Origin of the sequence: Vibrio sp. L85 (genome assembly GCF_963871815.1) — a bacterium.
GTDB classification, from domain to species: Bacteria; Pseudomonadota; Gammaproteobacteria; order Enterobacterales; family Vibrionaceae; genus Vibrio; species Vibrio harveyi.
The window spans coordinates 1-115,343 of the sequence record NZ_CAWMYL010000193.1 but is presented as its reverse complement, the minus strand read 5'-3'; the positions used below and the strand labels follow the sequence as shown (position 1 = coordinate 115,343).

102 protein-coding genes (1 of these 102 running past the window's edge) are annotated in these 115,343 nt (G+C 45.8%); 58 read left to right on the top strand and 44 right to left on the bottom strand.

Translation table 11 applies throughout. The features are described 5' to 3' along the window. Positions 1–226 carry the 3' portion of a Sec-independent protein translocase protein TatB gene (gene tatB / locus AACR11_RS20535; protein WP_005430029.1) on the top strand. 173 nt of this gene lie to the left of the window's left edge, so 226 of the gene's 399 nt are visible here — the last part of the coding sequence; its start codon lies beyond the left edge, outside the window; it ends in the stop codon at positions 224–226. A 68-nt stretch (positions 227–294) separates the two neighbouring features. Next, complete coding sequence (gene tatC / locus AACR11_RS20530) at positions 295–1,041, top strand: twin-arginine translocase subunit TatC (protein WP_005448551.1); 747 nt, start codon at positions 295–297, stop codon at positions 1,039–1,041. 664 nt (positions 1,042–1,705) lie between these two features. Here the strand turns inward: tatC and AACR11_RS20525 are convergent. Beyond that, the gene (locus AACR11_RS20525; RefSeq protein WP_029788970.1) at positions 1,706–2,470 is read right to left on the bottom strand and encodes a TatD family hydrolase; all 765 of its coding nucleotides are present in this window, start codon (positions 2,468–2,470) and stop codon (positions 1,706–1,708) included. A gap of 186 nt (positions 2,471–2,656) precedes the next feature. On the opposite strand from AACR11_RS20525, the gene hemB reads away from it, so the two are divergent. The 4 genes from hemB to AACR11_RS29900 all read left to right on the top strand — a co-directional run bounded on the left by hemB (position 2,657) and on the right by AACR11_RS29900 (position 7,918). After that, entirely contained in the window at positions 2,657–3,718 is a 1,062-nt protein-coding gene (hemB, locus tag AACR11_RS20520; RefSeq protein WP_029788969.1) for a porphobilinogen synthase, read from the top strand. Positions 3,719–3,843: 125 nt separating this feature from the next. After that, on the top strand, positions 3,844–4,278 hold the full coding sequence (locus AACR11_RS20515; RefSeq protein ID WP_009701602.1) for a GNAT family N-acetyltransferase: 435 nt from the start codon (positions 3,844–3,846) through the stop codon (positions 4,276–4,278). A 606-nt stretch (positions 4,279–4,884) separates the two neighbouring features. Continuing rightward, complete coding sequence (polA, locus tag AACR11_RS20510) at positions 4,885–7,677, top strand: DNA polymerase I (protein WP_029788967.1); 2,793 nt, start codon at positions 4,885–4,887, stop codon at positions 7,675–7,677. Positions 7,678–7,870: 193 nt separating this feature from the next. After that, positions 7,871–7,918, top strand: a complete 48-nt coding sequence (locus AACR11_RS29900; RefSeq protein ID WP_438356636.1) for a hypothetical protein — start codon at positions 7,871–7,873, stop codon at positions 7,916–7,918. Between the two features lie 515 nt (positions 7,919–8,433). Here the strand turns inward: AACR11_RS29900 and yihA are convergent. After that, on the bottom strand, positions 8,434–9,093 hold the full coding sequence (gene yihA, locus AACR11_RS20505; RefSeq protein ID WP_029788966.1) for a ribosome biogenesis GTP-binding protein YihA/YsxC: 660 nt from the start codon (positions 9,091–9,093) through the stop codon (positions 8,434–8,436). A gap of 159 nt (positions 9,094–9,252) precedes the next feature. On the opposite strand from yihA, the gene AACR11_RS20500 reads away from it, so the two are divergent. The 5 genes from AACR11_RS20500 (at position 9,253) to hemN (ending at position 13,861) form a co-directional block, all read left to right on the top strand. Continuing rightward, complete coding sequence (locus tag AACR11_RS20500) at positions 9,253–9,870, top strand: c-type cytochrome (RefSeq protein ID WP_005448544.1); 618 nt, start codon at positions 9,253–9,255, stop codon at positions 9,868–9,870. Positions 9,871–10,613: 743 nt separating this feature from the next. Next, positions 10,614–11,252 carry a class I SAM-dependent methyltransferase gene (locus tag AACR11_RS20495; RefSeq protein ID WP_005448542.1) on the top strand — a complete coding sequence of 213 codons (639 nt, stop codon included), beginning with the start codon at positions 10,614–10,616 and terminating at the stop codon, positions 11,250–11,252. Then, positions 11,252–11,788: a Der GTPase-activating protein YihI gene (gene yihI, locus AACR11_RS20490; protein WP_029788964.1), complete on the top strand. Its 537-nt coding sequence runs from the start codon at positions 11,252–11,254 to the stop codon at positions 11,786–11,788. Before AACR11_RS20495 ends, yihI begins: the two co-directional genes overlap by 1 nt. Positions 11,789–11,795: 7 nt before the next feature. Continuing rightward, complete coding sequence (locus AACR11_RS20485; RefSeq protein WP_005448538.1) at positions 11,796–12,284, top strand: DUF2489 domain-containing protein; 489 nt, start codon at positions 11,796–11,798, stop codon at positions 12,282–12,284. Between the two features lie 185 nt (positions 12,285–12,469). Continuing rightward, entirely contained in the window at positions 12,470–13,861 is a 1,392-nt protein-coding gene (gene hemN, locus AACR11_RS20480) for an oxygen-independent coproporphyrinogen III oxidase (protein ID WP_005448537.1), read from the top strand. Positions 13,862–13,928: 67 nt separating this feature from the next. Here hemN and add read toward each other — a convergent pair whose 3' ends face one another. From add to glnA, 6 genes are all read right to left on the bottom strand, one after another. Next, the gene (gene add, locus AACR11_RS20475) at positions 13,929–14,933 is read right to left on the bottom strand and encodes an adenosine deaminase (protein ID WP_029788963.1); all 1,005 of its coding nucleotides are present in this window, start codon (positions 14,931–14,933) and stop codon (positions 13,929–13,931) included. A gap of 148 nt (positions 14,934–15,081) precedes the next feature. Continuing rightward, the gene (locus tag AACR11_RS20470) at positions 15,082–17,628 is read right to left on the bottom strand and encodes a bifunctional diguanylate cyclase/phosphodiesterase (protein ID WP_079325100.1); all 2,547 of its coding nucleotides are present in this window, start codon (positions 17,626–17,628) and stop codon (positions 15,082–15,084) included. Between the two features lie 112 nt (positions 17,629–17,740). Further along, positions 17,741–19,144 carry a nitrogen regulation protein NR(I) gene (glnG, locus tag AACR11_RS20465; RefSeq protein ID WP_005448532.1) on the bottom strand — a complete coding sequence of 468 codons (1,404 nt, stop codon included), beginning with the start codon at positions 19,142–19,144 and terminating at the stop codon, positions 17,741–17,743. A 60-nt stretch (positions 19,145–19,204) separates the two neighbouring features. Further along, entirely contained in the window at positions 19,205–20,251 is a 1,047-nt protein-coding gene (gene glnL, locus AACR11_RS20460) for a nitrogen regulation protein NR(II) (protein ID WP_005448530.1), read from the bottom strand. A gap of 130 nt (positions 20,252–20,381) precedes the next feature. After that, positions 20,382–20,963, bottom strand: a complete 582-nt coding sequence (locus tag AACR11_RS20455; RefSeq protein ID WP_029788961.1) for a DUF4124 domain-containing protein — start codon at positions 20,961–20,963, stop codon at positions 20,382–20,384. A gap of 196 nt (positions 20,964–21,159) precedes the next feature. After that, positions 21,160–22,569 (bottom strand): glutamate--ammonia ligase, encoded by a 1,410-nt coding sequence (glnA, locus tag AACR11_RS20450; protein WP_005448527.1) that lies wholly within the window; start codon positions 22,567–22,569, stop codon positions 21,160–21,162. A 530-nt stretch (positions 22,570–23,099) separates the two neighbouring features. Between glnA and typA the strand changes: the two genes are divergently transcribed. Beyond that, the gene (gene typA / locus AACR11_RS20445) at positions 23,100–24,929 is read left to right on the top strand and encodes a translational GTPase TypA (protein ID WP_005448526.1); all 1,830 of its coding nucleotides are present in this window, start codon (positions 23,100–23,102) and stop codon (positions 24,927–24,929) included. 75 nt (positions 24,930–25,004) lie between these two features. After that, complete coding sequence (locus tag AACR11_RS20440; protein WP_029788960.1) at positions 25,005–25,553, top strand: AAA family ATPase; 549 nt, start codon at positions 25,005–25,007, stop codon at positions 25,551–25,553. Between the two features lie 97 nt (positions 25,554–25,650). On the opposite strand, the gene AACR11_RS20435 is transcribed toward AACR11_RS20440, so the two are convergent. Continuing rightward, positions 25,651–26,292 (bottom strand): DUF2959 domain-containing protein, encoded by a 642-nt coding sequence (locus AACR11_RS20435; RefSeq protein ID WP_079325098.1) that lies wholly within the window; start codon positions 26,290–26,292, stop codon positions 25,651–25,653. 35 nt (positions 26,293–26,327) lie between these two features. Here AACR11_RS20435 and AACR11_RS20430 point away from each other — a divergent pair, with 35 nt between their 5' ends. The 3 genes from AACR11_RS20430 (at position 26,328) to AACR11_RS20420 (ending at position 28,704) form a co-directional block, all read left to right on the top strand. After that, complete coding sequence (locus AACR11_RS20430) at positions 26,328–27,272, top strand: virulence factor BrkB family protein (RefSeq protein WP_005448517.1); 945 nt, start codon at positions 26,328–26,330, stop codon at positions 27,270–27,272. Continuing rightward, positions 27,244–27,678 carry a D-aminoacyl-tRNA deacylase gene (gene dtd / locus AACR11_RS20425; protein WP_005434513.1) on the top strand — a complete coding sequence of 145 codons (435 nt, stop codon included), beginning with the start codon at positions 27,244–27,246 and terminating at the stop codon, positions 27,676–27,678. The genes AACR11_RS20430 and dtd overlap by 29 nt, the downstream gene beginning before the upstream one ends. A gap of 108 nt (positions 27,679–27,786) precedes the next feature. Next, positions 27,787–28,704, top strand: a complete 918-nt coding sequence (locus AACR11_RS20420; RefSeq protein ID WP_005448516.1) for a bifunctional GNAT family N-acetyltransferase/hotdog fold thioesterase — start codon at positions 27,787–27,789, stop codon at positions 28,702–28,704. Here the strand turns inward: AACR11_RS20420 and AACR11_RS20415 are convergent. The 4 genes from AACR11_RS20415 to hslR all read right to left on the bottom strand — a co-directional run bounded on the left by AACR11_RS20415 (position 28,690) and on the right by hslR (position 34,333). Then, positions 28,690–30,909, bottom strand: a complete 2,220-nt coding sequence (locus AACR11_RS20415; protein ID WP_079325096.1) for an AsmA family protein — start codon at positions 30,907–30,909, stop codon at positions 28,690–28,692. The two genes, AACR11_RS20420 and AACR11_RS20415, sit on opposite strands and share 15 nt — an antisense overlap. Before the next feature lie 164 nt (positions 30,910–31,073). Next, positions 31,074–32,702 (bottom strand): phosphoenolpyruvate carboxykinase (ATP), encoded by a 1,629-nt coding sequence (pckA, locus tag AACR11_RS20410; RefSeq protein WP_005448514.1) that lies wholly within the window; start codon positions 32,700–32,702, stop codon positions 31,074–31,076. A gap of 337 nt (positions 32,703–33,039) precedes the next feature. Continuing rightward, the gene (gene hslO / locus AACR11_RS20405; RefSeq protein WP_017817173.1) at positions 33,040–33,915 is read right to left on the bottom strand and encodes an Hsp33 family molecular chaperone HslO; all 876 of its coding nucleotides are present in this window, start codon (positions 33,913–33,915) and stop codon (positions 33,040–33,042) included. Positions 33,916–33,946: 31 nt separating this feature from the next. Further along, entirely contained in the window at positions 33,947–34,333 is a 387-nt protein-coding gene (gene hslR / locus AACR11_RS20400; protein WP_079325094.1) for a ribosome-associated heat shock protein Hsp15, read from the bottom strand. 256 nt (positions 34,334–34,589) lie between these two features. On the opposite strand from hslR, the gene gspC reads away from it, so the two are divergent. From gspC to AACR11_RS20340, 12 genes are read left to right on the top strand one after another with little or no spacing between them, the layout of a single operon-like run. After that, positions 34,590–35,513, top strand: coding sequence for a type II secretion system protein GspC (gspC, locus tag AACR11_RS20395; protein ID WP_009701537.1), 924 nt, complete (start codon positions 34,590–34,592; stop codon positions 35,511–35,513). Positions 35,514–35,549: 36 nt separating this feature from the next. After that, entirely contained in the window at positions 35,550–37,586 is a 2,037-nt protein-coding gene (gspD, locus tag AACR11_RS20390) for a type II secretion system secretin GspD (protein ID WP_009701536.1), read from the top strand. Then, positions 37,579–39,081 carry a type II secretion system ATPase GspE gene (gspE, locus tag AACR11_RS20385; RefSeq protein ID WP_005448500.1) on the top strand — a complete coding sequence of 501 codons (1,503 nt, stop codon included), beginning with the start codon at positions 37,579–37,581 and terminating at the stop codon, positions 39,079–39,081. The genes gspD and gspE overlap by 8 nt, the downstream gene beginning before the upstream one ends. Next, on the top strand, positions 39,081–40,301 hold the full coding sequence (gspF, locus tag AACR11_RS20380) for a type II secretion system inner membrane protein GspF (protein ID WP_009698980.1): 1,221 nt from the start codon (positions 39,081–39,083) through the stop codon (positions 40,299–40,301). Before gspE ends, gspF begins: the two co-directional genes overlap by 1 nt. Positions 40,302–40,361: 60 nt before the next feature. Next, positions 40,362–40,805: a type II secretion system major pseudopilin GspG gene (gene gspG / locus AACR11_RS20375; protein ID WP_005434493.1), complete on the top strand. Its 444-nt coding sequence runs from the start codon at positions 40,362–40,364 to the stop codon at positions 40,803–40,805. Positions 40,806–40,836: 31 nt separating this feature from the next. Further along, positions 40,837–41,442: a prepilin-type N-terminal cleavage/methylation domain-containing protein gene (locus AACR11_RS20370; protein ID WP_033001300.1), complete on the top strand. Its 606-nt coding sequence runs from the start codon at positions 40,837–40,839 to the stop codon at positions 41,440–41,442. After that, a complete protein-coding gene (gspI, locus tag AACR11_RS20365) occupies positions 41,423–41,818 on the top strand; it encodes a type II secretion system minor pseudopilin GspI (protein WP_020480854.1) in 396 nt (131 codons plus the stop codon). Before AACR11_RS20370 ends, gspI begins: the two co-directional genes overlap by 20 nt. Next, positions 41,805–42,506, top strand: a complete 702-nt coding sequence (gene gspJ / locus AACR11_RS20360) for a type II secretion system minor pseudopilin GspJ (protein ID WP_029788956.1) — start codon at positions 41,805–41,807, stop codon at positions 42,504–42,506. The genes gspI and gspJ overlap by 14 nt, the downstream gene beginning before the upstream one ends. Further along, the gene (gene gspK, locus AACR11_RS20355; protein ID WP_005448494.1) at positions 42,499–43,509 is read left to right on the top strand and encodes a type II secretion system minor pseudopilin GspK; all 1,011 of its coding nucleotides are present in this window, start codon (positions 42,499–42,501) and stop codon (positions 43,507–43,509) included. The genes gspJ and gspK overlap by 8 nt, the downstream gene beginning before the upstream one ends. Next, complete coding sequence (gene gspL / locus AACR11_RS20350; RefSeq protein ID WP_029788955.1) at positions 43,478–44,680, top strand: type II secretion system protein GspL; 1,203 nt, start codon at positions 43,478–43,480, stop codon at positions 44,678–44,680. Before gspK ends, gspL begins: the two co-directional genes overlap by 32 nt. Positions 44,681–44,687: 7 nt before the next feature. Continuing rightward, complete coding sequence (locus AACR11_RS20345) at positions 44,688–45,179, top strand: type II secretion system protein M (RefSeq protein WP_005448492.1); 492 nt, start codon at positions 44,688–44,690, stop codon at positions 45,177–45,179. Between the two features lies 1 nt (position 45,180). Beyond that, on the top strand, positions 45,181–45,942 hold the full coding sequence (locus tag AACR11_RS20340) for a type II secretion system protein N (RefSeq protein WP_005448490.1): 762 nt from the start codon (positions 45,181–45,183) through the stop codon (positions 45,940–45,942). Positions 45,943–46,231: 289 nt separating this feature from the next. On the opposite strand, the gene cysQ is transcribed toward AACR11_RS20340, so the two are convergent. From cysQ to AACR11_RS20320, 4 genes are all read right to left on the bottom strand, one after another. Beyond that, positions 46,232–47,059, bottom strand: a complete 828-nt coding sequence (gene cysQ / locus AACR11_RS20335) for a 3'(2'),5'-bisphosphate nucleotidase CysQ (protein WP_005448488.1) — start codon at positions 47,057–47,059, stop codon at positions 46,232–46,234. 47 nt (positions 47,060–47,106) lie between these two features. Then, the gene (gene nudE, locus AACR11_RS20330; protein WP_009698975.1) at positions 47,107–47,673 is read right to left on the bottom strand and encodes an ADP compounds hydrolase NudE; all 567 of its coding nucleotides are present in this window, start codon (positions 47,671–47,673) and stop codon (positions 47,107–47,109) included. 175 nt (positions 47,674–47,848) lie between these two features. Beyond that, complete coding sequence (nfuA, locus tag AACR11_RS20325; protein ID WP_005448480.1) at positions 47,849–48,433, bottom strand: Fe-S biogenesis protein NfuA; 585 nt, start codon at positions 48,431–48,433, stop codon at positions 47,849–47,851. A 97-nt stretch (positions 48,434–48,530) separates the two neighbouring features. Beyond that, complete coding sequence (locus AACR11_RS20320; protein WP_029788954.1) at positions 48,531–49,256, bottom strand: ComF family protein; 726 nt, start codon at positions 49,254–49,256, stop codon at positions 48,531–48,533. An 84-nt stretch (positions 49,257–49,340) separates the two neighbouring features. Here AACR11_RS20320 and bioH point away from each other — a divergent pair, with 84 nt between their 5' ends. Both bioH and AACR11_RS20310 read left to right on the top strand, forming a co-directional pair. After that, the gene (gene bioH, locus AACR11_RS20315) at positions 49,341–50,105 is read left to right on the top strand and encodes a pimeloyl-ACP methyl ester esterase BioH (RefSeq protein ID WP_005448476.1); all 765 of its coding nucleotides are present in this window, start codon (positions 49,341–49,343) and stop codon (positions 50,103–50,105) included. A gap of 136 nt (positions 50,106–50,241) precedes the next feature. Further along, the gene (locus AACR11_RS20310; RefSeq protein WP_029788953.1) at positions 50,242–50,706 is read left to right on the top strand and encodes a hypothetical protein; all 465 of its coding nucleotides are present in this window, start codon (positions 50,242–50,244) and stop codon (positions 50,704–50,706) included. A 104-nt stretch (positions 50,707–50,810) separates the two neighbouring features. Here the strand turns inward: AACR11_RS20310 and AACR11_RS20305 are convergent, their stop codons facing one another. Continuing rightward, on the bottom strand, positions 50,811–53,132 hold the full coding sequence (locus AACR11_RS20305) for a Tex family protein (RefSeq protein ID WP_029788952.1): 2,322 nt from the start codon (positions 53,130–53,132) through the stop codon (positions 50,811–50,813). A 209-nt stretch (positions 53,133–53,341) separates the two neighbouring features. Here AACR11_RS20305 and AACR11_RS20300 point away from each other — a divergent pair, with 209 nt between their 5' ends. Continuing rightward, entirely contained in the window at positions 53,342–55,225 is a 1,884-nt protein-coding gene (locus AACR11_RS20300; RefSeq protein ID WP_029788951.1) for a putative ATP-dependent zinc protease, read from the top strand. Positions 55,226–55,297: 72 nt separating this feature from the next. Here the strand turns inward: AACR11_RS20300 and greB are convergent, their stop codons facing one another. Next, positions 55,298–55,783, bottom strand: coding sequence for a transcription elongation factor GreB (gene greB, locus AACR11_RS20295; protein WP_009698970.1), 486 nt, complete (start codon positions 55,781–55,783; stop codon positions 55,298–55,300). A gap of 479 nt (positions 55,784–56,262) precedes the next feature. On the opposite strand from greB, the gene ompR reads away from it, so the two are divergent. Together ompR and envZ are read left to right on the top strand one after the other, a co-directional pair. Further along, positions 56,263–56,982 (top strand): osmolarity response regulator transcription factor OmpR, encoded by a 720-nt coding sequence (gene ompR / locus AACR11_RS20290; protein WP_005430151.1) that lies wholly within the window; start codon positions 56,263–56,265, stop codon positions 56,980–56,982. A gap of 125 nt (positions 56,983–57,107) precedes the next feature. Then, on the top strand, positions 57,108–58,400 hold the full coding sequence (gene envZ, locus AACR11_RS20285) for a two-component system sensor histidine kinase EnvZ (protein ID WP_005448471.1): 1,293 nt from the start codon (positions 57,108–57,110) through the stop codon (positions 58,398–58,400). Between the two features lie 242 nt (positions 58,401–58,642). Here envZ and AACR11_RS20280 read toward each other — a convergent pair whose 3' ends face one another. The 14 genes from AACR11_RS20280 to AACR11_RS20215 form a co-directional block, all read right to left on the bottom strand. Beyond that, positions 58,643–60,034, bottom strand: coding sequence for a uracil-xanthine permease family protein (locus AACR11_RS20280; RefSeq protein WP_029788937.1), 1,392 nt, complete (start codon positions 60,032–60,034; stop codon positions 58,643–58,645). A 252-nt stretch (positions 60,035–60,286) separates the two neighbouring features. Next, positions 60,287–62,248, bottom strand: a complete 1,962-nt coding sequence (locus AACR11_RS20275) for a S9 family peptidase (RefSeq protein WP_005448468.1) — start codon at positions 62,246–62,248, stop codon at positions 60,287–60,289. 205 nt (positions 62,249–62,453) lie between these two features. Next, positions 62,454–64,535 (bottom strand): ATP-dependent DNA helicase RecG, encoded by a 2,082-nt coding sequence (recG, locus tag AACR11_RS20270; RefSeq protein ID WP_029788936.1) that lies wholly within the window; start codon positions 64,533–64,535, stop codon positions 62,454–62,456. Positions 64,536–64,666: 131 nt separating this feature from the next. After that, positions 64,667–65,350: a tRNA (guanosine(18)-2'-O)-methyltransferase TrmH gene (gene trmH, locus AACR11_RS20265; protein WP_005448464.1), complete on the bottom strand. Its 684-nt coding sequence runs from the start codon at positions 65,348–65,350 to the stop codon at positions 64,667–64,669. A 53-nt stretch (positions 65,351–65,403) separates the two neighbouring features. Next, the gene (spoT, locus tag AACR11_RS20260) at positions 65,404–67,524 is read right to left on the bottom strand and encodes a bifunctional GTP diphosphokinase/guanosine-3',5'-bis pyrophosphate 3'-pyrophosphohydrolase (protein ID WP_005434453.1); all 2,121 of its coding nucleotides are present in this window, start codon (positions 67,522–67,524) and stop codon (positions 65,404–65,406) included. Between the two features lie 39 nt (positions 67,525–67,563). After that, the gene (gene rpoZ, locus AACR11_RS20255; RefSeq protein ID WP_005379346.1) at positions 67,564–67,836 is read right to left on the bottom strand and encodes a DNA-directed RNA polymerase subunit omega; all 273 of its coding nucleotides are present in this window, start codon (positions 67,834–67,836) and stop codon (positions 67,564–67,566) included. Between the two features lie 163 nt (positions 67,837–67,999). Continuing rightward, on the bottom strand, positions 68,000–68,623 hold the full coding sequence (gmk, locus tag AACR11_RS20250; RefSeq protein WP_005430186.1) for a guanylate kinase: 624 nt from the start codon (positions 68,621–68,623) through the stop codon (positions 68,000–68,002). Positions 68,624–68,987: 364 nt separating this feature from the next. Next, entirely contained in the window at positions 68,988–70,202 is a 1,215-nt protein-coding gene (locus AACR11_RS20245) for a hypothetical protein (RefSeq protein WP_029788935.1), read from the bottom strand. Positions 70,203–70,213: 11 nt separating this feature from the next. Further along, positions 70,214–70,843, bottom strand: coding sequence for an energy transducer TonB (locus tag AACR11_RS20240; RefSeq protein ID WP_029788934.1), 630 nt, complete (start codon positions 70,841–70,843; stop codon positions 70,214–70,216). Positions 70,844–70,847: 4 nt separating this feature from the next. Further along, on the bottom strand, positions 70,848–71,255 hold the full coding sequence (locus AACR11_RS20235) for an ExbD/TolR family protein (protein WP_005430119.1): 408 nt from the start codon (positions 71,253–71,255) through the stop codon (positions 70,848–70,850). 25 nt (positions 71,256–71,280) lie between these two features. Further along, positions 71,281–71,808 carry a MotA/TolQ/ExbB proton channel family protein gene (locus AACR11_RS20230; RefSeq protein ID WP_005448458.1) on the bottom strand — a complete coding sequence of 176 codons (528 nt, stop codon included), beginning with the start codon at positions 71,806–71,808 and terminating at the stop codon, positions 71,281–71,283. Positions 71,809–71,817: 9 nt separating this feature from the next. After that, the gene (locus AACR11_RS20225) at positions 71,818–73,179 is read right to left on the bottom strand and encodes a MotA/TolQ/ExbB proton channel family protein (protein WP_005448456.1); all 1,362 of its coding nucleotides are present in this window, start codon (positions 73,177–73,179) and stop codon (positions 71,818–71,820) included. A 3-nt stretch (positions 73,180–73,182) separates the two neighbouring features. After that, positions 73,183–73,947, bottom strand: a complete 765-nt coding sequence (locus tag AACR11_RS20220; protein ID WP_005448454.1) for a DUF3450 domain-containing protein — start codon at positions 73,945–73,947, stop codon at positions 73,183–73,185. A 69-nt stretch (positions 73,948–74,016) separates the two neighbouring features. Continuing rightward, positions 74,017–76,500: a TonB-dependent receptor gene (locus AACR11_RS20215; RefSeq protein WP_005448453.1), complete on the bottom strand. Its 2,484-nt coding sequence runs from the start codon at positions 76,498–76,500 to the stop codon at positions 74,017–74,019. Positions 76,501–77,321: 821 nt separating this feature from the next. On the opposite strand from AACR11_RS20215, the gene AACR11_RS20210 reads away from it, so the two are divergent. From AACR11_RS20210 to AACR11_RS20175, 8 genes are all read left to right on the top strand, one after another. Further along, positions 77,322–78,347 (top strand): ABC transporter permease subunit, encoded by a 1,026-nt coding sequence (locus tag AACR11_RS20210; RefSeq protein WP_005434432.1) that lies wholly within the window; start codon positions 77,322–77,324, stop codon positions 78,345–78,347. A gap of 1 nt (position 78,348) precedes the next feature. Next, a complete protein-coding gene (locus AACR11_RS20205) occupies positions 78,349–79,392 on the top strand; it encodes an ABC transporter permease (protein WP_005449386.1) in 1,044 nt (347 codons plus the stop codon). A 38-nt stretch (positions 79,393–79,430) separates the two neighbouring features. Continuing rightward, positions 79,431–81,257 carry an extracellular solute-binding protein gene (locus tag AACR11_RS20200; protein ID WP_029788932.1) on the top strand — a complete coding sequence of 609 codons (1,827 nt, stop codon included), beginning with the start codon at positions 79,431–79,433 and terminating at the stop codon, positions 81,255–81,257. Positions 81,258–81,266: 9 nt separating this feature from the next. Next, on the top strand, positions 81,267–82,124 hold the full coding sequence (locus AACR11_RS20195; protein WP_005449382.1) for an ABC transporter ATP-binding protein: 858 nt from the start codon (positions 81,267–81,269) through the stop codon (positions 82,122–82,124). Positions 82,125–82,161: 37 nt separating this feature from the next. Further along, entirely contained in the window at positions 82,162–83,001 is an 840-nt protein-coding gene (locus AACR11_RS20190) for an ABC transporter ATP-binding protein (RefSeq protein WP_017817188.1), read from the top strand. Between the two features lie 161 nt (positions 83,002–83,162). Beyond that, on the top strand, positions 83,163–83,588 hold the full coding sequence (locus AACR11_RS20185) for a phosphate-starvation-inducible protein PsiE (protein WP_005449378.1): 426 nt from the start codon (positions 83,163–83,165) through the stop codon (positions 83,586–83,588). A 174-nt stretch (positions 83,589–83,762) separates the two neighbouring features. Further along, positions 83,763–84,134, top strand: coding sequence for a hypothetical protein (locus AACR11_RS20180; protein ID WP_029788928.1), 372 nt, complete (start codon positions 83,763–83,765; stop codon positions 84,132–84,134). A 198-nt stretch (positions 84,135–84,332) separates the two neighbouring features. Continuing rightward, entirely contained in the window at positions 84,333–85,286 is a 954-nt protein-coding gene (locus AACR11_RS20175) for a DMT family transporter (RefSeq protein ID WP_029788927.1), read from the top strand. Between the two features lie 54 nt (positions 85,287–85,340). Here the strand turns inward: AACR11_RS20175 and AACR11_RS20170 are convergent, their stop codons facing one another. The 5 genes from AACR11_RS20170 to AACR11_RS20150 all read right to left on the bottom strand — a co-directional run bounded on the left by AACR11_RS20170 (position 85,341) and on the right by AACR11_RS20150 (position 89,883). Next, the gene (locus tag AACR11_RS20170; RefSeq protein WP_029788926.1) at positions 85,341–85,817 is read right to left on the bottom strand and encodes a hypothetical protein; all 477 of its coding nucleotides are present in this window, start codon (positions 85,815–85,817) and stop codon (positions 85,341–85,343) included. 186 nt (positions 85,818–86,003) lie between these two features. After that, positions 86,004–87,422 (bottom strand): winged helix-turn-helix domain-containing protein, encoded by a 1,419-nt coding sequence (locus tag AACR11_RS20165; protein ID WP_029788925.1) that lies wholly within the window; start codon positions 87,420–87,422, stop codon positions 86,004–86,006. Positions 87,423–87,681: 259 nt separating this feature from the next. After that, a complete protein-coding gene (locus AACR11_RS20160; RefSeq protein WP_079325090.1) occupies positions 87,682–87,906 on the bottom strand; it encodes a hypothetical protein in 225 nt (74 codons plus the stop codon). A gap of 1 nt (position 87,907) precedes the next feature. Continuing rightward, entirely contained in the window at positions 87,908–88,192 is a 285-nt protein-coding gene (locus tag AACR11_RS20155; RefSeq protein WP_079325088.1) for a helix-turn-helix domain-containing protein, read from the bottom strand. Beyond that, positions 88,189–89,883 (bottom strand): DUF927 domain-containing protein, encoded by a 1,695-nt coding sequence (locus tag AACR11_RS20150; protein WP_079325086.1) that lies wholly within the window; start codon positions 89,881–89,883, stop codon positions 88,189–88,191. Before AACR11_RS20150 ends, AACR11_RS20155 begins: the two co-directional genes overlap by 4 nt. Positions 89,884–90,347: 464 nt before the next feature. On the opposite strand from AACR11_RS20150, the gene AACR11_RS20145 reads away from it, so the two are divergent. From AACR11_RS20145 to AACR11_RS20100, 10 genes are all read left to right on the top strand, one after another. After that, positions 90,348–90,551, top strand: a complete 204-nt coding sequence (locus AACR11_RS20145; protein WP_072605390.1) for a helix-turn-helix domain-containing protein — start codon at positions 90,348–90,350, stop codon at positions 90,549–90,551. A gap of 57 nt (positions 90,552–90,608) precedes the next feature. Then, positions 90,609–94,124 carry a type I restriction-modification system endonuclease gene (hsdR, locus tag AACR11_RS20140; protein WP_079325084.1) on the top strand — a complete coding sequence of 1,172 codons (3,516 nt, stop codon included), beginning with the start codon at positions 90,609–90,611 and terminating at the stop codon, positions 94,122–94,124. Between the two features lie 67 nt (positions 94,125–94,191). Next, positions 94,192–95,736: a class I SAM-dependent DNA methyltransferase gene (locus AACR11_RS20135; RefSeq protein WP_079325082.1), complete on the top strand. Its 1,545-nt coding sequence runs from the start codon at positions 94,192–94,194 to the stop codon at positions 95,734–95,736. Positions 95,737–95,740: 4 nt separating this feature from the next. Beyond that, entirely contained in the window at positions 95,741–97,102 is a 1,362-nt protein-coding gene (locus tag AACR11_RS20130; RefSeq protein ID WP_079325080.1) for a restriction endonuclease subunit S, read from the top strand. Further along, complete coding sequence (locus AACR11_RS20125) at positions 97,099–97,911, top strand: DUF3800 domain-containing protein (RefSeq protein WP_079325078.1); 813 nt, start codon at positions 97,099–97,101, stop codon at positions 97,909–97,911. Before AACR11_RS20130 ends, AACR11_RS20125 begins: the two co-directional genes overlap by 4 nt. Positions 97,912–98,130: 219 nt before the next feature. Then, complete coding sequence (locus AACR11_RS20120; protein WP_072605383.1) at positions 98,131–99,912, top strand: AAA family ATPase; 1,782 nt, start codon at positions 98,131–98,133, stop codon at positions 99,910–99,912. Continuing rightward, on the top strand, positions 99,912–101,063 hold the full coding sequence (locus tag AACR11_RS20115; protein WP_079325076.1) for a hypothetical protein: 1,152 nt from the start codon (positions 99,912–99,914) through the stop codon (positions 101,061–101,063). Before AACR11_RS20120 ends, AACR11_RS20115 begins: the two co-directional genes overlap by 1 nt. A 447-nt stretch (positions 101,064–101,510) precedes the next feature. Beyond that, positions 101,511–102,092, top strand: coding sequence for a conjugative transfer protein MobI(A/C) (gene mobI, locus AACR11_RS20110; protein ID WP_079325073.1), 582 nt, complete (start codon positions 101,511–101,513; stop codon positions 102,090–102,092). A gap of 148 nt (positions 102,093–102,240) precedes the next feature. Then, entirely contained in the window at positions 102,241–102,960 is a 720-nt protein-coding gene (locus tag AACR11_RS20105) for a hypothetical protein (protein ID WP_276393351.1), read from the top strand. Further along, the gene (locus AACR11_RS20100) at positions 102,957–103,553 is read left to right on the top strand and encodes a hypothetical protein (protein WP_223295764.1); all 597 of its coding nucleotides are present in this window, start codon (positions 102,957–102,959) and stop codon (positions 103,551–103,553) included. Before AACR11_RS20105 ends, AACR11_RS20100 begins: the two co-directional genes overlap by 4 nt. Before the next feature lie 165 nt (positions 103,554–103,718). Here the strand turns inward: AACR11_RS20100 and AACR11_RS20095 are convergent, their stop codons facing one another. Further along, positions 103,719–104,048: a helix-turn-helix domain-containing protein gene (locus tag AACR11_RS20095; protein WP_001143087.1), complete on the bottom strand. Its 330-nt coding sequence runs from the start codon at positions 104,046–104,048 to the stop codon at positions 103,719–103,721. Between the two features lie 111 nt (positions 104,049–104,159). Between AACR11_RS20095 and AACR11_RS20090 the strand changes: the two genes are divergently transcribed. Continuing rightward, positions 104,160–104,648: a hypothetical protein gene (locus AACR11_RS20090; RefSeq protein ID WP_079325070.1), complete on the top strand. Its 489-nt coding sequence runs from the start codon at positions 104,160–104,162 to the stop codon at positions 104,646–104,648. Here AACR11_RS20090 and AACR11_RS20085 read toward each other — a convergent pair. Together AACR11_RS20085 and AACR11_RS20080 are read right to left on the bottom strand one after the other, a co-directional pair. Continuing rightward, positions 104,640–105,845 (bottom strand): tyrosine-type recombinase/integrase, encoded by a 1,206-nt coding sequence (locus AACR11_RS20085; RefSeq protein WP_079325068.1) that lies wholly within the window; start codon positions 105,843–105,845, stop codon positions 104,640–104,642. The genes AACR11_RS20090 and AACR11_RS20085 overlap by 9 nt on opposite strands. Positions 105,846–106,029: 184 nt before the next feature. Continuing rightward, positions 106,030–106,896 carry a YicC/YloC family endoribonuclease gene (locus AACR11_RS20080; protein WP_009698958.1) on the bottom strand — a complete coding sequence of 289 codons (867 nt, stop codon included), beginning with the start codon at positions 106,894–106,896 and terminating at the stop codon, positions 106,030–106,032. Between the two features lie 174 nt (positions 106,897–107,070). Here AACR11_RS20080 and rph point away from each other — a divergent pair, with 174 nt between their 5' ends. Beyond that, positions 107,071–107,787 carry a ribonuclease PH gene (gene rph / locus AACR11_RS20075; RefSeq protein WP_005430192.1) on the top strand — a complete coding sequence of 239 codons (717 nt, stop codon included), beginning with the start codon at positions 107,071–107,073 and terminating at the stop codon, positions 107,785–107,787. Between the two features lie 224 nt (positions 107,788–108,011). Beyond that, the gene (gene pyrE, locus AACR11_RS20070; protein ID WP_005379384.1) at positions 108,012–108,653 is read left to right on the top strand and encodes an orotate phosphoribosyltransferase; all 642 of its coding nucleotides are present in this window, start codon (positions 108,012–108,014) and stop codon (positions 108,651–108,653) included. Between the two features lie 180 nt (positions 108,654–108,833). Here pyrE and AACR11_RS20065 read toward each other — a convergent pair whose 3' ends face one another. The 3 genes from AACR11_RS20065 to coaBC form a co-directional block, all read right to left on the bottom strand. Further along, a complete protein-coding gene (locus AACR11_RS20065; protein WP_009701742.1) occupies positions 108,834–109,784 on the bottom strand; it encodes a Kdo(2)-lipid IV(A) acyltransferase in 951 nt (316 codons plus the stop codon). Positions 109,785–109,789: 5 nt separating this feature from the next. Further along, complete coding sequence (gene slmA, locus AACR11_RS20060) at positions 109,790–110,380, bottom strand: nucleoid occlusion factor SlmA (RefSeq protein ID WP_005449362.1); 591 nt, start codon at positions 110,378–110,380, stop codon at positions 109,790–109,792. Positions 110,381–110,539: 159 nt separating this feature from the next. Next, entirely contained in the window at positions 110,540–111,739 is a 1,200-nt protein-coding gene (coaBC, locus tag AACR11_RS20055) for a bifunctional phosphopantothenoylcysteine decarboxylase/phosphopantothenate--cysteine ligase CoaBC (RefSeq protein WP_009701743.1), read from the bottom strand. A 207-nt stretch (positions 111,740–111,946) separates the two neighbouring features. On the opposite strand from coaBC, the gene AACR11_RS20050 reads away from it, so the two are divergent. The 4 genes from AACR11_RS20050 (at position 111,947) to rpmG (ending at position 115,132) form a co-directional block, all read left to right on the top strand. Then, positions 111,947–113,620 (top strand): methyl-accepting chemotaxis protein, encoded by a 1,674-nt coding sequence (locus AACR11_RS20050; RefSeq protein WP_029788917.1) that lies wholly within the window; start codon positions 111,947–111,949, stop codon positions 113,618–113,620. Positions 113,621–113,733: 113 nt separating this feature from the next. Then, positions 113,734–114,408 carry a RadC family protein gene (gene radC, locus AACR11_RS20045; protein ID WP_005449356.1) on the top strand — a complete coding sequence of 225 codons (675 nt, stop codon included), beginning with the start codon at positions 113,734–113,736 and terminating at the stop codon, positions 114,406–114,408. Positions 114,409–114,711: 303 nt separating this feature from the next. Further along, a complete protein-coding gene (gene rpmB, locus AACR11_RS20040; RefSeq protein ID WP_005384783.1) occupies positions 114,712–114,948 on the top strand; it encodes a 50S ribosomal protein L28 in 237 nt (78 codons plus the stop codon). A 13-nt stretch (positions 114,949–114,961) separates the two neighbouring features. Then, positions 114,962–115,132 (top strand): 50S ribosomal protein L33, encoded by a 171-nt coding sequence (rpmG, locus tag AACR11_RS20035; protein ID WP_004410866.1) that lies wholly within the window; start codon positions 114,962–114,964, stop codon positions 115,130–115,132. The last annotated feature ends 211 nt before the right edge of the window (positions 115,133–115,343 follow it).

Here is a 115,343-nt window from a genome sequence, read left to right as displayed (position 1 = left end):
ACTGCAAGAAAACTTGCGCAAAGCTGAGCAAATGGGGATGGATGATCTGTCTCCTGAGCTGAAATCTTCGGTCGAAGAATTGAAGAAAGCGGCGCAATCTGTAAACCGCCCTTACGCGGAACCAACCAAATCAGAAGCGGAGCCTAAACAAGAGGCACCTGCGACTGAAACCGTTGAGAAAGCGGAAGAGATTAAGGTTACAGCGGCAGATAAGAAAGCCGAATAGTCTCATTAGGAGGAGCTACTAGTGATTGGTAGCTCCTTTTTGATCAGGTTTTAAAAAAGAGGTTTGCCATGTCTACCGTCGAGCAGACACAACCTTTAATTAGTCATTTATTAGAACTTCGCAACCGACTGCTCAAAGCCATTGCTGCAGTATTGGTGGTGTTTGTTGGACTAATTTACTTCTCTAACCACATCTACGAGTTTGTTTCAGCGCCTTTGGTAGAACGCCTACCTGAAGGTGCAACGATGATCGCAACCGATGTGGCTTCACCGTTTTTCACACCTTTGAAGCTAACCTTGATTGCTTCGGTGTTTATTGCGGTGCCGTTTATCTTGTACCAAGTATGGGCCTTTGTAGCGCCAGGTTTGTACAAGCATGAACGTCGATTGATCATGCCATTGCTGTTCTCTAGCTCACTGTTGTTCTACTGCGGTGTTGCCTTTGCTTACTTCGTGGTATTCCCACTGGTGTTTGGCTTCTTTACCGCTATCTCTCTTGGTGGGGTAGAGTTCGCAACCGACATCTCAAGTTACCTCGACTTTGTGCTGGCGCTGTTTATGGCGTTTGGTATCGCGTTTGAAGTACCTGTGGCGATCATTTTGCTATGTTGGACTGGCGCAACCACACCACAAGATCTGAAAGAGAAGCGTCCATACATCATCGTGTGTGCATTTATTGTCGGTATGTTACTTACGCCGCCGGATATGATTTCTCAGACCCTACTGGCAATCCCTATGTGTTTGCTGTTTGAGGTGGGTTTGTTCTTCGCGCGTTTCTACACACGTAAAGATGAAGAAGAGCAAGTGGAAGAGTAAAGTCACTCCAACTCCACCATTCAGTATTAAAAAAGCGGCTCATGGAGCCGCTTTTTGGTATCTACAGTTTATCGAAGTTTGATTTCGTGACCGCATTTAGAGCAGACATATACTTCTTTAATTCCAATCAATTTTTGAAACCAACTGCGTTGTTGACGTTGTAAATACACTCCGTGATTACACATTGCGAATCCTATCTTTTTTATTTTATAAGCCGGCGGGTATTTTATGTGAAATCATGTACATAATTCAATGGGACTAACTATATAGTTAAGAGTACAACTATATGATTATGAAATAATTGGTTTGTAGCACTAAACCTTTAAATCGCCGCCGCGTCTACAAACCAAGTCAGTCTCGCTGAACCTAGCATCTCGAGGTTACTTGGGTATACCAAGACTATGTAATTTTGCGGATGTATCCGCACCTTGAGCAGATGTATACCTCTTTGATGCCCATTAGTTTTTGCAATAGGGTGCGTTTTTGACGCTGTAAGTAAATACCGTGCTGGCAAGTGTTCATGAGCAGCCCATATCATTGAACATATGGGCAATAGTTTAGGGAGAGAAGCGCTTATATCTCAATAGCATGTTACTTATATATTTAATGTTAATTTATTGAATTATAAGGAAATGTTTGGTTTTAATTTATGTAAGTACTTACATCACTTCAGGCTAAACAACTCTTCTGCGTTTTTGGTCGTCAGAGCATCAATCGCTTCAAGGCTTTCTCCGCGTAGTTCCGCCACGCGCGCCGCCACTAAAGAAGTGTAAGCTGGTTCGTTACGTTTCCCGCGATGTGGAACAGGGGCAAGGTAGGGGCAGTCTGTTTCTAGAATTACCCAGTTCATATCCAAATGCGGGATGACCTTATCCATACCGCCGTTTTTGAAGGTTGATACTCCGCCCAGACCTAAGTGGAACCCAAGCTCGTTGATTGCCTGTGCTTCTTCTACGCTGCCACCAAAACAATGGAATACACCACGCAAGCGACCATCTTGTTCTTGACGAAGTAAGGTCAGTGTTTCTTCAATTGAATCACGAGTGTGGATAACGACAGGCAAATCCATCTCTTTAGCCCAGTTTAACTGAGTCACAAACGCCATCTCCTGCTCTGCTCGGAAGGTTTTATCCCAGTACAGATCGATACCGATTTCACCCACTGCAATAAAGTTATGCTTTTCAAACCAGTCACGAATGATTGCCAGTGTTTGCTCAACATTGCCATCGACGTAACATGGATGCAGCCCCATCATTGAACGGCAAATCTCAGGATAAGCCGCTTCGGTTTTTAGCATCGGCTCAATAGACTCAAGATCGATGTTCGGCAGCAGAATTTTATCAATGCCTTGTTCTAAAGCGCGCTTCACCACCTCGTCGCGGTCGTTATCAAATTCGCTAGCGTAAATATGAGCGTGAGTATCGATCATGGTTGGTCTCTATGGTTTATCGGTGTATGGAATTAGTGAGAAGTATACTTGAGTGTGAGTACGGGGTCATTTTCGGTTTTTTTCATGCCGTTTTTCCATATTGCTGCTCGCAAGGTGTATCAAGAGTGATATGATTTTGCCACCAGATGATTTGATCATCGTAACCTTCCAGACAAGGAGAAAGTGGTGTCTGTATCAATTCAAGGTCCATTCCCTGCACGCCGTATGCGTCGTATGCGTAAGCACGATTTTAGTCGTCGTTTGATGGCTGAAAACCAAGTTTCAGTAAACGATTTGATTTACCCAATGTTCATTCTGATGGGTAAAGATCGTCGTGAAAGTGTTGAATCGATGCCGGGTGTAGAACGTTTGTCGATTGATTTAATGCTAGAAGAAGCACAATACCTAGCAAACCTAGGCGTACCAGCAATCGCGCTTTTCCCTGTCGTAAACCAAGACGCTAAAAGCTTATGTGCTGCTGAAGCTTACAACCCTGAAGGTTTGGTTCAGCGCGCAGTACGTGCATTAAAAGAGCACGTGCCTCAAATCGGTGTGATCACAGACGTGGCACTTGACCCGTTCACTACTCACGGTCAAGACGGCATCATCGATGAAGATGGCTATGTGATGAATGATGAGACAACCAAAGTACTTGTAAAACAAGCGCTGTCTCACGCAGAAGCGGGCGCAGACGTGGTTGCACCATCAGACATGATGGATGGTCGTATCGGTAAAATCCGTGAAGCACTAGAAGAAGCGGGTCACATCCATACTCAAATCATGGCTTACTCTGCGAAGTACGCATCAAATTACTACGGTCCATTCCGTGATGCAGTTGGTTCATCAGCGAACCTAAAAGGTGGCAACAAGAAAAACTACCAAATGGACCCTGCGAATACGGATGAAGCGCTACATGAAGTGGCTCTTGATATCAATGAAGGCGCTGACATGGTGATGGTTAAGCCAGGTATGCCTTACCTTGATGTGGTTCGTCGTGTTAAGACTGAGCTTCAAGTTCCAACGTTCGCTTACCAAGTTTCTGGTGAGTACGCGATGCATAAAGCAGCCATCATGAATGGTTGGCTAAAAGAGCGCGAGACCGTGATGGAATCTCTGCTTTGCTTCAAACGTGCAGGCGCGGATGGCATCCTGACTTACTTCGCGAAAGATGTAGCAGAGTGGTTAGCGGAAGAAAATGCACAAGCTGCAGAGCACCTAGTAAAGACTCAAGAAGCGACAGACGAGTAATTATCGCTCAATGAGAAAAACCAGACCGACAATTGTTGTCGGTCTGAATATACCCAAGTACCCTCAAGACGGAATACACACGGCTTGAAGTTACTTGGGTATATTTATTTCTGGAGAGTAAGACAATGACAATGCTGATTCGTGAAGGCACGCTGGAAGAAGCGATCCAAGTGGTGGCTCGTGTTACTGAGTTTGCACGTGGTGAGACGGTTGAATCCATGGCGGAGCGTCTTGGGGATAAAAAAAGCTTAATCTTAGTCGCTGAGAAAGCAGGAGCTATCCTTGGCTTTAAAATCGGCTATGAGTTAGATGATTACACCTTTTACAGCTGGTTTGGTGGCGTTGCGCCAGAAGCGCGCAATGAGGGTGTGGCTCAGATGTTATTGGAAGCGCAAGAAGAATGGGTCGCAGAGCAGGGCTACAAAACGTTAAAAGTGAAATCACGCAATCAATTTCCTGCCATGCTTCGTTTGTTGCTAAGAAACGACTATATCATTGAAAAATTTGAAGAAAAAACCAACTTGCGTGAGTCTCGAGTCCACTTCATTAAGGCGCTATAAAAAATAAATGAGATTTTTTCTCATTTAGGTATTGACTGTTAAATGAGAATCATTATTATTAAACCTGTCTTAGGGAATGAGGAAAGTTCACAAGGACGTTGAGTTGCTAATTAACTGAGTGTTGAGAAGGTAATGAAACATTTTCCCCAGAACTTGCACGAATTCTTTTTGACACGACATTGCTCACATTGCTTCCAGTGTAATTTATAGCTTCTTGGTTAAGCTGCCATATAAATGGAAATAGCTTCACCACTTCTGCTAGGCGACCCAATTGGGTCGCTTTTTTCTTTTCTGAGATTTCTAATTGACGCCTCTATTGGCAACTTTTCCACATGTCATGATCATTTTAGGATCGTTGATCTTCTCGCCTGTTGGTATTTATTTTTATTAAAAACAATATCTTACGTTGGTGTTTTGTTGGTTTTATTTCCGTTGGATAACCAGTGGATAATTTCTATAAACAGAGTTATCCACAAGAAGGTGCAAATTTCGTGAATAACATCGGAAAATTTCCGCGACCTTGATCGAGCGAACAAGATAGATTCGGATCAGCAGTCATGGCATTCTAAGCAGATCTATTAAGTACTGATTTGGATACAGACAATTATGGCAAGTATTCCTGAAAATCCGTTGATTCTGATCGACGGCTCTTCTTACCTATATCGCGCTTTTCACGCTTACCCAGGCACGATGAGTAACGGTGAAATCCCAACTAACGCAGTTTACGGTGTAGTGAACATGTTGCGCAGCATGATGCGTCAGTTTGCTTCTGATCGTATCGCAGTGGTTTTCGATGCGAAGGGTAAAACCTTCCGTGACGATATGTACCCGGAATACAAAGCGAATCGTCCACCAATGCCGGACGATCTTCGTTGCCAGATTGAACCTCTGCATAACGTTATTCGTGCGATGGGTCTGCCATTGATCTGTATTCCAGGCGTAGAAGCCGATGACGTGATTGGTACTCTGGCTTATCAAGCATCGCAACAAGGCATGCCTGTTTTGATCAGTACTGGCGATAAAGATATGGCGCAGTTGGTGGATGACAACGTTACCTTGATCAACACCATGACAAACGTTGTGATGGATCGTGAAGGTGTGGTTGAGAAGTTTGGTATCCCACCAGAATTGATCATCGATTACCTAGCGTTGATGGGCGATAAAGTTGATAACATTCCTGGCGTTCCGGGTGTGGGTGATAAAACAGCAACTGCTTTGCTACAAGGCATTGGCGGTCTGACAAAGCTGTATGAAAACCTCGACGATATTGCAGCGCTTGGCTTTCGTGGTTCAAAAACCATGGCGAAGAAGTTAGTGGATAACAAAGACAACGCAATGCTGTCTTACGAGCTTGCGACCATCAAGCTGGATGTGGAGCTGGAAGAGACGCCAGAATCATTGCTAAAAGCAGAACCAAGCACAGATGAACTGATCAAACTGTACGGTCAGTTGACGTTTAAGTCTTGGTTGAATGAGCTATTAGAAGGCGGCACGGGTGTAGTTGAAGCGGATGAATCAACCGGCGCAGCGCGTGGTGGTTCTGCTTCATCTAAAGCAGATATGGACACCTCAGCAGTAAAAATCGACCGTAGCCAGTACGAAACCATCCTAGATGAAGCTTCATTTAATGCTTGGTTAGACAAACTAAAAGCATCGGAGTTATTCGCGTTTGATACCGAAACCGACAGCCTAGATTACATGGTGGCAAACTTGGTTGGTTTGTCATTTGCAACAGATGAAGGTATTGCGGCTTATGTACCAGTGGCTCACGACTACCTAGATGCGCCGCAGCAGCTGGATCGTGATTGGGTACTGGCACAGCTAAAGCCGATTCTTGAAGATGAGGCTCAGGCGAAAGTCGGTCAAAACCTAAAATACGATGCGTCTGTGCTGGCTCGCTACGGCATTGAGATGAAAGGCATCAAGCACGACACCATGTTGGCGTCTTACGTCTACAACAGTGTAGGCGGCAAGCACGATATGGACAGCTTGGCACTGCGCTTCCTACAGCACAGCTGCATTTCATTCGAGCAAATCGCAGGTAAAGGTAAAAACCAACTGACCTTCAACCAAATCGATCTGGATGAAGCTTCACCATATGCTGCAGAAGATGCAGACGTGACACTTCGCCTACATAACCGTTTGTTTGCCAACATCGAACAAGATGAAAAGCTAAAAACCGTATACGAAGAAATCGAAATGCCACTCGTGCCAGTGCTGTCTCGCATTGAGCGCACTGGTGTGTTGATTGATGACATGAAGCTTAGCGCGCAGTCGGTAGAAATTGCCGCTCGTCTGGATGAGCTTGAGCAAAAGGCGTACGAGATTGCAGAACAAGAGTTCAATATGAACTCACCGAAGCAACTGCAAGCGCTTCTGTTTGAAAAAATGGGTCTACCAGTTATCAAGAAGACGCCATCAGGCACACCTTCTACCAATGAAGAAGTGCTGCAAGAGCTGGCTCTGGATTACCCACTACCAAAACTGATTTTGGAATACCGTGGTCTGGCGAAGCTAAAATCAACGTACACCGATAAGTTGCCGAAGATGATCAACCCATCAACGGGTCGTGTGCATACTTCTTACCACCAAGCGGTGACAGCAACGGGTCGTCTATCTTCAACCGATCCTAACTTGCAGAACATCCCAATTCGTAATGAAGAAGGTCGTCGTATTCGTCAGGCATTCGTTGCCCCTACGGGTTACAAGATTCTGGCAGTCGACTACTCTCAGATTGAATTGCGTATTATGGCGCACCTATCAGGTGACCAAGCACTGCTTGATGCGTTCCGTGATGGTAAAGATATCCACGCAGCAACGGCAGCAGAAATCATGGGCGTTTCTATTGAAGACGTTTCAAGTGAGCAACGTCGCCGTGCGAAAGCGGTTAACTTCGGTCTAATCTACGGCATGAGTGCATTTGGTTTGGCGAAGCAACTGGGTATTCCTCGTGGTGAAGCACAAGCGTACATGGACAAGTACTTCGAGCGCTATCCAGGCGTGATGCAGTACATGGAAGACACGCGCAGTGCGGCTTCAGAGCAAGGCTTCGTCGAGACCATCTTTGGTCGCCGTCTACACCTTCCTGAAATTCAATCTCGTAACGGCATGCGTCGTAAGGCGGCAGAACGTGCAGCGATCAATGCACCGATGCAAGGTACCGCTGCGGACATCATCAAGAAAGCGATGTTGTTAGTTAATCAGTGGATTCAAGAAGAAGGCAACGGTCGAGTGAAACTTCTGATGCAAGTACACGATGAACTGGTATTTGAAGTTGAAGAGTCGTCTTTGTCCGAAATTGAAAGTAAAGTACAGAATTTGATGGAATCTGCAGCAGAGCTGAAAGTGCCTCTAGTGGCAGAAGCAGGTCACGGTGACAACTGGGATCAAGCACACTAGTCATTTTTAAGCCAATTTAGCCCATTTAGTATGAGCCAGCGCACAAACGCTGGCTTTTTTGTGTCATTAAAAAAGCAAATCAGATCTGAGATTTAATGTTGCTTAATAAAACTTTCATGAAAAAAAACTACAAAAGTTCTTTGCAAATCTGACCAATTGTTGTACATTATCTCTCGTAGGGTACAGAGGTAAGATGTTCTATCTTTCAGACCTTTTGTTTCACGTTATTGGATTAGGCTGATTCAGCCGCCCCAGTCAGTTTTTGACTGGGGCGTTTTTTATTGGGCGAAAGAAAAATTTCTTTTTGATCAGTAAGTTAAGCTAAATCCTCAAAAACCTTCTTTTTTGACCTCTCTAAGCCACTGCAAAATCTCGATTTTTCCTTCAAATTTATTGCGTTATTCATGCTGTAAATTTACGCCAGTCACACTATTATTTTTTCTTGAAAGAAACTAAGTTACGTCTTTTTGATACTTCGTTTAACTTAACTATCTGAATATTAAGACTATTGGATGGTTTGGGTGGGGATATTTGTCGGTGAGCAGGAAATAAGATTGCTTTTTAACCTATTGAAATCGAATCTCAGTTCAGTAATGCTTCGCCACATAACAATAATTACCAATTTTTCTCTCCCGTTATCCCTGCCAGGAAGGTGGGGATTTTTATTGCCTGAAATTCACGTTTTTAGATGACAGATAAACAAAAGCCCTACCAAAAGGCAGGGCTGTGTCGAAAAAATTTAACAAATTTTGTTAATTATTCTTCGCCGCTCTCTGGAGCGTCTTGCTCGTCTTCTTCAATCAAGTGTGCAAATGCTGGTGCAAACCAAGTGTCCAGTTTGGCACGTAGCTGATCGACACCTAGACCTTTCAGTGAAGAGAACACATCAACCGATACGTCACCACCAAATGTTTCCACTTGCTTGCGGATTTTCAGTAGCGTTTGTTTGCGAGCACCGCTTTTCAGTTTGTCTGCTTTAGTCAGAAGAACTTGAACAGGGATGCGGCTGTCGATTGCCCAGAAAATCATTTGTTGGTCGAGATCTTTCATTGGGTGACGGATGTCCATCAGAACCACCAAGCCCTTTAGGCACTCGCGTTTCTGTAGGTATTCACCTAATGATTTTTGCCATTTGTTCTTCATCTCAACCGGTACTTGAGCGAAGCCATATCCTGGCAAATCGACAATGTGACAACCTTCTTCCACTTTGAAAAGGTTGATCAATTGAGTACGACCTGGTGTCTTTGATGTCTTTGCTAAGCTTTTTTGGTTAGTAAGACGGTTAAGTGCACTCGATTTACCAGCGTTTGAGCGTCCTGCAAACGCAATTTCGACACCTTCGTCCTCAGGTAAGTGACGAATATCGGGTGCGCTGGTGATGAAATGCGTGTTTTGGTAATGAATTTTTACGCTCACTGTTAACTCCATCTCGACTTTGTGTAGTCGATTGATTACTTTTTTGTGAAATTGTGTAAAATAACCGTGCTCGGCATAAGGTCGCCTATTGTACCATGAGTGTACGCGGTATGTTCACATTCCGTGGTACTGGAAGCTTGATAATTATAATGGAATGTCATGAAGAAATTAGCGCTAATTTTGAGTCTTTTAGCCAGTTGCTCAGTATGGGCCCAAGGTAATATTGAAGCTGGTAAAGCAAAATCACAAACTTGTGTCGCCTGTCACGGAGCGGACGGTAACAGTGCAATCGCAATGTACCCGAAACTTGCAGGCCAACACGCTAAGTATCTTGAGAAGCAGTTAAAAGATCTAAAACTAGGTATGACTAGTGGTGGTAAGCAAGGTCGTTACGACCCTGTGATGAGTGGTATGGCAATGCCACTGAGCGATGAAGACATCGCTGATCTATCTGCATACTATGCCTCTCTACCAATCTCAGAGAGTTCAACACCAGAAGATGTTGTTGACAAAGGTAAAGTACTTTACACCGCTGGTAACGCAGAACGCGGTCTAACCGCATGTATCGCATGTCACGGCCCTCGTGGTAACGGCACTGAGCTTTCAGGTTTCCCTAAAATTTCTGGTCAGCACTCTGACTACATCAAAGCTCAGCTAGAAAAGTTCCGTGATGGTAACCGTGGTAACGATATGAACGCCATGATGCGTGACATCGCGAAAAAAATGACAGACGAAGACATCGAAGTTCTGTCGAAATACGTTGGCGGTCTGCACTAAACCCCTACATAGTTCGAGCACAGTTATACAAATATGCCCTAGCTTTTTTGCTGGGGCATTTTTGTTAGTGATCTTGATCACACATGGATTTTAATTCACAAGTGATAGTTAGCTCGGTGCTTTGTGAGACATTTGCCATACTTGTTCGATACTATTTCTCATCTTGTTCTTTAAGTTATTGATAGATTGAACTATTTATTTTTGACCCAAAAAACCTATCAATAATTTTTTTCAATGACTTGTCGGTTTTTATCCAGTCCGTAAAGTAGAGGCTGTTCACAAGGAGTGAATGACAGGAATTTAGACCATGGATATAAGGTCTCCAAGGACGCAAACGAAGGACGTTTGATAGTCGGAAAAGGGACTTAGGTAGGCAAGGAGCCTATCAGATATGGATGGTCATCTAGTCTAACGGTTAAGACAGCGAAACGGATCAAGCTCAGGAAGTAGCTCAGTAGACAGGAAGTAAACGGATAGCCAAAACTCATCAGGAAGATGAAGAACAACACTTTTTGGCAAGGAAAGCTCGAAAAACAAAAGGATTCTTGGTGCACCAAATGAGTGCAACACAGTTTCGCCACTGTTGGTGGCATTCAGAAAGCGACAGTCTCACTGTCGCTTTTTTTATACCTTCAATTCCGATAAAAACTTTTTTAACAAAAACTGCTGAAAAAGTATCCAGTAACACTCCAATCTGAGTCCACTTTCTGGTATGTTTCGCATCCCTGTTTGAGGAAGTCAGCATGCACACCTGTCCTTTATGCCAGAATCAGCGCACTCACCACTTTTTTGAAGATAAGCAACGCGAGTATCTTCAATGTGAGCAGTGCAGTTTGGTATTCGTCAATCCAGACCAACGTTTGGATGCGGAAACTGAAAAAGCTCACTATGATCTGCATGAGAACAATCCTGAAGATATGGGATATCGCCGTTTTTTGGCACGAATTGCTGACCCAATCGCAGAGCGAATTTCACCACAATCGAACGGAATCGACTTTGGTTGTGGTCCGGGCCCTACGCTTTCCTTAATGCTAGAAGAAGCGGGGCACAACATGGCGTTGTACGATCTTTACTATCACCCAGATACTTGTGTGTTGGAAAAGCAGTACGATTTCATGACAGCAACAGAGGTGATCGAACACCTCTACCACCCAGATATGGTGTGGAAGCAATGGTTGAATTTAGTTAAGCCAGGTGGCTGGATAGGCCTGATGACGAAAATGGTCATCGATGTAGAAGCCTTTCGGACATGGCACTATAAGAACGATCCAACGCATGTGGTGTTCTTTAGCCGTGATACGTTCCAGTTCCTAGCAGAGCGGGATAAGCTCGAACTCGAATTTATTGGTAATGATGTAATTTTACTGAGGAAGACCCAGTAATGAGCCGTAAAAAGAAATCAAGAAAGCCAGGTGCCTCTGGCGCACCTGAGTTTGTAGTAACTCGTAACCGTACAGAATCAGATGTAGAAGGTCGTCTACGTAAGCGCGCGAAAAAGCGTAAAGGCTTGAAGACTGGTAGCCGCAACTCTGATGCGGAAGAGCAGAAGAAACAAGCCGCAGCGCAAAAACGCGATCCTCGCTTAGGCAGCAAGAAGAAGATTCCTCTGATTGTTGAGCCAGCGAAGAAGCAAACGAAACAAGAGCGTCGTCTATCTGCTGAGCAAGAGCTAGAGATGCTAGAAAACGATGCGCAATTGAACGTGTTGTTGGATCGTATCGAAGCGGGTGAGAACCTAGGTACTGGTTTACAGAAATATGTAGACGAGAAGCTAGATCGCATCGAGAAGCTAATGGATCAACTAGGTCTACTAGAGCCGGAAGAAGACTTTACTGCGCCAGCAGTAAAAGGGTCTCGTAACGACGACGATCTACTTGCAGACTTCGACGATATCAACTTCGACGACTACAAAGGATAAGTAATCCATGAACGTAACCTTATTAGCGATTGCGGGTGCAGTGATTATTATCGCGCTGGCTTCTTATGCAGGTTACCTTCTGCTTCAATTGAAAAAGCAAAAGGAATTGCAGCTGAAGCATCAAAAATTGGCGATCGATAAGCGTAACGCCAACATTTTTGAGAACGTGCATACCTTGTGTCAGGCGGGCATCCAAGGGCAATGTGACTTGTCGGAAATCAGTATTCGTGTTTACAACATCATGGATTATGTCCAAGGTGAAGACCGTATCGATTTTGATGCCACATACCCTGCGATTTCTGAGTTGTACCATACCGTGAAAGATATGGCGCGCGGCGAAGATCGCCAGCAGCTTGCCAAAAAAGAACGTATGCAACAGAACCTGACGCGTCACAAAGCTGAACAGCGCTTAACGGACGCGATCATCGAAGAGCTCAAAGTGTTGCAAAAAGACGTTCAGCCACTGAATAACCAAATCAATATTCAGATGATCTAATTGGTGCCCCCGATGGTTTCCTTATAACCAATGGGGGTATCGTGATCACGCTAGCACTTCTTTGGTTTTATACTTAAAAAGCCGACAGCGACTACCGTAGTTGTCATCGTCGTATGGCAAAATAACGGTTTCTGAATATCGGGCGACGGCTTTCGTCTCCCTAGCATTTAACGGAAAGTACCACCATGTCGAATCAACACACTGAATCGAAACAGCAAATCGTCTGGGATCAAGCGGTATTGGATAAGTACAACTACTCTGGCCCGCGCTACACGTCGTACCCGACAGCACTGGAGTTTCATGAAGCGTTTACCATTTCGGACTACGATATGGCATGCACTCAGTACCCAGATCGTCCGCTATCTCTGTACGTTCACATTCCGTTTTGTCACAAGCTTTGCTACTACTGTGGCTGTAATAAAGTCATTACTCGCCATTCGCATAAGGCTGACGAATACTTGGATGTACTTGAGCACGAGATTCGTCAACGCGCGTCACTATTGGGTGAACGCCAGGTGACTCAATTGCACTTTGGTGGTGGTACACCAACTTTCCTATCTGAAAAGCAAATCACGCGTGTGATGAACTTGCTACGCCAAGAGTTTACGTTTAGTGCGGATGCGGAAATCAGTATTGAAGTTGACCCACGTGAAATCGAGCTCACTATGCTGGATCACTTGCGTGGTGAAGGCTTCAACCGTCTGAGCATTGGCGTGCAGGATTTCAATAAAGAAGTTCAACAGCTCGTGAACCGTGAGCAAGATGAAGCATTTATCTTTGCGATGGTTGCTCGCGCAAAAGAACTTGGTTTCCGCTCAACCAACCTTGATTTGATTTATGGTTTACCGAAGCAAACTAAGGCATCTTTTGCGAAGACACTAGAGCAAGTGTTAGAAATGCAGCCAGGTCGTTTGTCTGTGTTTAACTATGCGCACATGCCACAACTGTTTGCTGCGCAGCGTAAGATCAAAGACGAAGATTTGCCAAAAGCGGAAGAGAAGATGGCGATTCTACAAGACACCATCGCTACGCTAACAGGTGCTGGTTACCAGTTCATCGGTATGGACCACTTTGCCATGCCAGATGATGAGCTTGCTGTTGCTCAACGTGAAGGCATCTTGCACCGCAACTTCCAAGGTTACACGACGCAAGGTGAATGTGACTTGGTAGGCTTTGGTGTTTCTGCAATTTCAATGATTGGTGATGCCTACGCACAAAACCAAAAAGAATTGAAAAAGTACTACGCACAAGTGAATGAATCTCGCCACGCGCTGTGGAAAGGTGTATCACTGGATGCGGATGATTTGCTACGTCGTGAAGTGATCAAACAGCTTATCTGTAACTTTAAGCTGGATAAGAAGGCGATTGAGTCTGAATTTGGCGTTAAGTTTGAGCAATACTTCAAAGAAGACCTAGAGCTACTACAAACCTTCATTAATGACGAGTTAGTGGAAGTGGATGACCGTGAAATTCGCGTTACGCTTCGTGGTCGTCTGTTGATCCGTAACATCTGCATGAGCTTCGATAAATACCTAAGAGCGAAAGCGCGTCAGCAGCAATTCTCGCGCGTTATCTAATCTTTAGCCGATTCTAGATATAAAAAATGCCAGCAAATGCTGGCATTTTTTTATGTTTTTGCGGCAATTAAGCGCGATATTTCACTTTTTCTTTCAGTTCAGTTTTTTCTGCATCTGATAGGAAAGCGATATCTAGACCGTTGATTTGCGCTTGGCGAATCTGTTCTTGAGTTAGGCCTGCTGCTGGTGCCGCCACTTCGTATTCGTAAGGCAGTTCAATACCTTCCACTGCTGGATCGTCCGTGTTTAGACACGCAAGTACGCCGTGATCTAGGAACTGTTTCAGTGGGTGGTTTGCTAATGATTCAACAGTGCTAGTTTGGAAGTTTGACGTTAGGCACGATTCAATACCAATACGGTTTTCTGCAAGGTAATCCATCAGTTTAGGATCGTGGATTGCTTTCACACCGTGACCGATACGTGTCGCTCCAAGCTCTTGAATAGCTTGCCACATGCTTTCTGCGCCAGCCGCTTCACCTGCGTGCACCGTTACATTCAGACCTGCGTCGCGCACTTGTTTGAAGTGAGACACAAAACGGTCACCTGGTTGACCAAGCTCATCACCAGCAAGGTCAACGGCAACCATGTGGTCTTTTTGGCTAAGGATTGCATCAAGCTCTTGCTGACACGCATCAGTACCGAAAGTACGGCTCATGATACCGATTAGGTTTGCCTTGATACCGAAATCACGCATACCCGCTTGCACGCCATCAACTACTGCTTCTACTACGCCTGCGACTGGTAGTTTATGTTTCATCGCCATGTAGTATGGAGAGAAACGCAGTTCTGCGTAATCAATTTGCGCGTTTAGTGCGTCTTCAACGTTTTCGTAAGCAACGCGGCGACACGCATCTAGATCACCCAACACTGCTACGCCCCAATCAAGCTTAGAAAGGAAAGCAACAAGAGATGGCTCAGCTTCAACAATTTGAACGTGTGGTGTTAGTGATTCGATGTCGTAAGCAGGTAGCGCAATACCAAATTGCTGACCAAGCTCAAGAATAGTCTTAGTACGAATGTTGCCGTCAAGGTGACGGTGCAAATCAGTTAGGGGAAGATTCTTAGTTATCATTATGGCGATCCGGGTTTGTTGTGAACAGGAACTCAGCCCAAACATTATCAATGACAATACATGGGGAAGATTTGCAGTTAAGTATAAATAACAGTTAGGCAAGTTGTCAGTAGAGGATGACTAGGAAATCAACGATTTCAGCTGTTTTCTACTTCATGTTAACCAAATGTGTTGGCCATTCTTCCATCGGCATTGGGCGACTGTAGTAGAAACCCTGAACCTGATTACAGCCAAGTGAACTGAGCAGTTGTGCTTGCGCAGCCGTTTCCACGCCTTCTGCTACTACATTGGTCTTCATGCCTTTGGTGATGTTGATGATCGCTGATACAACAGAGCTGTCGAGGTTCTCTTTAGTCAGACGATTAATAAAGGTGCGATCTATCTTCAAGCAGGTAAACGGTAATGCGTGTAAGTAAGCCAGAGATGAGTAACCTGTGCCGAAGTCATCAATAGCAATGCCTAGTCCCATTTCTCGCAGTTTGAGCAAATTGTCCAGTGTCGTTGGTGCGCTGTCGATGATGCGCGACTCGGTGATCTCCAGCGTCACATTGGTGGCAGGCAGACCCGTTGTTCGCAGCACTTTCGCTACGGATTCAACAAAGTTAGGGCTTGAAAGCTGATGAACCGACACATTAACGTGTAATTGGAAGTCTTCAGGCCAACGTTTACTGTCGATTGCTTTACGAGTATCACTACACGCTTGGAATAAGATTTGTTGACCAATGGTCTTGATCATGCCGCTTTCTTCGGCGATTGGGATGAAATCTAACGGAGAGACCATTCCCGAATCACTGTGCCAGCGTGCGAGTGCTTCGGCGCCACAAATGTTGCCTGATGCAAGATCAATAATAGGTTGGTAGAAAGGCACAAATTCACGGTTATCGATGCCTGTTTGAATCTTAGCGATCATCTGAGTTCGGAATTTAGACGCGCTCGCCATTTCAGGACTGTAGTGGCAGACGCTGGTGCGAGAATCTTGTTTCGCGTAACTCAAAGCAATACTGGCATTACGCAGCCATAAAGACATTGTCTGATCGGGCTGAGTGCGTACGACGCCAATAGAAACTTTAATGACGACCGTTTCACCATCAAGAACAAATGGTGCTGCCAACAGTTGGTGTAAACGGCGCTCAACTAAGCTGATGTCGCTATCACTGTTTGTGTTGGGCATGAATACGGCAAACTCATCACCACCGATGCGCGCTAGTGTCGCTTCATCTTGCAGTTGCTGTTTAAGGCGTTCAGCGATGTGTATCAGAAGCTTATCGCCGTTGTGATGACCAACACTGTCATTGATATCTCTAAATTTGTTGATCCCAATAAGATACAAACTCCCTTGCCCTGAGTGAGGTAAGCTGTCACTCACTTCTATTAGCCCTTGGCGGCTATACAGGCGGGTTAGAGAATCAAACTCAAGTTGTTCACGCAGTGCTTTAAAGGACGCTTTGAGGTTGCTTGCCATCTCGTTAAACGCTTGCACCAGAATAGTCGTCTCGTACACATAACCAGGACGAGGCATAGTGCTATCCCAATCGCCTTTCGCAAGGTGTTGGGCTGCTGTCGCTGTGGCATTGATGGGGCGAGTAACTCGGCTGAAGATAAGCATGCTAATGACGATGCCAACCAAGCTAACGAAAATACCCACCATCCAGCTTCTTTGCTGGTTCTTTGGTAGGGTGCCAAGCAGTTCTGTCTCAGAGATCGAAGTGCCAATAAACCAAGTTAAACCGTTAGCATCATGATATGGCGTGACTCGGCTAAAGGTGCGCTGACCGTTGAAGTCGAACTCAAAAGTATAAGGCTTATCGCTGTAGCTTAGGTTTTTGCCACTGACGCGAGCCGCGCTCATCTGAATGACTGGATCTGCGCTTTCTGAAGCGAATAAGCGCTGACCTTTATCTGAGAACTTTGTCCCCCAAGAAATAACACTACCTTGTCCAGAGTGCGCCACTAAGCGTTGCTCTTGGTCCATGATGTAAACCGAGGCATTCGTATCTTGCTTAAGCTTTTGCAAAAATAAGTTAAACGTATTGATGCGCACATCGGTTACCAACACACCAGCAAACTCACCCATTTCATAGATAGGCGTCATCGCTGACAGAGTGATGTCTTGACGTTCGTCGGCATTAGCATAGATGCTCGACCAACGAGGTTTGTTGTCTTGAGCGATGGGTTGGTACCAAGGACGAGTGCGAGGATCGTAAGGCTCGATGATGGTGCGAATGTCATCACTGATGGTTTCACTACCGTAAATCACTAAGTTGCCATTGGTTCGATGGTCTTGAAGCATCAGTGTATAGGCGCCATCAGATTCACGACGAAAACCTGTAAAATCCCCAGATTCTGAACCGAATGCAATGACATCTAACTGTGGGATCGAATGATACAAATCCTTAAAGGCACTTAACAGATAGTCTTGGATTTCTTTGGTGTCGTGCGGGCGATAAAGATTGTGGTAACTAACGTTGTGACCAAGCGCAGTCACTGCAGTGAAAGGCTTGCGCAGGTAATCATTCAGATGATCGTGGACACTTTCTGTTAATACAGAAAGCTGTTTGTCACTGATGTCGGTAACAACCTCTTCATAGCTCTGTTTCTGGACGTAAACAATCACACTGATAGCCAGCAAAAAAATCATCACAAAAGGGATGAGTACAGCGGTGCGTAGTGTAATTTGAGTCGTTGCGTTTGACATTGCCTAGCCATATAAGGGGTGTCGTACCATAATTGTACTGATACTTAGGTTATCAAGCGAGAGCAAAAGTGTGCGCTTGATAACCTTTTGTCAAACTCGTTGCCGCTTAAGGTCAGTACAGTTCTTTCAATTTTCTGGTTAGGGTATTGCGTCCCCAACCTAATACTTTAGCGGCATCTTGCTTATGACCTTTAGTATGTTCTAATGCGGCTTCCAATAAAATGCGCTCAAATTCTGGTAAAGCGTAGGAAAGCAGTTCTTTATCCCCAGCTTCTAGCGCATGGCGTGCCCAATCCGCCAATTGTTCTTGCCAACTGCCGCTGGTGGTTTCAGTGATGATTTTCTTTTCTTCCAGCAATTCGGCAGGTAAATCGCTAGGTAGCACCTCACTTCCGCTGGCCATAACGGTTAACCAGCGACAGATGTTTTCCAGTTGGCGAACGTTACCCGGCCAATCAAGGCGATTAAGAATTTCCACCGAAGATGGATGCAGGGTTTTGGTTTCAACACCGAGTTCATCAGCCGCTCGAACGAGGAAGTGTTGGGTGAGTTTTTCAATGTCTTGCTTACGTTCTCTCAGTGCGGGGATTTGCACGCGAATAACGTTCAAACGATGGAATAAATCCTCGCGGAAATCACCCTCATGGACCAATTTTTCAAGGTTTTGGTGGGTGGCTGCGACAATACGAACGTCGACACGGATTGGAGAGTGTCCGCCAACGCGATAAAACTGACCATCCGCCAACACGCGCAATAATCGGGTCTGAATATCTAATGGCATGTCACCGATTTCATCCAAAAACAGCGTGCCACCATTGGCTTGCTCAAAGCGACCTTGACGGACGCTATTGGCACCAGTAAATGCGCCTTTCTCGTGACCAAACAGTTCCGATTCAATCAAGTCTTTTGGGATCGCAGCCATATTGAGGGCAATAAAAGGTTTGTTGGCGCGCGGACTGTGGCGGTGCAAGGCATGAGCAACCAATTCTTTGCCGGTACCCGACTCACCGTTGATCAGAACAGAAATAGAAGAGCGCGATAAACGACCGATAGCACGAAATACTTCTTGCATTGCTGGTGCTTCACCAATGATTTCAGGTGTATCAGTAGGGATATCGTCCGGTAGAAGTTGCTCGCGCTTGTTCTCTTGGCTGTGAGCGATGGCGCGCTCTACCAATGTGAGCGTTTCGTCGATATCAAACGGTTTGGGCAAGTATTCAAAAGCGCCTTTTTGGTAGGCGTTCACTGCCGCATCTAAATCGGAATGCGCCGTCATGATGATGACGGGGAGATCTGGGTAGTCGCGTTGTACTTGTTTTAATAGCTCTAAGCCATCGATACCCGGCATGCGAATGTCAGAAACTAAAACGTCTGGTACTTCACGTTCTAGCGCCATTAAAACGCTTTCCCCATCCGCATAGGTTTCGCATTTGATGTCGGCTGAGGAGAGGGTTTTCTCCATGACCCAACGAATCGAACTGTCGTCATCGACGACCCAAACATATCCTTTACTCATGTAATAAATCCTTGCAGCAAAAGCCTAAAAACTGACGAATAGCAAAGCCAATTAACCAAGTCAGATTGGCAAATAAATAGTAAAAGTGGTGTGACCTGGCCAACTCTCGACATCAATCTTGCCGTTATGCTGGTCGATCAAATTTTGTGAAATAGATAGCCCAAGTCCGGTTCCGCCTTCGCGTCCGCTGACCATGGGGTAGAAAAGCGTGTCTTGCAGTTCGGGTGGAATTCCCGGTCCGTTATCAGTGATTTCAACGCGAGCCGCGAGTTTGCAACGCTGACCATGAATGTTGGCTTGATGCACCGTTCTGGTGCGTATGGTGATTTTACCGTGTTCTTGGTGGGACAGAATCTGTGCCGCATTGCTGACGATGTTGAGCATTGCCTGCTCGATTTGGTCCGCGTCCATCAAAATCTCTGGCAAGCTCGGATCGTAGTCTCGTTCGATGACAATCGAATGCTGTGACTCCAATTCGACTAATTGACGTACCTTCTCCAACACTTGGTGCAAGTTTTCTTGTGCTTTCTTACCCGGCTTTTGCGGTCCAAGAAGACGATCAACCAAGGCTCTCAATCGGTCGGCTTGTTCAATGATGATGTGTGTGTATTCCGTCAAGGAAGGGTCGGGCAGCATTTTTTCCAATAGTTGTGCTGCGCCGCGTAAACCGCCGAGTGGGTTTTTAATTTCATGCGCCAAACCGCGTACTAACAGTTTCGCCGCTTGTTGTTGAGCGTGTTGATTGAGCTCTTGAGTGAGGCGGCGTTGCTGATCAATTTTGCGCATCTCAACCAACAACATCAGCTGTTTTTGCCATGTAATAGGACTGACGGTGACTTCGAGCATCAAAGGACGCCCATCGACGACAAAAGTGACGTCACTGTCAGTGATGCTTTGTCCGCTCTGCAATGGTTGAGTGAGCAGGGCGAGATCCAGTGACGCATGCTGAATTAACTGAGATAACGACTGTTCAACAATGCGTTTAGCACTTTGTGAGAACAACAACTCAGCCGCGGGATTGGCGTAACGTACCGCTAACCCATCATCAAGAATCAGCGTAGCTGTCACCATATTATTGAGAATGGCACTGGAGAGACTGGTATCCACATTACGTCCTTGTTTGCGTTGTGATTGTGCGTTGCACTATATTGGTGCAATAGAACGTAAGTATGGCGAATAAATCTAAGAAGAAAAAGTGAAAAGCGCCATCAGAGTGCGGTTTTTTTCACTTAATATTCTACTTTGCCCCTTTAATGGTCGGCTTGATACTCGCTCTATGTAAATGCACCGTTATAGGGCTAGTAGATGCAATAAGCTTGCCGCTTCTTTTGGCTTTTACCGCAAGGGTGTGCGTGCCACGGTCGATATTGTTTAACTGCCAAGTTAAGCGGCTTTGAGGAGCTCCATAAGGCTTACCATCAAGGATGAGTTGCAGTTGTTCGCCTATGCCTAATTTGCGGTTTGCTTCGAGCTGAATATTGATGACACCAGAGTTACTGCGAATGGTTTCATCGTGCTGTGGAGTGAGCATAGTGAGGGAAAGGGGTAACGGTTTATCCGTTTTAGTTTTTTTCTCTGTGGTCGGCTCCTGAACTGCATTTGCTTGGGGAGCGAGAGACTCGGTGCTCTCCACTTTAGGGGCTGGAGCGCTGGATTCAAGATTTGGCAGAGAGATGGTCTTTGCGCCTTGGTTTGGTGTGTCACTGAAGTGCACCACACCGTCTTTATCCACCCAAGTGTACGCGACTTGAGCTAAGGCTGTCGTTGCAATCAGTACACTACTGAGGGCGCATAGTGATGGTAAAAGCTGAACTTTCATTGCTCACCTTCTTTTGATAGATGATTTCACGTTTAGGTGCTTAGCTCTTTGACTTATCAAGCAAAAGAGTCTGAGCGTATTTTAGTTATCCCTCCATGTTAAACGCCCAAATAGAGTGAGCGAATACAAAAAAGGCCCGCCTGCGAGGCGAGCCTAATATTTTGTAACTGCGTTTACATTTTACACAGCTGAAACCTTATACAGAGTAGTAAAGTTCGAACTCAAGTGGGTGAGTTGTCATGTTTACTTTCTCTACGTCTTGAGACTTAAGACCGATGTAAGAATCGATGAAGTCGTCAGAGAATACACCACCTGCAGTTAGGAACTCACGGTCTGCATCTAGTTCTTCTAGTGCATCTTTTAGTGAGTATGCAACAGTTGGGATTTCTGCTGCTTCTTCAGCTGGTAGGTCGTAAAGGTCTTTATCCATCGCTTCACCTGGGTGGATCTTGTTCTTAATACCGTCAAGACCAGCCATTAGCATTGCTGCGAAACATAGGTATGGGTTAGCCGCTGGGTCACCGAAACGAACTTCGATACGACGCGCTTTAGGGCTTGGTACCACTGGGATACGGATAGAAGCAGAACGGTTACGCGCTGAGTAAGCTAGCATTACTGGTGCTTCGAAGCCTGGTACAAGACGCTTGTACGAGTTAGTTGATGGGTTCGCAAATGCGTTGATTGCGCGAGCGTGCTTGATGATACCGCCGATGTAGTAAAGTGCAGTTTCAGATAGACCGCCGTACTTGTCACCAGCAAATAGGTTTACGCCATCTTTTGCTAGAGATTGGTGAACGTGCATGCCGCTACCGTTGTCGCCAACTAGTGGTTTAGGCATGAATGTCGCCGTCTTACCAAATGCGTGAGCAACGTTGTGTACAACGTACTTGTAGATTTGAATCTCGTCAGCTTTCGTTGTTAGCGTGTTGAAGCGAGTTGCGATTTCGTTTTGACCCGCAGTTGCTACTTCGTGGTGGTGCGCTTCTACAACTAGACCCATTTCTTCCATTACTAGACACATTGCAGAACGGATGTCTTGAGATGAATCTACTGGAGCTACTGGGAAGTAACCACCTTTAACGCCTGGACGGTGACCTTTGTTACCTTCTTCGTAATCAGAACCTGTGTTCCATGCTGCTTCTACGTCATCAATCTTGAAGAAAGAACCAGACATGTCAGTTGCGAACTTAACGTCGTCGAATAGGAAGAACTCTGGCTCAGGACCGATAAGAACGGTGTCTGCAATACCAGTAGAGCGCATGAAGTCTTCTGCGCGCTTAGCGATAGAGCGTGGGTCGCGGTCGTAGCCTTGCATTGTTGCAGGCTCAAGGATGTCACAACGGATGTTTAGCGTTGCATCTTCAGTGAATGGGTCAAGCACTGCAGAAGATGCGTCTGGCATCATAACCATGTCTGATTCGTTAATGCCTTTCCAGCCAGCAACTGATGAACCATCGAACATTTTACCTTCTTCGAAGAAGTCTGCGTCGATTTGGTGAGCAGGGATAGAGATGTGCTGCTCTTTACCTTTTGTATCAGTGAAGCGTAGGTCAACAAACTTAACTTCGTTTTCTTGGATCAGTGATAAAACGTTTTCTACTGACATCTTGGATAACCTCCAGTGTTAATAAAGCGGTAAAAGCTCGATTTATGAAACATTAATTAAATCCAGCATTGATTAATCTGTTTGACATTTTATTAATCGATGCTGGTTTCTCTAAAGCCAAAACCGTGCCAAAAAAATTATTCCATTAATTTCAATGGATTGCGTTTTTATACGCTAGTTTGGTGCAAACGATTGCACCAAAATGATCTGTAGGTGCACCATTGTGGTGCATTATTTTATTATTGCACCACAATGTGACAACTACGTTGCTTATTCAGCCCAGTTTTTGAGCAAGAGTCAATTTGTAATATGCGCGATTGGAATAAAGTTGCGTTGAATCAATTCGCATGGCGCTCTAAAGCGGGTGTTAAGCGTAAATTTGACAGAAATGCTCGGGAGTAGATCACATATCTCTATGCTTTTTGCTAGAATCTGGTACATTATGGCCGTTTTTTTAATCAGTAAATGTCGTCAGAGAGCACCCGTTCTCAGCATGAGGGCATTTCATCTATCTAAGTGAATCAATATCCATGGCTACTCCACAGATTGATAAATTAAGAAATATCGCGATTATCGCGCACGTTGACCACGGTAAAACAACGTTGGTTGACAAGCTGCTACAACAATCAGGCACGCTTGAGTCTCGCGGTGAAGCTGAAGAGCGAGTCATGGACTCGAACGACATTGAAAAAGAGCGTGGCATTACCATTCTTGCTAAGAACACAGCAATTAACTGGAATGACTACCGCATCAACATCGTAGATACTCCGGGACACGCGGACTTCGGTGGCGAAGTAGAACGTATCATGTCGATGGTAGACTCAGTTCTACTTATCGTTGACGCTGTTGACGGTCCAATGCCGCAAACTCGCTTCGTAACTCAAAAAGCATTTGCTCACGGTCTTAAACCAATCGTTGTAATCAACAAGATTGACCGTCCTGGTGCACGTCCTGATTGGGTTATGGACCAAGTCTTCGACCTATTCGACAACCTAGGTGCAACTGACGAACAGCTAGACTTTAAAGTTGTTTACGCGTCAGCACTTAACGGTTGGGCTTCTCTAGAAGAAGGCGAAACTGGCGAAAACATGGAACCTCTATTCGAAACTATCGTTGAAGAAGTAGCGGCTCCAGAAGTTGACCTAGACGGTCCACTACAGATGCAAGTTTCTCAGCTAGACTACAGCTCTTACGTTGGTGTTATCGGTGTTGCTCGTGTAACTCGTGGTAGCGTGAAAGCAAACCAACAAGTAACAGTTATCGGTGCTGACGGTAAAACTCGCAATGGTAAAGTGGGTACAGTAATGGGCTACCTTGGCCTAGAGCGTCACGAAGTTGAGCAAGCTAACGCTGGTGATATCATTGCAATCACAGGTCTTGGCGAGCTAAAAATCTCTGACACTATCTGTGCGCAAAACGCAGTAGAAGCACTACCGCCGCTGTCTGTTGATGAACCAACAGTAACAATGACGTTCCAAGTAAACACGTCTCCATTCGCGGGTAAAGAAGGTAAGTTCGTTACTTCACGTAACATCCTTGAGCGTCTAGAGAAGGAATTGGTACACAACGTTGCATTGCGTGTAGAGCAAACAGACGATCCAGACAAATTCCGCGTATCAGGTCGTGGTGAGCTTCACCTATCTATCCTGATCGAAAACATGCGTCGTGAAGGCTTCGAGCTTGCTGTATCTCGTCCAGAAGTAATCATCAAAGAAGAAGATGGTCAGCTATTGGAACCGTTCGAAACGGTAACTATCGACGTTATGGAAGAGCACCAAGGCGGCATCATGGAGAACATCGGCCTACGTAAAGGTGAGCTGAAAGACATGTCTCCAGATGGTAAAGGTCGTGTACGTATGGACTTCGAAATGCCATCTCGTGGTCTGATCGGCTTCCAAACTGAGTTCATGACGCTGACTTCTGGTTCTGGTCTTCTATACCATACGTTTGATCGCTACGCGCCACACAAAGGCGGTAACATCGGTCAACGTGTAAACGGTGTACTAATTGCTAACGCAATGGGTAAAGCGCTAACTAACGCACTATTCAACCTTCAAGAGCGTGGTCGTCTATTTATCGGTCACGGTGTTGAAGTTTACGAAGGCATGGTTATCGGTATTCACAGCCGCGACAACGACCTAACAGTAAACGCACTGAAAGGTAAGCAGCTAACCAACGTTCGTGCATCTGGTACAGATGACGCACAGGTTCTTACTCCACCAATCAAGATGACTCTTGAGCAAGCACTAGAGTTCATCGATGATGACGAACTAGTAGAAGTAACACCTGAAAGCATCCGTATCCGTAAGAAATTCCTAACGGAAAGCGATCGTAAACGTGCTTCACGTTCAGCAAAATAATTTGCTGTAACGGATTCGATTAAGAATAAGCCCCGAGTTATGCTCGGGGCTTTTTGTATCTGAAGGAATAAGACGATGACGCCAATTGTTATCACTGGTGGTCCGGGTGCAGGTAAAACCACCTTGTTGAATGCGTTAGGCGAGCTGGGGTACACCACCTTTGCTGAAGGTTCACGTACCTTGATTGAGCAGCAAAGCCAATTGGACAATGGTATTTTGCCTTGGACGAATTTACCTGAGTTTGCCAACTTATGCCTTGAGTTAATGGGCAAGCAAAAGCGAGAAGCGCTGAATCATCCAGTCGCTTTTGTTGACCGTGCTATCCCAGACATCGTGGCATACCTAAAAGTGGGCGGCTGTCCCGTTGAACAAGCCTTCTTGATTGAGAGTGCAGGGTACCAGAGTAAGGTACTCACATGTCGACCTGAAGCCTCTATTTATGTTCAAGATGATGTGCGTCCACACAGTTTTGAAGAGGCGCTACAAATCCATCAAACCTTAGTCGATACCTATACTGAACTGGGGTATGAAGTGGTTGAAGTGCCATGGGGAAGCGTAGTTGAACGGGTGGCGTTTGTTCGACAAGTAATGGGCTTAGTTGCTGAGGTAGAAGGTGGGGAGTAAAGATAGAGCTTGGTAGGTATGCCGGTGACTGACGGAGCTAGGGATAGCTTGGTCGCTAGATAGCAAAACCTCCTCACGAGGAGGAGGCTTTATCGAATTACTTTTGATTCAGCTGCTGTAAGAACTTATCTGACTCAGTAATCGCGGCATTCATTTGTTTGATTGCGTATTGAATGTCTTTCTCTAGGTTAGAGAATTCACCTTTCAGTGAGCCGATCGCGCTCGCGTTCAAGTTATGCTTGAGGTAAAGCGTGTTGTCACGCAGTGTATTCAATACTGGCGTCATTTTGTCTTCTGCACGCTTCATAGCGTTAAGCATGGTTTTGTAAGAGGCTTTGGTTTCACGCAACTTCTGTTCGCTAGAGCGACGCAGTTTCGCACTGGTGTATAGGTCTAGCTCGCCTTGCCATTCATCAAACAGAGCATCTGACACATCTTCAATTGCAGCAATCCGGTCGCGTACATCTTGCGCCGCTTTTTCACTGTCTTCGTATTTGTCGTTAATGTTGTTGTAGACGCTTTCTAGCTCACCGCCGTCAAAGCTAGTTAACGCAGAAAGAGCTTCTAGCGCGCTGGTGAACTCTTCTTGTGCGTCTTGCTGCGATTCTTTGGCGTCTTCCACACGATCAACCATAATGTCACGTTTGTGGTAACCCACTTGTTCCATTGCTGAATAATATGCGGACTGACATCCTGTCAAAGTGAAAATTGATAGTACAATTGCTAATAAATAAGGCATTCTTATGTCCTCGACGCTAATTTATGGGATGAACTATGAACCAGTTATCAGAGAGTTACAAGGTGAGATTGAGCAAGCTCGTGCCGGGGAGCGTCGCGTTTTTCAAATATTTGCTCAAGCGTATGACGCACGATCGCGTCAACGTTAATGCAGGCTATTTAGCTTACATCACTTTGTTGTCTATTGTGCCGATGTTGACGGTATTGCTGTCGATATTGTCGAAGTTTCCGGTATTTGAGAATGTGGGCGAAACCTTGCAAGGTTACATCATTGATAACTTTGTCCCTGCTTCCGGTGATGCAGTCAGAGTTGCGTTGCAAGAGTTTGTCTCAAACACAGGCAAGATGACCGCCGTAGGTGGTGCGTTCTTGTTTGTTGCCGCTTTGATGCTGATTTCGAATATCGACAAGAACTTAAACTACATTTGGCGCGTGAAAGATAAACGTCGTCCAGTGTTTTCTTTCTCCATGTATTGGATGGTGTTGACCCTTGGTCCGATTCTAGTCGGCGCGAGTATTGCAGCGACCTCCTACGTGACATCGCTAAAGCTGATTGAAAACGAAACCTTATCGGGCGCTTACAACCTGTTTTTACGTTGGTTACCTTTACTGTTGTCCTTCTTTGCGTTCATGGGGTTGTACTTCTTAGTGCCAAACAAAAAGGTTTATCTATCCCATGGTGCGGTTGGTGCTGCCATTGCCGCTGTGCTGTTTGAACTGAGTAAGAAAGGCTTTGCTTTCTACATTACTCAATTCCCGTCATATCAGCTGATTTACGGTGCGCTCGCTGCGATTCCGATCCTGTTTGTGTGGGTGTATCTGTGCTGGCTGATCGTATTGATTGGCGCAGAAGTGACTGCTGCTCTGGGGGAAAGAGAGCACTGGAGTGACGACCTAGAAATGATACACTCGACCGCTGAATTGCAATTAACAGATGAAGGAAGCGAGAGTCGTGATAGCGCTAATTCAACGAGTCAGTGAAGCCGCCGTTCGTGTAGACGGTGAAGTTGTCGGTGAAATCGACCAAGGTCTACTTGTCCTACTTGGTGTAGAGAAGGACGATGATGAAGCAAAAGCAAAACGTTTGATGGAGCGCGTAACCACGTATCGTGTGTTTGAAGACGATGAAGGCAAAATGAACCTTAACGTCAAACAAGTGAACGGTAAGGTTTTGGTGGTGTCTCAATTTACGTTACCAGCGGATACCAAAAAGGGCACTCGCGCAGGCTTTTCTCGCGGCGCGCATCCAGCGGATGCAGAACGTCTGTATGACTACTTCTCGGACTTGTGTGAGCAAGAACTGCCAACACAACGCGGTCGCTTCGCGGCGGATATGAAAGTGTCATTAATTAATGACGGTCCAGTGACTTTTTGGCTACAGGTCTAATCTGGCAACCACAACATCATGGTCTAAGCTTTAAGCCCAAGTAAATTGAATTTGCTTGGGTATTTTCTCCTAAGGCTTTCATTTGATTTGTACTTTCAAAGGATTGATATGTTCAAACTCATAACTCCAAAAACAGAAAATCAGCTCAACAAGTACTATCAATTTCGTTGGCAGTTGCTACGCGAACCTTGGCGTATGCCTGTAGGCTCCGAGCGTGATGAGTACGATGGCATGAGCCATCACCGCATGATTACCGACAGTCGTGGTCGTCCGATGGCGATTGGTCGTTTGTACATTACCCCAGATAACGATGGTCAGATCCGCTATATGGCGGTGAAGAACAACCGTCGCAGTAAAGGCATGGGCTCATTAGTGCTGGTGGCGCTTGAGTCGCTAGCTCGACAAGAAGGGGCGAAGCGTCTGGTGTGTAATGCCCGTGAAGATGCGATTGCCTTCTATGAGAAGAATGGTTTTGAGCGTCGCGGTGAGCTGACCGATGAACGTGGTCCCGTGCGTCACCAACAAATGGTTAAACAGCTTGACCCAATGGCGGATGTGCTACGTCGTCCTGATTGGTGTACCGAGCTGCAACAGCGTTGGGAAGCGCAGATCCCGATTGCAGACAAAATGGGGATCAAAATTAACCAGTACACTGGCTATCAGTTTGAATGCAGTGCGCAGCTCAATCCAAACCTGAACCCGCACAACACCATGTTTGCCGGTTCTGCGTTTACCCTAGCAACGCTAACTGGCTGGGGCATGACGTGGCTGTTGATGAAAGAGCGCGGTTTGCACGGTGATATTGTGTTGGCGGATAGCTCGATTCGTTATCGCCATCCTGTTGAAGAGAACCCAGTCGCGAGCACGTCGTTAGATGGTATCAGTGGTGACTTGGATAGACTTGCTTCAGGTCGTAAAGCGCGTATCGTTATCCACGTAGTGATTTACAGTGGAGATGTGCCTGCCGTGGATTTTGTAGGCACATATATGCTGCTGCCAAATTACTCTAAGCTACTCAGCTGTTAGATTATTAGGCGCTGGTGTTTCTTGTGGCGCATCTTGGTTTTCTGATGCGCCTAGTTCTGTCTTGGTTTTATCTGTTGCTTGATTGGCGTGTTCTTCGGAGACCTTTTCTTCTGAGGTCTGCGCCTCAAGGCTTGAATCTTTAGTTACGTCTTTTTGTTCTGAGATAAGTTGCTCTTCTGAATGCGGCGCTACGGCTGATTCTTGTTCTTCCTCTACAACCTCACTTAACTCTTCCTCATATTGTTCTAAGTTGATGGGATCAATACTGGTGCGGCTTGTTGTTTTTGACGAGCTCTGTTCTGATTCTGCTGGTTTTACTGATTCAGTCTGCTTTGATGTATTTGTGCATTCATTTGTTTTGACTTCGCCATTCAGCACATCACCTTGGATCGAACCACATGCTTCTTGGAGTTGGTAAATCACGCCACTTAACGGGTTGTTCGCCATATCAAACTCACCAGACAGATTGCCCGAGATGGCTTCGCCTGAAATGGTCACCGGTTGAAGCTCAACAGCACCACGTTGAGCTGCCAAACACAAAGGGCTCAAAGTGATCGCTGTGAGTGAATCATCCGATTGTGACTTTAAGGTGGTATCACGTAAGTTGGCTTCCACTTCGCCCGATAAGCTGTAAGCAAGCATGTTTTGATCGCCGGCTAAGCCTTTTAAGTCGAGACTTAGATCTGAGAAGCCATTGACCGCGAGCACTGTTGGCAAATAGGGGTGAAGCAATTGCAAGGGAATCCCATCGGCGTTGAGACTCAACGCCCAAGGTTGGCTGGTGGTGCTGAGATCGATTTGCCCTAAGCCTTCGATATAGCCTTGCTCTAACGGTGCAAACAAACGTGTCAGTTGCCACAAGCCATTGTCACTCTGTGTAGAAATGGCTGCGTGTGATGTGATTACTTGATCGTAACTTGCGTTTACCACGCTAGCATCAAGCTTACCGTTCCAAATTCCCCAGTGACCATTGCGGTGTTTTACTTCGAGCTGGTCACCTTCCAAATTCAAGCCAGAAAGCTGCCAGTAAGGTTGTTTAGATAACTGGATAACTTGGCTGCGTTCAATCTCTAACTGCTTCACATCGACTTGCTGGAGCCTTTCTGTGGCGATTTGCCACCAGTCGGTCTTATCGTCAGGTTGGATAGCCCATTTCAATCCATTGATGGTTGCGCTGTTGATTTTCCAATGCTGTGGCTCGAACTCACCAGATACCTGCACACTACCTTGCTGCCAATCAAAGCTTAGCTCTTGTAGTTGGATTGACTCCGGCTTGAGTTGGGCGTTCAAACGAGGCTCAACTGCGGTTTGGTCTTGGAAACTGACGCTGTCAGCTTGCAAAGAAACCTGTGCTGTTGTTTTCCAAAATGACAGTGGCAGAGAGGCGTTTTCTACTGATAACTCAAGGTTGTGCCAATGCCAATCTCCGTACTCAATATCTGCATTCAGGAGATCGAGGCTGTTGATATGGTTGATATTAATTGGCAACGCTTGCCATGGTTTAGCGAGTAAAGATTGCAACTGTAGGTTATCGATTTTCAGCTTATCAAGGGTCACATTCACCAGTGACCAGCCTTGTGGGTACTGTTCGCCTTGTCCTGAGACTTCACTGCCACGCCAGTTAAATGAAGCGCCGTAAAGCGTGCTGTCTTGGGCTTTGTAATCCAAGTCTATAAGCAACTTATCGAAGGCTTCGCCATTCCAATACAATTGATCAGCCGAAAGTTGAACCTCACCATAAGGTATTTGCTGAGCATCGCTCGACCAAATTGGGTTTTGGATCTGTACATTCAAGCCATTAATGCTGAATGCATCATCTGCGTAATCGATGTTCTTTAACGCGATTTGATGGAAATAAACATTGCTGAGCGTCGGCAATGTTGGCATGCCGTGTTGCAGGCTCAGACCATCAATCAACAGACTGTCGACAATCCAATTTCCGTCACGACGAACATCGGGGTTAAGCCATAGATCGACTTGCTCAATGAACGGCAAGTTTTTTTGTTTTGTCGCCACTCCATTGAGGGTGAGGTGATAAGGAAATTCGTATTGCACGTTATCTGCATGCAGCGGTAGGTCGACTAGATCAGAAAATAGATTCCATGTTTGGCGAGAATAAGAGGTGGTCAGCATCCCCACAAAGACAACCGGAATTGCAATCGTCACTATGAGTATAAGAAGTAGAATTCGAACTGCTGTTTTCATCCCTGCCAAAACCTGTAAGTAATATGAAGTAAGTGTGAGAGTCTCGACTTACTAAGATAGGTTTAAGCTTGTATCAATCTTGAGGCAGATTCAATAAAAAGCCCCTCAAAAGAGGGGCTTGACGATTATTTTTGTAGCTAAGTCACGAAGAGTTAGCGAGTGGTCTAGTCGAGTTGAGGACCTGCAGCCACTAGTGATTTACCTTCTGCGTTGTCAGTGTACTTATCAAAGTTGTTGATGAAGCGCTCTGCCAAGTCTTTTGCTTTGCTTTCCCATTGTAGTGGGTCAACGTAGGTATCACGTGGGTCAAGGATGCTTGGATCCACGCCAGGAAGTGAAGTAGGCACTTCTAGGTTGAAGATAGGAATATGCTTAGTCTTCGCATCTTCAATTGAGCCATCAAGGATTGCATCGATGATGCCGCGTGTATCTTGGATAGAGATACGCTTGCCGCTGCCGTTCCAGCCTGTGTTAACTAGGTAAGCTTCTGCACCTGCTGCTTCCATGCGTTTCACTAGCACTTCTGCGTACTTAGTTGGGTGTAGAGTTAGGAATGCTGCACCAAAACATGCTGAGAACGTTGGCGTTGGTTCAGTGATGCCACGCTCAGTACCTGCTAGCTTAGCGGTAAAGCCAGACAAGAAGTGGTACTTAGTTTGCTCAGGTGTCAGTTTAGACACAGGAGGAAGTACGCCGAACGCATCAGCCGATAGGAAGATCACTTTGTTTGCGTGACCGCCTTTCGATACTGGTTTAACGATATTGTCGATGTGATGCAGTGGGTAAGACACACGAGTGTTTTCAGTCTTAGAACCATCATCAAAGTCGATAGAACCATCGCTACGAACCGTTACGTTCTCTAATAGCGCATCACGGCGGATAGCATTGTAGATATCAGGCTCAGCTTCTTTAGATAGCTTAATGGTCTTCGCGTAACAGCCGCCTTCGAAGTTGAATACGCCGTCGTCATCCCAACCATGCTCGTCATCACCAATTAGTGCACGTTTAGGATCAGTAGATAGGGTAGTTTTACCTGTGCCAGACAGACCGAAGAAGATTGCTACATCGCCTTCTTCACCCATATTTGCACTACAGTGCATTGATGCGATGTCTTTCAGCGGAAGGAAGTAGTTCATCATGGCGAACATACCTTTCTTCATTTCGCCGCCGTACCAAGTACCGCCGATCAACTGAGTGCGCTCTGTTAGGTTGAATACGGTGAAGTTTTCAGAGTTCAAACCGTGCTCTTCCCACTTCTCGTTCGTGCATTTCGCGCCGTTCATTACGACGAAATCAGGTTCAAACGTTGCCAACTCTTCTTCTGTTGGACGGATGAACATGTTTTTCACGAAGTGTGCTTGCCATGCAACTTCTGTGATCACTCGAATGCTCAAACGAGTGTCTGGGTTTGCACCACAATAACCGTCAATCACAAATAGACGCTTACCTGAAAGCTGGTTGGTCACTAGCTCTTTTAGGTCGTCCCATACTTCTTTGTTGATTGGTTTGTTGTCGTTTTTCACTGCGTCAGAAGTCCACCACATGTGCTCTTCTGTCGTTGCATCTTTAACAATGTACTTATCTTTTGGTGAGCGACCAGTAAAGATACCAGTGTCTACGGCAACCGCGCCGAGTTCTGTAACCACACCACGTTCATAACCTGTTAGGTCAGCACGGGTCTCTTCCTCAAACAGCATTTCGTAGCTTGGGTTGCGAACAACCTCTTTAACGTTATGCAGTCCGTGTTTGGTTAGATCAAGTGTTGCAGCCTTTGTATGTTCCATAACGGTCATAGGTGCTCCTTATAAGGATTTTTGTAGGGATTTTGTAAGAATGTTTTAATTTTTATCTGCTCACCATGCTAGCAACGGGGCGGGGAGAAAACAGGGATATAGTTCAAAAATTATCCATGATTTCAATGTGGTTTTAGGTAACCCGTCACATATTGGTGCGAATAGTTTATCGTGGGCGCAAACCTTTGCGCTAGGGCAAAAGAATTATTAATTATTTAAAATTAAGCGGTTGCTTTATTACGTGGAAAGCCAAGTTATACGAGGGTTTGATCACAAAAAGGCCAGCGTTGCGCTGGCCTTTTGAAGGGTAAATTACATGCTTGTTAAGCTATGAAAATTAATGCACGGTTTTATTGTCTGAAGTTGCCTGCGTATACAGTTCGGTAATTTCAGATTCGTCGAACGTGTATGACGTGCCGCAGTAATCGCAATGTAAAGAAATTGATCCTTCTTCGGCTAAAATGTCATAAATTTCAGTTTTATCAACAGTGATGATCGCTGCACCGCTACGCTCACGAGAACAACCACAGTGGAATTCCACCGGTTGCGGTTCGTATAGGCGAACAGAATCTTGGTTGTATAGACGGTAAAGCAGTTCATTTGCAGGTAGTGTGAACAGCTCTTCGTTTTTCACTGTCGCAGTCAGTTGCTCTAGGTGCTCAAAGTCTTCAGGTGTACCTGTACCATCTGGCATTACCTGAATCATCATACCTGCTGCGTGCTTTTTGCCTTCATGTTCACCAGTGCGGATCCAAAGACGTGTTTTTAGCTGTTCTGAGTTTGCGAAGTAACCTTCGATAACGTCAGCTAGCGTTTCACCTTCTAGACCAACCACGCCTTGGTAGCGTTCGCCTTTTTTAGGTTCGATGGTGATCACCAGGTAGCCTTTACCCATCATGTCGTGCAGGCTTGCGTCTTCAGCAATGTCGCCTTCCCAACGTGCAACGCCGCGGATCTTCTGATCGTGGTCGCCGTTAATGACAGCTAGTGATACAGGACCATCACCTTGTAGTTGGATGGTGATTGAGCCTTCGAACTTCAAAGTTGCAGTTAAAAGAGTGGTTGAAACGAGTAGCTCACCCAACAGTTTTTGCAGTGCTGCCGGATATTCCTTGCTGGAGATAATACGTTGGTATGCTTCATCCAATTGAACCAACTCGCCACGTACTGAAAGATCTTCGAATAGGTAGCGGTTTAAAACATTATTTGCCATGGAGTGCTTTCCTCGTCGGTAATTCCGGCTTTTATTGGTGTTGGAACTTGATGATGTCGCGGCGCTGCTTCTTATCTGGGCGGCGTTCCGGACTTGGGTTGTGGGCGTTGAGTTTGCGCTGCATCGCATGCTCTTCACGTTGGCTGATGCTTGATTCAGTCTCGCGATATAGCGTTTGAGCGATAGGTGCGCCTCGGCGTTGATCAGAGATTTTCTCGATGATCACCGTCTTCTCTTCGTTACCTTGACGAAGGCGAATCTCAGCACCCAATTCAACGATTTTGCTTGGTTTGCTTCGTTGCCCATTATAGTGGACTTTACCGCCATCGACCATATTACGAGCGATAGAGCGGGTTTTATAGAATCTGGCAGCCCACAGCCATTTATCTAGCCTTACGGCTTCATTTACGGAACTCATAGAACTCTGTGCAATCTAATCACTGCATTAATGGCGCAGTGACTGGTGGATTATTCACCTACAGATGGTGCCAAGGCTGTTTTTTTTCAAGGGAGTTGGCAAAAACGGCATAAGAAAAAGGTATGAAAAGGAACTTGTGATATAGTTCACTGCTCTTTGTTGAGTAGTAATTTTATTGCAATTTTAGCAAGATAGGGTCGACATTCTTTGACTTATACTTAAGGTCGACGGACGTAAGAATAAAGGAATCAATTCAGTGAAGCGTTTAGAGCTAAGTGCAGGATTAGCAAGCAGCCCGCTACTGGCTCAGATTAAGTCCAACAATCACACCATTCAAGCGAAACTTAGTGTGCTTCTTACTTGTCTATTTATAGCAATGACGGGTTGGATACTTGGCAAAGTGGTGTGGCTAGCAATGCCTCAAACTTCTGATGTGGCTCAATGGAAGCCGTCAGCAAGTGCTGTTGCGTCAACGAGTAAAAAAGACGCGATTGATTTTAACGCCCTCCAAAATGCCAATTTGTTCGGGAAGTACACTGAGCAAAAGCCGGTCGTAATAGAACAACCTGTAGTGCAAGATGCGCCTAAAACCCGCTTAAACCTAACACTTGTTGGTGCAGTTGCGAGCAGCAACGCAAAAACGAGTTTGGCGGTTATTGCCAATCGAGGTAAGCAAGCGACATATGGTATTGGCGAAGAAATTGACGGCACACGAGCAGAATTAAAAGCGGTATTGGTCGATCGCGTGATCATTGACAACCAAGGTCGAGACGAAACCTTGATGCTACAAGGCATCGAGTACAGCAAACTGTCTGAAAGTCGACCGGTTAATCAACCCAAAGCTCAAAAAGCAAATAACTCATCCGCAGTGAGTGAAAAGGTTGATCAAATCCGCGCGGAAATTGCTAAAGATCCGCAAAGCGTATTCAAGTACATCAACATTTCTCCGGTTAAGAAAGACGGAGGGATTGTCGGCTATCGCGTTTCACCAGGACGTGATGCGGCACTGTTTAATGATGTCGGTCTAAAAGCTGGTGATATTGCGGTGCAATTAAACGGGATCGATTTAAGTGATCCATCATCTTCAGTAGAACTGATGCAAGTGATGAACGATCCGCAAGAATTGAATTTGACTGTTGAGCGTGATGGCCAACAGTACGACATCTATATCCAATTGTAATACTTAGGCAACCAGCGTAAGTTCAGGGAGACATACGTGAAACATTGGTTTAGCAAAAGTGCTTGGTTACTAGCAGGTACACTACTCTGCGCACCGGGTGCGATGGCGAACGAGTTTAGTGCTAGCTTCAAAGGCACAGACATTCAAGAATTCATCAACATTGTTGGTCGTAACCTAGAGAAGACCATCATCGTTGACCCATCGGTACGCGGCAAAATCGACGTACGCAGCTACGACGTTCTTAACGAAAAGCAATACTATAGCTTCTTCCTTAACGTTCTTGAGGTGTATGGCTATGCTGTTGTGGAAATGGACAACGGTGTACTGAAAGTCATCAAGGCGAAAGATTCAAAAACCTCTGCGATTCCAGTTTTGGGCGATGACAGTGCGCAAGGCGACAGTGTGATTACACGTGTGGTAGCAGTGCGTAACGTATCGGTTCGTGAATTATCGCCGCTACTGCGTCAACTTATCGATAATGCGGGCGCGGGTAACGTCGTGCACTATGACCCTGCTAACATCATTTTGATCACAGGTCGTGCTGCGGTGGTTAACCGCCTTGCTGAAATCATCAAGCGTGTTGACCAAGCGGGTGACAAAGAGATCGAAGTGGTTGAGCTGCGTAATGCATCTGCTTCTGAAATGGTTCGTATCGTTGATGCCCTGAACAAAACGACGAACCAAAAAAGCACACCTGAATTCCTAGAACCAAAAATCGTAGCGGATGAGCGTACCAACTCAATCCTGATTTCTGGTGACCCAAAAGTACGTGCTCGTCTGAAGCGTTTGATTCGTCAGCTTGATGTCGAAATGGCGACTAAAGGTAACAACCGCGTGGTGTACCTCAAGTACGCTAAAGCAGAAGACCTAGTTGATGTACTAAAAGGTGTCTCTGACAACCTACAGGCTGAGAAGCAAGCAGGTCAAAAAGGTGGTTCATCTTCTGCAAAACGTGGTGAAGTGGTGATTGCAGCTCATGAGGCAACTAACTCGCTCGTACTGACGGCTCCGCCAGATATCATGATGGCACTGCAGGACGTGATTTCTCAGTTGGATATCCGTCGTGCGCAAGTATTGATTGAAGCGCTAATCGTTGAAATGTCGGAAGGTGATGGTATTAACCTTGGCGTTCAATGGGGCTCGTTGGAAACGGGTGCAGTTATCCAATACGGCAACACTGGTGCACCGATTGGTCAGGTGATGGTTGGTCTGGAAGAAGCGAAAGATACGACTGAAAAGAAACCGATTCGTGACTCAAATACTGGTGCGATTAAGTACTACGAAGAAACGACAGTGAAAGGTGACTATTCGACCCTAGCATCCGCTCTTGGTGGTGTTAATGGTGCGGCAATGAGCATCATGATGGGTGACTGGACTGCACTGATTACGGCAGTGTCATCGGACTCAAACTCAAACATTCTGTCCTCTCCAAGCATTACTGTAATGGATAACGGTGAAGCGTCATTCATTGTTGGTGAGGAAGTGCCGGTAATTACTGGTTCTACTGCAGGCTCAAACAATGACAACCCATTCCAAACGGTCGATCGTAAGGAAGTGGGTATCAAACTGAAAGTGGTTCCTCAGATCAACGAAGGTGACTCTGTTCAACTGAACATTGAACAAGAAGTTTCTAACGTGCTAGGTGCAAATGGTGCTGTCGACGTGCGTTTTGCTAAGCGCCAATTGAACACTTCAGTAATGATTCAAGACGGTCAAATGCTGGTTCTTGGTGGCCTAGTTGATGAGCGTGCACTTGAAAGTGAATCTAAAGTGCCGCTGCTGGGCGATATTCCAGTGCTTGGTCATCTGTTTAAATCAACCAGCACACAAACTGAGAAGCGTAACTTGATGGTGTTCATCAAGCCGACCATTATCCGTGATGGTATGACGGCTGATGGTATTACGCAGCGTAAGTACAACTTCATCCGTGCTGAGCAGCTATACAAAGCACAAGAAGGTTTGAAACTGATGGATGATTCAAACATTCCAGTGATGCCTGAATTTGGTCAGGAACGTAAGCACCCTGCTGAAATCCAAGCCTTCATCGATCAGATGGTAAAGAATAATGGTTGATATGTTAGACACTGCGCCAAGTATGCGCCGTCTGCCATTCAGTTTTGCCAACCGCTTTAAACTGGTATTGGAGACGGAGCACCCTGAGCGCCCTCCAATTCTGTATTACGTAGAGCCGCTCAATCCTGCGGCTCTCGTTGAAGTACGCCGAGTTCTAAAACAAAACTTTATCCCTCAAGCGATGGATAAAGAAGCGTTCGACAAAAAGCTCACTGAAGCTTATCAGCGAGACTCTTCTGAAGCTCGTCAGTTGATGGAAGACATTGGTGCAGACAGTGATGACTTCTTCTCTTTAGCGGAAGAATTGCCGCACGATGAAGACTTGTTGGAGTCTGAAGATGATGCACCAATCATCAAATTGATTAACGCCATGCTTGGTGAAGCGATCAAAGAAGGGGCGTCGGATATCCATATCGAGACGTTTGAGAAAACCCTTTCGATTCGTTTCCGTGTTGATGGTGTATTGCGTGAAGTCTTAACCCCAAGCCGCAAGCTCGCTCCTTTGCTGGTTTCTCGTGTGAAGGTAATGGCGAAGCTTGATATTGCAGAAAAACGCGTACCTCAAGATGGTCGTATTTCGCTGCGTATTGGTGGTCGTGCAGTAGACGTGCGTGTGTCGACCATGCCTTCATCACATGGTGAACGTGTCGTAATGCGTCTGTTGGATAAGAACGCGACTCGTCTTGATTTGCATAGTTTGGGTATGACGCCGTCTGTGCATGACAACTTCCGTCATTTGATTGGTCGTCCTCATGGCATCATATTGGTGACCGGTCCGACAGGTTCGGGTAAGTCGACCACCTTGTATGCTGGCTTACAAGAGATCAACAGCAACGAGCGCAATATTCTTACCGTTGAAGACCCGATTGAATTTGATATCGATGGCATCGGTCAAACGCAAGTGAACCCGAAGGTCGACATGACGTTTGCGCGTGGTTTGCGTGCGATTCTTCGTCAAGACCCAGACGTCGTGATGGTCGGTGAGATCCGTGACTTAGAAACCGCACAGATTGCTGTACAAGCGTCTTTGACTGGTCACTTAGTAATGTCAACGCTACACACCAATACCGCAGTTGGCGCAATCACGCGTCTGCGCGATATGGGTATCGAACCATTCCTGATTTCTTCTTCGCTATTGGGCGTGCTAGCTCAGCGCCTAGTTCGTACACTTTGTTCTGACTGTAAAGAACCATACGAAGCGGATAAAGAACAGAAGAAGCTGTTTGGTTTAGAAGAACACGAATCATTGACTTTGCATCGTGCTAAAGGTTGTGAAGTGTGTAACCAGAAAGGTTACCGTGGACGTACTGGTATTCATGAACTGCTGATGGTGGATGAGAAGGTTCAAGAGCTGATCCACAGTGAAGCGGGTGAGCAAGAAATTGAAAAAGCCGTACGTGCACACACACCAAGCATTCGTAGTGATGGTTTAAGTAAGGTCCACCGTGGTATCACTTCTCTTGAAGAAGTCATGCGAGTGACCAAGGAAGCGTAATGGCAGCATTTGAATACAAAGCGCTGGATGCGAAAGGCAAACAAAAGAAAGGCACTATTGAAGGGGATAACGCCCGTCAGGTGCGCCAACGCCTAAAAGAGCAGGGCATGATCCCTGTTGAGGTGATGGAAGCCAAAGCGAAAGCCGCTAAGTCTTCAGGTGGTTCGGTTGGCTTCAAGCGTGGTATCAAAACCGCAGAACTTGCCTTGATTACGCGTCAGCTATCAACGCTTGTACAATCTGGTATGCCATTGGAAGAGTGTTTAAAAGCTGTTTCTGAGCAAGCTGAAAAGCCGCGTATTCGTTCGATGATCGCAGCAGTGCGCTCAAAAGTGACGGAGGGTTATCCGCTGGCAGACAGTTTGGGTGATTACCCACATGTGTTTGATGAGCTATTCCGTTCTATGGTGGCTGCTGGTGAAAAATCTGGCCACTTAGATGCGGTACTGGAGCGATTAGCGGAATACGTAGAAAACCGCCAGAAGATGCGTAATAAACTGCTTCAAGCCATGATTTACCCTGTGGTACTTGTGGTGTTTGCGGTGGGGATCGTGTCGTTACTGCTTTCTTCTGTGGTGCCGAAAATCATCGAACCAATCATTCAAATGGGGCAAGAGCTACCACAGTCGACGCAAGTATTGTTGTCAGCCAGTGAATTTGTCCAAGAATGGGGTTTAATCATCTTTGTTGTGTTGGTGGTGTTTTTCTATGGCTTGAAGCTCGCACTGCAAAGACCCAATTTCCGTTTAGCATGGGACAGAAAAATCCTCAGTCTGCCTTTGCTAGGCAAAATCTCTCGAGGTCTTAATACGTCTCGATTTGCGCGCACGTTATCGATTTGTACTTCAAGTGCGATTCCTATTCTTGAAGGTATGCGCGTCGCGGTGGACGTTATGTCAAACCGATACGTGAAACAACAGGTCTTAGTGGCGGCTGACAACGTACGTGAAGGTGCAAGTCTGCGCAAAGCGTTGGATCAAACTCGCTTGTTTCCACCAATGATGCTGCACATGATTTCTAGTGGTGAGCAGAGTGGTGAACTAGAGAGCATGCTAACCCGTGCGGCTGACAACCAAGACCAAAACTTTGAATCTACAGTGAATATCGCTTTGGGGATTTTCACTCCAGTGTTAATTGCACTGATGGCTGGTCTCGTTCTTTTCATCGTAATGGCGACATTGATGCCAATGTTGGAAATGAATAACTTGATGAGCGGATAAAATTCGAGTTAAGTCGTGTCTATTGATGGCACGGCTTGAATCTAACTTTCGGAGAAAATAATGAAATTTAAGCGCAGTAAGCAACAAGGCTTCACTCTATTAGAAGTAATGGTTGTTGTTGTTATTCTAGGTATTTTGGCGAGTGTTGTTGTTCCTAATCTACTAGGTAACAAAGAAAAAGCAGACCAACAAAAGGCGATCACAGACATCGTGGCATTGGAAAACGCGTTGGACATGTACAAGCTGGATAACAGCGTTTACCCAACGACAGACCAAGGTCTAGATGCATTGGTGAATAAGCCTTCTAACCCAGAGCCGCGTAACTACCGTGACGGTGGTTACATCAAGCGTCTACCATCTGATCCATGGGGCAACGAGTACCAGTACCTAAGCCCTGGTGACAATGGCACGATTGATATCTTTACTCTAGGCGCTGATGGTCAAGAAGGCGGCGAAGGTCCGGCTGCAGATATCGGCAACTGGAACATGCAAGATTTCCAATAAGCCCTCGCTTAAACCAGCACTAATGAAAAAAATGCAAAAACACCTCGGTTTTACATTGATAGAAATTCTATTGGTGCTGGTTTTGTTATCCCTTACCGCTGTCGCGGTGATCGCAACTTTGCCTACCAGTCAAAAAGACCTTTCCAAACAATACGCGCACAGTTTTTTTCAGCGCTTACAACTGCTTAATGAAGAAGCAGTACTAAGTGGCAAAGATTTTGGTTTGCGTGTTGATGACGTTAAATCTACCTACACTTTGTTGAGCTTGACCCAAGATGGCTGGCAACCACTGGAATTAAAGCAGATCCCAAGTGAAACCAAGCTTGAGGGGGATATTTCTCTGCAGTTGGATTTAGGTGGTGGTGCGTGGGATAAAGACGATCGACTGTTCGAACCTGGCTCCTTGTTTGATGAAGACATGTTTGCCGAGGAAGAGGACAAAAAGAAAAAGAAAGTGAAGCCACCTCAAGTGTTCATTTTCTCTAGTGCAGAGATTACGCCTTTCACCCTGTCATTCTTCCCTGAAGAGGGAGATGCATTTAACGATGGCTGGCGGATCATTGGTAAAGAGACTGGCGAGATAGAGTTATTAGCGCCAGGAGAAGAAGCAGAAGACGATGACAATACGACATTCTAAGCCAAATCGTATTGGCACATCGCACTGCAATACTCGAGGTATGACATTACTTGAGGTGTTAGTCGCACTTGCGATTTTTGCCACAGCCGCGATCAGTGTGATCCGCTCTGTGAGCCAACACATCAATACGGTCAGTTATTTAGAAGAAAAAATGTTTGCAGCTATGGTTGTGGATAACCAAATGGCGAATGTGATGCTCTCAACGGAAAAGCTTAAAGCAAAGAACGGTACTGAAGAGCTAGCAGGGCGCACTTGGTATTGGAAAATCACACCCGTTGCCACCACGCAGCCATTGCTGAAAGCATTTGATGTCAGTGTCGCGACTGAGAAAAACGCGAGCCCAGTGGTTACGGTGAGAAGTTATGTTGCGCAGTAAGATTCAACGTATCAACAAATACCGCAAACGCAATCAACGTGGTTTTACTTTGATTGAAGTACTGGTGTCGATTGCCATTTTTGCCAGCATGAGTGTTGCTGCTTACCAAGTCGTGTCACAAGTGCAGCGCAGCAATGTGTTGTCCCAAGAGCGTACTCAGCGCCTTAATGAGCTGCAACGTGCGATGGTGATGATGGATAACGATTTTCGCCAAATGGCAATGCGTCAGATGCGTACCAATGGCGAAGAACCATCAAAGCAACTACTGTTTTGGTCAGATTATCTGCTTGATTCAGATGCAAAAGGCGTGATGTTTGCTCGTCTAGGTTGGCACAACCCACAACAGCAATTTCCACGTGGTGAAGTCACGAAAGTGGGCTATCGCATTAAAGATGAAGTGCTGCAACGTGTGTGGTGGCGATACCCAGATACGCCAACAGGGCAAGAAGGGATCGTGACGCCTTTACTCACTCAGGTCGAAGAATTCGATATGCGCTTTTATGATGGAAAGTCATGGAAGAAAGAATGGGCAAGTAGCAGTGAGTTACCTAAAGCGGTATCGGTTATTTTGAAGCTAAAAGACTATGGTGAGATCACTCGCACCTATCTGACGCCGGATGGAAAACTTGCGTCAAGTAGCCAAGATAACTCTGGCGGTAGCAACTCGTCTGGAGGTAATAATGGCTAGTCGTCAACGTGGGGTCGCGCTCCTTATCGTTTTGATGCTACTTGCCATCATGACGACAGTCGCCGCAAGTATGTCAGAGCGACTGTTTTTGCAGTTTCAACGCGCCTCAAACCAGATTAATTATCAGCAGGCGTATTGGTACAGCTTAGGGGTAGAGGCTCTAGCCGAAATTGGTATTGAGCAAAGTTACAAAGACAGCGATACCATTAATTTAAGTCAGCCGTGGGCGATCAAAGAGCAGGTTTATCCGCTCGACTATGGTCAAGCCGCTGGTCGTATTATCGATAAACAGGCGTGCTTTAACTTGAACGTATTGGCAAGTGTCCAACCTAATGGCGCGCAAGCAACTCGTCCATACTTAGTGCAAGTCTTTCAACGTTTGATGGAAGAAATGGACGTTGAACCTTACCAAGCTGAAGTGATTGCCGATTCAACATGGGAATATGTTGATAGTGATAGCACAGTGCGTTCTACGACAGGTGTGGAAGACAGCACCTATGAAGCGATGAAACCCCAATACTTGCCACCAAATGGTTGGATGGCGGATGCGAGTGAGTTACGCGCGGTTTACCAAGTGAGTGGCGATATCTATCAGAAGATAGCCCCAATGGTTTGTGCGCTCCCAAGCGATGATTGGCGTTTGAACGTAAACACAATTGACGTTGAACAAGCACCGATCTTAGTTGCGATGTTTACGCCCGGCTTGAGTAGCAGCGATGCGGTGCAACTGATAGAAAAGCGTCCTTTTGATGGTTGGGATAGCGTTGATGAATTTTTAGCTGAGTCGGAATTAGCTGGCTTAAGTGGTGATGTAAAGAAAAATGCCAAAGGTTATTTGGGAGTAGACAGTTCCTTCTTTGAACTGGATGCACAGGTGTTGGTGGATGAATCCCGAGTGCGTATTCGAAGCCTTTTGCAAAGTACAAATAGAGAAACGGTGACTGTCGTTCGCCGTCGTTTTGGAGGAATCAGTGAGCGAGTTTCTGACCGTTCGGCTGAGTAGCGAACAACAAAGTACCATTCCATGGTTGGTGTGGTCGACACAACAGCAAGAAGTGATTGCCAGTGGTGAAATTGCCGGATGGGAACATCTGGACGAACTGGTAGCCTACGCTGATCAGCGACAAGTTGTTGCGCTGTTAGCCAGTAATGATGTTGTGTTAACAGAAGTAGATATCCCACCAGGCGCATCGCGTCAGTTTGACAGCATGCTGCCATATCTGGTGGAAGACGAAGTCGCGCAAGACGTGGACAACCTGCATTTCACAGTATTAAACAAGCAAGCAGAAACAGCACAAGTGTGTGCAGTGGAGCGAGCTTGGATTCAGACCATTTTGCAGCGTTTCTCCAGCCAAGGTCTTGTGATCAAGCGTATGTTGCCTGATGTTTTGGCAATGCCTGCGAATGATGAAAACAGTTCGGCTGCAATGCTAGGCGAGCAATGGTTAATTCGTCATTCTGACACTCAAGGTGCTGTGGTGGATGCATCCTGGCTTGATCTGTATTTATCCGCTTACCTTCAAAGTCATGAAGGTTGGAAGCTTGATTGCTACAGCTCTGTACCAGAATCAACGGTGCCAGATATCTGGGTAGCAAAACCAGAAGAAATGACCATGGCACTGCTGGCGAAAGGGGTTGCAGAGAGCAAAATCAATCTCCTTACTGGCGCTTTTAAACCGAAATCCTCGTGGGGCAAGTACGTTAAGGTATGGCAGAAAACGGCGATTGCCGCTGGTGTGTTGTTGGTAGTACTTGTTGGTCAACAATTGTTGATGGTTCATAAATACGAAGCGCAAGCACAAGCGTATCGCGAAGAAAGTGAACGTATTTTCCGTCAAATATTCCCGAATAAGCGTCGTATTCCGACAGTCAGCTACTTGAAGCGTCAAATGACCGATGAAGAACGCCGTTTATCTGGTGGATCGAGTGATGTGGCGATGCTGTCTTGGATCGCGGCACTGCCAACGACTCTGGGACAGGTGAATGATCTGCAAATCACCAGCTTTAAATATGACGGTCAACGTGGCGAAGTTCGTATTCAAGCGAGCAGCTCTGACTTCCAGCCATTTGAACAAGCACGTGTGAAACTGGCGGAGAAGTTTAACGTCGAACAAGGTCAACTGAACCGCAACGGCAACGTTGTGATGGGCAGTTTTGTGTTGAAGCGTCAGTGAGGTGATGATGAAGAATTTAATCGCACAAGCTCAAGCTTGGTGGAGCAGCATCTCGCAACGTGAGCAACGTCTGGTGATGGGCGGTAGCATTATTGCTGTCCTTGGCATCATTTACTGGGGCCTTTTACAGCCAATGAATCAACGAGCTGAATTAGCTCAGTCTCGAATTCAAAGTGAGAAACAACTGCTAACTTGGGTACAAGATAAAGCCGATGATATTACCGCACTACGTAAAAGTGGCGGTGTTAGCTTTTCCAATCAACCATTGAACCAAGTGGTGTCTTCATCTGCGCGCCGCTACAAAGTTGAACTGATCCGTGTACAACCGCGTAATGATAGCGTTCAGGTGTGGATTAAGCCTCTGGCATTCAATCAGATGGTGGATTGGTTGCGTTATCTAAAAGAACAACAAGGGATTGAGGTGGAATTCCTAGACATCGACCGCACTGAGCAAGCTGGTATGATCGACGTAAACCGCCTGCAATTTAAGCGAGGTTAAGGTGAAAAAAGCTGTTCTTTACGTTGTTATTTTTATTGCCTTTTTCTCGACTAGTTTAATTGCTGGTTTGCCAATCTCTTGGGTACTACAACAAGTGCCTATGGTGCGAGGTTTAGATATTCAAGGTGCGCAAGGCACGGTTTGGCAAGGTAGCGCATCCAATGTGCGTTGGCAGCGTCAAAACCTGGGAGAATTGAACTGGGACTTCCAACTGTCGGGGCTATTTACCGGTAAAGCCGAGTTTGCGGTACGTTTTGGTCGCGGTAGCGATATGGACGTTCGTGGACGAGGTTTGGTTGGCTACAGCCTTACCAGTGGTCCGTATGCTGAAAACTTAGTCGCATCTATTCCTGCGGCAAAAGTGGTTGAACAGGCACGCCTTCCAGTTCCTGTTGGGGTGGAAGGGCAACTTGAACTGAACATCCGCCATGCGACATACGCAGCACCTTGGTGTAAGACTGCGGAAGGCACGTTAGTTTGGAGTGCGAGTGGTATTCAAAGCCCGCTAGGTAGCCTTGAACTTGGGCCTGTCATTGCCGATTTAAACTGCAAAGATAGCGTATTATCAGCGTCTGGCGAACAGAAGAGTCAACAAGTATCAGCGGCGTTTTCCGCTGAGCTCATGCCAAATCAGCGTTACTCAACGAAAGCTTGGTTTAAACCAGGAGCGGAGTTCCCATCGGGTATGAGCGACCAACTAAAATGGCTGGGTAATCCTAACTCGCAAGGTCAATACGAGTTTGATTACAAAGGGCGTTTCTAGCCAAATCTGTCATTCAGAACATTATCAAAGAGCTGCCAGTGTGCAGCTCTTTTTGCTTTTGGATCATGGTAGGCTAAACCCTCTATTTGCTGTACGAAAACTTAGTTGGTTATTAGTTTTATCTTTAACCTTATGATTTTTATGTGAATAATGCGGCTTTGTGCAGGTTGGTAAGCATTTGGATCATAGTAGACCAAATACTCCTAACGCTGTACAAAAGGCAAAAAGAAAGGCCACGAAGTGAATTCGTGACCTTCTTTCTCATTGATATAGTCAGGTTGAGTGGCGATCAATCTTTGTGTTGTAGAATCTCATTCCAAGGCAAATCAGCATCGCCAAGTACGATAAAGTTTGGGTTCTCCAACGTCTCGCGCTCATTGTAAGATAGCGGTTCAAGTTGCGTACTGAGAATTCGTCCGCCCGCTTCTTCTACAATGCATTGTGTAGCAGCGGTATCCCACTCGCCAGTTGGACCTAGACGTAAATAGCAGTCCACTGCACCTTCAGCAACAAGGCACGCTTTGAGTGCGGCAGAGCCAAGTGGAATCAAATCGTAATTCCAAGCGCTACTCATGCGACTCGTGATGCGGTTAATGTCTTGACGACGGCTGATCGCGATAGCAATGTTTTGTCCAGGTTGCTCATGTTTATGAGTGTGGATTTTTACACTTTCAGACATGTCTGGAATCTTCCACGCGCCCTTACCGTTGTATGCATAATACGTAACACCAGAAACCGGACCGTAGACTACGCCCATGGTGGGTTTGTTGTTGTCGATAAGCGCAATAATGGTTGCAAAGTCGCCGCTGCGTGCGATGAACTCTTGTGTGCCATCAAGTGGGTCGACTAACCAGTAGCGTTCCCATTGTGCACGCTGCTCTAAGCTAATATCTGCAGCTTCTTCAGAAAGCACCGGGATATCTGGCGTCAACTCACTTAAACGCTCGGTGATCAGCTTGTGCGCCGCGATATCTGCGCTGGTGACTGGGGTCTCGTCACTTTTAGTGTATGCTTCGTACTGCTTTTTCTCGTATATATCGAGAATCAATTGTCCTGCGCTGCGAGCAATTTCGATGACTTGCGGAAGCAGGTGAGATAAATCTTTTGTCATTGGCATAAGTAATGGTCCTTTCTCACTATTATGGTCCAGCTCTTCGGCTGTGATTAATTTTGTTTGTGAGTGGTGTTTTGTAAGTGTTTCAGTGCCAACATCAACGCTGTGATGCTTCGTGCTTCACAAAAATCTAAGTGCGTTAATAGTTCTTCCGCTTGCGCTAATGGCCAGCGAACGATTTCTAATGGTTCTGGCTCATCACCTTCTTGTTTCTCTGGGTATAGGTTTTGTCCCAAGAACAGCGTCATTTTGCTCGAGAAGTAAGAAGGCGCAAGGATCACTTGTTTTAAGGGTGTTAGCTCATGAGAACCAAAACCAATTTCTTCTTTTAACTCTCGATCTGCTGCTTCTATCGGTGTTTCTCCAGGGTCGATAAGACCTTTCGGAAAGCCGAGTTCGTAGCGTTCTGTGCCCGCTGCGTATTCACGTACTAGCAGTAAGTCACCTTGCTCAGTGATAGGCACTACCATCACGGCATCGCGACCACTTGGTTTCATGCGCTCGTAAGTACGCAGTTCACCATTAGAGAAGCGAAGGTCGAGGGCTTCCACTGCAAACAGCTTAGATTGTGCGACCGTCTGACAAGAGAGTATCTCTGGTGGGGTCCTTTTCGACATAGCGCTGGCTCCTTAGTGTCGTTTACTCAGCGAAAGAAATGAGATTTCTTAATATATGAGAAGAAAGCTCGAGTTTCTAGCGTGATGATTCAGCTTAACTCAATTGAAAACAAAAATGGGAGGCAAACGCCTCCCATTTCTCGTCGATATGCATCGCTAACAAGCCATGAACGACTTAGTAGTAAGAGTGATCACCACGATCGTGCTCTGTTGCATCGCGAACTGCCGTCAGTTCACCAACGAATTGGTTTAGAAGTTCTTTTTCAATGCCTTCTTTTAGCGTTACATCGACCATTGAACAGCCGTTACAACCGCCGCCGAATGCAACGATTGCGATGCCATCGTCTGTGATTTCAACTAGATTTACGTGACCACCGTGACCTGCAAGTTGTGGGTTCACTTGAGTTTGGATTACGTACTCAACACGTTCTACAAGTGGAGCGTCGTCCGCCACTTTACGCATTTTTGCGTTTGGCGCTTTTAGTGTTAGCTGAGAACCCATTTTGTCTGTCACAAAGTCGATTTCAGCGTCTTCTAGAAACGGTAGGCTTAGCTCGTCAACGTAAGCTGAAAAACCGCTGTAAGGGATTTCAGTGTCAGTACCCTCAATGGCTTCTGGTGGGCAGTAAGACACGCCACACTCTGCGTTTTGTGTTCCTGGGTTCACGACGAAAATACGAATGTTTGTGCCTTCAGGCTGTTGACCTAAAAGGTTGGCGAAATGCGTTTGCGCAGTTTCTGTAATAGTAATATTTGACACGACGAATACCTGAGTAATTTTGTAGGCTATTGCTGCTATTCTACTCCTGTTGACGCCTCGGTCTAGTCTTTTTGATGCTAAGACATGGCGAAGCGATCTAGATTGAGCCGGGGGCAGGAGTTCTGCAGATGCAGTAAATATCGATGCTTTCTACGCCAACTTCAAGTAGTAAATGACATAATTGTCGGACCGTACTACCTGTTGTAACCACATCATCCACAATCGCGACGTGGGAAAAGTCCACCTCACCTTGTAGGGCAAATGCCCCTTGCAGGTTTTGCTCGCGACTGGCTTTTTTGTTTCCTCGCTGCGACTGAGCGCTTTTGACACGTTTAAATACCTTGCTTTCATATCGCACATCTAAATGGCGGGCGAGGTGTTTGGTTAAGATATGGCTCTGATTGAAGCCTCGTTTTATGTAGCGCTGCCAGTGAACGGGCACGCTGGTGATGACGGGGGCAGGCTGCTCAATTCGTTCTGCTAATAGTTGAGTAAGCGTACTCACCTGCCATGCCTCGCCGTGATCTTTAAAGCGCTGTACTTGTTGAGAGAGCGGAAAGTCATAGTCACCTAAGGTATACAAACGCCGCCATGGTGGTGGCTCTTTCAGGCATTCTCCGCACTCTGCGGAGGATTGTGATTCCTCTTCTGTCATTTTTAAACCACAACGTGAGCAGCGTTTGATTGGTGTGAGGTGGTCAAAACAGCTGTCACACCAACGCATTAGGTTGGGCGTTTGGCGGTGAGGTATGGGAAATCGGCATAATCCGCATTGGCTACTGAGTACGCGATGCATGATGTTTTGCCATTGATGAGATAACATACAATCCATCCAAGGTGAGCGAGCCATCAGACTAAAGCTTGGATTGCGTTGTAAGGAATAAGATAAGTGGGAGAGAACGAGAGCATGAGCACGAATTTACACTGGCAGTCATTTGGTCAAGGACCAGATTTGGTGTTGCTTCATGGTTGGGGTATGAATGGTGCGGTATGGCAGCAGACCGTCGAGTCTCTTCAACCTTATTTCCGAGTGCATGTGGTCGATCTTCCGGGGTACGGACACAGCGCAGAATCTCACGCTGAAGATTTAGCAAAAATCGCTGACCTTGTTTTGCAAGACGCACCAGAGAAAGCAGTTTGGCTTGGCTGGTCATTAGGTGGCTTGGTGGCAACCCACATTGCACTTAATGCTCCGCAGCGTGTGAGCAAATTAATCACGGTAGCAAGTTCACCAAAATTTGCTGCTGAGCGTCCTTGGCGTGGTATTCAACCTAACGTGTTAACCGCATTCACCGATCAATTGCTGGAAGACTTCTCTGTCACTATTGAGCGTTTTATGGCGCTGCAAGCGATGGGCAGCCCGTCTGCGCGCAAAGACGTTAAACAACTCAAACAAGCGGTGCTATCGCGTCCGCAGCCGAACCCTGATTCGTTGTTGGTTGGTTTGAACATTCTTGCCGATGTGGATCTGCGCGATGCGCTGACTTCCCTTTCTATGCCGATGCTGCGCCTTTATGGTCGACTTGATGGCTTAGTGCCAATCAAAGTGGCAAGTGACTTAAGCGAGCAGTTGCCAAGCACTCAGCAGTTTGTTTTCAATCAATCCTCTCATGCGCCGTTCATGACCGAACATGAAGCGTTTTGTCTCCAAGTGAGAGAATTTGCCGCTTAACGGTTAGGCCTGCACATCTAAACGAATAAAACTCCTAAAGCTGATTAAAAATTGGTCGATATAAGTTTTAGCGAACTCTTCTTGTGGGAGGAGTTTGCTGTATTGACGAGTTGGGCGACTCTGAGGAGGGTTCGCAATGATTGTGTCACCGGCTAACGTTAGCGTGCCACTGATCGCCCCATCCGTTAATGTGCAGACGGAACAAGCTGCTCGTGACAATAAAGTCCGAGAACCTGTGACGCCAACAGTCGCACTGGCGAAAACCAATGCGGAGCGCAAAGTAAAAAGTGATGAGAAACGGCGTCGCCAATCCTCGTGGGACCCATCGGAGCATCCTGACTACGAAGTGGAACCCGAGGTGGATACCTGTTATCACGAAGAACCGAAAGACACGCTAGAACGTCTTTTCGGTTTGCTAGCGCTCAAGAGTTACAGTGAAGATCAGGGTAAGGGCTACGCGATACGCTTTCGATTACCTAAGCGCATTTTGGATGCTGCGGTCAAAGAGGGATTGATGGAAAAGCGCAGGAAGGTGATTAAGTTTCATTATGGTCACTCGGTCGCGCCCCATACACCGTCAGAAGTGATAGCAGTATTATGACGACTCAATATCCTACTCAAATAAAAACGCTCCAAGCAGAATAACTGATTGGAGCGTTTTCTTTTTAGCTATGAAAACGAGTTAGCGGTGAAGCCTAGGCGAGATTACTTTTTCGCTTTAGCAAACGCTGCTGCAAAAGCACCGCCCATTGCGCTGTTAGATGACGAGTCATCACGGCGAGGCTGACGACGTTGCGGTTGGTCATTACGACGCGGTGCTGCTGATGAGCGTTGGCTGCGGTTGTCTTGACCCGGCTCGTCGTTCAAACGCATCGATAAACCAATACGCTTGCGCTGCACGTCCACTTCCATCACTTTTACTTTAACGATGTCGCCCGCCTTCACCACTTCACGTGGATCAGACACAAAGCGGTCTGTCAGTGCAGAGATATGTACGAGACCGTCTTGGTGAACGCCGATATCAACGAAGGCACCGAAGTTGGCTACGTTAGACACCACGCCTTCTAGAATCATGCCTGGTTCCAAATCAGATACCGAGTTTACGCCTTCTGCAAACGTCGCCGTTTTGAATTCTGGACGCGGGTCACGACCCGGCTTATCTAGCTCTTTGATGATGTCTGTAATGGTTGGCACACCGAAGTTATCGTCGGTGTAATCGACCGCATGCAGACCTTTTAGGAAGCTTGAATCACCAATCAGTGCTTTGATGTCTTTGTTGTTCTTCTCAGAGATCGCTTTTACCACTGGGTACGCTTCTGGGTGAACCGCAGACGCATCAAGAGGGTTCTTACCATCCATAATACGTAGGAAACCTGCACACTGCTCGAACGCCTTAGGACCCAAGCGAGGCACTTTCTTCAAGGTCGTACGTGCTTCGAAACGACCGTTTTCATCACGGAAGTCGACAATGTTCTGCGCGATGGTGCTCGACAAGCCCGCTACGCGCGTCAGTAGCGCTGCAGAAGCGGTATTCACGTCTACGCCGACCGCGTTTACACAGTCTTCCACAATCGCATCTAGGCGTTTTGCCAGCATAGATTGGCTAACATCATGCTGGTACTGACCCACGCCAATTGATTTAGGATCGATTTTCACTAGCTCAGCCAGTGGGTCTTGCAGGCGACGGGCAATCGACACCGCACCACGCAGAGACACGTCCATATTTGGGAATTCTTTTGCTGCAAGCTCAGACGCTGAGTAAACCGATGCTCCCGCTTCACTCACGATGATTTTCTGAACTTTCAAGTTGCCACGTTTGATGACGTCCGCGACAAAGCTGTCGGTTTCACGTGAAGCCGTGCCGTTGCCGATCGCAATTAAATCCACATTGTACTTGCGTACCAACTGATCAACGATTTGCGCTGATTTGTCGTATTGCTTTTGTGGTGGGTGAGGGTAGATGGTTTCGGTTGCAAGCACCTTACCAGTCGGATCGACAATAGCGATCTTCGAGCCTGTGCGCAGACCCGGATCGAGACCAAGTGTTGCGCGAGGACCTGCCGGTGCTGCCATCAACAAGTCTTTTAGGTTAGTGGCAAATACTTCAATCGCTTCGATTTCTGCGCGCTCTTTCATTGCGCCCATTAGCTCGGTTTCCATGTGCATCGATACTTTGATGCGCCATGCCCAGCTGATCACTTGCTTACGCCACGTATCCGCAGGTGCGCTGCTAAGTGTCACGCCGTAGTGGTCAGCGATAATCGTTTCGCAGTAAGACTGACGCGAGCCTTCTTCCTGTTCTGGATCGGCATTCATTGCCAATGTCAGGAAGCCTTCGTTACGACCACGTAGCATTGCCAGTGCGCGGTGCGATGGTACTTTGCTTAATGGTTCGTTGTGGTTGAAGTAATCTTTAAACTTCTCACCTTCTTGCTCTTTGCCTTCAACGACGCGAGCACCCATTTCCGCATTGCGGTTTAGGTGACCACGGATTTTCTCCAGTAGGTTTGCGTCTTCCGCGATGCGTTCCATGATGATTGCGCGAGCGCCATCCAGTGCGGCTTTGGTGTCTGCCACGCCTTTGTCTGCATCAAGGTATTTGCTTGCTTCGCTTTCTGGCTCAGTTTGCGGATGATTCCAAAGCTGGTCTGCAAGTGGCTCAAGACCCGCTTCAATCGCGATCTGACCTTTGGTGCGACGCTTTGGTTTGTAAGGTAAGTACAAGTCTTCAAGACGAGTTTTGCTGTCTGCCTGAGTGATCTCTTGTTCTAGCTCTGGTGTAAGTTTGCCTTGTTCTTGGATCGACTTCAGGATGGTTTGACGACGATCATCAAGCTCACGAAGGTAAGACAGACGGCTGTCTAGAGTACGCAGTTGGGTATCATCAAGTCCGCCTGTTACCTCTTTACGGTAACGTGCAATAAATGGGACCGTGTTACCGTCATCGATAAGGGTTACAGCAGCGTTGACTTGCTCAGGGCGAACATTCAGCTCTTGAGCAATCATGCGACAGATAGCTTGGCTCATCCGTGTATTCTCTTTAATTCTGTTTAGGTATTGGTTGTGTATAGAACATTGGGGTCATTCATGGAATTTGCAATGTTTTAAACTAGTCACGCGAAAATTTACCGAGCGCTGGTGGACATCAGTCAGATTTGTGTCAAAACTGTAAGTAAATTGAGAACTTATACATTTGGTTATCGACTAACCCTGTACCTTAGCTCATACGGAAAATAATGATGAAGAAAATGTCTTTGGCTTTGGCGCTCTCTGGTGCCTTATTGGCGACGCCGCTCGCTTGGTCGCAAACACTTTCCGCGACCACTCAAAATCCGATTTACCAACTTGATGATAAAGTCGTATTGGGGCGAGTAGAGAGTGTTTACTACAGCGAAATTCCTGAGCTAAGCGATGTGCCTTTTATCGGTAAGATTGATACCGGTGCAGATACCACCTCAATGCACGCAGAAAACATCCACGTTAGCAGTAGTAATCCTGAATACAAGAGCCTTAAAGATGACAAGCTGATGTGGGCCATCATTGATGATCTTGGCGGCACCAAAGCCAAATGGGATGCCGATAGCTTCGAGCCGTATCAAGTCACCGTGAGCTTCACTATTCATCATCCGTACACAGGTAAAGAAATTAAGATCACTGATGATCTTGAACGCATCAGTGCGATCCGTAGTCGTACCAGTGAAAAACCAATTTTACGTCCGACAGTGAAAATGCCGATGACCATTGCAGGGCACACTGTAGACACCGTGGTCAACCTGACCAAGCGCACTCAATTCTCAGCACCTATCTTGATTGGTAAGACTTACCTCGATAACAACGCGTGGGTGTTTGCTGGTTACGATTACCTACAAGAGCAACAAAAGGCGCAGATGATCGGCAAGAAAGAAACGGTGGAAGTGGAGGGGGTGCCATACAAGGTAAGCATTTCGACCACCAGTCGTTACACCAACGTACATGCGCTGAACATCAAAGTCGATAAGAAGAAAAAACAAGTTTCTTTCACCCTTGAAGGCGAAAACGGTAAGCGTCACCCAATGACATTGCCACTCGTGCGTATGTTGAAAACCAGCAAGAGTGAGCGCCCTTTGGTTTACCTTCCGGTGCAAGTGAGCGAAACCGAGACGCAACAATGGCTGGTATACCTGCGTGATCGCAGCGGCTTCAGCTCACAAATCCGTCTGGGCAAAGACGTGGCAAGCCAGCACTTCGTGATCGATACCGACAAAGAGAACTTGCTCGGTGGTGTTGAAAAGTCATTTAAGAATGCTCTGAAATCTAAGCCATTGGTTATCTCACCAGAAGAGTCAGTCAACATTGATGGTCATGTACTGCCTGCGTATCCAACTTTCGCGGTGAAAACGCCGCTGTTGCGTGTCGATGGCTTTGAATTGACGGAAAAAGACAAGAAAGAAGTGGTGACCTTCTACCTGCCAAGCGCGAACGGCAAGGAAGAGAAAATCACTAAACGCGTATTGAAGAAGCTCAAAGTGGGGGATTCGGTTCGCCCAGTCGTCGAAGGTGACTTCCTGTTTGGTGATGAAGAGAAGAGTATCGAATTTGCCATTGATGTACTGGAGAAAGACGATCAAGTACAGCCGTTCTTTGTCTTTGGGCATAACATGGCGAAAGGCGGCGTATTGCTAAATACACGTGCAGACCACTTACTAGATGCGCGCTCGTTGTTTAGAGCGGGTCACATTGAGGTGGCAGAAGTGGAAGGCATGTCTTTCCCTGTGAAATTGGATACGGGCGCGGATGTGAGCTCAATTAATGCTCATAACATCAAGCAGTTCGAGAAAGATGGTAAAGACATGGTGAGCTTCACCTACGAGAACGACAGCGGCATGAAGAAAGAATTTACCAAGCCCGTTGTCGACGTGATGCGCATCAAAGCCAAAAAAGGTGAGAAAGCCAACGTACGCCCTGTGGTGGAAATGCACGTTAAGTTGGGCGAACTAGAGAAGAAGATTCGCGTTAACTTGCAAGATCGTAGCCGCTTCCATTACAGCATGATTCTAGGTAAGAACTTCTTGAAGCACGGTGCGATCGTTGCCAGCGATACCAACTACATTGTGACCGAGAAGCCAGACTACGAAGAGTAATCCTCAAGATTGGTACCTTAAAACGCAAAAGCCGCACTAAAAAGTGCGGCTTTCTTTTATCCGGTTGCAGAATCAATGTTGTTCGGCTTGGTAGCGAATGCTGTTGATAAACCATTCTTTGTAGCCTTCCGGCGTTCTTACTGCGAATTCGTCATCGACTTCTTTTTTTAGTAGTGCACGAGCCATTGGGGAATCAATCGAGATATAGCCTTTTGCATCACCATAGATTTCATCGGGACCAACGATGCGGAAATTCTTCACATCGCCCGCTTCATTCTCAATTTCCACCCAAGCACCAAAGAACACTTTGCCTTCTTGCTGAGGTGAGTAATCCACCACTTTGACTTGCTCTAGGCGCTTACGTAAGTATCTGACACGACGGTCAATTTCACGCAGGCGTTTTTTGTTGTACTGATAATCTGCGTTTTCGCTTCGGTCGCCCAAACTTGCTGCCCAAGTAACTTTTTTGGTGACTTCTGGGCGTTCTTCTCGCCATAAAAAGTCGAGTTCGGTTTTTAGGCGATTGTAGCCTTCACGGGTAATTAAATTGGTTTTCATTAGAAGTAAATCAGCCGTTATTGGATTCTGTTGATCATATACCCAAGTAACCTCAAGATGCTAGGTTCAGCGAGAATGACTTGGTTTGTAGACGCGGCGGCGATTTAAAGGTCTAGTGGGCCTAAATCAAGAATCGGCAACAAAGTATACAAGCCAAGACAACTCGCCCTTCGGGAGCGTGTCATTGACCCGACTTCTGCGTCAAACAACTTGGGAAGAGCTGGCTATTACACTGCGTTGTTTTCCTTGACCTCGAATCAATGACAGCGCTCTGAATCCTGTAGCTTGAAGTCACTTGGGTATAGCAGCCTTGATTTTGTCTGACTGTAAATTGTTGTGGTGAGAAGAAAAATAATGCGAAACGTCGAAATAAATCATCAAAACCGTGGCTAAGATAAAAAGAGTAACAATTTGCACAAGCACGTTTGAAAAAACAGTGATACATTTTTGACTATAGATCCCTCTGAAAGGATGTTTCAATGCAGGAAAATCATAAAATATTAGTGGTTGATGACGATGCTCGTTTGCGTGCTCTTTTGGAGCGTTACCTTTCTGAGCAAGGTTTTCAGGTGAGAAGTGTCGCTAACGGCGAGCAGATGGATCGTCTTCTGACCCGTGAAAACTTCCACCTTATGGTGCTGGATTTAATGTTGCCGGGCGAAGATGGCTTATCGATTTGTCGTCGTCTACGTCACGCCAACAACATGCTGCCTATCCTTATGCTGACGGCGAAAGGCGATGAAGTTGATCGTATCGTTGGTCTTGAAGTAGGTGCAGACGATTACTTACCAAAGCCGTTCAACCCGCGTGAACTGCTAGCTCGTATTAAAGCAGTACTTCGCCGCCAAACGGTTGAACTGCCAGGTGCGCCAAGCACGGAAGAGAAAGTGGTTGAGTTCGGTGACTTCCGTCTGAACCTCGGTACGCGTGAAATGTTCCGTGGTGATGAAGCGATGCCACTGACGTCGGGTGAATTCGCAGTGCTGAAAGCGCTTGTGACCAACGCTCGTGAGCCGATGTCGCGCGATAAGCTGATGAATATGGCTCGTGGTCGTGAATACTCAGCGATGGAACGTTCTATCGACGTTCAAATCTCACGTCTACGCCGCATGCTAGAAGACGACCCAAGCAAGCCGCGCTACATCCAAACGGTATGGGGTTTAGGTTACGTGTTCGTCCCAGACGGCAAAGAAGCGTAATACCTTCTACTGCCTGCCGATAATACTCGGCTGCTCATATTCCACCCTCAAACCCCCTTCCTGTTTGAGGGCTGGAAACTCGCAATTAATGTTGTTCACTAGGAACAGTCCATTAGGAATTCTCCATGCGAATCCGAAGTTCATTTACACAATCCATTCTGCTGTTCATCTCTTTGCTTCTCGCTAGCCAAGTCTTTTCTTACTACGCCGTTTTTAACTACGCGTTGATGCCAAGTTTGCAGCAGTTCAACAAAATTCTCGCTCACGAATTGAATCTAGTGCTCGATGAAGATGGTTTACTCAAGTCCGATGCGCCACTCCGTCATCAACTGCTGGAAAACTTGGGCGTGACGGTACATAGCGTCGATAGCGAGATGATGAATGAGTTCAATCATGCGATGTCGATTGATTTGATGTCGGAAGAGATGACGCAAGAGCTCGGTTCTCCAACGGAAGTGCGTTTGCTGCTTGGCAGTGAAAGCTACATTCTGTGGATGCGTATCGATCAGTTGCCGAACTCCATCATCCGTATTCCGCTCTCTGAATTGCAAGAAGAAGATTTTGCTCCGCTGTTCCGTAACAGCTTGATCATGGCGCTTCTGATCATTGCTGGTGGCTGGTTGTTTATCCGCTTGCAAAACCGACCTTTGATTGCGCTAGAAAAAGCCGCGAAAGGAGTAGGTCGAGGTGAAATTCCGCCGCCATTGCCAGAGAAAGGTGCTTCAGAAATCCGCTCTGTAACTCGCGCATTCAACCAGATGTCGAAAGGCATTCAAGAACTGGAAGAAGATCGTGCGCTACTGATGGCTGGCATCAGCCACGACTTACGCACGCCACTGACGCGTATTCGCCTTGCGACAGAAATGATGTCACCTGAAGACAGTTACTTAGCCGAAGGCATCATCAGTGATACCGAAGAGTGTAACGAGATCATCAGTCAGTTTATGGACTACCTCAAGCCAGTAAATAAAGAGTCGTTTGAGCAGGTGGACATCAATACCATTACCAGCGATGTAGCAACGTCGGAAGGGGGTTATGAAGTCGAAATCGAAACTGACCTCAATCCTACGATGCCAACCGCGAAAGGCAGTCCAATCGCGATTAAACGCGCGGTGAGTAACCTTGTAGTCAACGCTCTACGATACGGTAATGGCTGGGTGAAAATCAGTACGGGCGTCACTGCCGACAAACAGTTGGTGTGGGTGTGTGTTGAAGATAATGGTCCGGGCATCGAGCAATCGCAAATTGCACGCTTGTTTGAACCTTTTACTCGTGGTGACACGGCGCGAGGCAGTGAAGGGACTGGATTGGGCTTAGCCATTGTGAAGCGTATCGTCAGCCAACATTCTGGTTCGGTTGTGGTACGTAACCGCAGTGAAGGCGGGTTAAGCGCGCAAATCAGCTTCCCAACCAAGTAAGCTTTCTTCGCTCAACTGATTCCAATAAAAAAGCCCAACCAAAGTCTGGTTGGGCTTTCCGATCATCCTAGTGCAAGATTATACCAATTCCATCAATTATCTGCTCATTCTTGCTGGTTAAAATCACTTATAACAGTGTTAAAGATTTTGTAGGTAGAGTAACTAGCTAGCTGCAATCTTTGCCTTGTTCTAAGTGATTTTACCGGCGCAATTTCTTGAACATCTAATTAACGTAATTGGTATTAGGATTCTTTTATCTCTTGAGCTACCCGTTTATCTTCCTCTTCCAATTTCTCTGGAAGCAGTAGGTTCAATACGATAGCGGTGATGCCGCCTGCTGCCACGCCCGTGGAGAAAATGCTCTTGATAAACTCAGGCATGAATTGCAGAATTTCAGGTTTTTGTGCAATGCCCAAACCCATCGAGAACGACAACGCCATAATTAGGATTGCGCGGCGATCGAGATCGACACGAGAGATGATGCGTACACCCGCTGCGGCAATGGTGCCGAACATCACGATAGTCGCGCCGCCCAGAACTGGCTCAGGAATCAACTGAACAAAGCTTGCCACACCTGGGAACAGCCCCAGAATTATCAACATGCCTGAGATGAAGTAACCCACGTAACGACTTGCTACACCTGTGAGCATAATGATGCCGTTGTTTTGGCTGAAGGTAGAGTTTGGGAAGCTGTTGAATACCGCCGCAATGGCTGAGTTTAGACCATCTGCCAATACGCCACCTTTGATGCGCTTCATGTAAACCGGACCTTTTACTGGCTCGCCGGAAACTTCAGACGTCGCGGTAATGTCACCAATTGCTTCTAGCGCTGTGATGAAGAAAATCAGAACCAGTGGAATAAACAACGACCAGTCGAAGCTTAAGCCGTATTGCATTGGGATCGGCAGTGCGATGAGGTCAGTTTCGCCCAGTGTTGAAGTGTCGACCATGCCCATGAAGTACGCCATGACGTAGCCAACCAGCATTGCAATTACAATTGATGCAACACGTAGGTATGGGTTCTTTGAGCGGTTAAGGATTACGATCAAGCCAAGTACTGTGCCAGCGAGAGCTAACTTGTCTAGGCTACCGAAAGAGCCATCGCCCATTGCAGCATAGCCTCCGCCCATTGATACCAAACCCACTTGGATAAGCGTCAGGCCGATAAGCGTCACGACGATGCCAGATACCAATGGCGTGATGATGCGGCGTGCGTGTTCTAAAACGCGAGATAGCAGGATTTCTGCAAAAGACGCGACCAAGATAGTACCGAAAATTGCTGCCATCATGGTGCTGATGTCCGCGCCGCCAGCTTTAAGAGAAAGACCCGCACCAATGATTGGACCAAGGAAATTAAAGCTGGTGCCCTGCACTGAAAGCAAACCAGAGCCGATAGGACCAAAGGTACGAATTTGAATAAAGGAAGACACGCCAGATGCAAACAGCGACATGCTGATGATGGTGTTGGTTTGGTCAGCAGGCACACCCAAAGACTGACAAATGATCAGAGAAGGGGTGATAACGGCTACGAACATCGCCAATAAGTGCTGAAGTGCAGCAAAAATGGTCTGAGGTAGTGGTGGGCGATCGTTTAACTGATAGACCAGTTCCGAAGTTCGGTTTGAAGTTGTCATGTTTGTCTCGCTAGTCGCAATAATTCTTGCCCCAGAGCTCGCTGAATGGGAGTGCTGGGTGGAGTTGACGTTATGACCTGTGATTGCTGTTAATCAGTGTCAACTCAGGTTGGTTTGATGTGACAAGGTGCACACCATAAATTTTGAGCGCGATTATAGAGGGATTTATTCAAAAAGCAAACGTTTGCTTTGGGCTGAAAAGAAAAGGCGATAACGGAATGGTTATCGCCTTTAAGGTTTTACATTGGGAGTTTAGTTTTTTAAGTGCTTATCGAAGAACTCACCAATTTGAGTAAGGTACTTGGCTTGGTGCTTATCATTATAAAATCCGTGCCCTTCATCGCCGATCACCATTGTTTTGTGTGGATAATTGATCGCTTTGAGCGCTTCCACTAAGGCGTCAAATTGTTCAATTGGTGCTCGTTCATCTTTGGCTCCGTGGACCAACATAATGTCTGCTTTTAGCTTGTCGACATGATGAACGGGTGACATGGATTGAAGCTCTTTCTTATCACGACCGATCACTTCTTCTAGATAGTTAACGCCTGACTTGCGGTCTTTTACGTCGCCTTCAGTGTAAAGCATTTCAAGGTCATAGACGCCAAAGCTGCCTACTGCACACTGGAACAGATCCGGTTCGACGATGGCACTTTGAAGCGCGCTGTAGCCGCCAAAACTACCGCCAGAAATACAGATACGATCGGCATCGGCAATACCTTGCTTGATGATATGGCGAGTGGCATCAATGATGTCGTATTGAATATTGGTACCCCATTTACGGTATCCAAGTTCTTCAAAATTATCTCCAAAGCCACCACTACCACGGAAGTTGATTTGCAGAACAGCATAGCCCTTTTGAGCTAAGAACTGGTTCTCTGGATTGAATTCCCACCAGTCACGCGGTCCGTGAGGTCCACCGTGCGGGTTCACAATCAAAGGTAGGTCCTTTTCCGCTTTACCCGGTGGAAGTGTTAGCAAAGCATTGATTTCCTGCCCGTCTCTTGCCGTGAAAGCAAATGGACGAACTTCTGCCATTTTTTTCGGGTCATGCCATTTCTGTGCAGAGAAGAGGTATCGACCTTCGACAGGATCGGTGTTGAATAGGTAATAATCGCCGGGATTACGGTCATTAAATGCCAGAGCAATGAATTTATCGCCATTTTCTGTTTGGCTAAGAATACGGACTTGATGACCTTCAAATGTCGCCAGTAGTTGCTTCAACTGCTTGCTCAGCGGGTGCTTGTCGTCCACGAAGGCATAGGTTGGATAGTCTTTTTCATATTCAATGGCGTACAGTTGCTTGGATTGCTGATCAAGCCAAAAGTTATGTGGTGAAACCTTTTCGCCGGCAACCACCTCTTTGTATTTTCCTGTTTTTAAATCAACATGGTAAATCGCTTGGGGTGAGCCGTCTTTACTTGCTGCGGCATAAATCGAATGGTTGTTTTCGGCGAAGGAAATGGGGGTAAGTTCTTCTAAATTGAGTTTGTCTAATGTCGCGATGGATTGCCACTTGTTGCCATTGCGATAGAAAGACTTGAGTTTGAGATCATCACCAGAGCCCGTTACAAAGCCGACTTGGTTATCATGGTTAACTAGGAAATAGCTATTTCTGATAGGGGCGGACATCTGCTTGGTCGCGCGACCGTTGTAGACATTGACTTTGTAGACGTCTTTTTCCTCTTCCATGTCAAATGAGCGGTTGTATGGAATCGCAGCAATCAGCATGTGCTTTTCGTCATTTGGCATTGGGTCTAACATGATGCCGAAGGCGCGAGTGGCTTTGCCTCGTTTAGAAACGCTGCTGCCGCTTTGTGGTGGTTGAGGACCGAACAGGTAGGCGGTTTTAGAACCGTCGACATTCGCGGCAACAAATTCACCTGTGGGTGAGGGTTGAGTAAACCAGCCCGTGAAGGTTTCTTTTGAAGCGACAACGCGCTCATTGTTGACCCAGTAATAATCGGCTACTTGCTCGTTGTCTGGGAATCGAAGCATGTTGGTTGGCTTCATTGTTTGTGCGTCGAGAATGACCAGCGCATCTTTACCATCCACTTTGGATTCGACCCCAAGGTACTTACCATCAGGGGAGAGTTTTGGGTTAAAAAAGCTCGATCCTTTAGCGAACAATTTCGCCATATCTGAGGTGTCAGCAAATGCTGAACCACTACTTAGAATACAGGCTGAAGCCAACAGCCTAAGGCAGGTACTCTTCATTTCTACTCCTTGAAACGTATTTATTATCAGAGTGGAGGTTAGCAGTAGTGCTTAACTAACCTAGCCGATAGCACAACGCATCTGTGTGTTGTGTTAATAAAACGTTATTGATTTTACATATTTAAAATCAATAGAATAGAAATTTAGATGTGATTTAGTTATCGAATTGGTGAAAGAAACGTCTTACTACTAAGGCGCAGCCCGTTTACGCCTTAGAATAAATGTCACGCTCGCCTAACCAACGATCAATAATTGCGGTCGCATTCGTCGGGTAGTTGTCATGAATGTAACGTGCAATGCGTTGAACTTCCGGAATTAAGCGCTGATCTCGCACTAAGTCGGCAATTTTAAAATCTGCCAAGCCAGTTTGCTTGGTACCAAGAAGCTCACCCGGTCCACGAATCTCTAAGTCTTTCTGTGCAATCACGAAGCCGTCGTTGCTTTCTCGTAATACGCCTAAACGTTTTTGGGCGGTTTTTGATAATGGCGAGTGATACAGCAACACACAATGGCTCGCCACTGAACCTCGACCAACACGACCTCTAAGCTGGTGCAACTGAGCTAAACCTAAACGCTCTGGGTTCTCGATGATCATCAGGCTGGAATTGGGTACGTCTACGCCTACTTCAATCACTGTCGTTGCGACCAGCAAATGCAGCTTGTTGTCTTTGAAATCCTGCATCACCGCTTGCTTCTCAGCGGGCTTCATTCGTCCGTGCACTAGACCAATTTTTACGTCAGGCAGTTTACGTTGCAGCTCTTCTGCAGTGTCGGCAGCAGCTTGAGCCTCCAAGACTTCGGACTCATCAATCAAAGTACATACCCAATACGCTTGTTTGCCTTCGTTTAGGCAGGCATTGCGCACTCGTTCGACGATATCATCGCGTTTGGTGTCTGGAATTGCGACCGTCTGGATTGGTGTTCGACCCGGTGGTAACTCATCAATCACCGACGTTTCTAAGTCGGCATAAGCAGTCATGGCTAATGTTCGCGGAATTGGCGTTGCTGTCATGATGAGCTGATGTGGATAAGCGCCTTGTTTTGCGCCTTTCTCGCGTAGCTCTAAGCGCTGGTGGACACCAAAGCGGTGCTGTTCATCAATAATGACCAAAGCAAGATGATGAAACTCAACATGCTCTTGGAAAAGGGCGTGAGTGCCCACGACCATTTGCGCTTCACCACTGGCAATACGCGCCAATTCGGCTTCTTTGGCTTTACCTTTTAATTTTCCAGCCAGCCAACCGACCTGAATGCCCATTTTCTCAAACCAATTAGCGAAGTTAATTGCGTGCTGTTCGGCGAGCAGCTCGGTCGGTGCCATTAAAGCGACTTGATAGCCGTGTTCAATGGCTCTGACGGCAGCAAGCGCAGCAACTAGAGTTTTCCCCGAGCCTACGTCACCTTGAACAAGGCGCATCATTGGGTGCGTTTTTTCTAAGTCAGCTTCAATTTCTTTAACGACTCGTGCTTGAGCATTGGTCGGCGAGAAGGGCAATTGAGCCAGTAGTTGCTTTTTCAGCGAGTCACACGACGCCAAAGGCAATGTAACGTCCTGTTGTCCTTTGCTGCGCACTGCCAACATAGAGAGGTTCTGCGCCAGTAATTCTTCCATGATCAAACGAATTTGAGCTGGGTGTTTACCTTCATCAAACTCATCCAAATTAATGGTTGGAGGCGGTCGATGAATCGTATGCAGCGCTTGCGACATAGTGATCTGGTGATTGTACAAACCAGAAGGCAGCAACTCTTGCACTGCGGCTTTATCGAGGAGTGATAAGGCTTGTTCCGTCAGGTTACGCAAAGTGATTTGACGTAACCCATCGGTGGTTGGATAAACGGGGGTTAAGCTTTGTTCCACATCCGGCTTTTGTTCACTTACATAAAACTTGTAGTCAGGGTGAACAATCTCTAAGCCCATACCACCACGCTTTATTTCACCGTAAGCGTGTACTAACTTACCATTCGAGAAATTGTTCTTCATCGCGGCAGTAAAGTTAAAAAAGCGTAGAGTAATGGTGCCATTGCCGTCGCTGATTTTTACTGTCAGCATTTTGCGTTTGCCGAAAGTAGTATCGACAGCCATGACTTTGCCCTGTACTGCCGCCCAGAGCCCGGCATGCAGCTTGGCTATTGGGTAAATGCGAGTGCGATCTTCGTAACGAAGAGGAAGGTGGAACAGTAGATCTTGAACGCTATGCAAGCCAACTTTGGCGAGTTTTTCTGCGACTTTGGCGCCAACTCCAGATAGAGAGGTTAAAGGAATAGCAGATAACATTTGGGCAGACATAGTGGGCTCAAGAAAATAGTTAACATAGCAGTATGTTAACCACGAAGCTGTGTTTTTGTACAGGGAAAAATACAGCTTCGTGAGGAGTTGAATTTCGCTCCTTCGTCGCTATTCAGGATAACAAAAGTTGATTATTTACTTTGCATCTCTTTCCACCACGATTCGTCAGCCACAATTTGGCCTTCGTCATCAAGTTGTGGATATTCTAGCCCTTTGCGTTTCGCTACTTTTGCTAAGACCGGATGTCCTCGCTCAAACAGAATGCGGTTGATGGTCTCTTTTGGCAGTGCGCTTTCATCACGTTCGTACATACCAGCGGCTTCACGCTGACGCTGCGCTTCATAAAGAATCACAGCACTGGCGACTGAGACATTTAAAGACTGCACCATACCGATCATTGGAATAATGATGTCTTGGTCTGCGAGTTTCTTCGCTTGCTCTGAAGCGCCAATTTTTTCGCTACCCAGAATGATTGCCGTTGGCTTGGTGTAGTCGATCTCACGAAAATCGACCGCGGTGTCCGAAAGGTTGGTGACCAGAACTTGCATGCCTTGTGCTTTGAGTTCGGTAATCGCAGTTTCAATCGAATCGTGAGTATCCACTTCAACCCAGTTGCGTGCCCCTGCTGAGGTGTGGGTCAGTGTGCGCATTTTGTCGGGCCAAATCGCATGAACTTTGTGTAAGCCTGTTGCGTCAGCGGTACGGATCACTGCAGAAACGTTGTTCGGCTTATGAACTTCTTCAAGGCACAGGGTGAGGTCGGTTTGGCGTGCTTTTAACACCTGATGGATGCGGTTGTAACGTTCTAAATTCATAATAAATAGAGATATAAAAAAATCGCCACCCAGTGTGTGGGTGGCGATAGAGTTTAGTTCTTTCTTCGTCTGACTCGAGTCGCCTGTGGCATGGTCTTAATCTTACGCATGATGCCAGCAAGGTGAACACGATCTTTGGTGGTTAGCAGAACGGTAACGGTGTACAAGCGACCGTCGCGTTCTTCGGTTGAAAGACCGTGAATGTTCGAACCGGTTTTCGAAATCACATTGGTCAATTCCGCTAACGCACCTTGGTTATTGAGCATGTCGACTTTCAGTTCCGCGATGAACTCTTTGTCGTACTCTTCAGACCAAGCGACTGCCATGTATTTGTCCGGCTCTTTCTGGTATCCGCGTACGTTTGGACACGTTTCACGGTGAACCACAAGACCACGACCTGGCGATACGTGAGCGATAATGTGGTCATCCGGGATAGGGTGACAACAATTTGCGAAAGTCAGTAGCAGACCTTCTGCACCACGGATTGGCAGTTTCTTGTTAGACTCGTTTGGAATTGAGCTTGTGGTGGTCAATTCATCAGTGTCACCCAATAAGCGACGTGCGATGACGATACTCATCAATTCACCCAATCCAATTGCTGCTAGCAGATCATCGACGCTTTCTAGGCGCAGATCAGTCAGCACTTCTTGGATGTTTTCTGGGTAGATTGAATCAATCGAATGACGACCTAAAGCGTGATTCAGTAGACGGCGACCTAAGGTAATCGATTCTTCACGACGCATGGTCTTCAATACTTGACGAATCTTAGTGCGAGCGCGAGAAGTCACGACATAGTTTAACCAAGCCGCGTTTGGACGCGCACCTGGTGCACTGATGATTTCTACTGTCTGACCGTTCTTCAGTGCCTTACTTAGTGGGTAAGGGTTACGGTCAACACGAGCACCAACACAAGAGTTACCGACATCAGTATGTACGGCATAGGCAAAGTCGACAGCCGTTGCGCCTAATGGCAATTCAACGATACGACCTTTTGGTGTGAAGACGTAAATCTCATCTGGGAAAAGATCCGATTTTACGTTTTCAATGAATTCGAATGAGTTACCAGCGCTTTGTTGTAGCTCAAGCAGGCTTTGCATCCAACGCTGAGCTTTCACTTGCGCTGTTGTGCCAGACTTGTCGCCCTTGTCTTTGTATGACCAGTGCGCAGCGACACCTTTGTCCGCCATTTGATCCATATCTTCGGTACGGATCTGAACTTCAACTGGCACGCCATGTGGACCAACCATAGAAGTATGTAGCGATTGGTAGCCGTTCGCTTTTGGTACCGCAATGTAATCTTTCATACGACCAGGACGTGGCTTATACAAGCTGTGTACTTGGCCTAGAACGCGATAACAAGTATCGGCAGTATCAACAACCACTCGGAAAGCGTAGATATCCATGATGGTGTGGAAACGCTGTTCTTTGGTTTTCATCTTGTTATAGATGGAGAACAGGTTCTTTTCACGACCTAACACGCGCGCATTCAAGCCAACATCTTCGAGTCGACCTTCAATTTCGCTGTGAATACGTTGGATCATCTCTTTACGATTACCACGTGCCGCTCTTACCACTTCTTTTAGAACGCGGTAGCGGTTCGGGTAAAGCGCTTCGAAGCCAAGCTCCTCAAGTTCCGTTTTGATATTGTGAATACCAAGACGGTGAGCCAGCGGCGCGTAGATTTCCAGTGTTTCGCGAGCAATACGGCGTTTTTTGTCGGGGCGCAGGGCACCTAACGTGCGCATGTTGTGCGTACGGTCAGCCAGTTTGATCAGGATAACGCGGATGTCTTGCACCATCGCCAGAACCATCTTACGGAAGTTCTCGGCTTGAGCCTCTTTCCTATCGCGGAATTTGAGTTTGTCCAGTTTAGATACACCATCAACCAGCTCAGCGACGGTATTGCCGAATTTCTCTTCGAGATCTTCTTTTGTAACGTCACAGTCTTCGATGACGTCATGCAGCAAAGCAGCTTGGAGGGTTTCGATATCGAGGCGCATTTCGGCCAAGATTCGAGCCACAGCGACTGGATGGATGATGTATGGTTCACCGCTTGAGCGGGTTTGCCCTTCATGGGCATCTCTTGCTACCACATAAGATTGACGCAGAGCCTCAATTTGAGGCTCTGTTAGGTATTCTTGGGCAACGTCTTTGAGGCTATCGAATAGATACAAATTATAGGCCCGGGAGGTTGTTGAATTCTAAAGTCAGAATTAACGGTTGTGAGCGATGCTGCTTACTGCCGCTAGCTCTGCCGCTTCTTGCTCTTGCTGTTCTTGACGTTCACGAGCGTCTAGAACTTCTTTAGTAATTAAACCTTCTTCGATTTCGCGTAGAGCGATAACCGTTGGCTTATCGTTCTCTTCTGGCACTAGTGCATCTTTACCACCAGTTTGCATTTGACGAGCGCGGCGAGCCGCAATCAGTACTAGGTCGAAACGGTTGCCAACTTTTTCAACAGCGTCTTGAACAGTTACGCGTGCCATGAGGACTCCAAATAGTTAACTAAATTTTGAATGACGAGAAAGTATACAGTCTCAGCGTAATATTTACTAGCGATAAGACGTGCAACAACAATGACTTTCTATATAAGCAATATAAGCTTCCTTACCGTAATAAAGAAGCGAAAATTTGTGTTTCAGTGCAGAATTACTCTGCTAGAAGCGCATCAAGCATACCTTTATATTTAGCAGCTTGCTTTTCTTCCTTCAATCTTTCCGCACGTAGGATGGCTTTAAAGTCCATTAATGCAGTATCGAAATCATCGTTTACGATTACGTAATCGTACTCGTTGTAGTGTGAGATTTCAGATTTTGCTTCTGCCATGCGTTTTGCGATCACTTCTTCGCTGTCTTGACCACGAGTGTTTAGACGGCGTTCTAGCTCACCATTTGATGGTGGCAGGATAAAGATGCTTTTCGCTTCTGACATTTGCTCACGGATTTGACGTGCACCTTGCCAGTCGATGTCTAGGAAAACGTCGATGCCTTTGTTTAGCGTTTCTTCAATCCATACGCGTGATGTGCCGTAATAGTTACCAAACACTTCTGCGTATTCTAGGAAGTCGCCTTGTGCAATCAGAGCTTCAAACTCTTCTTTTGCAACGAAATGGTAGTGGATACCGTTTTCTTCGCCAGGGCGCATGCCACGAGTAGTATGAGACACAGACACTTTCATTGCATATGTTGGGTTACGTTCCAACATTGCTGAGATCAAGCTAGATTTACCTGCGCCGCTAGGTGCAGATACGATATAGAGAGTACCTTTGCCCATTGTACTGTTCCACTTTTGGTTGGATTGAGTGAATGCCGAAAGAAGTCTCGACCTTGTTGTCATGCCAACGACGTTTATTCACGAGATTGGTATAACGATAGCACTGGCGTTGATGATTTCTTCATCAAACTGCTTGAGATTGGTGATAAACCCGCCAGAAAAATGGAGGCGAAGAGTATCATGATCTCCCAGATGTTGCTAGCCGATCTTTTGGATCTTTGAGGTGTGGTATGAATTCCCCCTCTATATATAGAAGCGAAAAAAGGGGAAGCTTTCACTTCCCCAGGCGTGCGACTGACTCACACTTAATTTTCGGAGCAACCACAACCACTTTGGTTACTACTTTGCAGATGATGAGCGCCTATTAGCCTTGCGACTCTAGGTAGTTGATCCATGGACTCACTACTTGTCTCATCGAATCCGATTGTGCTGCTTTCTTCATTGATTTAAGCGCCTGAGTTGGCTGATTCAATTCAAAGAAAGCCATGCCGCGGATGTATTGCAATTCTGCGGCTTGCGAGCGCGATGCGTCTGAGGCAGGCGTCGCAGCAAACTTAGAAGCAGCTTGGTATTGCTTCGCTTGAATCATCAAACGGGCAATTTTTAGCTGGCTTTTTGTCTTAGGAGCCAATTGATAAGCGGTTTGATAGGTATCAATCGCATTATCAAGCTCTTTCGACTGCTGCCAAAATGACGCTAAACGCTCTAAGTTTTCTTGGTTTGTTTCGATATTACCGTTTGCCATTTCATCTTTTAGAATCTTCGCCGCGCGGTAAGGTATCTCTTGATAAGCAAGGAAGTTGACTAGACGTAAGTACTCTTTCTCTTCTTCAAACAAGCCCAGTTTGTACGCCATTTCTAAAGCAGAAAGTGCATTCTTGTCTTGGTTTAGCTCCATGTAAGTACCAGAAAGTTGCATCCAGTAGCGCTTTTTCTGTGGGTACTTAGTGGTTAGGATCTTAAGAACACTAGCAACGCTCTTCATTTGACCTAGCTCGTAATGAGAAGCCATCAGAAGCATGTACCACGATTCACTTGGATTCTTCGTCATTGCAATCGCTTTTTTAGTTGGTGCGATTGCTTTACGGTAGTCTTCCATTTGAACGTAAGCACTTGCTAGCGTGATGTAAGCGTGTGCTTGTGGTTTTTCTTTCGTTGTTTCAGCTACGGCAAACCACTTTTCCATGGTTTTAACCGATTTCTTAAACTGTTCTTCAGCAAGATATAACTGAGCAAGGCTGTAACGAACTTGCTGTGCAACGGGTACTGGAAGAGCATCCAGAGAAAGCGCTTCTGCAAAGTACTTAGATGCCTTTACATAGTCGTCTCTCATTGAGTACAAGAAGCCCATCTGTTGCAGCAGCACTGCACGGTCATACTTCTTTGAAGTTTTACCGAGTGCCTTGTTCAACCTTTCGATTGCATCAGAGTATTTCTCAGTCGCAATCAGTTCTTGAACTTTGTTAACGACTTTAAATGTTTTATCAGAAAGCTGTGGCGCATCTTTGGCAACAACAGGTGTGCTAAGCACACCCATTGTTAACGCAACAGAAGCCAGCAATGTCTTGAGTAATTTCATATTGTGACTCCCTAGTTGGTGGTGAACTCAATTTCTTGAGCCATGCGCGAGGCCACCGGTTGTCCATCAACCATCTTAGGTTTGAAAGTCCATTTCGATACGGTCTTTCTTGCTGCTTTACCTAAACCAAGTCGACGAGGTGTCTCTTTTACTACTTTGATGTCTTCAACCGCGCCGCGAGCGTTAACGGTGAATTCAATCAATACCACGCCTTTCTCTAGACCTGACTTCGCCGCTTTACGAGGCATTTGAGGTTGGAAAGTCGCCAATGGTACTGGACCACCCGATCCCGCAACTGAACCACCGCCCTGAGAGTAGTGACCAAGTACTGAGCCACCCGTAACATTAACTGGTAGATCAAGTTTCGGCATGTCCATCGGGATTTGATCCATCACCGGTTTGACCGTTGACGTCACCTTCATTTCAGGTGGCGGTGGCGGACGCTTCGGCGGTGGTGGTTTTGGTAGTTCGCGCTTTTTCTCCTGTATTTTTTCGTCCGGTTTAATGCGAATGAATTCAACCATACGTAGATCATCATTCGACACTAGCTCGTGGCGCTCTTTGTTTACTAGCTTGTCCATCCCCCAGAACAACCCGAGGGAGACAATGAGCGCCAGTGCAATTGAGACCAGATACCGCATAGGCTTAATCCTTATTGGTTGCGGCAATGGAGATGCTTTCTACACCTGCCATCTTAATCTGGTCCATAACCTTCACGACTACACCAGCGTTAGCTTCAGTATCCGCTTGGATAACAACTGCACCATCTGGGCTTTCTGCACGTAGACGTTCGATGTTTGCACGTACGGCGTCTACTTCGATGCGACGTTTATCAACCCAAACGTCACCAGCGGCACCAATGGCAACCATGATGTTACCTTTCTTCACGGTTTGCGCTGAGCTAGCCGTTGGGCGATTTACTTCTAGACCGGCTTCTTTAACGAACGATGTTGTTACGATAAAGAAGATCAACATGATGAAGACGATGTCGAGCATCGGTGTCATATCGATAGCAGCTTCATCACTGCTGTCATTGCTATAGCGTCTCTTCATGACCTATACCTCTAATTCCGTTTACTCAGGCAATGTGCTTTAGCTTGTCTTCAAGCTTCTGCGTGGTGACTTTGGCTAAATGATCAAGACGAGTACTAAAAAACAGTCCTGATAGTGAAGCCACCATTCCCGCTAATGTTGGGATTGTTGCCTTTGAGATCCCCGAGGCCATTGCTCGAGGGCTTCCTGTACCTGTAACCGCTAAGATATCGAATACTTGAATCATGCCGACAACGGTGCCGAGTAGACCAAGTAGGGGACAAAGCGCAATCAGTACTTTAACGATTGGTAGTCCCTTTTTATTCTCAATATCCTGACGAGAAACGATTTCTTGTCGGATCATCTTAGCGTTCCAGCTTTTATGTTCTGAGCGCTCTTCCCAAAAGCCAACGGCTTTTTTCATTGCTTTTGGAGCGACGGCAGCGAAGTAAAACCAACGTTCTAGCAATACTGCCCACAACATGAAGCTGAGGATAAAGATGGCGACGAGTACATCACCACCCATTCCCAAGAAGCGTCTGATTGATTCAAGTTCTCCAACTAACCACCACATAACGCCTCCTTAGCTTTCGGCTTTATGCAGTTTTTCCTGATAGCGAGCGATGAAGCCTGCACTCTGTTCTTCAAGAGTTTGAACCAAACGACGACCTTTACTGTGTACGATGGTGTACAGGAACAGTAGAGGAATTGCGACAACCAGACCAAGCATCGTAGTAACAAGTGCTTCTGAGATACCGCCAGCCATTAGCTTAGGATCACCTGTACCAAATAGTGTGATTGCTTGGAACGTACCGATCATACCCATAACCGTACCCAGTAGACCTAGAAGTGGTGCTACAGAAGCGAACAGTTTGATTGAGCTGATAAAGCGTTCAATGCTCGGTGCGTTACGTAGGATGATTTCGTCCAGTTTCGCTTCAAGATCTTCAAGGTTGTCACCTTTGTGTTCTTGGTAAGCTTGGATAACTTCACCCAGAGGGTTGCCAGGAATAACAGTGTCTGATTTCGCTTGCTTACGCATTTTGCCACCGATAACGAGTAGGCGTAGGTAACAAACGAGTGCGATCAGTGCACCAATTGCACCCATAGCTAGGATTACGTAACCAACGATACCACCTTGGTCAATACGCTCCTGAACGGTAGGGCTTTGTACTAGTAGAGACAGAATCACACCACGAGATGGGTCGATAAATAGTGGTTCGTATGTGCCTTCTGCTGCTTCAAAACCGCCAACTAGGCGAGTGATGTTCTTGCTCGGTTGACGTGATAGCTCTTCGAACTTACCAGTTTGAGGTACGTAAGTTACGTATTTGCCATCTGCGATTGCGTTAAACTCACCCACTAGGGTTACGTCACGTACCGCTTCTTTACCTTCGCCGTATACAACGGTCGCTTGAGCTGTTGTTGTATCACCTGATGCGACTACTTGTTGTAGGATTGTGTGCCAAAACGCTTCAAGTTCTTGCGTAGATGGCAGTTCTTTACTTTCCGCTAGTTTAGAAAGTAGTACGTCACGCTCAGGGAAAAGAACGGCGTTTTGCGAAGCTGCAAATAGACCTTTAAATTCACCCGCATATTGGCGAACCACACCAAACATCTCACCTAAAGTACCTGAACGAACGCGAAGTGTTTCAGTTAGCTCAGTTAGCTGCTTGTCGTTTTCATCAAATGTTGCTTTTAGCTCATCACCAAGTGCTTGTTGGGCAGCTAGCTCGTCACGAGCTTGTTGTAGCAATGCAGCTTGCTTGTCGCGGTTGTTTTTGAACTCAGCTTCACGAGCTTTGTTCTCTTTTGATTCAACAATACTTTCTGATTTTACGTTTTTCAGTAGCTCAGATAGGTTTTTAGGTGCTTCAGCTTGCGCACCAGAAATCATGAATAAGCTCGCTAGCAAACCAGCGGCTAGAGTTTTGAATCCTTTCATTTCTTATTCCTCCCCAGCAAATACAGGCAGTTTGATCAGCGCTGGTGGCGCTTGTTTCTTAGCGATACGAAGGCCTTGCTGTACAGCGATACGGTAGTTTTCAGGTAGTGATTCCCATTGACGGGTTTGTTGATTCCACATGCCTGTTTCACCGCCATCCGGAGATTGGAATAGAAGCGCAGTACGACCAATACGTAGGAAGTCGTAAGTCACGGTTTCACCGTTGCGCTCTAGGCTAGCTTTGTAAGATTCAATGGAGCGAGAGAAGCCTTCTTCGATTTGATACGCTTCCATCACTTTACGGAATTTTTCTGAAGTCGTTACATCTGCACGATCCATTAGGTCACGCAGCTCAGTAACACGTTTGGTGCGCTCTTCTTTTTGAAATGGAAGATCAAGAGTAACGAACTCATCTAGGGCATCGATCATTTTAAGCGTTAGAGGTACAACTTCTGTCGCTGTTTGGTCGATTTGAGCAATCTGGTTGTTTAATGAATCCAACTCGCCTTGTTGCGATTGAACCATACGATTGATTTGCTCGTTGTAGACTTTCATGCTGTCGATTTGGCGAAGCAAGCCTTTGTATTCAGCTAGCATGCTTTCCGCGCTTTCAGCATATCCGTCGATTTTTTGTTGAGAAACTTGTGCAGAGGTGTTGGTTTTTGCTTGAGTAGAAATTACCGAACCTGAATCTGCCGCTATAGAACCAGCACTTACAGACAGCAGTGCAGCGGTAATAGCACTCACGCCAAATCTCTTTAACGTCATAGTAGCATCCTTGTCAGTGTATAAAGTCAGTCGATAAGGGCGCGGGAAAGCCCCGCGCCAAAAAGGTTTTTAGAAGCCGTATTCAAGTTGTAGGTAGTAGAAACGGCCTGTGTTGTCGTGGAATGCGAAGTGGTAGCCTTCTGCTTCATTGTAGAATGGCGCCAATTCGTCAGTTACGTTACGGATACCAACAGCAATCGTTGCATTTTCGATACCTGTGTACGCAAGCTGTGTATCCCAAGTTGTTAGAGCGTCAACTTCAGAGTGCTCTGCAGTCTCGTAACGAGTGTCGTAAGAGTGCGTGTAGTTTACGATGTTTGTGAATGCGAAGTCTTCGTAGCCGTAACCAAGCGTTGCTTTACCTTTGAAGCGAGGACCACCGAAGTAAGTACCAATGTAATCTTCTAGGTTGCCGTCTGAGTCACTTTGCTTGTACTCAATGTTGTAAGTACCAGCTAGTTTCACTAGGAAGTCACCGTAGCTATCAGTTGATAGGTCGTACTTCACTTCACTATCGATACCGCTTACTTGTTGCTTAGCAACGTTCACGTACTCATCTAGGATGTAGTCGATATCACCGTTCGCTTTACGAACAACGTTAGGGCTGTTTTCGTCGATAAGCTTCTGTGCACCTAGTGTGTCGATCTTGTCATCGTTCACAATGTAGAAGTAATCAACTTTTACAGATAGGTCTTCAAGCGGCTCGATTACAGTACCGATGTTGAATGACTGTGCTGTTTCCGCATCTAGGTCTTTGTTACCTTGGCTAACAACGCGGTATTGACCACGAGTGTCAGTTTGCGGGTCGTAAAGTGTTTGGTAGCTTGTAGATGCACCCGCGTTAACTTCTGGTAGAGTCGGTGCTTTGAAGCCGTGGCTGTATGATGCACGGAATAGCACTTCATCCATTGGTTGGTAGCGAACTGCCACTTTCGGGCTGAATGCTGAACCAAAGTCGCTGTAGTGCTCTGCACGACCAGCAAGTTGTACTTCCACTTCTTCGATAACCGGTGCAACAAGTTCTACGTAACCTGCAAATACAGTACGGTCACCATCAGAGCTTGTACCACCACTACCAACGATTTGGTTTGCTTCAACACTTGCGTCTGGCGTATCAGAACCTGCTTCGTAACGGAACTCACCACCAACAGCAACGTATGCGTCACCGCCTGATAGCTCGAATACTGGGAAAGAAGCACCAGCGTTGATGAAGCCAAGTTTAGATTCACCCTTACGTTTTGTTTCAACGCGAGCACCGTCTAGTGATGATGATGGGTTGTTCGTAACGAATGGGTTGTAAGCACCGCTGTCGATCGCCGCTTGGTAGCCTGCGATTGTTAGGTAGTTCTTACCTACGTTTTCTGTTTCTGTGTAGTGGTAACCAGCATCAGCTGTCCAGTCTACGTCAGTATCAAACCAGTTTGCGTAACCTTCTGCACCTGCCACAACGCGGATAGAATCTGTTGTGATTTCGTTGATACGGTTACCAGCTTCAAGAATACGGTGACGCATAGTGACGTCTTCACCGTACGTGTTGTTCGGGTTGTCTTTCGAGATAGTCACGTTTTGGAAGTCTGGCGTCGGTGCCGAGATAGTTGTTGACTCAACTCGGTTTAAACTTAGCTCCGCAAACAGGTTGGTATCTTCGTTTAGTTGGTGGTTAAGGCTAGTTAGGAAGTTGTAACGATCACTTTCTGGGATCATTGCAATTTCTTCGTTGTAGTTGTAGTTACATTCTGCGCTACCACCAGTACATAGTGATTCCCATGTACCATCTTCTTTGTAAACACGACCTGGTGTACCTGCAGAGCTACGCCAGTCATAACCACCTTGAGAAGAGTGGTCAGCAGTTTTCGTGTTTGGACGATCTTTCATCATGATGTTGCCTTTTTGGACAACGTTTAGAGACGCCATGATGTTTGTTGCGTCATTGAATGTTTTACCGCCAGTTAGCGTAACATCTAGGTCTTCACCATCGCTGTAAGATGTTTGACCACCGTTTAGGCGAACATCAAAGCCTTCGTAGTCACGCTTAAGGATTACGTTTACTACACCACCGATAGCATCTGAACCGTAGATTGCTGATGCGCCATCTTTAAGAACGTCGATACGCTCAACAGCTGAAAGTGGGATTGAGTTTAGGTCAACGAAAGTGTCGTTTAGGTTTTGTGCAAACGCGTAGTTTGCTACACGGCGACCGTTGAGTAGAACTAGAGTACGGCTCGCACCAAGACCACGAAGAGAAACACCAGAAGTACCTGCAGCAAAACTGTTAGTAAATGAGCTGCCGTAGCTGCCTGCACCATTCTGTGTTAGTCCACGTAGAACATCATCTACGCTTACAGCACCCATCTTAGCGATGTCATCTGCTGTATATACGTCTACTGGGTTTGGACCTTCCATGTCCGTAGTGGAGATACGTGAACCTGTTACCTTCATCTTCTGAAGTTGTTCAACTTGCTGCTCTTCTGCCTGTGCTGCTAGAGGTGCCACTGCTGCGGTTCCCAGTGCAAGGCTGATCGCAACAGATAAAGCGGTTGTGTTTTTATACATCCTTGTTGCTCCGATTATTATTATTTCCTATGTCTGGCCATATAACGACCAATTGTGACGTTAATATTTCGTTAACGTTCGGAACATGTATACCTGAGATGAAAAAAGGAAGTCAAACCAGTGGTAAACAGAGATAAAGAAATGTAAAAAAGATGTAAAAAACCAAAAGTGACCTAAATCACAGAATAATTTACTGCATGACGTTTATAAATCGAGATCAAATCTTAATAAAACACCGTATTTTGTGTTTCTTGTAAACACTAATGACTTATATCGCCTATGGATTTTAAGTGGGCGATTAGCACTGAAAATGGATGTATATCTAGAGAATAATTCTGATCTATGCTTTTTACGGAATGGTAGGTATGTTAACTCGCTCGCACTGGGTGGTATCAGAATATGATACCCACCGTTATCAAAGGGCTCACTCGTATTTTTGGGTCAAATATCGCTTAGGTGGTTTTGTCTATTTATTCTGGATATCTGCATGTTTATATAGGCTTTTGGCTCTAAAGTGCCTAGATTGATATTCTGTATGAATTGTTTTTGTGGTTTTTTATAATTATTTACAAAAACATTTCTGTTTTTCGACATCGGAAGAAGTTTGTCATGTTTTGGATTCAAACACTTGAAGCTTGCTCGGATTCAAGATAAATATGACGCTGAAATTATTGCAGTAGTGGAAAAAACTGACTTTTGAAACTCAGGGAGTGTGTTTCAACAGCTTTAGTTACTACGGGATAGAAATGCACCATTTTGGGCCGGATCTTTCCTCTCCAACCCCGCCTAATAATGGACAGTAGACAAGGAGCAAGTTGTATATGCTGTCGTACTTTTTACGTCGATTGGCGTTGGTGATTCCAACGTTTCTCGGAATTACCATTCTTATCTTTGCTATCACGCGATTCGTACCTGGTGGTCCGGTTGAGCGCATGCTGTCTCAAATGCAAGCGCAAGGTGATGGTGCCGCATCAATGACTTCTGCGGGTGGTAACACCGCTCTTTCCGATGACCAAATCGCGGAGCTTAATGCTTTCTACGGTTTAGATAAGCCAGTTATGGAAGCGTACGTTGAATGGCTGAGCCGCTTAGTGACGCTGGACCTAGGTGAGTCAACACGTTACTACGAGCCAGTATCAGACATGATTGCGGAGCGTCTACCTGTCTCCTTATTCTATGGTGGGATGACCTTCTTTATCAGTTACTTTATCTCTATCCCACTTGGTTACTATAAAGCGTTGAAGCACGGTTCCGTGTTTGACTCCGCGTCTTCTATTCTTATTTTCGTTGGTTACGCCTTGCCTGGGTATGTGGTAGGTGTCCTCCTTATTACCTTGTTCAGTTATCACCTAGAGTGGTTCCCGATGGGAGGCTTCGTTGGTGATGATTTTGATGACTATGAGACCTTTTTTGAGCGAGCGAAAGACATTATGTGGCACGCGGTGCTGCCTTTGATCTGTTATCTCATCGGTGATTTTGCAACGTTGACGATGACGATGAAGAACAACCTAATGGAAAACCTATCATCTGATTACATTCGTACTGCCATTGCGAAAGGTTTGCCATTTAAGAAAGCGGTACGTAAGCACGCACTACGCAATAGCTTAATTCCTATCGCCTCTCACTTCGGTAACTCTCTGTTGTTCTTTATGACAGGTGCATTCCTTATTGAAGTAATTTTTAACATTGATGGCATCGGTCTGCTTGGTTATGAGTCCATCATGGAGCGCGATTATCCCGTAGTAATGGGCATCGTAGCTATCAACGCGGTATTACTGCTGATCGGTAATATCATTTCAGATATCTGTGTTGCTTTAGTCGACCCACGTGTGAAGTTTGGAGCGTAATATGATTAAAGTTAGCCCGTTAACTCAAAAGAAAATCCGCCACTTTAAAGAAATCAAACGTGGTTACTGGTCATTTGTGATCTTATCGACCATGTTGATCCTTTCTCTATTTGCTGAGTTGTTGATCAACAGTAAAGCGCTTGTCGTCAAATACGACGGTAGCTTTTACTTTCCTGTGGTGAGTGATGTGCGTTTAGGCAGCGAGTTTGGTCAAGCGTCTTCCAGTGAAGCGGATTACCGCGAGCTGCAAAAAGTCTTCGAAGCGGAAGGTGGTGATAACTTCGTTATTCTGCCGATTGTGCCGTGGAACCCGTACGAGCAAGATTTTAGTGGTGACTTCCCGCCAACGGCTCCAGATGCTGAGAGTAAACACTACCTTGGTACGGACGTGATTGGCCGAGACATCTTAGCTCGATTGGTTTACGGCTTTCGAACGGCGATGGGGTTTGCCTTGCTGACAATGGCAATCTCGTACGCGATTGGTACTGCTGTTGGCTGTGCGATGGGCTTTTGGGGCGGTAAGTTTGACCTGTTTGTTCAACGTTTGATCGAAGTGTGGTCTATGGTGCCGTTTTTGTACGTCATCATGATTTTAGTTTCGATAGTTCAGCCCACATTCACCTTATTCGTTGCCATCAACGTACTCTTTGGATGGATGGGGATGACGTGGTACATGCGTACCATGACTTATAAAGAATCAGCTCGTGAATACGTGATGGCTGCGCGCGCACTTGGTGCATCCACTGGACGTATTCTATTCAACCACATCTTGCCAAATACCATGGTTATGATTGTGACTCTTGCACCATTTACTATCGCTGCAAACATCACGGCACTGACGGCACTGGATTACCTAGGTCTTGGTTTGATGCCTCCAACGCCAAGTTGGGGTGAGTTGTTGCAACAAGGTAAGTCGAACCTAGACTCGCCATGGATCGTTGCATCAGTAGTGAGCTCGATTGTTCTGGTACTGGTTATGGTGACCTTTATCGGTGAAGCGATTCGAGCAGCATTCGACCCGAAAAAATTCACTCGCTATGTTTAAGCATGCATTGTGAGCAAAACATAAAAAAGGGAAGTTTTATGAAAAAAATAATTTTAGCGTCCACGCTAAGCGCCCTAAGTTTTGGTGCGATGTCAGCGACGCTTCCGACTGACTTAAACTGGCAAACGAACTGGGATGAGCCGCAATATGGCTCTCCTGAAGCAAAGCGTGGTGGGACTTACCGCACTTATATGTCGAGCTTTCCCCAGACTCTACGCAGTGTTGGCCCTGATGCTAACTCTGGCTTACGCTCTTTCATCTTGGATGAAACGCCAGGGTTGGTGGTTCGCCATCCAGATACGCTTGAATTCATCCCAGAGCTAGCCAATGAGTGGGCATTAGCGGGTGACAATAAAACGGTTTATTTCAAACTGAACCCACAAGCTAAATGGTCGGATGGCAAGCCAGTCACGGCAGACGATTTTGTTTTTATGCTTAAGTTTTACCGCTCGAAAGACATTTTAGAGCCTTGGTACAACGACTATTACAACAAAACGGTTGCTGATGTTATCAAATTTGACGATCACACCTTCGCCGTGAAGGCTGCGAAAGAGCTCAACCCTGAAGAGTTGTTATTGAGAATGGGGGCGCTACGTCCTCGTCCTGCTCATTTCTATGCGAATCCGAAGAAAGACGCGAACGGTGACGGCATTCATGATGATTTTGTGCGCTACTACAACTTTAAAAGTGAACCAACGACCAGTGCTTATTACTTAGCGGACATCAAAAAAGGTAAAAGCGTTACCTTTAAGCATGTAGGAGAGGACTGGTGGGGTTACACCAACAAGTACTACGAGAATCGCTATAACGTCGACAAAATTCGTATCACGGTTATCCGCGATAGTGATATTGCGATGAAGCACTTTGAAAAAGGTAAGTTGGACGCATTTGCGTTGGTTTTGCCAAGTCTATGGCATGATAAATCCAATACTGCCCCTTACCAAAAGGGTTACATTGAGAAGTTCTGGGGTTACAACCAATATCCCGTTGGTGCAGGTGGCGTGTGGATAAACACTGCTATGCCTCTACTTGATGATTTAAACATTCGCAAAGGGATCACTTACGCGACAGATTTCGACGGCATGATTGAGAATGTTATGCGCGGAGACTACAGCCGTAAACCCAACCCAACAGGCTTTGGGCATGGTAAGTACACTTTACCAGATGTGAAAGCGCCCAAGTTTGAACCAGAAAAAGCGGCGGCAGCGTTTGAAGCTGCAGGCTTCGATAAGATTGGTTCCGATGGTATTCGCGTGAATGATAAAGGTCAGCGTTTGAGCTTTGAATTGACGTACTCCTCTCCAGTTCATACACCGCGTATTGCTTTCTTACGTGAACAGGCAAAATTGGCAGGGTTGGACATTGAGCTGAAGCTGATTGATGGTTCATCGATGTTTAAGTATGTACGTGAGAAAAAACACGAACTTGCTTTCTTTGATATGGGTACTTCGGAAATCCCAACTTATTGGGAATACTTCCATTCCGTGAACGCCAACAAACCGCAAACGAACTCATTCACCAACTACAGCACGCCAGAGTTAGATGAAAAGATCATGGCGTATCGCTTTAACATGGACATGGATAAGAAGATCCAACTAGGCCATGAGATTCAGCGAGACATTATTGATGCGCACGTGATTGTTTCTGGCTACATGGTTCCTTACGTTCGTTATGGACACTGGCGTTGGTTGAAATTGCCAGAGAAACCAATGAATCGAATGACAGAAGCGTTGTTTAGTGGCGGAATTATCGGTGATGGCACGTATTGGATCGACAAAGACGTGAAGAAAGAAACCCAGAAAGCGATGAAGTCGGGTAAAACCTTTGAACCTGTTGTTGTCGTTGATGACACGTATAAGCTGTAAGGATGTGTTATGGAAAACGATGTAATCCTGAGTGTTAAAGACCTTGAGGTTGAATTCACTACTGATGATGGTCCGGTAAAAGTGCTGCATGGTGTGAATTTTGATGTTCGCGCTGGTCGTACGCTGGGCCTAGTAGGTGAATCCGGTAGTGGTAAGAGTGTTACCTCCATGTCTATCATGGGGCTGTTGCCAAAACCTTATGGCAATATCGTCAATGGTGAGATTGATTACCGTGGTACTAATTTAGTTACCTTACCAGCAGAAGAGATGTATGCCATGCGTGGTGACCGCATCTCAATCATCTTTCAAGACCCAATGACAGCGTTGAATCCAGTTCATTCAATCGGTCGTCAGCTTTGTGAAGTGTTAGAGCTGCATCGACCTGAACTTGGTAAGAAAGAGCGTGAAGCTTACGCGATAGAAATGTTGGCGAAAGTGAAAATTCCGATGCCGGAAAAACGCTTGAATGAGTACCCGCATAATCTATCGGGTGGTATGCGTCAGCGTGTGATGATTGCGATGGCGTTGGCGTGTAAACCAGACATTCTTATCTGTGATGAGCCAACTACGGCATTGGATGTAACGGTACAGGCGTCTATTCTTGAACTAATGAATGAACTTCAAGAAGAAACGGGTATGGCGATGATCTTCATTACTCATGACCTTGGTGTTGTTGCGGAAGTGTGCGATGACGTGGCAGTCATGTATGGCGGTCGTATTGTCGAAAAAGCTGAAATTTTCGAACTGTTTGACAACCCGCAACACCCGTACACAGAGCGTTTGATGGGTTTGATGCCAAGTTTAGATAATGAACCTAAGCAGATGATCGACATTAAACCGATTGATGCCAGTATGTTTGCTAGCTAACAGGTGCAAAGTGAACAAGTCATAAAAAGAGGATGTTATGGCAAAAGAAGTATTAAGAATTGAAAATCTTAAGCAGCACTTTGTATCTGGTAAAGGACTGTTTAAGAAGGGATATACCATTAAAGCTGTTGATGGTGTGTCGTTGTCAGTAGGTCAGGGCGAGACCCTTGGGCTCGTCGGTGAGTCTGGTTGTGGAAAAAGCACACTAGGTCGTACGATCCTAAAGCTGTACGAACCGACAGAAGGTAAGATTTTCTTTGAAGGTAAAGACATTACCAAGTTTTCCGTCAAAGAAATGCGTTCGTTACGTAAGGACATGCAGATTGTCTTTCAGGACCCAATGGAGTCACTCAATCAACGTCATACGATTGGTATGATTCTCGAAGAGCCGTATGTGATTCATAAGATTGGTACATCTGCAGAGCGAAAACAGTGGGTGAAGGAGTTGCTTGTAAAAGTCGGTTTACCTGAAACCGCTGTAAACCGTTATCCACACGAATTTTCTGGCGGTCAACGTCAGCGTATCGGTATTGCTCGTGCCATTGCGCTAAAACCTAAATTGCTCATCTGTGATGAGTCGGTCTCTGCATTGGATGTGTCTGTTCAGGCGCAGATCTTGAACTTGTTACTGCAACTTCAGCAAGAAATGAACCTTGCAATCATCTTTATCTCTCATGATTTGTCTGTGGTGAAACATGTGTCTGATAAAGTGGCGGTGATGTATTTTGGTAAAGTAGTGGAAGCAGGTAACGCGAAGGAAATCTACGCAAACCCTCAAAATGATTACACCAAGAAACTCTTGTCCGCGATTCCGATTACACACCCGAAATACCGCAAGAAGAAGCGTTTAGCAGAAAAAAAGCAGCAAGTGGCGTAACGCCATCCGCTGAGTAAAATCATCATCGAAAAACGCTCCACTTGGTTGGAGCGTTTTTATTATGTGTGTTTTTTCTCGCTGAGAGAGGGCGCTCTTCAGCTTCTTGAAAAGAGCGTGCTACACTGCAAACTTATTCCTTTGATTTGTTTGGATAGTTGGCTATGCCGTCGCATTTACCTAAATCATTCAGTCGTCCATTTCTGAAAATCTTTCATGTGCTTGAAGCCGTGCTTCTGGTCGCCATTACTTTGGCAACTGTGTGGGCGATGGTGGAAGAGTTTATTCACATTTATGTACAAAAGCGTGTATCGCTCGATGACATCTTATTGATGTTTATCTATTTGGAAGTGCTCGCCATGGTCGGGCAGTTCGTGATGAATGGTAAGATACCCGTTCGTTACCCAATTTATATTGCCATGATGGCCATTGCTCGCTACATCACGCTTGGTATGAAAGAGCTCGACTCCGTGATGATAGTATGGCTCTCTTTAGCTGCGTTTATTCTGGCCGCGGCAACCTTGGTTATTCGAGTTGGTCACCATTATTGGCCGTATATAGATAATCAAACCGCCGAAAAAGACGAATGATGTTAAGCCTCGCTCAGTGCGAGGCTTTATTTTTGCGTGAAGGGAAATCACATCCAAATGGCTTGGGGGGTAAAAAAGTGTAAAGTCATCTCAAGCCATCTTGTTTCTTGCTCTATTGATGAGTATCTTCACACTAACCTTTTCTTTTTTCTGCCTGTTTGATGAGATATTGTGATGCTAGCGAAAAGCACATCGACAATTTACTTTCTGCTGAGTGTCTTGATTGCTTTTGCGCTTTCAAGCGGTATCGCTCGTGCAGAAATACCATCAACGGCGAATCACATGGCGATGGCTGATTCTCTGCATATTAGCTACTGTGATTTGACCTTTGGCTCGGTAGAAAAGAACGAGTCAGGTTGCTGTGAACCGGGCGGAACATGCTTTGAAAAGCAGTGTTGTTCTCATGGTCACGCATCGGGGACGGCTGTTGTTGAAACTCAGCCAAGATCTTATGAAGCACCTTACAGAGATGAACTGGCGATAAGCAAAATCGCGCTCTATACCAGTGCAGACATGCACTCTCACTTTCGTCCTCCGATAGCTTAATTCCTATCTCGCAGCATTTCGCTGCCAACAATTTTACTGCACGTAATGTCGTGCGAATTTGTTACGCGTGTAAATAGCTTTCTATTTGCACCATCCTGTGATGGGAATGAAAAATGAAAACCAATCTAATTGCTCGTACTGAGCACCTTGCTGCGTGCCTACCACACCTTGTTATCAACCGACAAGCGGGAGGTCGCCATGACGCATAAGCATCTACCAATTATCTTGTTTGTGTCTGTGTGCTTGATTTGGGGCACCACGTGGTTTGCGATGGAAGTGGCGGTGCAAACTATTCCGCCCATCTTTGCTACCGGTCTGCGCTTCCTGATCGCTGCGCCGCTATTAATCATGTTGGCGAAACACCTCAATCAACCCCTGTTCTTCCCGAAAGGGAAAGTGTTCTGGATGTTCGTGGTCGCGATTTTCTATTTCGCGATTCCGTTTACCTTGATGATTTTTGGCGAGCAATACATTTCATCGGGTCTTGCCTCGATCATCTTCGCCAACATGCCGATTGCGGTGATGGTGACATCGAGCCTGTTCCTTGGGCTCAGGTTGCGTAAATCTCAGATTGCAGGTCTTTTAGTCGCGGTTCTGAGCTTAGTTTTGATTCTAGCGAAAGAGATGAGTTTAGGTGGCGAGGATTACATACTGGGCTTTCTCGCTTTAGGTGGGGCGGTCGCGATTCATTCGGTGATGTACGTGTTTGTTGAAAAGTTCTGTAAAGGCATTCCAGTGCTGACTTACAACGCCTTTCCAAGCTTTGTTGCCTCAGCGTTGCTCTTTATCACCTCACTGATCGTCGAACAGCCGGATCTTTCTCAGTTCTCGTTGGATTCGATTACCGCTGTGATTTATCTCGGTATGTTTGCCAGCGTCGGTGGCATCGTGGCGTACTTTAAGCTTGGACAAGTGTCGACGCCGTTTACCGCCTCTATCTGTTTTCTGTTTTTCCCGTTGATTGCGCTTAGCCTTTCAACATGGATTGCAGGTAACAGTTTGTCATTAGTTTCCGTTGCTCTGCTGCTGCCATTGCTCGGAGGTATTTTTGTGACTAAAGCCGAGCCTGCTTTTTGGCAGCGTTTTCGCCTAAAACCTGCTGAGAAAAAGCCTGTGCTATGTGAGCATTGTATGAAGAATATCAATGCCTAACATAGGCTAAACATCATGAAAAAGCCCCATTTGATTGGGGCTTTTGACGTAATGCTATTGACCTTGCTCGTTACGCAGATACATGATGGCAACCATGCTAAAGCCAATAAATTGCCATAGATATTGTCCATCACTTGCACCTGTAATGGTTTGGGTGAAAGCCATACAACCCGTTACGAACAGAGATGCAAAAGCCGCATAGAGTAGCCACGGACGTTCTTTACCAGCCATAAACTCACCTGCCAGCACCGAGCGAATCACCAATAAAAACGGTAAGCACTGCAAAGCAATGAGAATCGGGAACATAAAGTCAAACGTTGGGCTCAGCAGTGCATGACCGATTTGGCTCTTATCCCACGTTCCAACGATATAACCTTTCCAGCCAGCCCAAGTATCACCTGCATAGGCGGTGTCAGGCGTTATAATACCAAGTAGCACGCCCATCACTTTATCGATAAAGCCATTTTTGAACCAAAAGACGAACAGAAAGATCTGGATTGGAATGATCTGAAAAGCAAACTTCTTCAACATGTGTGTATCCCAAGAAATGAATGATTTGGTTTACAAGTATGTGGAAGGCGCGTTTTTTACGCTTGATGCAAGGCAAGCGAGTTGAACTCCAAACAAAAATCAAACATCCAGAATGCCCATTAGCATTGGAGAGGCTGACTTAACAATAGGCGAGAGCAGCGATTTTTCACTTCGCTTTATTTGAGACTATTCTGCTGTTTGGAATAGGTTTGCTTTTTGTGAAGATTCAATAAGATCAAACAGTTGGCCGTTATGCTCTTTTTTCATCTCCGTATAGCGTTGGTAATTGTATTGCGAGCCTTTCGGGTTATCTGCGAGTTTGTCAGCCACGCTGAGTAAGTAAAAACTGATTGGGCTTGGCGTGCTTTCTGCTGCATAAAACAAGTAGGGGAAGGCTTGATTCGGGTGCTGGTTGATAAGCAAAGCAAGCCCCAAAGTGAGGTTGGCAATATCACAGCGTGGGTTCAGTTCGAACGCCTGCTTAGCTGAGTGAAGCGCCTGTTCGCGATCTTCTTGTTTGTGCTCGCGTAAGTAAGCTAAAGATTCAGAGTAAGACAACAAAGCGCTGACCAAATAGCTGTCTCGCCCTTGTTGTTGAATCGCATTAAGCTGCTGAGCAATATCCGAAAAAGCAGGACCACCTTTACCTTGATAGAAAAGAGAAATCCCTTCAGAGATCACTTTCCAATCGTCATAGTTACTGATGGAAGTCACGCGATGGCTAGCCACTTCGTAATCGGAACTCATTGGTGCAATGATGGCTTTGATTTCTAAAATTACATCGCCGATAGCATCGAAGAAGTTATCTTGGTTAAACGTCTTCTCTACCTTTTGGCTCTGGTTGGGTTGATGGTTGTTTTGCACCAAGACGCTAAGCACATAATTGCCATCTACTTTCTTAATCCAGCTTTTGAGCTCAACACCGTGGTTGGCAAGAGACTGCTTACTTTGTTGGGATAACTGAGAATAGTGATAACCGGATAGGTTTTTGGTTGAATTTAGCCCATAGAAGAGATAGTTATATACGCTTTCTGCCATTTCAAAGTCGCTAGTGGAATCAAGCGTAATATCATGAATATAAACGGGCACTACGTCACTTTGTTGTGCTGTGATTACCGTGGTGTCATCAATGGTGTTACCATTTTGTACTGCCCAAGCCGCAATAATTCCAACAGTCAGGATTGTCGCTACAGCTAAAACTAAGCGCTTGTTTTTAGGCTTGGCGGTACGGGTAAGAGGAGTGGATTTTTCAGGGATTGGAGTGTGCTTTATGCTTGGCTCAGTCACTTTGACATCAAATAAGTAACCTTGCTTAGGAATGGTCTGAATGATGCGATACGGACGCGTTTTGTCCTGAAGCTGGCTGCGCAGTAGACTGATCACTTGTCTCACCAAGTTGTCGGAAACCTGCGTTCTTTGCCAGACATCGGCGGCTATTTGCTGGGTACTCAGTACTTTCCCACGGTTCTCGATAAAGTAGCTCAGCAGTCTTGCTTGCAATGGTTCTAAATGAATCTCCTCACTATCAATCATCAACTGATTTTTATCAGGATAGAAAGAAATAGGGGAGTCATGTTGCAGGATGAAGCAATGCGAGCGAGTCATAGCGATTCAATGGTTTAGAAGTAACCACACAAGACTATTGGTTTTATAAATAGGAAGCAAGTTCAGCATCAGCAAATAAAAAGCCCCGCAGTGCGAGGCTTTTTGATATCTTATCAAGGTCTTTTATTACTCGATGTTCTGGATCTGCTCGCAGAATAACATTGGTCATGCCCTGTGAGACCAGTGCTTTCAAGCGATTGTGGTGAGTAACTGTATCACGTTACTCACCGATATACTCACCAAAAAAATTTTGGTTAACTTACTGATGTTGCATCCACAGCAGCAGATCGGAGAGTAACCAAGACTTGGTTGTACCAACTTGCTTGGCTGTCGGAACTTGACCTTTTCGGTTTAGTCGCCACCATGTGGTGTTGCTGACCGAGGTGATCTGTTTGCGCTCAGCTTCTCTCACTAGGCGCTCCGATTCACCGTATGCACTCAAAATCTCCGCTCTTTGTGCAAGAGTAGGTTCAGTATAATTCATTTTACTTCTCCTCTTCCACGCGATGGGACATCAACCAAGCATCGAGATCATCACGCTTGAAGTACAGTTTGCGATTTGGCTTGTAGTGCGGAATCTGCTTGGCATGGGTCAGCTTATATATGTACTTAACTGACAAACCAGTGTATTGGGCGGTCTCTTCAGCACTAAGAAACTGCTTTTGCGATGTGATCAGAGTGCGTAGCTCTTCTGTTGCTGCTTTGATATCTGCCAGAAGCGCTTTAGCTTCCGCTCGTTCCTTCTGGGAAATGGGAAAGTGGGAAATCATGCCTCACCTCCTTGTTGAAAGCGGCTGAAGTCAATGTTGATGTTTAAGTCTTTAGCGATTTGGTTGGGAAGTAGTTTGAAGTGCCTTTCTGCCTTCCCTGAAATGCTACTTTTAAATGTGCCTCGTGACGGTTCGTTAGTCTGAAGCCAGCCTTGCTTTTTTAATATCATGGCGGCTTGAATAACTTGATGATCAAATTCGAGTTTTAGACCAGTTTTAAAAGCATCACGGCGGATATGCCAGCTCAATTCATTGCTATTCAATTTCCACCATCCGATCTTGGTCTCCGCACCTTGTGGTTTGATTGAATACTGGCTCTTGGGAAGAAACTTGTGCAGTTGCTCGCGAATATGTCGTTCCTCGTAATCAAATTCTTCGCTGTAGTTGGCTAGCCAGGCTTCAAAGACTTTCTCTATCTCAAATCTGGCGGAACCTTTTTCCCAAGGTATGGCTCCCAATTCGATAGCGAGCTCACCAACAGCAGCTAGAAATGAAAATCTATCAGCAGCAAATGCAACTTGATTACTAGGGTTGATTTGCAGGTTATTAATCCAAGTTTGGGAAATTTCTTTGATTTGAGCGGTAATAGTTTGTTCTAGGTCTGGCATCGCTGAAATCTGATTCAGGAACGGTTGCAAAGCCGTACCAAATTGTTGTTTCGTAACTTTGGCAATACGTTCGGCAAATTCCTTTGGTGACGCTGAACCATGTAGGTTTTCAAACACACCAAAAGTCTGAAAAAGAGGTATCTGAAAAAAACGCATCAACTGGCCAGCTTGTGGTTTTTTGTTTGCTTCTGCGAGCTTTTGTTCAAGGCTAACCTCACCTGTTGATAGCCCGATCAAACTCCAGTAATCCTGAGGTCTCGGACCACCGTCCTTATTGCCCCTCAGCTTAGATACACCATTACCTATTTGGTAGATGACTTTGGAAACATCTTCAGGTTCTGCTTGGTGGAGTTCATCGAGTAAAACCAGCATGCAGTTCCTATCCTTAGCGCGGCCTGCAAGCCCGTTTGCTGTGCTACTCCACGTGTCTCGATATTGGTAGTCAGAATAAACAGAGGCGGATAAGCGAATTAATGTTGTTTTGCCATTTTTGGATGAACCCAAAAAATGGATTATAAACGAGTCCCAGTCGAGTTTATCGAGTAAGGGTGCTGCAAATGCCGCACACAAAGTGAAAATCATCAAAGCATTATCCTGACAGAGAGTGGCAACGTTATCTTGCCACTCTAAAAAGGTGCCATTGGATTTTAATTGACCAGGTGAATCACCGTTGTACATCACCTCTTGCTCACCGAAGCCAGCGACCCAACTTGGTGAAACAAATTGACCAAAGTACCAACCCGTCTTTTCAACGGTTACAACTGTTTTCTCTGGATTCTCATTCATCAGATAGTCGAGAATAAAGTGCCAGTACTTTGCTTTGTGGTGAATAAATAATCCAGTGTCGGCTAATGACTGAAGCATGTTTTTTCCGCTATCAGCCAAAATATCTTTCATTTTGAAAACGCGCTCGTGAGCATTTCCCGATCGCGATGTCCATTGTAAAAGTACTCCGAAGTCTTTCATAAAGGTCGGATCATAAGTAAAGGCTTTCACATGGGTTGGCCCTGCGATTAGTATTGGATCCTTATCTTTTTCTTCTAGTATCAAGCCAACTTTCTTGGCTATAACGTTCTGGTTCATAAAAAATTCCTATTCAATAAATAGGCCGCGGCGCTATAGTTTTCAGCTGATTTCAGTTCATTTTGTCGACACCGTTATGGTATTTCAGAGGCTTGATTTTTTAGCGCTCTGAAGTTGCCCCTAGAGGGCCATTTGGCCGTTATTTTTGTAGATTTTTCCTGTTTTACTTTCACATGTGAAAGTCATGGTGCAGTACTGAAATAAATTGAAAAAACAGAAGAGGGGAACAAAAAAACTGTTGTAGTAAGTGTACCGCTTTCGAACGGTGCCGCTCTATCGGTACAGCTTCCGCTGCATTCACTGTACTGATAGAGCAAGTTAGAGTTATTTTGAGTACGGGAAGAGGGTTAACACGAATTTCATCCCGCCGCTAATAATTTCATTTCAAGTTGTATTTTTTCTCATCGCGAGGAGTTTGTGATAAAATCTTGTTCCTCATAACTTCATCTATATGGATAGAAAATATGATTCGATGCCATCTTGCTCGTTTGATGGGAGAGCGTAAGTTGCGTATTGCTGATGTTGTCCGTGAGACGGGCCTTAGTCGTAATACAGTAACGCTCCTCTACAAAGAAACCGCTCAAAAAGTGGACTTGGAAACGATAGAACGTTTGTGTGTTCTTTTTGATTGCAGTGTGGGTGAGCTACTGGAACGGGATCACGCTTAAGCATAAGTTTTATCTTGGCTTTAGTACCAGAAATTAAGTAAGGATACGGAAGGTAAAATGCAGACAACATCAAACTTTGCTTTTCTGAAAGAACACGATCCACTTTTTGTTGAACTAGCCTCCTGCGCGGAGCGCGTTTTTTCAAGCGATCCAAATACAACGTTAATCAAATTAAGGCAGCTAGGGGAAGCTCTAGCACAGCACATTGCCGTACTTATTGGTGTTGAATTTGATGAGCAAACTACCCAAGCAGATCTAATATATCGTCTTAATCGCGAATTGAAGCTCGAGCCTGTTGTTCGTGAACTTTTCCATACCCTCCGCATCGAAGGTAACAAAGCGACTCATAAGTTTAGAACTCAACATCGAGAAGCTCTCGACGGCCTTAAAGTCGCTAGAGCACTCGCTATCTGGTTTCATCAATCTTTTAGCAAGCAAGGCTCAAGTTTTAAACCTGGGCCATTCCTTCCACCTTTAGATCCTAGTAGCCAACTGCGCCAACTCCAGTCTGAAATTGAGAAACTGAAAACTGATCTCACCAATGCCAATGTAGAGTTAGATTCCAGCAAACAACTGAATGACTTAATCAAGCAAGAAAAAGTAGAGTTTGAAGCGTTGGCTTTGGCTATGGATGAGGAATCTCAACAACTTGCCGAGCTCGCCAAAGAGCACGAGTTGGCGTTGACTCAACAGAAAAAAGAATATGAATCCAAGCTGCACGCTCTTCAGAAAAAGTTAGAGCAGCAGGATGAAAAAGCCTCAGCATCTCAAAAGCAAAAAATAAGCGCCAAAACGCGCAAAGCAAGTCAGCACATTGTGTTGAATGAAGAGCTAACCCGTATTTTGATTGATCAACAGCTCACAGAAGCGGGTTGGTCTGCTGATAGCCAAGAGCAAACATACCAAAACGGCGCTCGTCCAGAAAAAGGCGTTAATAAAGCGATTGCAGAATGGCCAACAAAATACAATGGTGAAGGCGGCAGAGCAGACTACGTATTGTTCCATGGTCTGATACCAATCGCCGTGGTAGAAGCAAAAAAAGAAAATACAAATGTCGCGGGTAAGATTCCTCAAGCAGAGCGCTATAGCAAAGGTTTTCAGCTCGAGGGTCAAATGCAAGGTGCGTGGGAAGTTGAAGGACAAACGGTGGCATGGCCAGACGAGCTCGATGACCACTACAAAGTACCATTCGTCTACTCCTGCAATGGGCGCCCATATCTCCCACAGCTTAAGGAGCAGTCTGGTACCTGGTTTCGTGATGTGCGTGACTTTAGTAATACTAAGCGTGCTTTACAGCAGTTCCACACTCCTGATGGTTTAATGGACTTGTTGAAACGGAGTAAACAAGAGGCGGAGCACGCCTTGCAGAAAGAAGGGTTTGCGTATCTAAAGTTGCGCGACTACCAAGAAAAAGCGATTACGGCGGTAGAAAACACGTTAGCAAAAAATATTCGTAGTGCGTTACTTGCGATGGCTACGGGGACGGGAAAAACTCGTACCATCATTGGCTTGATGTATCGCTTTTTAAAGGCGGAGCGTTTTAAGCGTATTTTGTTCCTTGTCGATAGAACTGCTTTGGGTCAACAAGCGATAGATTCATTCAACGAAGCACCACTGGAGCAAAACCAGACCTTGTCCAAGATCTACAACGTTGCAGAGCTAGGTGATATGGCTGCGGAAGCGGAAACGAGGGTACAGGTTGCGACGGTGCAGGCCATGGTCAAGCGTATATTCATGTCAGATAACCCACCGTCAGTGGATCAGTTTGACTGTATCATTGTTGACGAAGCTCACCGAGGCTACACCCTAGATCAAGAAATGACTGAAGGAGAGTTGGTCACTCGTGATAGCAGTCAGTATCTCTCGAGTTACCGCCGAGTACTCGATTACTTTGATGCCGTTAAAATTGGCTTAACCGCCACACCAGCAAAGCATACCAGTGACATATTTGGTAAGCCCGTTTACACCTACTCCTATCGCGAAGCGGTCGCAGATGACTGGCTGATTGATCATGAGCCGCCAATTCGTTACGAAACCTTGCTGACCCAGAATGGCATTGCCTTTGAAAAAGGCTCACAAGTGTCTGCGATTAACACCCAAACAGGTGAGGTTGAATCATCAGAACTGGAAGATGAGCTTAAGTTTGAGGTTGATGCGTTTAACCGCAGAGTGATCAATGAGAACTTTAATCGAGTCATCTGTGAGCAACTGGTACAGGAACTTGACCCATTTGGTGATGAAAAAACCATGGTTTTCTGTGCGACAGACCTGCATGCAGATATGGTGAAGCGCCTGTTGGACACTGCATTTAAAGAACTTTACAACGGCGAATACAATCAAGCTGCAGTGGCTAAAATCACTGGTCAAAGTGATAAAGTCGATACGCTCATTCGCCAATACAAGAATGAACGTTATCCGAACATTGCCATTACCGTTGATTTGCTGACGACAGGCATAGATGTACCCAAAATAGCTAATCTTGTTTTTCTTCGTCGCGTAAAATCACGCATCCTATACGAGCAGATGATTGGGCGTGCTACTCGCCGTTGTGATGAGATCGGTAAAACCGTATTTCGGATTTATGACCCTGTCGATATCTATGCAGCGTTGAGCGAGGTCAACACCATGAAGCCTTTGGTGAAAGATCCGAATATCACCATTGAGCAGTTAGTGGATGAGCTGACGGACCCCGAAACGTTGGATAAAGCGCTAAATAGTCCTGGTGAGCAACAAGGTGAATCGCACGCGGACGTCATTCTTAGCCAACTGAGCCAAAAGCTGATGCGAGTGTTGCGTAAGGCCGAGAAAAAATCTGAATCAAACCCAAAGCTGAAAGAGAAGCTAGGGGAATTACAGGAGCTATGGGGAGTTGAACCTAAATTGCTGCACAAACACTTGCATCAGTTGGGGCCCAAACAGGCGGCGCAGTTTGTAACTCAGCAAAGCGGCCTACTGAATCAACTGGCGGAAGTGTCATTGCTGATTGGCGGTGAGCGTAAACCTGTGCTCTCCAACCATGAAGATGAAATACGAGAGCGCACTCAAAGCTATGGTGCTTACCAACGCCCTGAAGATTATCTCGATAGTTTTAACCAGTTCATTAAAGAACAGTTAAATCAATCTGCTGCGCTAGCGGTAGTGGTCAATAAGCCAAGAGACTTAACACGAGAGCAGCTTAAGGAAGTGCGTTTGCTGCTTGATGGAGCGGGTTACGCAGAAGCGAAACTACAAAGTGCAGTGCGTAACCAAACCAACCAAGACATTGCGGCCAGTATCATCGGACATATTCGCCGTGCAGCTTTTGGTGAACCATTGGTTCCATTTGAACAACGTGTCGCTCAGGCGATGGATAGGATTTACACCAATCATCAATGGACACCAGCACAGCGAAAGTGGCTTGACCGGCTTGCCAAACAACTTGTGCATGAAGTCATCGTCGACCGTGAGTTTGTGAATCTGCGCTTTGCGGATCATGGCGGTGCTAAGCAATTAGACAAAATTTTGGTAAACCAGCTGGATACCGTACTCTCTGAGCTAAGTGAAGCCATGTGGCCAGTACAAAGCGCCAGTTAATCCAGAAACAATTTAAATCACTTGGCGCATCTTATCGATGAGCTGAGAAAGAGAACTAGGAAACAACATGACTAACGATAACATCGTACAAAAACTCTGGAACCTCTGTGACGTGCTGCGTGATGACGGTATCAACTACTCGGACTATGTAACTGAACTAGTACTGCTGCTGTTCATTAAAATGGTGCATGAGAATACCGAAGCCGAAACGTTGGATAAGCATACTCTACCAGAGGGTTGTCGTTGGACGGATTTGAACAGCAAGTCAGGTATTAACTTGCTCAACCACTACAAGCAAATGTTGCTCGACCTCTCTAAAGACACTGATCCGCTGATCAGCGCGATTTATGCCGATGCACAAACCCGCCTGCGTGAGCCTCGCCATCTAGAGCAGCTCGTTAAGTCTCTCGATCAGATTAAAGATTGGTTTAGCAATGAAAAAGATGGCCTTGGCAACCTATACGAAGGCTTACTACAAAAGAACGCCAATGAAACTAAATCTGGAGCAGGGCAATATTTCACACCAAGAAGCCTTATTGATTCTATGGTGCGCTGTATCAAACCTCAGCCAGGAGAAGTGATTCAAGACCCCGCAGCAGGCACCGCTGGCTTCTTGATTGCGGCTGATCGCTACATGAAAGGTCAAACTGATGATTATTTCGACCTAGACACGAAACAGCAGGCGTTCCAAAAGAACAAAGCATTTATTGGTGTGGAACTTGTACCATCGACTCGACGCTTAGCATTAATGAACTGTTTGCTTCATGGAATGGAAGGTGATGATGAAGGCGTGGTTCACTTGGGTAACGCCTTAGGTCAGGTAGGTGCAAACCTAGAAAAAGCGGATGTGATTCTGGCCAACCCACCATTTGGCACCAGCAAAGGTGGTGAGGCATCTATCACCCGTGATGATTTGACCTACCCAACGAGCAACAAACAACTGGCTTTCCTGCAGCATATCTACCGCAATCTGAAGCCGGGCGGACGCGCTGCTGTTGTGTTGCCTGATAACGTGTTATTTGAATCAGGTGTAGGAACTGATGTTCGTCGGGACCTGATGAACAAATGCAACCTTCACACTATCTTGCGACTGCCAACTGGTATTTTCTATGCCCAAGGGGTTAAAACCAATGTGCTCTTTTTCACCAAAGGCAGCACAAAGGACAAGTTACAAGAGGAAAACTGTACAGAAAATGTTTGGGTGTACGATCTTCGAACCAATATGCCTAGCTTTGGTAAGCGCAATCCATTTAATGAAAGCCACCTTGCGCCTTTTGAAAAGGTCTATGGTGAGGATGCCAATGGCCAAAGCCCGCGCCAAGAGGGAGAATGGTCATTCGATGCGTTTGAAATTGAAGTAGATAAGTCCGCTAGCGAAGAAAACCAAAATGTTGATAACGATTTGGCACATAGCCGTTGGCGTTGCTTTAGCCGTGATTGGATCCGTCAAAGCAAAGGCGATTCTCTTGATATTAGCTGGTTAAAAGACAAAGACAGTGTCGATGCGTCAAGTCTCCCTGAACCTAGTCTGTTGGCAAAAGAAGCTAAGCAACAATTAAATGCTGCATTGATTGGGCTCGATACAATACTTGCCTCTCTTGGTGAGGAATAAGAACATGAGAGAATTAACTACGTGGACATTAGTCTCTCTGAAGGATATAGCACAATGGGGATCTGGTGGCACTCCATCTAGAAAGAATGCAAGCTACTATGATGGTGATATCCCATGGGTAAAAACGGGGGATTTAGGTCCCAGAGTTTTAAATAATTCTAACGAGCATATTACTGAGGAAGCCATCGCTAAATCTAGTGCGAAGTTATTTCCAAAAGGTTCTGTTGCTATGGCTATGTACGGTGCAACTATAGGAAAAACTTCAATTCTAGGTATGGAAGCGACGACAAACCAAGCTTGTGCTGTGGGCAACCCCGTTGAGGGAGTTACGGTTAGCGAGTTTCTTTACTATCTCCTTCTAAATGCAAGAGACTCTTTTATTTCACTAGGCAAAGGTGGAGCCCAGCCTAATATTTCTCAAACCTTAATAAAGGATTATGAGGTATATCTTCCCCCTCTAGCTGAACAAAAAGTCATCGCCGAAAAGCTAGATACTCTGCTTGCGCAAGTTGAAGTGACCAAAGCTCGACTAGAAAGCACGCTTGAAACGCTCAAGCAGTTCCGTCAATCGGTGTTGGCTGCAGCAGTGAGTGGAAAATTAACGGAAGGTTGGCGGGATAGTTCTTTGCCGCAATGGCAAAAAGTAAAACTTATCGATGTATTAGAGTCGAAACCACGTAATGGCAAATCTCCGAAGGGTGTTGATTACGAAACACCATATAGAAATCTGACGCTATCATCGACAACCACTGGTAAATTTATTGAAAACCAATACAAATTTGTTGAACTGGATATTGATAGTGATTCATATCTTTGGGTTAAGAACGGAGATATTTTAATTCAAAGAGCTAACACGATTGATTATGTTGGAGTTAGTGCGATTTATGAAGGTGAGGACGACAAGTATGTGTATCCTGACTTAATCATGAAATGCAGGCCTAATGAGTCCGCCTTAGGGAAATATCTTCATTTAGCACTCTCTTCTGAAAAAGTAAGAAAATATTTTAGAGATAACGCCACTGGTACGGCTGGCAATATGCCAAAAATTAATCAGCAGGTCGTATCAAATGCACCAATAAGCTTACCAACGCTAGCTGAACAGCATGAAATAGTCAGTCGCGTGGCGCGTTTGTTTGCTGGCGCAGATGCTACCGAACAACAAGTTAATCAAGCATTAGAACGGGTCAATAACCTTACTCAATCGATCCTTGCCAAGGCTTTTCGTGGTGAGTTGACCGAGCAATGGCGCAAAGAAAACCCAGAACTAATCTCCGGTGATAACTCTGCAGAAGCACTGCTGAAAAAGATTAAAGCAGAGCGAGCGGCTGCAAAGCCTAAGCGCAAAGCAAGGACAACTAGTGCATGACCCCGAGTGTTGAAAATCAGTCACAACTGAAAGAGCAAGAGGCGCTGATTGGTCAAAAGCGCGGTTTTAGCGACTTTGTGGTTTATGTCGATGAAAGTGGCGACCATAGCCTGACATCAATCGACCAGGATTACCCTGTCTTCGTGTTGGCGTTTTGCATTTTCTATAAGGGGCACTATCTATCTAATGTTGTGCCCCAGCTTCAACAGCTTAAGTTTGACTACTTTGGCCACGATTTAGTGATTTTACATGAGCATGAAATCCGCAAAGAGAAAGGCGATTTCACCACCTTCAAGAATCGAGCAGATAAAAATCAATTCCTAGGTCGTTTAAGTGAAATTATCGATGGCAGCAACTTTATTCTTGCCTCCTGCGTGATTGATAAGAACAAGATACACAACCCTGAAGAGGTGGGTAACCCTTATCATATTGCTCTCAAGTACTGCTTAGAGACCTTGTATGATCTGGTAACCGAGAAAGGGCAACAAGAGCTTGAGACACATGTCATCGTAGAGTGCCGGGGCAAGAAGGAAGACAACGAACTAGAGCTTGAGTTTCGCCGTATCTGTGATGGTGAAAATAAGTACCAGCGAGATTTGCCCTTTAAGATCCGCATGGCATCGAAAACCTCTAATTCGGCTGGGTTACAGTTGGCAGATTTAGTGGCGAGACCTATCGGCAGGCACGTACTCAACCCAGCTCAGGCAAACCAAGCATTCGATATCTTGCAGAAGAAGTTTTACTGTGAGGGTGGCAGGTGTGCTGTTGGTCAAGGCTATGACCAGTGGGGACTAAAGCATTTTCCATAGTATTTTTATGAGGTTATTTCAAATTTGCTAACCTCCAGATAGCGAAAAACCTCGATGATACTCACCGAGGTTCCAACGCCGACCGGGCACTCCCAATCCACTTGCGCTTAGTATAGTGGACAGCCCCGAAAAAATTCAAGCACTATATTACCACATTGCGTGGTAAATCATTTTCCTCATAAGCGTGGGGGGATGGCGCAATCGTATAGGATAACACTCGTGAAGTTACTCTCGTTAAAACTGAACGGTCAGTACAAAGGGCTTAAAGATCAGTATTTTGATTTCTCTCGATCTCAGGGAAACATAGTCGCATTAATCGGTCTCAACGGTTCTGGTAAGTCACAGCTCTTAGAAGTGATCGCGGAAGCGTTCGCTTTTTTGGAGCGCTGTCAACGTGATGATTTTGTCGTTCGAACGCCTTTGGGCTTTGGGTTTGAGTTGGTTTATGAATTATCTGATGTGGGAGTGGGTCAGCTAAGCAGCTTTAGTACAATGGAAAGCTCTCCTTCGTTCATAGCCCCTAGATGTCAAAATCCCAGATATAAAGTAGCTCTAGATGGTGATTTGAAGCAGCCCAGTATTTTTTGCTGGACAGACGATGAATGGAAAGAAGTATCGATTGGAGCGCTTACTCTGCCTAATGTTGTGGGTTACTCGTCGGGGTTGAATGAAAACTTGCAACGCAGTTTTATGAAAAATACGGTGCAGTATTTTGACGCAATGAGAGTGCGACTGAAGCGAAAAAAAGAGCTAGAAGCTGAACTAGATGACGAACAAATATCTTTAATTAATCATCGGTATTGGAAAAAGTACCCTCACATTTTTTCTCCTGAGGATTCCTTTTTTGAGCCAATTTATTTTTCAGGTGAGTCATCTGGAGTTATTTCTGAAGAAGAACTTAAACAAATCGAAAGTGGTCGATTTTTATTGGGACTTCGTGAGTACCCGACAAAATTAAGTAAAGCGATCTATATCGATTATGACAGTGTTGGCCTTGCATTAGCCTCACTTGCATTATTACCACAAGCCGAAACCGAAAAGTTACTGCAAGAAGTGACTTATAAATACCCTCAAAAACTCGTTTTGCTTTATGACCTTAGAGGTGATGTCGCGGGAGAAGATGAAGTTAGAGATATTCAACTGTTGGCTCGCGTAGCTGGCGAGGCTAATGTTCGTGGTGTGGGTCGTCAAACCAGTGATGAACAATATGAGCTATATGAGTTAGATTTCTTAGCTGGAGAAATAACACTAGATCTTACAAGTCATACTGTTCTTGAAATGCTCAGTGAAGCGAGTTATGGGCAGCCTTTATCTCTATTTCGTCGGCTATTTAAACTTCAACAGTTAGGGGTCAGAAATTGGCAGGGGGTTACCCGGCAAAGTCTGAGAAAAGACTATTTTCTTGAAACAGTAAAGAAACCGCTTAAAACCAAACTTCCACTTGCCGTTAAGCAACTGGTCTTGGCGAATGATGCTGGTAAAACCGTGCATTTTGACGATCTTTCTGATGGTGAAGCTCAGTTAACTCAGATCCTGGCAACCACTAGAATATTCAGTGATGAGAACACACTATTTTTACTCGATGAACCAGAAACACACCTGAACCCATCTTGGAGAACGTACTTTCATAAGTACCTAAGTAAGGCGATGCTATCCGTACAGAATCAGGGGTTAAATGGGCAAGTATTCTTATCTACCCACTCACCTTTCATGGTGTCATCGCTGAAGCGAGAAGATGTAATGTTTTTTGAGAGAACTGATAACGGTTTGATTCAAATGAAACCAGTGGATAGCCAGACATACGGTGCTTCTTTTGAAGTGTTGATCAAAAACCACTTTGGTTTGCGCTCCCTTATCTCTCAAACAGTTGTCGAAGCTGTAAAAGAATATCTACCTAAGGATGAGCGTCCTGAGTCACTAGCCGCTGCCCGTGAGTGGATTGAGGAAAATCTCGGTGACTCGATGGAAAAAGCCTACTTGCTAAGGAAGTTGCAAAGCTAATGTTGTTTCCATTGAATCCCAATACCCCTCAGTGCCGTGTTTTTGAGGTACTAAATAGTGAGCTTTTGCATTTCTTAGAGGCAGCTGTTCAGGCGAACAGCTTCAATCAAGATCTGTTTTCTCAGTACCAACATGGCGGTCAACAAACAATAAGTGTCTGTTGGAGCAATAAGGCTACGAAAGAAAAGTTTGAAGCGCTATGGCTTGCTTTAGAGCCTTTAGAACAACAGACTCGACGTGAATTATTTGAACTTGTTCAAAACTCCCAAGATATCACAGTGTATTTTGATGATTTAGCTGCTCCACTACCAGAGTTAGAGGATAGCTTATTTGAAGTGTTTAAGTCTCTGACATCCCATTTATTCACTCGGACTAAAGATTTATCTGGAGCAAAGCAACAGGCTGATAGTTCGATAGAGCAACACTTTCAAGAGTTTAGGCGTGAAAACAATAATTCCCAATTGTGCTTTTTATGTGGTACCTCACTACTGTCGCAAGATAGAACAAACTTAGATGATGATGAGCAATGGCGAGCCGATTACGACCATGTGCTTTGCAAAGATAAATACCCGATTTACACGGCTCACCCTGGAAACTTCATCCCTACTTGCCATATCTGTAACAGTAAGGAAAAAGGGGCGAAGAACGTACTTGTCGGTTCTCAAGAACAACGCCGAACGGCTTTTTATCCCTTGCCACCATCACAAGAGTCATGCCATCAGTATGCTTGTATAGAGCCTAGTTTTAGAGGGTTAGCTGAACTGCATGGTGGAGATTGGCAGGACCCAATAGCCTCGGCTCCAGTTACGTTTCCCACTGCGCCCGCTGAGATCGCTGTCAAAATCAGTGTTTGGAAAGAGGTTTATCAAGTTCCTAGCCGAGTTGAAGAGCATGTTATAACCCACTTCTGTGAACGGGTAGCCTCGGACTTGATGCCACAGGACTTCAATGATTTTTGCAACCAGTTAAACCGGCATACCCAGCGGTTTCCCTTGGATGTTAAGAAAGCTGAGTGGCGGTTTTGGTGGTATCGAGTTTATGAATTCTTAGCTAATAAAGATCAGGGATACTTGCGTGATGTTTGGTCACTGATTGAATGGAAGCAAACAGTCGCTAATGATGGTGATCTGTTAGCGGAGTTTGGTTTTTAGCAAACTCCCCTTGGAGGGGAAGTTTCACATGTGAAAGTGCAGGTAAAGGTCCCAAAACTTATTGGCTAGCTTAACGGTAAGTCCCATTGCGCTTGAAGGCTACGTATCGTAGTCCCAAATAATAGGGAATTTATCGCCAATTGTCCCATTAGAGGTAACGGCTATTTTCATGGAAAACGAAGCGAAGAGTCCCAAAAAAGATAGTTATCTGGAAAGGAATTGGAAAGGTCCGGTTATTACTATTAGAAAAAGCTATTTTCTTAGGTGCCTTGGATGAATTGAGTCACAGCTGTTTAGACATCCACCCTGAGTTCAGATTTCCTAAAGCTCTAGTCCCAAATAATTTGCACTTTCGATACATTGCGCCCTGGAAGGGCAATTTCCGAGTCGGTGTTCTTTTAGCTAGTGCGGTAACTTGGTGTTGATCCAAAACACAGGAGAAACGCCATGGATTTTACAGAAAAAAATGAAGTTGCCCGTGACTGGCATCGTACGATTCAAACCATGCAAGTAATTCATGAAGATAAGTTGTTTGAGCTTGCGCTCAAGCAGTCCACTGAGTTCGCTACTAGCATTCAAGAAATTGCTCAGGTCGAGGGCTATCGTCTTGAGTGTATTGCCAACATTTACTGTAATCACTTTTGGCGACACAATAAGCAGTATCGCAACCGTAGTGATGTGAAAATGGGTACTTATGGATGCCGCGCTAGAATTAAAGAAAATAAATTTGAAGCTGTATGGTTCAAAAATAAATTTCTCAGCGAAACTGAAATTAAGAATGTAAGTCACCCTGAATATACTGTTAGGTCGCAACATTTTCCAAAGGGGAAAGGATTACGCTATCCCCAGAGAACATTTAAGTATGCGCGAGATTGGGAGCTGCCACTAATTAACATGACGGAAGATGCTTTCGAAATTATTAGAGATCTCCGAAAGCATGCAAATCAGCTTCGTTGTAAGGCTGAGGCATATCAAAATCGGCTCAACAAGCTTCGTCAGCATTTCGATGAAAGTGTAGCGAAGGAATAAATTGCACCGACATAACAAAGAGCAAATAGATCAATTGGTTATTGATTTTTAATAAAGCCTCATCTAGCTTTTGGATGAGGCTTTTCTTTTCTTGAGTCTGGGGTTGCATTTTATAATTCGATGATACGCTGGTAGTAAAAAGGAGGATATGCAAGTGATGAAGTTAAAAGTTCAGTCAGTATCTGCCAGCAAAAGCAAAGTCAGCGTTGCTTGGTTCGTTGGGTTGTCGAGATCTGGGATAGTTGATGTTGGAATTGGGCGTTTTGAGAGCCGTATAGCTATTGCAGAATTAACAGTAGCACGCTATTTGCTCTGGGACCGTCAGGTATTCGGGCATCGCCCAGGTAGCGGTAAAGGTGTCGAACTAGGTTTACCGCACAAGACTCTTCATTCTCTTAGTCTGAACTCTTGCGTTGAGTTGCGGAAAGCCGGTCAGTATTTAAAGACGTGGCTGGACGGTGCTCAACTCAAACCAGATGAAATTGTCAGTGTTGCTGCTTCTACTGAACAGATACCTGTGATCCAGCCATATCGTTCACCTCAGCCCGTATTTGATTCACCAGTTTTGGGACCAGTGGCAATCAGTCGCCATGCCATACAGCGTTATCAGGAGCGCTTTCAACATGGGTATACGAAGTCTCCTTGGTTAAGCCTGCAACGACAGCTTTGTAACCCCGAATTGCGCCAAGCGATACTCTCAGAACGTACACGATTTCAGAAACTGCTGAAGTACGGAGACGATGGCAGCCAAGTCTGGCACCACCCGACGGGAGATCTATATTTCTTGCTAGTGCCACAGGAGACTCACTCGCTGGTCGTGACAGTTTTTTCCCATTTGAGTCACTCTATGGCTAGGGAGGCAGCATGATTCTGAAGATGAACGCCGTTTCTGCTGATGTGTCTTCAAAGCACCCTGGCAGTGCTGGTATTGAACCTCATGCTTTCACCGAAAAAGAGGTGGAGACAACGATGCGTGTTGATTGGCTTTGGCCGCTCAAAGCGATAGTAAAATTGGTTCTTTTTGTGACGCTGTTGTTTGCCTTGCCCAGCCCAATTTCATTTTTGATTATCCTGTTTACCGCAGCTTATTGCGTGAACAAGCTACATCGACGTTATGGCAGGCCCAGAGCCAGCAATAACAAGGCGAAACGGTTCCAAGGGCATGGATCGATATCGATAGGAGCTAGCTCGGCATCTGGCTTATTAAGTTCAGGAGTATACCGAGCTGGATGGGTCAGCGCGGCGAGTGCGGAATTGATGCCAGATATCGCAGATGCCAGTTCTGATTCGAGCTCTTCATTTTGGTGTGGTGATATCAACCCAGCAAGTGGCCTTCCCATGATGGAAAATTCTTGTATTGATGTCGGTGGCAATGTGTTTGGGGATGACAGTATGACTAGCATTGATACCAGTTTTGACTGTGGTGGTATTAGCTGCGACCCATTTGATTCAACGATTTAAGGAGGTTGTATGGATTTGCTTTGGTATTGGTTCGCAGGTCTGCTTTTGACAGTTGGTGCTGTTGGATGTGTCTACTGGTATGCTGCATATCAGGCAAAGCGGGGTGGGGGTAACAAGGATGGATAGTTTTCCCTATTTCCCACGTATCCCAATTTCCCAGTGAATTTAGGATTTACTTGAGGTGTGTGGCTGGTTACTAGCTAATTTTTGAATTAGTGTGCTTTTTTCTTCTTCTGAGAGATTTTCTATAAGGCATAGAAGTTCAGCTGTCTTTGGTGAATCACAGAAAAAGAACGCAATGGGTACGTTTAGTTCTTCTGCCATTTTTCTTAACGTGTTGATATCAGGCGTATGGCGGCCTTTCTCATAATGGTTCATGCGTCCACTCGCCACACTTGGGTCCATACCAATACGAATACCGAGCGTTTTTTGGCTGATGCCTGCTCGCGTTCTTGCCTCTTTAAGGCGTGTTGGTAGGGGGCTTGGGGTTGGCAAATCACATTCATCGACAATCTCTAGATGCTTAGATCTTCTAAGTTTTTTATGATTCTGTATACTTAGGATATCTAAGCTTTGTGGTTGATGGAATAGTCATGGAGAGCAAAAATGCCTAGTAAGTTTGCACTTAAAAGAAAAACGAGAAGTGGTGTACCGTTGAAAGTCCTCAGTGTATGTTTATCGGTAGGTTTATCTGCCCAAGCATATGCTGTGCCTAGTTATGAGCTCACATATGGTGACTGGAAGCAGATGTGCGGTCAGCCTAACCAAGCGTGCAACTTTTTCCTAAAAGGTTTTTTGCAATCAGCCTCTTTTTGGACTCAGTGGGTTGAAGATGCGGCGTTACTTCGCCCTGATCTTAAAAGAGCAAATGATGTCGTGCGTTGGGTCAGTATGCCTCAAGATAATGGTCAGCTTTGCTTACCAAGAAACATTCAGTTTGAATCAGTAAGATCTCATGTCGATCGATCCCTTGAGCTGCTGTATCGAGAACAGCCTGATTTTACTCCAGGGCCCAGTACATTGCTTACAGGGCCTGGTTTAAGGGTAAATCTGTATGATGCATTTAAGAATGCGTACCCTTGTCGATCACAGTAAGTGGCATATACGATCTGCAACCTTCTGGTGTGCTTCTCGTCGCTCCTCCAGAAAATCGTGGCGGTTGTAGATGCCTTCAACCCCTTTGAGTTTGTGATTTAGACACCTTTCAGCCACTTGACCATCAATGCCCTCGGCTGAAGCCAGTGTTCTGAAGGTACGACGCAGGTCATGGACAACAAAGTAATCAACCCCTTCCATTTTATTTTTGGTTGGCCTCTCTTTGTCACGACCAAACAGATATTTAATAGCGGTGGTTATTGTATCTGAGCCCATGTATGGATTTTTGCTCCTCCTTCTACTCGGAAATACATAATCGGAATCAAGAGCTCTGATTTTGAGTTCTTGCAGCCATTCCACAGCTTGGCGAGGAAGTGGGATAGTTAATGGTATGCCATTTTTGGTTCTCTCTTTGGGGAGCTCCCAGATCCCATTATCTAAATCAAACTCATCCCAAGGCGCTTGGCAGAGCTCGCTATTTCTGACGCCTAGCACTAGATATAAGCAGCAAGCTAGATAGTTTTCTCGTGTAAAGCTTACATTGTTCTCTCTGAACACTCGAAACACAGTTGCTATCTCGTCTTCGGTCAAAACACGCTCTCGACTTTTTTCAACACCTCCTGCGTCGTTGACACGAAAAGCTGCTGCCGGGTTGAACTGTGTGAGGTCGAGTTTGTTTGCATGTCGAAAAAGCTGTTTCATGTACATCAAGGTGTCATTTGCGATGCTTTTGCGGCCACTATCTACGACGCGCTTGATTACTTCTCTTACATCAAGAGCAGTGACTTGATCGATTCTTATTTTGCCCATCACTGGGTGGATTTCTTTGGTGTAGATACGCTTGGGGATGTTGGCGTGTTGCAGTCTTACTTGAAGATCGTTTTTATACCAATCATCGAACAGTTGCTCGACGGTTTCTATACCTGACCATTGACGGCGTTGACGTTCGGCCAGTGGATTTATGCCTTGTTTAATGAGCTTTCGCTGCTGGAAGGCGGCATCGCGTGCGTCAGCAAGGGATAGTTCTGGGTAGGACCCAAGTGTCATTTCTGGACGACTGCCTTTGATTGAAAATCGCAAGATCCAAAACGGTTCTCCAGATGCGGGTACAACGAAGTACAGGCCATTACCGTCTGCGGTTTTGCGTGGTTCATCTTTGGCTAAAGCGGCGACTTTACGTGCATTGAGCTTGCCCATAGTGTTCTCCTTGTCATGGAAAGTTACTCACCATTTAAGGGCATACTAGATCAATCCTACTCACCACTAAACTCACCAGTTGGTTGAAAACAGAGGCAAAGACCTGAAATCTTCTGAAAACAAAAAAGCCCCTATTTACAGGGGCTTGGTAAGCTTAAGTAAGCTCAAAGAGACTCAAAATACCTTATTCAATATTTTGGATCTGTTCGCGCATTTGCTCAATCAGAACTTTCAGTTCAACACCTGATGCGGTGATGTCTGTGCTGATAGATTTTGACGCTAGTGTGTTCGATTCACGGTTGAACTCTTGCATCATGAAGTCTAGACGACGACCGACTGCGCCACCTTTTTTCAAGATGTTTGTGGTCTCTTTCACGTGAGAGTCAAGACGGTCTAGCTCTTCTGCTACGTCTGATTTTTGTGCCAGAAGGATAAGTTCTTGTTCAACGCGAGATGGGTCTAGCTCTACTTTTGCATCTTCAAACTTCGAGAATAGACGCTCACGTTGCCACTCAAGAATTTCTGGCATGCGTGCGCGAACTTTTACAACTTCTGCAGTGATCGCTTCTAGGCGTTGCTCGATAAGCGCTTTCATATTGTCGCCTTCACGACCACGCGCGTCGATGAACTCGTTGATTGCTTCGTCAAAAGCAGCAAGCAGTTCTTTGTTTACCTCATCCATGTTTTGCTCTGGTGTTTCCATCACACCTGGCCATTGCATTACTTGGAATGGGTTAATGCGGCTTAGCTCACCAGTCATGTGCATCACTTGCTCAGCGGCTTTGATCACTTGGTTTGCCAGTGCTTCATTGATGCTTAGTTCAGCTTTTGCTGCTGGGTTAGCTTCAAAACGCAGGCTACATTCTACTTTGCCGCGTGCTAGGCGCTTACGAAAACGCTCGCGCAGTACTGGCTCAAGAGCACGGAACTGCTCTGGCATACGGAAATAAGTTTCTAGGTAGCGTTGGTTTACACTGCGGATTTCCCACACTGCGCTACCCCAATCGCCTTTCACTTCTTTACGCGCGTACGCTGTCATACTGTAAATCATTGAATTTTCCTGTCTTCTAATTTGCTGAAAATTACCCCGCAATAGTAGCACAGCCAAATGGCAGTGGCTTTGCTATTCTGAGTCGAGATTGTCCAGATAGCTTTATTTAATCGATTCCGTTATAATCTGCGCCCAACCAAATCGTCTTCTCCTCATTACTTAAGGTAGATGCCCATGCGTCCAAACGATCGCAAGGCGGACCAAGTTCGCCCAATCAAAATTACTCGTAACTACACAGCTTACGCTGAAGGCTCAGTGTTAGTTGAATTTGGTAACACCAAAGTGTTGTGTAATGCGACCGTTGAAGAATCTGTGCCTCGTTGGCTAAAAGGTCAAGGTAAAGGCTGGGTAACGGCTGAATACGGCATGCTACCTCGTGCAACTCACTCGCGTACTCGTCGTGAAGCGGCAAACGGTAAGCAAGGTGGTCGTACGATGGAAATCCAACGCTTGATCGCACGTAGCCTACGCGCAGTGGTTGATCTACAAGCGATGGGTGAGTTCATGATCACGGTTGACTGTGATGTTATCCAAGCAGACGGCGGTACTCGCACTGCATCTATCAGCGGCGCAAGCGTTGCAATGGCAGACGCGTTCCAACACCTAGTGGATAGCGGCAAGCTAAAAGCAAACCCAATGAAAGGTCACGTAGCGGCAGTTTCAGTTGGTTTGCTAGGCGATGATGTTCTGTGTGACCTTGAGTACGTTGAAGATTCAGCGGCAGACACAGACATGAACGTTGTGATGACAGAAGAAGGCAAGATGATTGAAATTCAGGGCACCGCAGAAGGTGAACCGTTTAGTCATGAGCAACTGATGGCTCTGTTAGAGTCGGCGAAAGTCGGCATTACGGAAATTGTCGCAGCGCAGAAGGCGGCGTTAGCCAATTGATTTTAATAGCTCCCATTATGGGGGCTATTTTTTTATCTCCGTCGTATATGAATCTACAGCGTTGTTCGCTTCATTTTTCTACCCTAATTACATAGAAAACTATGCTCATAGGGATAGAAAAACTTGCTGCCTAGCTGTAAATCCATCTACTTAGGAGATAACGCATTAGTGTTAATTAACTGCTTGGGAATATGGATACCAAGCCTGCATTTAGAGAGAAAATAATGAAAGCATACCAGCGTGAATTTATTGAGTTTGCACTTGAGAAAGAAGTTCTTAAGTTTGGTGAGTTTACTTTGAAATCTGGCCGTAAAAGCCCGTACTTCTTTAACGCTGGTCTTTTCAATACTGGTCGTGACCTAGCGCGTCTTGGTCGTTTTTATGCCGCAGCGCTTGCAGATTCAGGCATTGAGTTTGATGTGCTGTTTGGTCCAGCGTACAAAGGTATTCCAATCGCGACGACAACAGCAGTAGCGCTAGCGGATCACCACGATATCGACACGCCTTACTGCTTCAACCGTAAAGAAGCGAAAGACCACGGCGAAGGCGGTAACCTTGTAGGCTCGGCGCTTGAAGGTCGTATTATGCTAGTGGATGACGTAATCACAGCAGGTACTGCGATTCGTGAATCGATGGAAATCATTCAAGCAAATGGCGCAGACCTTGCTGGTGTGTTGGTTGCGATTGACCGCCAAGAAAAAGGCAAAGGTGAGCTGTCTGCGATTCAAGAAGTAGAGCGTGACTTTGGTTGTGCAATCATCTCAATCGTTAGCCTGACTGACCTTGTGACTTTCCTTGAAGAGAAAGGTACAGACAAAGAGCACCTAGAAGCAGTCAAAGCGTACCGCGCAGAATACGGCATTTAATTCTGAATTTGGAAAGCGAGATTTCCTATCGCGTTTGCTCCTCACTGTAGGAAATGACGTTAATGAGATTGTTCATCGTCATTTTCAAGAGGAAGAACGATGAATTGGGAGTCTGGTTTTACAGAAATAAAAAGGGGCTGGTGGTTATCCATCAGCCCCTTTTTAATCTGTCGACGTCGCCTATTTGTAGCGAATGCCCTTCGGCGTGCTTTCGTCAGGCATTGTTTTATAGCGTTTATGTAGCCACATCCATTGCTCTGGTGCGCGCAGAATCACTTCTTCTACAAAGGTGTTCATATAAGCTGCTGCTGCGACTTCATCCTTTTTCGGATAGTCGGCTTCAATGCACTTATCAGCAATGATTTCATACTTGCCATCTTTATTGCGGAAACCAGAACCCGGAATAATCGAGCACTTAGATGTGTAAGCCAAAATACTAGTGCCAGTTGTGGTGCATGCATCTTCGACCGCAAAGAACGGCACAAATACAGATTTGTTGCGACCGTAATCGTGGTCCGGCAGGTAGAACAAGCGCTCACCGCTGCGTAGAACGCGAATCATCTGTTTAACGTCTTTACGGTCAATCAGTTTGTTGCCGTTATGTGTTCGCCCCCAATACTGGATGAAGTTGTACGCAGGGTTGTCATGTGGACGGAACGCACCGTACCCAGCCACGCCAAGAACCGCAAAAGCGCGCGCCGTGATCTCAAGGTTAAGAGCATGAACACAGCACAGTAGGACACCTTTGCCTTCTGCGGCTTTCTCACGAAGTGCGACTAGGTCTTTCTCAATGATCAGCGTTTTGAAACGCCACGTTGGCCAAAACCAAGTGATGCCCGTTTCAATTAACGCCATACCGGTGTTTTTGAAGTTCTCTTCAACAATATGTTGAATCTCTTCTGCTGGCTTATCTGGAAATGCCAACTCTAGGTTACGCGTTGCAACATGCACACGCTTTTTACCATAGCGCATGCCGATGTGACCGAGCGTACGACCTAACGATAGTAGCATGCGGTATGGAAGAATATTAACTACGATAGCCAAAAAGCCAAAGCCGAGCCAAACGCCCCAGTTGCGAGGGTGGAGAAGGGAAAGAGAAAACTCCGGCTTAGTGAATTTGTCTTTACTCATAATCTCTACTTAATTTGTGCGCTAAGAAGTGCCCAGTACTCGTCAAAGTTTGCCGTTGGTTGGTATTTGAAGTCACTGCGAACAAAGCGGTTCAAGCTACCTTCAACTTGCCCTAGGATCTGAGCGGCTAAAATGCGCTCTTCAACGGGGAAAGATTTACCTTCACGGATCTTACGTTCACGCAGGATTTGACGAAGTTGCGTTTCGATGCGCTCAAACAACTGGTTGATGCGATCGCGTAGGCGCTCATTTTCAAACATTAGAGCATGACCAGAAAGAATGCGTGTCAAACCTGGGTTACGTTCTGAGAATGCCAAGATAAGATGCATAACCAAGCGAATGCGTTCTAGCGTGTCTTTCTCATCATCCAAAATACGGTTGATACGTGTCATGAGTGCTTCTTCAATGAACTCAATCAAGCCTTCAAACATGCGAGCTTTACTTGGGAAGTGACGGTAAAGTGCCGCTTCTGAAACACCGACTTGCTTAGCCAATTTTGCCGTAGTAATGCGTGAAGCGCCTTCTGTAGATTCAAGCATCTGTGCGAGAGCTTGCAAGATTTCTTCACGACGATTGGATTTTTTACTGCCGGCCATTAGTTACTTCCTTTCAAAATACAAAGTTGAGCGGAGGGGATTATAAGACGCTATTTGGCATCAAACTAGACTAGCGAGGGTGTAATGGGAGCTTTAACACCCTCAGTTGTCATGTTTGTACCAAATTTGTGCCAGTTTTCGATGAAAACGAAAGGGTTATTACATTAAATCATGCATCTTTTCTAAGATTTTGAAGCTCAATGCTTCTTTTGATTCCAATGCTAACGCCAGTTCGCCTTGCGACCAGAACAGGGTGATGGCGTTGTCGTTACTGTTAAAGCCTTGACCTTCAACTGATACATCGTTCGCACAAATCATGTCGAGGTTCTTCTTCACCAGTTTGCCACGAGCGTAAGTAGCGACATCGTTGGTTTCGGCTGCGAAGCCAACCGTGAATGGACGTTGCTCAGTCATATTGGCAACGGTCGCTACGATATCAGGGTTTTTCACCATATTGATGGTCATCTGGTCGTTGTTTTCAGTCTTTTTTAACTTTTGAGACGCTACATTTTCTGGGCGGTAATCCGCCACTGCCGCACAGCTAATGAAAGCATCGTGGTTAGGCGCGTGAGTTGTCACAGCAGCATGCATCTCTTGAGCACTAGCAACGTTGATACGCTCAACACCTGCTGGCGTATTCAAGCTGACAGGTCCGCTGATAAGCGTTACTTTGGCTCCCAACTGTGCTGCGGCATTCGCTAATGCAAAGCCCATTTTTCCTGAGCTGTGGTTAGAGATGTATCGCACTGGGTCAATCGCTTCGCGAGTCGGACCCGCGGTGATCAATACTGATTTTCCTGCTAACAGTTTTGGTTGGAAGAACTGTTCACACAAACCGACAAGTTGCATTGGCTCTAGCATACGACCAGGACCAATGTCACCACATGCTTGTTCACCCGCCGCAGGTCCCCAGATATGCATACCACGGCGTGCCAGTGTTGCGATATTTTCTTGGGTTGCGACGTTACGGTACATCTGCTGATTCATTGCTGGTGAAACAGCGATAGGAGAATCTGTCGCAAGTACTAACGTAGTGAGCAAATCATTGCCCATGCCTGCCGACATACGTGCAATCAAATCTGCAGTTGCAGGTGCAAGAAGAACCAAATCTGCCCATTTTGCCAGTTCAATGTGACCCATTGATGCTTCTGCCGCAGGGTCTAACAAGCTGTCCGACACCGGACGCCCAGAGACTGCCTGCATGGTTAAGGGAGTAATGAACTCCTTCGCCGCTTTGGTCATCACTACTTGAACTTGTGCGCCTCTTTCTATTAGGCGACGGGTTAGCTCCGCACATTTATACGCGGCAATACCGCCACTGATGCCGAGTAGAATTTTCTTTCCTGCTAGTGTTTGCATGTGAGATCTCCAATTTTTCTGGCGACGAGTTTAGCACAACTGAATCTCTCACCGCCCACGCAAATCTGATCAGAAGCTAATCCATATCAAACTACCGAATATTAATTGCTGAGCCTTATATAAAACTTTTGCTTACTTCACAGACAATCTCTGTTTGCTCTGCAAGATAGAAAGGGAAAAATAACAATAATGAGGTAGTGGAATAAGATGGTGTTGAAAAGTCGAAGTAAATTGCTGCTGGTGACTCTGATCCCTTTGTTGTTGATCACCACATTGATCTCGGTGGTGTATTACATCAATGGTAGTAATAGCTTAGAAGCGGAATTAGCTCGAGATAGACAAGAGCTGATTGATACACGTAAAAAAGAGCTGCAAGCCTACATGATGATGGGTGTTACAGCGATAAAGCCGCTTTACGATACGGACGTAAACGGCAATAACAAAGAAGCGGCAAAAGAAATTCTCAAAGCGATGCGTTTTGAAAGCGACGGTTATTTCTTTGCTTATGATTCGAAAGGGGTCAACACGTTGCATGCGATTAAGCCGTCCCTAGAAGGTAAAAACCTTATCGGCTTGAAAGATGAAAATGGCGTAGCAGTGATTGGCGGACTGATTGATGCATCTAAGAACGGAGATGGTTTCCTTTATTTCTCTTGGCATAAACCAACTATTGATGCGCAAGCTCCAAAATTAGGTTATGCCGAGTACTTGTCTAAGTGGGACTGGGTGCTTGGTACGGGCATCTATATTGATGATATTGATCAGCAAGTGGCGATGCAGCGTGAACTGCGTACACAAGAGTTGAATGAACATACGATCTCAGCGGTAACAATCTCGGTTATCGGGCTCATTATTACTAGCGTACTTACCAGCATCATCGTCTCCAAAGGTATTCTTCCGTTGCAACACATTGCCGCTTCTTTACAAGACGTGGCTGCCGGTGGCGGCGACTTGACGGCTCGTCTGAAAATTGAAAGTAAAGATGAAGTCGGTGAGGTGGCATCGGCATTTAATGAGTTTATGGATAAGCTTCATCCGCTAATGCAGGACATTCAGCGCTCTGCCAATACAGTACAAAGCGTCTCTGGACAATTGGATCAGCAAACGTCTCAAGCTAGTGCTCAAATGCAAAACCACTGCCTCGAAACTGATAAGGTGGTAACAGCAGTAACACAAATGAGCATGACGGCAAAAGAGGTCGCAAGTAATACCAATGCTACTGCTCAGGCGATTGACGATGCGAACGAACAAGTGACCGAGGCGCAGCGTGAAGTCGATCAAGCGATTGATGGCATTAGCAAGCTGGTCGATGAAGTGAACAGCACTTCTGATGCGATTGCAGAACTGAGCCAACAAACTGAGCAGATTACTAAGGTGCTCGATGTTATTGGTGAAATTGCCGAGCAGACCAACTTACTCGCATTGAATGCTGCGATTGAAGCTGCACGTGCTGGCGAGCAAGGTCGAGGTTTTGCTGTGGTGGCTGATGAGGTTCGCTCGTTAGCCAGTCGAACGCAAAACAGCACCCATGAAATTGGCGATATGCTCAAGCAACTACAAACTGGTGTTTCGAGAGCGGTGACCACTATGTCGGCTAGCCAAGAGCGCGGCGCGAAGACCGTTGAAGAGTCGTCAATGATTCAGCAATCGCTGTCCGGCGTGCACCATTCTATCGGAACAATTCGAGATATGGGCATTCAAACCGCTTCTGCGGCTGAAGAGCAAAGTGCTGTTGCTGAAGACATCAACCAGAATCTAGTGGCGATTCAGCAAATCGTGAATCGTATTAATGACACACTTCAGCATGCGGAAGGCATCAGTACTCAGTTGTCACAGTCAGGATCTGAAATTCACGATCTGGTTGGAAATTTCAAGCTTTGATGGATCGCTTGATTACATAGAAAAGCAGTGACTAACGAAAAAAGCGAAAGTCAGGTTCGACTTTCGCTTTTTATTTTGTGCAATAGGCGCTCACTCATCAATCGAGCCGACTAATGACACTGAAAACCTTGCCTAACGAGTCCATGCCAAGAGAAAAATTGCTGCAACGCGGTCCGCAAGCGCTATCGGATGCGGAGTTACTTGCAATTTTCCTACGTACAGGCACGCAAGGCATGAACGTAATAGAGCTTTCTGACTTTCTTATTCAAGACTTTGGATCACTGCGCCAGTTGTTTTCGGCTTCAGAGAAAGAGTTTTGCCAGCATAAAGGGTTAGGGCAAGCCAAGTATGTGCAGTTGCAAGCTGTTTTGGAAATGACACAACGCTATTTAGCCGAGACATTAAAGCGTGGTGATGCGTTAACCAGTCCAGAACAAACCAAACTTTACCTTTCCTCTATATTAAGAGACCGTCAAAGAGAGGCTTTTTACATTCTTTTCTTAGATAACCAGCATCGAGTGATAAAAGATGAGATTTTATTTGAAGGCACACTCGATGCAGCGTCAGTATATCCAAGAGAAGTGGTTAAACGCGCCTTGCACCATAATGCCGCTGCGTTAATTCTGGCACACAACCATCCATCTGGTGTAGCGGAGCCGAGCCAAGCAGACAGAAGGATTACGCGGCGTTTAGTTGATGCATTAGCACTGGTGGATATTCGGATTTTGGACCATTTCGTTATCGGAGATGGGGAAAGCGTCTCTTTTGCCGAAAGAGGTTGGATATAACTGTGCGTTTTTTAGGTTGTTAGTTGCTAAAAATCTGCTATCATCCTCGCCACTAAATTTTTAACTGAATTCAGCTTGGACTGCTAGAAAAAACCTGCTGTCTAAAAAAAGATCACGAAAACCTGTAAAAAGGATCTGTTCGGGTCTTGAGCAATGCATATCAAGTTAGTATAATGCGCGACCTTTGATAGCCTTGTATGGATTTTCCATAGCGGTTCTTAACCTCTAACTTCTTTCCAAGAAATAGAGAGGTTCGGCCACCAAGGTTGATATCGAGCTGAAACGATTTTGGAGAAGACATTCATGTCACGAGTATGCCAAGTAACTGGTAAGCGTCCAGTAACGGGTAACAACCGTTCACACGCACGAAATGCTACTAAGCGTCGTTTTCTGCCGAACCTACAAACTCATCGTTTCTGGGTAGAGAGCGAAAAACGTTTTGTTAAACTACGCCTATCTGCAAAAGGTATGCGTATCATCGACAAGAAGGGTATTGATACTGTTCTTGCTGATATGCGTGCACGTGGCGAAAACGTTTAAGAGGAAATAGGCAATGGCAAAGAAAGGCGTTCGTGAGAAAATCCGTCTAGTATCTTCAGCAGGTACAGGCCACTTCTACACAACTGATAAGAACAAGCGTAACATGCCAGGCAAATTTGAGATCAAGAAATTTGATCCAGTTGTACGCCAGCACGTTATGTACAAAGAAGCGAAAATCAAATAATTGATTTTGTCTCTTTGACGATTTAAAAAACCCAGCTCTCGAGCTGGGTTTTTTATTATTTGCTGTAGTTATAGGAGTAAAGTAAGTATGCATTTAGGGTTACAAGCCTTGAAGTTTGTTGCATTAATTATCTTAGCTGTGATGTTTAGTGCCGCACTGGGTTGGCTTTGTTGCTTAATTAAGTGAAAAGACATGGCTGTCCCATGTTGAT

Coding starts and splice junctions, on each gene's coding strand:
- tatC (WP_005448551.1), top strand. CDS start 295: ATGTCTACCGTCGAGCAGACACAACCTTTAATTAGTCATTTATTAGAA.
- AACR11_RS20525 (WP_029788970.1), bottom strand. CDS start 2,470: ATGATCGATACTCACGCTCATATTTACGCTAGCGAATTTGATAACGAC.
- AACR11_RS20515 (WP_009701602.1), top strand. CDS start 3,844: ATGACAATGCTGATTCGTGAAGGCACGCTGGAAGAAGCGATCCAAGTG.
- polA (WP_029788967.1), top strand. CDS start 4,885: ATGGCAAGTATTCCTGAAAATCCGTTGATTCTGATCGACGGCTCTTCT.
- AACR11_RS20500 (WP_005448544.1), top strand. CDS start 9,253: ATGAAGAAATTAGCGCTAATTTTGAGTCTTTTAGCCAGTTGCTCAGTA.
- AACR11_RS20495 (WP_005448542.1), top strand. CDS start 10,614: ATGCACACCTGTCCTTTATGCCAGAATCAGCGCACTCACCACTTTTTT.
- yihI (WP_029788964.1), top strand. CDS start 11,252: ATGAGCCGTAAAAAGAAATCAAGAAAGCCAGGTGCCTCTGGCGCACCT.
- AACR11_RS20485 (WP_005448538.1), top strand. CDS start 11,796: ATGAACGTAACCTTATTAGCGATTGCGGGTGCAGTGATTATTATCGCG.
- hemN (WP_005448537.1), top strand. CDS start 12,470: ATGTCGAATCAACACACTGAATCGAAACAGCAAATCGTCTGGGATCAA.
- add (WP_029788963.1), bottom strand. CDS start 14,933: ATGATAACTAAGAATCTTCCCCTAACTGATTTGCACCGTCACCTTGAC.
- AACR11_RS20470 (WP_079325100.1), bottom strand. CDS start 17,628: ATGTCAAACGCAACGACTCAAATTACACTACGCACCGCTGTACTCATC.
- glnG (WP_005448532.1), bottom strand. CDS start 19,144: ATGAGTAAAGGATATGTTTGGGTCGTCGATGACGACAGTTCGATTCGT.
- AACR11_RS20455 (WP_029788961.1), bottom strand. CDS start 20,963: ATGAAAGTTCAGCTTTTACCATCACTATGCGCCCTCAGTAGTGTACTG.
- glnA (WP_005448527.1), bottom strand. CDS start 22,569: ATGTCAGTAGAAAACGTTTTATCACTGATCCAAGAAAACGAAGTTAAG.
- typA (WP_005448526.1), top strand. CDS start 23,100: ATGGCTACTCCACAGATTGATAAATTAAGAAATATCGCGATTATCGCG.
- AACR11_RS20440 (WP_029788960.1), top strand. CDS start 25,005: ATGACGCCAATTGTTATCACTGGTGGTCCGGGTGCAGGTAAAACCACC.
- AACR11_RS20435 (WP_079325098.1), bottom strand. CDS start 26,292: ATGCCTTATTTATTAGCAATTGTACTATCAATTTTCACTTTGACAGGA.
- AACR11_RS20430 (WP_005448517.1), top strand. CDS start 26,328: ATGAACCAGTTATCAGAGAGTTACAAGGTGAGATTGAGCAAGCTCGTG.
- AACR11_RS20420 (WP_005448516.1), top strand. CDS start 27,787: ATGTTCAAACTCATAACTCCAAAAACAGAAAATCAGCTCAACAAGTAC.
- AACR11_RS20415 (WP_079325096.1), bottom strand. CDS start 30,909: ATGAAAACAGCAGTTCGAATTCTACTTCTTATACTCATAGTGACGATT.
- pckA (WP_005448514.1), bottom strand. CDS start 32,702: ATGACCGTTATGGAACATACAAAGGCTGCAACACTTGATCTAACCAAA.
- hslO (WP_017817173.1), bottom strand. CDS start 33,915: ATGGCAAATAATGTTTTAAACCGCTACCTATTCGAAGATCTTTCAGTA.
- hslR (WP_079325094.1), bottom strand. CDS start 34,333: ATGAGTTCCGTAAATGAAGCCGTAAGGCTAGATAAATGGCTGTGGGCT.
- gspE (WP_005448500.1), top strand. CDS start 37,579: ATGGTTGATATGTTAGACACTGCGCCAAGTATGCGCCGTCTGCCATTC.
- gspF (WP_009698980.1), top strand. CDS start 39,081: ATGGCAGCATTTGAATACAAAGCGCTGGATGCGAAAGGCAAACAAAAG.
- gspG (WP_005434493.1), top strand. CDS start 40,362: ATGAAATTTAAGCGCAGTAAGCAACAAGGCTTCACTCTATTAGAAGTA.
- AACR11_RS20370 (WP_033001300.1), top strand. CDS start 40,837: ATGCAAAAACACCTCGGTTTTACATTGATAGAAATTCTATTGGTGCTG.
- gspI (WP_020480854.1), top strand. CDS start 41,423: ATGACAATACGACATTCTAAGCCAAATCGTATTGGCACATCGCACTGC.
- gspJ (WP_029788956.1), top strand. CDS start 41,805: ATGTTGCGCAGTAAGATTCAACGTATCAACAAATACCGCAAACGCAAT.
- gspK (WP_005448494.1), top strand. CDS start 42,499: ATGGCTAGTCGTCAACGTGGGGTCGCGCTCCTTATCGTTTTGATGCTA.
- AACR11_RS20345 (WP_005448492.1), top strand. CDS start 44,688: ATGAAGAATTTAATCGCACAAGCTCAAGCTTGGTGGAGCAGCATCTCG.
- cysQ (WP_005448488.1), bottom strand. CDS start 47,059: ATGCCAATGACAAAAGATTTATCTCACCTGCTTCCGCAAGTCATCGAA.
- nudE (WP_009698975.1), bottom strand. CDS start 47,673: ATGTCGAAAAGGACCCCACCAGAGATACTCTCTTGTCAGACGGTCGCA.
- AACR11_RS20320 (WP_029788954.1), bottom strand. CDS start 49,256: ATGTTATCTCATCAATGGCAAAACATCATGCATCGCGTACTCAGTAGC.
- bioH (WP_005448476.1), top strand. CDS start 49,341: ATGAGCACGAATTTACACTGGCAGTCATTTGGTCAAGGACCAGATTTG.
- AACR11_RS20310 (WP_029788953.1), top strand. CDS start 50,242: ATGATTGTGTCACCGGCTAACGTTAGCGTGCCACTGATCGCCCCATCC.
- AACR11_RS20305 (WP_029788952.1), bottom strand. CDS start 53,132: ATGAGCCAAGCTATCTGTCGCATGATTGCTCAAGAGCTGAATGTTCGC.
- AACR11_RS20300 (WP_029788951.1), top strand. CDS start 53,342: ATGATGAAGAAAATGTCTTTGGCTTTGGCGCTCTCTGGTGCCTTATTG.
- greB (WP_009698970.1), bottom strand. CDS start 55,783: ATGAAAACCAATTTAATTACCCGTGAAGGCTACAATCGCCTAAAAACC.
- ompR (WP_005430151.1), top strand. CDS start 56,263: ATGCAGGAAAATCATAAAATATTAGTGGTTGATGACGATGCTCGTTTG.
- envZ (WP_005448471.1), top strand. CDS start 57,108: ATGCGAATCCGAAGTTCATTTACACAATCCATTCTGCTGTTCATCTCT.
- AACR11_RS20280 (WP_029788937.1), bottom strand. CDS start 60,034: ATGACAACTTCAAACCGAACTTCGGAACTGGTCTATCAGTTAAACGAT.
- AACR11_RS20275 (WP_005448468.1), bottom strand. CDS start 62,248: ATGAAGAGTACCTGCCTTAGGCTGTTGGCTTCAGCCTGTATTCTAAGT.
- recG (WP_029788936.1), bottom strand. CDS start 64,535: ATGTCTGCCCAAATGTTATCTGCTATTCCTTTAACCTCTCTATCTGGA.
- trmH (WP_005448464.1), bottom strand. CDS start 65,350: ATGAATTTAGAACGTTACAACCGCATCCATCAGGTGTTAAAAGCACGC.
- rpoZ (WP_005379346.1), bottom strand. CDS start 67,836: ATGGCACGCGTAACTGTTCAAGACGCTGTTGAAAAAGTTGGCAACCGT.
- gmk (WP_005430186.1), bottom strand. CDS start 68,623: ATGGGCAAAGGTACTCTCTATATCGTATCTGCACCTAGCGGCGCAGGT.
- AACR11_RS20245 (WP_029788935.1), bottom strand. CDS start 70,202: ATGAAATTACTCAAGACATTGCTGGCTTCTGTTGCGTTAACAATGGGT.
- AACR11_RS20240 (WP_029788934.1), bottom strand. CDS start 70,843: ATGCGGTATCTGGTCTCAATTGCACTGGCGCTCATTGTCTCCCTCGGG.
- AACR11_RS20235 (WP_005430119.1), bottom strand. CDS start 71,255: ATGAAGAGACGCTATAGCAATGACAGCAGTGATGAAGCTGCTATCGAT.
- AACR11_RS20230 (WP_005448458.1), bottom strand. CDS start 71,808: ATGTGGTGGTTAGTTGGAGAACTTGAATCAATCAGACGCTTCTTGGGA.
- AACR11_RS20225 (WP_005448456.1), bottom strand. CDS start 73,179: ATGAAAGGATTCAAAACTCTAGCCGCTGGTTTGCTAGCGAGCTTATTC.
- AACR11_RS20220 (WP_005448454.1), bottom strand. CDS start 73,947: ATGACGTTAAAGAGATTTGGCGTGAGTGCTATTACCGCTGCACTGCTG.
- AACR11_RS20215 (WP_005448453.1), bottom strand. CDS start 76,500: ATGTATAAAAACACAACCGCTTTATCTGTTGCGATCAGCCTTGCACTG.
- AACR11_RS20210 (WP_005434432.1), top strand. CDS start 77,322: ATGCTGTCGTACTTTTTACGTCGATTGGCGTTGGTGATTCCAACGTTT.
- AACR11_RS20205 (WP_005449386.1), top strand. CDS start 78,349: ATGATTAAAGTTAGCCCGTTAACTCAAAAGAAAATCCGCCACTTTAAA.
- AACR11_RS20200 (WP_029788932.1), top strand. CDS start 79,431: ATGAAAAAAATAATTTTAGCGTCCACGCTAAGCGCCCTAAGTTTTGGT.
- AACR11_RS20195 (WP_005449382.1), top strand. CDS start 81,267: ATGGAAAACGATGTAATCCTGAGTGTTAAAGACCTTGAGGTTGAATTC.
- AACR11_RS20190 (WP_017817188.1), top strand. CDS start 82,162: ATGGCAAAAGAAGTATTAAGAATTGAAAATCTTAAGCAGCACTTTGTA.
- AACR11_RS20185 (WP_005449378.1), top strand. CDS start 83,163: ATGCCGTCGCATTTACCTAAATCATTCAGTCGTCCATTTCTGAAAATC.
- AACR11_RS20180 (WP_029788928.1), top strand. CDS start 83,763: ATGCTAGCGAAAAGCACATCGACAATTTACTTTCTGCTGAGTGTCTTG.
- AACR11_RS20175 (WP_029788927.1), top strand. CDS start 84,333: ATGACGCATAAGCATCTACCAATTATCTTGTTTGTGTCTGTGTGCTTG.
- AACR11_RS20170 (WP_029788926.1), bottom strand. CDS start 85,817: ATGTTGAAGAAGTTTGCTTTTCAGATCATTCCAATCCAGATCTTTCTG.
- AACR11_RS20165 (WP_029788925.1), bottom strand. CDS start 87,422: ATGACTCGCTCGCATTGCTTCATCCTGCAACATGACTCCCCTATTTCT.
- AACR11_RS20160 (WP_079325090.1), bottom strand. CDS start 87,906: ATGAATTATACTGAACCTACTCTTGCACAAAGAGCGGAGATTTTGAGT.
- AACR11_RS20155 (WP_079325088.1), bottom strand. CDS start 88,192: ATGATTTCCCACTTTCCCATTTCCCAGAAGGAACGAGCGGAAGCTAAA.
- AACR11_RS20150 (WP_079325086.1), bottom strand. CDS start 89,883: ATGAACCAGAACGTTATAGCCAAGAAAGTTGGCTTGATACTAGAAGAA.
- AACR11_RS20145 (WP_072605390.1), top strand. CDS start 90,348: ATGATTCGATGCCATCTTGCTCGTTTGATGGGAGAGCGTAAGTTGCGT.
- hsdR (WP_079325084.1), top strand. CDS start 90,609: ATGCAGACAACATCAAACTTTGCTTTTCTGAAAGAACACGATCCACTT.
- AACR11_RS20135 (WP_079325082.1), top strand. CDS start 94,192: ATGACTAACGATAACATCGTACAAAAACTCTGGAACCTCTGTGACGTG.
- AACR11_RS20130 (WP_079325080.1), top strand. CDS start 95,741: ATGAGAGAATTAACTACGTGGACATTAGTCTCTCTGAAGGATATAGCA.
- AACR11_RS20125 (WP_079325078.1), top strand. CDS start 97,099: ATGACCCCGAGTGTTGAAAATCAGTCACAACTGAAAGAGCAAGAGGCG.
- AACR11_RS20115 (WP_079325076.1), top strand. CDS start 99,912: ATGTTGTTTCCATTGAATCCCAATACCCCTCAGTGCCGTGTTTTTGAG.
- mobI (WP_079325073.1), top strand. CDS start 101,511: ATGGATTTTACAGAAAAAAATGAAGTTGCCCGTGACTGGCATCGTACG.
- AACR11_RS20105 (WP_276393351.1), top strand. CDS start 102,241: ATGCAAGTGATGAAGTTAAAAGTTCAGTCAGTATCTGCCAGCAAAAGC.
- AACR11_RS20100 (WP_223295764.1), top strand. CDS start 102,957: ATGATTCTGAAGATGAACGCCGTTTCTGCTGATGTGTCTTCAAAGCAC.
- AACR11_RS20090 (WP_079325070.1), top strand. CDS start 104,160: ATGCCTAGTAAGTTTGCACTTAAAAGAAAAACGAGAAGTGGTGTACCG.
- AACR11_RS20085 (WP_079325068.1), bottom strand. CDS start 105,845: ATGGGCAAGCTCAATGCACGTAAAGTCGCCGCTTTAGCCAAAGATGAA.
- AACR11_RS20080 (WP_009698958.1), bottom strand. CDS start 106,896: ATGATTTACAGTATGACAGCGTACGCGCGTAAAGAAGTGAAAGGCGAT.
- rph (WP_005430192.1), top strand. CDS start 107,071: ATGCGTCCAAACGATCGCAAGGCGGACCAAGTTCGCCCAATCAAAATT.
- pyrE (WP_005379384.1), top strand. CDS start 108,012: ATGAAAGCATACCAGCGTGAATTTATTGAGTTTGCACTTGAGAAAGAA.
- AACR11_RS20065 (WP_009701742.1), bottom strand. CDS start 109,784: ATGAGTAAAGACAAATTCACTAAGCCGGAGTTTTCTCTTTCCCTTCTC.
- slmA (WP_005449362.1), bottom strand. CDS start 110,380: ATGGCCGGCAGTAAAAAATCCAATCGTCGTGAAGAAATCTTGCAAGCT.
- coaBC (WP_009701743.1), bottom strand. CDS start 111,739: ATGCAAACACTAGCAGGAAAGAAAATTCTACTCGGCATCAGTGGCGGT.
- AACR11_RS20050 (WP_029788917.1), top strand. CDS start 111,947: ATGGTGTTGAAAAGTCGAAGTAAATTGCTGCTGGTGACTCTGATCCCT.
- radC (WP_005449356.1), top strand. CDS start 113,734: ATGACACTGAAAACCTTGCCTAACGAGTCCATGCCAAGAGAAAAATTG.
- rpmB (WP_005384783.1), top strand. CDS start 114,712: ATGTCACGAGTATGCCAAGTAACTGGTAAGCGTCCAGTAACGGGTAAC.
- rpmG (WP_004410866.1), top strand. CDS start 114,962: ATGGCAAAGAAAGGCGTTCGTGAGAAAATCCGTCTAGTATCTTCAGCA.